Origin of the sequence: Cellulosimicrobium cellulans (genome assembly GCF_016921195.1) — a bacterium.
Taxonomy (GTDB): Bacteria; Actinomycetota; Actinomycetes; order Actinomycetales; family Cellulomonadaceae; genus Cellulosimicrobium; species Cellulosimicrobium cellulans_F.
Genome location: NZ_JAFGYF010000001.1, coordinates 57,672 through 173,014 on the forward strand (window position 1 = coordinate 57,672; position 115,343 = coordinate 173,014).

98 protein-coding genes, 3 tRNA genes and 1 riboswitch (2 of these 102 cut by a window edge) are annotated in these 115,343 nt (G+C 72.4%); of the genes, 61 read left to right on the forward strand and 40 right to left on the reverse strand.

Going from position 1 to position 115,343, the window contains the following annotated elements:
• Together JN535_RS00200 and JN535_RS00210 are read left to right on the forward strand one after the other, a co-directional pair.
• A protein-coding gene (locus tag JN535_RS00200) for a LamG-like jellyroll fold domain-containing protein (RefSeq protein WP_205200947.1) crosses the window boundary here: on the forward strand, nucleotides 1–3,027 show its 3' portion. 936 nt of this gene lie to the left of the window's left edge; 3,027 of the gene's 3,963 nt are visible here — the last part of the coding sequence; the start codon falls outside the window, past its left edge; its stop codon occupies nucleotides 3,025–3,027.
• A 419-nt stretch (nucleotides 3,028–3,446) separates the two neighbouring features.
• Entirely contained in the window at nucleotides 3,447–3,656 is a 210-nt protein-coding gene (locus JN535_RS00210; RefSeq protein WP_205200948.1) for an integrase core domain-containing protein, read from the forward strand.
• Nucleotides 3,657–3,746: 90 nt separating this feature from the next.
• Here the strand turns inward: JN535_RS00210 and dnaB are convergent, their stop codons facing one another.
• Nucleotides 3,747–6,089, reverse strand: a complete 2,343-nt coding sequence (gene dnaB / locus JN535_RS00215; protein ID WP_205200950.1) for a replicative DNA helicase — start codon at nucleotides 6,087–6,089, stop codon at nucleotides 3,747–3,749.
• Between the two features lie 404 nt (nucleotides 6,090–6,493).
• Here dnaB and JN535_RS00220 point away from each other — a divergent pair, with 404 nt between their 5' ends.
• Nucleotides 6,494–7,858, forward strand: coding sequence for an MATE family efflux transporter (locus tag JN535_RS00220; RefSeq protein ID WP_205200952.1), 1,365 nt, complete (start codon nucleotides 6,494–6,496; stop codon nucleotides 7,856–7,858).
• 64 nt (nucleotides 7,859–7,922) lie between these two features.
• Here JN535_RS00220 and rplI read toward each other — a convergent pair whose 3' ends face one another.
• The 5 genes from rplI to JN535_RS00245 all read right to left on the reverse strand — a co-directional run bounded on the left by rplI (nucleotide 7,923) and on the right by JN535_RS00245 (nucleotide 12,291).
• Complete coding sequence (gene rplI, locus JN535_RS00225) at nucleotides 7,923–8,372, reverse strand: 50S ribosomal protein L9 (RefSeq protein WP_205200953.1); 450 nt, start codon at nucleotides 8,370–8,372, stop codon at nucleotides 7,923–7,925.
• A 19-nt stretch (nucleotides 8,373–8,391) separates the two neighbouring features.
• Complete coding sequence (gene rpsR, locus JN535_RS00230; protein ID WP_021481584.1) at nucleotides 8,392–8,628, reverse strand: 30S ribosomal protein S18; 237 nt, start codon at nucleotides 8,626–8,628, stop codon at nucleotides 8,392–8,394.
• Nucleotides 8,629–8,729: 101 nt separating this feature from the next.
• A complete protein-coding gene (locus JN535_RS00235) occupies nucleotides 8,730–9,272 on the reverse strand; it encodes a single-stranded DNA-binding protein (RefSeq protein WP_205200955.1) in 543 nt (180 codons plus the stop codon).
• A gap of 155 nt (nucleotides 9,273–9,427) precedes the next feature.
• Nucleotides 9,428–9,718 (reverse strand): 30S ribosomal protein S6, encoded by a 291-nt coding sequence (rpsF, locus tag JN535_RS00240; RefSeq protein ID WP_172819989.1) that lies wholly within the window; start codon nucleotides 9,716–9,718, stop codon nucleotides 9,428–9,430.
• Between the two features lie 155 nt (nucleotides 9,719–9,873).
• Entirely contained in the window at nucleotides 9,874–12,291 is a 2,418-nt protein-coding gene (locus JN535_RS00245) for a transglycosylase domain-containing protein (protein WP_205200957.1), read from the reverse strand.
• A gap of 404 nt (nucleotides 12,292–12,695) precedes the next feature.
• Here JN535_RS00245 and JN535_RS00250 point away from each other — a divergent pair, with 404 nt between their 5' ends.
• Complete coding sequence (locus tag JN535_RS00250; protein ID WP_205200958.1) at nucleotides 12,696–13,391, forward strand: PadR family transcriptional regulator; 696 nt, start codon at nucleotides 12,696–12,698, stop codon at nucleotides 13,389–13,391.
• Nucleotides 13,388–14,479 carry an inositol-3-phosphate synthase gene (locus JN535_RS00255; protein WP_205200960.1) on the forward strand — a complete coding sequence of 364 codons (1,092 nt, stop codon included), beginning with the start codon at nucleotides 13,388–13,390 and terminating at the stop codon, nucleotides 14,477–14,479. Before JN535_RS00250 ends, JN535_RS00255 begins: the two co-directional genes overlap by 4 nt.
• Nucleotides 14,480–14,592: 113 nt before the next feature.
• Here JN535_RS00255 and JN535_RS00260 read toward each other — a convergent pair whose 3' ends face one another.
• The gene (locus JN535_RS00260) at nucleotides 14,593–16,311 is read right to left on the reverse strand and encodes a glycosyl hydrolase family 18 protein (RefSeq protein ID WP_205200962.1); all 1,719 of its coding nucleotides are present in this window, start codon (nucleotides 16,309–16,311) and stop codon (nucleotides 14,593–14,595) included.
• 179 nt (nucleotides 16,312–16,490) lie between these two features.
• Between JN535_RS00260 and JN535_RS00265 the strand changes: the two genes are divergently transcribed.
• Nucleotides 16,491–17,876 (forward strand): MFS transporter, encoded by a 1,386-nt coding sequence (locus JN535_RS00265; protein WP_205200964.1) that lies wholly within the window; start codon nucleotides 16,491–16,493, stop codon nucleotides 17,874–17,876.
• 340 nt (nucleotides 17,877–18,216) lie between these two features.
• Nucleotides 18,217–19,770, forward strand: a complete 1,554-nt coding sequence (locus tag JN535_RS00270) for an MDR family MFS transporter (RefSeq protein WP_205200966.1) — start codon at nucleotides 18,217–18,219, stop codon at nucleotides 19,768–19,770.
• Nucleotides 19,771–19,983: 213 nt separating this feature from the next.
• Here JN535_RS00270 and JN535_RS00275 read toward each other — a convergent pair whose 3' ends face one another.
• Nucleotides 19,984–21,495, reverse strand: a complete 1,512-nt coding sequence (locus tag JN535_RS00275) for a CCA tRNA nucleotidyltransferase (protein ID WP_205200968.1) — start codon at nucleotides 21,493–21,495, stop codon at nucleotides 19,984–19,986.
• 81 nt (nucleotides 21,496–21,576) lie between these two features.
• Between JN535_RS00275 and JN535_RS00280 the strand changes: the two genes are divergently transcribed.
• The 8 genes from JN535_RS00280 to JN535_RS00315 all read left to right on the forward strand — a co-directional run bounded on the left by JN535_RS00280 (nucleotide 21,577) and on the right by JN535_RS00315 (nucleotide 32,615).
• Entirely contained in the window at nucleotides 21,577–22,296 is a 720-nt protein-coding gene (locus tag JN535_RS00280; protein WP_205200970.1) for an NUDIX hydrolase, read from the forward strand.
• Complete coding sequence (locus tag JN535_RS00285; protein ID WP_205200971.1) at nucleotides 22,293–24,566, forward strand: DUF6049 family protein; 2,274 nt, start codon at nucleotides 22,293–22,295, stop codon at nucleotides 24,564–24,566. Before JN535_RS00280 ends, JN535_RS00285 begins: the two co-directional genes overlap by 4 nt.
• A complete protein-coding gene (gene murJ / locus JN535_RS00290; protein WP_307868001.1) occupies nucleotides 24,563–26,479 on the forward strand; it encodes a murein biosynthesis integral membrane protein MurJ in 1,917 nt (638 codons plus the stop codon). Before JN535_RS00285 ends, murJ begins: the two co-directional genes overlap by 4 nt.
• A gap of 97 nt (nucleotides 26,480–26,576) precedes the next feature.
• A complete protein-coding gene (locus JN535_RS00295) occupies nucleotides 26,577–28,442 on the forward strand; it encodes a protein kinase family protein (RefSeq protein WP_205200973.1) in 1,866 nt (621 codons plus the stop codon).
• Between the two features lie 213 nt (nucleotides 28,443–28,655).
• A complete protein-coding gene (gene trxB / locus JN535_RS00300; RefSeq protein ID WP_205200974.1) occupies nucleotides 28,656–29,684 on the forward strand; it encodes a thioredoxin-disulfide reductase in 1,029 nt (342 codons plus the stop codon).
• 43 nt (nucleotides 29,685–29,727) lie between these two features.
• Nucleotides 29,728–30,060 carry a thioredoxin gene (gene trxA / locus JN535_RS00305; protein WP_205200976.1) on the forward strand — a complete coding sequence of 111 codons (333 nt, stop codon included), beginning with the start codon at nucleotides 29,728–29,730 and terminating at the stop codon, nucleotides 30,058–30,060.
• 78 nt (nucleotides 30,061–30,138) lie between these two features.
• Nucleotides 30,139–31,491, forward strand: coding sequence for an aminotransferase-like domain-containing protein (locus JN535_RS00310; RefSeq protein WP_205200978.1), 1,353 nt, complete (start codon nucleotides 30,139–30,141; stop codon nucleotides 31,489–31,491).
• A 179-nt stretch (nucleotides 31,492–31,670) separates the two neighbouring features.
• Nucleotides 31,671–32,615 (forward strand): D-alanine--D-alanine ligase family protein, encoded by a 945-nt coding sequence (locus tag JN535_RS00315; RefSeq protein WP_205202816.1) that lies wholly within the window; start codon nucleotides 31,671–31,673, stop codon nucleotides 32,613–32,615.
• A gap of 1,966 nt (nucleotides 32,616–34,581) precedes the next feature.
• On the opposite strand, the gene JN535_RS00325 is transcribed toward JN535_RS00315, so the two are convergent.
• The 3 genes from JN535_RS00325 to rsmG all read right to left on the reverse strand — a co-directional run bounded on the left by JN535_RS00325 (nucleotide 34,582) and on the right by rsmG (nucleotide 37,921).
• The gene (locus JN535_RS00325; protein ID WP_205200981.1) at nucleotides 34,582–35,970 is read right to left on the reverse strand and encodes a ParB/RepB/Spo0J family partition protein; all 1,389 of its coding nucleotides are present in this window, start codon (nucleotides 35,968–35,970) and stop codon (nucleotides 34,582–34,584) included.
• On the reverse strand, nucleotides 35,967–37,064 hold the full coding sequence (locus tag JN535_RS00330; protein WP_374100365.1) for a ParA family protein: 1,098 nt from the start codon (nucleotides 37,062–37,064) through the stop codon (nucleotides 35,967–35,969). Before JN535_RS00330 ends, JN535_RS00325 begins: the two co-directional genes overlap by 4 nt.
• Nucleotides 37,065–37,258: 194 nt before the next feature.
• A complete protein-coding gene (gene rsmG, locus JN535_RS00335) occupies nucleotides 37,259–37,921 on the reverse strand; it encodes a 16S rRNA (guanine(527)-N(7))-methyltransferase RsmG (protein ID WP_205202818.1) in 663 nt (220 codons plus the stop codon).
• Nucleotides 37,922–38,879: 958 nt separating this feature from the next.
• Between rsmG and JN535_RS20430 the strand changes: the two genes are divergently transcribed.
• Nucleotides 38,880–39,020 (forward strand): hypothetical protein, encoded by a 141-nt coding sequence (locus JN535_RS20430; RefSeq protein ID WP_240200407.1) that lies wholly within the window; start codon nucleotides 38,880–38,882, stop codon nucleotides 39,018–39,020.
• 29 nt (nucleotides 39,021–39,049) lie between these two features.
• Here the strand turns inward: JN535_RS20430 and JN535_RS00345 are convergent, their stop codons facing one another.
• The 6 genes from JN535_RS00345 to rpmH all read right to left on the reverse strand — a co-directional run bounded on the left by JN535_RS00345 (nucleotide 39,050) and on the right by rpmH (nucleotide 42,112).
• On the reverse strand, nucleotides 39,050–39,226 hold the full coding sequence (locus tag JN535_RS00345) for a hypothetical protein (protein WP_205200982.1): 177 nt from the start codon (nucleotides 39,224–39,226) through the stop codon (nucleotides 39,050–39,052).
• Between the two features lie 327 nt (nucleotides 39,227–39,553).
• Entirely contained in the window at nucleotides 39,554–40,081 is a 528-nt protein-coding gene (locus tag JN535_RS00350) for a Jag family protein (protein WP_205202820.1), read from the reverse strand.
• A 40-nt stretch (nucleotides 40,082–40,121) separates the two neighbouring features.
• A complete protein-coding gene (gene yidC, locus JN535_RS00355) occupies nucleotides 40,122–41,210 on the reverse strand; it encodes a membrane protein insertase YidC (RefSeq protein ID WP_205200984.1) in 1,089 nt (362 codons plus the stop codon).
• Between the two features lie 60 nt (nucleotides 41,211–41,270).
• Nucleotides 41,271–41,603, reverse strand: coding sequence for a membrane protein insertion efficiency factor YidD (gene yidD, locus JN535_RS21360; protein WP_205200986.1), 333 nt, complete (start codon nucleotides 41,601–41,603; stop codon nucleotides 41,271–41,273).
• The gene (gene rnpA / locus JN535_RS00365) at nucleotides 41,600–41,968 is read right to left on the reverse strand and encodes a ribonuclease P protein component (protein WP_205200987.1); all 369 of its coding nucleotides are present in this window, start codon (nucleotides 41,966–41,968) and stop codon (nucleotides 41,600–41,602) included. Before rnpA ends, yidD begins: the two co-directional genes overlap by 4 nt.
• A 6-nt stretch (nucleotides 41,969–41,974) precedes the next feature.
• Nucleotides 41,975–42,112, reverse strand: a complete 138-nt coding sequence (gene rpmH, locus JN535_RS00370) for a 50S ribosomal protein L34 (RefSeq protein WP_034225701.1) — start codon at nucleotides 42,110–42,112, stop codon at nucleotides 41,975–41,977.
• A gap of 546 nt (nucleotides 42,113–42,658) precedes the next feature.
• On the opposite strand from rpmH, the gene dnaA reads away from it, so the two are divergent.
• From dnaA to JN535_RS00395, 5 genes are all read left to right on the forward strand, one after another.
• On the forward strand, nucleotides 42,659–44,077 hold the full coding sequence (dnaA, locus tag JN535_RS00375) for a chromosomal replication initiator protein DnaA (RefSeq protein ID WP_053370370.1): 1,419 nt from the start codon (nucleotides 42,659–42,661) through the stop codon (nucleotides 44,075–44,077).
• 1,180 nt (nucleotides 44,078–45,257) lie between these two features.
• The gene (gene dnaN / locus JN535_RS00380; RefSeq protein WP_144679288.1) at nucleotides 45,258–46,388 is read left to right on the forward strand and encodes a DNA polymerase III subunit beta; all 1,131 of its coding nucleotides are present in this window, start codon (nucleotides 45,258–45,260) and stop codon (nucleotides 46,386–46,388) included.
• Nucleotides 46,389–46,446: 58 nt separating this feature from the next.
• Nucleotides 46,447–47,385, forward strand: coding sequence for a phosphogluconate dehydrogenase (NAD(+)-dependent, decarboxylating) (gnd, locus tag JN535_RS00385; RefSeq protein ID WP_205200989.1), 939 nt, complete (start codon nucleotides 46,447–46,449; stop codon nucleotides 47,383–47,385).
• A gap of 43 nt (nucleotides 47,386–47,428) precedes the next feature.
• Entirely contained in the window at nucleotides 47,429–48,739 is a 1,311-nt protein-coding gene (gene recF / locus JN535_RS00390) for a DNA replication/repair protein RecF (protein ID WP_205200990.1), read from the forward strand.
• A 124-nt stretch (nucleotides 48,740–48,863) separates the two neighbouring features.
• Nucleotides 48,864–49,481: a DUF721 domain-containing protein gene (locus JN535_RS00395; protein ID WP_205200992.1), complete on the forward strand. Its 618-nt coding sequence runs from the start codon at nucleotides 48,864–48,866 to the stop codon at nucleotides 49,479–49,481.
• 137 nt (nucleotides 49,482–49,618) lie between these two features.
• On the opposite strand, the gene JN535_RS00400 is transcribed toward JN535_RS00395, so the two are convergent.
• On the reverse strand, nucleotides 49,619–51,136 hold the full coding sequence (locus tag JN535_RS00400) for a hypothetical protein (protein WP_205200993.1): 1,518 nt from the start codon (nucleotides 51,134–51,136) through the stop codon (nucleotides 49,619–49,621).
• A 564-nt stretch (nucleotides 51,137–51,700) separates the two neighbouring features.
• Between JN535_RS00400 and gyrB the strand changes: the two genes are divergently transcribed.
• The 6 genes from gyrB (at nucleotide 51,701) to JN535_RS00425 (ending at nucleotide 58,006) form a co-directional block, all read left to right on the forward strand.
• Nucleotides 51,701–53,782: a DNA topoisomerase (ATP-hydrolyzing) subunit B gene (gene gyrB / locus JN535_RS00405; protein ID WP_307868224.1), complete on the forward strand. Its 2,082-nt coding sequence runs from the start codon at nucleotides 51,701–51,703 to the stop codon at nucleotides 53,780–53,782.
• A 147-nt stretch (nucleotides 53,783–53,929) separates the two neighbouring features.
• Entirely contained in the window at nucleotides 53,930–56,566 is a 2,637-nt protein-coding gene (gene gyrA, locus JN535_RS00410) for a DNA gyrase subunit A (protein WP_307868225.1), read from the forward strand.
• The gene (locus JN535_RS00415; protein ID WP_240200408.1) at nucleotides 56,563–57,546 is read left to right on the forward strand and encodes a DUF3566 domain-containing protein; all 984 of its coding nucleotides are present in this window, start codon (nucleotides 56,563–56,565) and stop codon (nucleotides 57,544–57,546) included. Before gyrA ends, JN535_RS00415 begins: the two co-directional genes overlap by 4 nt.
• Nucleotides 57,547–57,672: 126 nt before the next feature.
• Nucleotides 57,673–57,746, forward strand: a tRNA-Ile gene (locus JN535_RS00420).
• Between the two features lie 28 nt (nucleotides 57,747–57,774).
• A complete protein-coding gene (locus JN535_RS20440) occupies nucleotides 57,775–57,894 on the forward strand; it encodes a DLW-39 family protein (RefSeq protein WP_208863433.1) in 120 nt (39 codons plus the stop codon).
• 39 nt (nucleotides 57,895–57,933) lie between these two features.
• A tRNA-Ala gene (locus JN535_RS00425) sits at nucleotides 57,934–58,006 on the forward strand.
• A gap of 212 nt (nucleotides 58,007–58,218) precedes the next feature.
• Here the strand turns inward: JN535_RS00425 and JN535_RS00430 are convergent.
• The gene (locus tag JN535_RS00430) at nucleotides 58,219–59,352 is read right to left on the reverse strand and encodes a hypothetical protein (RefSeq protein ID WP_205200998.1); all 1,134 of its coding nucleotides are present in this window, start codon (nucleotides 59,350–59,352) and stop codon (nucleotides 58,219–58,221) included.
• 141 nt (nucleotides 59,353–59,493) lie between these two features.
• Here JN535_RS00430 and JN535_RS00435 point away from each other — a divergent pair, with 141 nt between their 5' ends.
• Nucleotides 59,494–60,033: a peptidylprolyl isomerase gene (locus tag JN535_RS00435; RefSeq protein WP_205201000.1), complete on the forward strand. Its 540-nt coding sequence runs from the start codon at nucleotides 59,494–59,496 to the stop codon at nucleotides 60,031–60,033.
• Nucleotides 60,034–60,140: 107 nt separating this feature from the next.
• On the forward strand, nucleotides 60,141–60,953 hold the full coding sequence (locus JN535_RS00440; protein ID WP_307868011.1) for a rhomboid family intramembrane serine protease: 813 nt from the start codon (nucleotides 60,141–60,143) through the stop codon (nucleotides 60,951–60,953).
• A 133-nt stretch (nucleotides 60,954–61,086) separates the two neighbouring features.
• On the opposite strand, the gene JN535_RS00445 is transcribed toward JN535_RS00440, so the two are convergent.
• Entirely contained in the window at nucleotides 61,087–61,338 is a 252-nt protein-coding gene (locus JN535_RS00445) for a cell division protein CrgA (RefSeq protein ID WP_205201001.1), read from the reverse strand.
• A 310-nt stretch (nucleotides 61,339–61,648) separates the two neighbouring features.
• Between JN535_RS00445 and JN535_RS00450 the strand changes: the two genes are divergently transcribed.
• The 4 genes from JN535_RS00450 to JN535_RS00465 are packed head-to-tail and all read left to right on the forward strand — an operon-like array spanning nucleotide 61,649 to nucleotide 64,093.
• Nucleotides 61,649–62,467 carry a DUF881 domain-containing protein gene (locus JN535_RS00450; protein WP_307868012.1) on the forward strand — a complete coding sequence of 273 codons (819 nt, stop codon included), beginning with the start codon at nucleotides 61,649–61,651 and terminating at the stop codon, nucleotides 62,465–62,467.
• Nucleotides 62,464–63,243 carry a class E sortase gene (locus JN535_RS00455; protein WP_307868013.1) on the forward strand — a complete coding sequence of 260 codons (780 nt, stop codon included), beginning with the start codon at nucleotides 62,464–62,466 and terminating at the stop codon, nucleotides 63,241–63,243. The genes JN535_RS00450 and JN535_RS00455 overlap by 4 nt, the downstream gene beginning before the upstream one ends.
• Nucleotides 63,243–63,437, forward strand: a complete 195-nt coding sequence (locus JN535_RS00460) for a hypothetical protein (protein WP_205201003.1) — start codon at nucleotides 63,243–63,245, stop codon at nucleotides 63,435–63,437. The genes JN535_RS00455 and JN535_RS00460 overlap by 1 nt, the downstream gene beginning before the upstream one ends.
• Nucleotides 63,434–64,093 (forward strand): aminodeoxychorismate/anthranilate synthase component II, encoded by a 660-nt coding sequence (locus JN535_RS00465; protein WP_205201005.1) that lies wholly within the window; start codon nucleotides 63,434–63,436, stop codon nucleotides 64,091–64,093. The genes JN535_RS00460 and JN535_RS00465 overlap by 4 nt, the downstream gene beginning before the upstream one ends.
• 133 nt (nucleotides 64,094–64,226) lie before the next feature.
• On the opposite strand, the gene pknB is transcribed toward JN535_RS00465, so the two are convergent.
• The 7 genes from pknB to JN535_RS00500 form a co-directional block, all read right to left on the reverse strand.
• Nucleotides 64,227–66,326 carry a Stk1 family PASTA domain-containing Ser/Thr kinase gene (gene pknB / locus JN535_RS00470; protein WP_205201007.1) on the reverse strand — a complete coding sequence of 700 codons (2,100 nt, stop codon included), beginning with the start codon at nucleotides 66,324–66,326 and terminating at the stop codon, nucleotides 64,227–64,229.
• A 110-nt stretch (nucleotides 66,327–66,436) separates the two neighbouring features.
• The gene (locus JN535_RS00475; RefSeq protein ID WP_205201008.1) at nucleotides 66,437–68,062 is read right to left on the reverse strand and encodes a serine/threonine-protein kinase; all 1,626 of its coding nucleotides are present in this window, start codon (nucleotides 68,060–68,062) and stop codon (nucleotides 66,437–66,439) included.
• Nucleotides 68,059–69,525: a peptidoglycan D,D-transpeptidase FtsI family protein gene (locus JN535_RS00480; protein ID WP_205201010.1), complete on the reverse strand. Its 1,467-nt coding sequence runs from the start codon at nucleotides 69,523–69,525 to the stop codon at nucleotides 68,059–68,061. Before JN535_RS00480 ends, JN535_RS00475 begins: the two co-directional genes overlap by 4 nt.
• A complete protein-coding gene (locus JN535_RS00485) occupies nucleotides 69,522–71,183 on the reverse strand; it encodes an FtsW/RodA/SpoVE family cell cycle protein (RefSeq protein ID WP_205201011.1) in 1,662 nt (553 codons plus the stop codon). The genes JN535_RS00480 and JN535_RS00485 overlap by 4 nt, the downstream gene beginning before the upstream one ends.
• Complete coding sequence (locus JN535_RS00490; protein ID WP_205201013.1) at nucleotides 71,183–72,592, reverse strand: Stp1/IreP family PP2C-type Ser/Thr phosphatase; 1,410 nt, start codon at nucleotides 72,590–72,592, stop codon at nucleotides 71,183–71,185. The genes JN535_RS00485 and JN535_RS00490 overlap by 1 nt, the downstream gene beginning before the upstream one ends.
• 5 nt (nucleotides 72,593–72,597) lie before the next feature.
• Entirely contained in the window at nucleotides 72,598–73,101 is a 504-nt protein-coding gene (locus tag JN535_RS00495) for an FHA domain-containing protein FhaB/FipA (protein WP_205201015.1), read from the reverse strand.
• 10 nt (nucleotides 73,102–73,111) lie between these two features.
• Nucleotides 73,112–73,819: an FhaA domain-containing protein gene (locus tag JN535_RS00500; RefSeq protein WP_047230883.1), complete on the reverse strand. Its 708-nt coding sequence runs from the start codon at nucleotides 73,817–73,819 to the stop codon at nucleotides 73,112–73,114.
• A gap of 279 nt (nucleotides 73,820–74,098) precedes the next feature.
• Here JN535_RS00500 and JN535_RS00505 point away from each other — a divergent pair.
• Both JN535_RS00505 and JN535_RS00510 read left to right on the forward strand, forming a co-directional pair.
• Nucleotides 74,099–74,182 (forward strand) — tRNA-Leu (locus tag JN535_RS00505).
• Nucleotides 74,183–74,829: 647 nt separating this feature from the next.
• Entirely contained in the window at nucleotides 74,830–77,514 is a 2,685-nt protein-coding gene (locus JN535_RS00510; RefSeq protein ID WP_240200409.1) for a pectate lyase family protein, read from the forward strand.
• A 105-nt stretch (nucleotides 77,515–77,619) separates the two neighbouring features.
• Here JN535_RS00510 and JN535_RS00515 read toward each other — a convergent pair whose 3' ends face one another.
• Complete coding sequence (locus tag JN535_RS00515; protein WP_205201016.1) at nucleotides 77,620–78,603, reverse strand: helix-turn-helix transcriptional regulator; 984 nt, start codon at nucleotides 78,601–78,603, stop codon at nucleotides 77,620–77,622.
• A gap of 133 nt (nucleotides 78,604–78,736) precedes the next feature.
• Between JN535_RS00515 and JN535_RS00520 the strand changes: the two genes are divergently transcribed.
• The 4 genes from JN535_RS00520 to JN535_RS00535 all read left to right on the forward strand — a co-directional run bounded on the left by JN535_RS00520 (nucleotide 78,737) and on the right by JN535_RS00535 (nucleotide 82,222).
• Complete coding sequence (locus JN535_RS00520; protein ID WP_205202829.1) at nucleotides 78,737–79,132, forward strand: RidA family protein; 396 nt, start codon at nucleotides 78,737–78,739, stop codon at nucleotides 79,130–79,132.
• Nucleotides 79,133–79,347: 215 nt separating this feature from the next.
• Nucleotides 79,348–79,722: a PadR family transcriptional regulator gene (locus tag JN535_RS00525; RefSeq protein WP_205201018.1), complete on the forward strand. Its 375-nt coding sequence runs from the start codon at nucleotides 79,348–79,350 to the stop codon at nucleotides 79,720–79,722.
• Entirely contained in the window at nucleotides 79,722–81,104 is a 1,383-nt protein-coding gene (locus JN535_RS00530; protein WP_205201020.1) for a permease prefix domain 1-containing protein, read from the forward strand. The genes JN535_RS00525 and JN535_RS00530 overlap by 1 nt, the downstream gene beginning before the upstream one ends.
• A gap of 41 nt (nucleotides 81,105–81,145) precedes the next feature.
• Nucleotides 81,146–82,222, forward strand: a complete 1,077-nt coding sequence (locus JN535_RS00535) for a squalene cyclase (RefSeq protein ID WP_240200411.1) — start codon at nucleotides 81,146–81,148, stop codon at nucleotides 82,220–82,222.
• Here the strand turns inward: JN535_RS00535 and JN535_RS00540 are convergent.
• The 4 genes from JN535_RS00540 to JN535_RS00555 all read right to left on the reverse strand — a co-directional run bounded on the left by JN535_RS00540 (nucleotide 82,147) and on the right by JN535_RS00555 (nucleotide 86,422).
• Nucleotides 82,147–83,205, reverse strand: coding sequence for an ABC transporter substrate-binding protein (locus tag JN535_RS00540; protein WP_205201021.1), 1,059 nt, complete (start codon nucleotides 83,203–83,205; stop codon nucleotides 82,147–82,149). The two genes, JN535_RS00535 and JN535_RS00540, sit on opposite strands and share 76 nt — an antisense overlap.
• 96 nt (nucleotides 83,206–83,301) lie before the next feature.
• A complete protein-coding gene (locus JN535_RS00545) occupies nucleotides 83,302–84,084 on the reverse strand; it encodes an ABC transporter ATP-binding protein (protein ID WP_240200463.1) in 783 nt (260 codons plus the stop codon).
• Between the two features lie 122 nt (nucleotides 84,085–84,206).
• Nucleotides 84,207–85,271 carry an iron-enterobactin ABC transporter permease gene (gene fepG / locus JN535_RS00550; protein ID WP_205202831.1) on the reverse strand — a complete coding sequence of 355 codons (1,065 nt, stop codon included), beginning with the start codon at nucleotides 85,269–85,271 and terminating at the stop codon, nucleotides 84,207–84,209.
• A 38-nt stretch (nucleotides 85,272–85,309) separates the two neighbouring features.
• Entirely contained in the window at nucleotides 85,310–86,422 is a 1,113-nt protein-coding gene (locus tag JN535_RS00555) for an iron chelate uptake ABC transporter family permease subunit (protein WP_205201025.1), read from the reverse strand.
• A 244-nt stretch (nucleotides 86,423–86,666) separates the two neighbouring features.
• Here JN535_RS00555 and idi point away from each other — a divergent pair, with 244 nt between their 5' ends.
• Complete coding sequence (gene idi, locus JN535_RS00560; RefSeq protein WP_205201028.1) at nucleotides 86,667–87,263, forward strand: isopentenyl-diphosphate Delta-isomerase; 597 nt, start codon at nucleotides 86,667–86,669, stop codon at nucleotides 87,261–87,263.
• Nucleotides 87,264–87,558: 295 nt separating this feature from the next.
• A complete protein-coding gene (locus tag JN535_RS00565; protein WP_205201030.1) occupies nucleotides 87,559–88,407 on the forward strand; it encodes a class I SAM-dependent methyltransferase in 849 nt (282 codons plus the stop codon).
• A 42-nt stretch (nucleotides 88,408–88,449) separates the two neighbouring features.
• Here JN535_RS00565 and JN535_RS00570 read toward each other — a convergent pair whose 3' ends face one another.
• Nucleotides 88,450–89,514 carry a LacI family DNA-binding transcriptional regulator gene (locus tag JN535_RS00570; RefSeq protein WP_307868017.1) on the reverse strand — a complete coding sequence of 355 codons (1,065 nt, stop codon included), beginning with the start codon at nucleotides 89,512–89,514 and terminating at the stop codon, nucleotides 88,450–88,452.
• A 217-nt stretch (nucleotides 89,515–89,731) separates the two neighbouring features.
• Here JN535_RS00570 and JN535_RS00575 point away from each other — a divergent pair, with 217 nt between their 5' ends.
• From JN535_RS00575 to JN535_RS00625, 11 genes are all read left to right on the forward strand, one after another.
• Nucleotides 89,732–90,970 carry an amino acid ABC transporter substrate-binding protein gene (locus JN535_RS00575; RefSeq protein WP_205201034.1) on the forward strand — a complete coding sequence of 413 codons (1,239 nt, stop codon included), beginning with the start codon at nucleotides 89,732–89,734 and terminating at the stop codon, nucleotides 90,968–90,970.
• Nucleotides 90,971–90,977: 7 nt separating this feature from the next.
• A complete protein-coding gene (locus tag JN535_RS00580) occupies nucleotides 90,978–91,862 on the forward strand; it encodes a branched-chain amino acid ABC transporter permease (RefSeq protein WP_047230871.1) in 885 nt (294 codons plus the stop codon).
• Nucleotides 91,846–93,087: a branched-chain amino acid ABC transporter permease gene (locus JN535_RS00585; protein WP_240200412.1), complete on the forward strand. Its 1,242-nt coding sequence runs from the start codon at nucleotides 91,846–91,848 to the stop codon at nucleotides 93,085–93,087. Before JN535_RS00580 ends, JN535_RS00585 begins: the two co-directional genes overlap by 17 nt.
• On the forward strand, nucleotides 93,084–93,839 hold the full coding sequence (locus JN535_RS00590; protein WP_205201036.1) for an ABC transporter ATP-binding protein: 756 nt from the start codon (nucleotides 93,084–93,086) through the stop codon (nucleotides 93,837–93,839). The genes JN535_RS00585 and JN535_RS00590 overlap by 4 nt, the downstream gene beginning before the upstream one ends.
• Nucleotides 93,832–94,614, forward strand: coding sequence for an ABC transporter ATP-binding protein (locus tag JN535_RS00595; protein WP_307868020.1), 783 nt, complete (start codon nucleotides 93,832–93,834; stop codon nucleotides 94,612–94,614). The genes JN535_RS00590 and JN535_RS00595 overlap by 8 nt, the downstream gene beginning before the upstream one ends.
• Nucleotides 94,615–94,622: 8 nt before the next feature.
• Nucleotides 94,623–95,855 (forward strand): Gfo/Idh/MocA family protein, encoded by a 1,233-nt coding sequence (locus tag JN535_RS00600; RefSeq protein WP_205201038.1) that lies wholly within the window; start codon nucleotides 94,623–94,625, stop codon nucleotides 95,853–95,855.
• A complete protein-coding gene (locus JN535_RS00605) occupies nucleotides 95,852–97,051 on the forward strand; it encodes a dihydrodipicolinate synthase family protein (protein ID WP_307868022.1) in 1,200 nt (399 codons plus the stop codon). Before JN535_RS00600 ends, JN535_RS00605 begins: the two co-directional genes overlap by 4 nt.
• Nucleotides 97,048–98,094: a sugar phosphate isomerase/epimerase family protein gene (locus JN535_RS00610; protein ID WP_240200413.1), complete on the forward strand. Its 1,047-nt coding sequence runs from the start codon at nucleotides 97,048–97,050 to the stop codon at nucleotides 98,092–98,094. Before JN535_RS00605 ends, JN535_RS00610 begins: the two co-directional genes overlap by 4 nt.
• A gap of 95 nt (nucleotides 98,095–98,189) precedes the next feature.
• Entirely contained in the window at nucleotides 98,190–98,501 is a 312-nt protein-coding gene (locus JN535_RS00615; RefSeq protein ID WP_205201040.1) for a hypothetical protein, read from the forward strand.
• Between the two features lie 126 nt (nucleotides 98,502–98,627).
• Complete coding sequence (locus JN535_RS00620) at nucleotides 98,628–99,566, forward strand: WXG100 family type VII secretion target (protein ID WP_205201042.1); 939 nt, start codon at nucleotides 98,628–98,630, stop codon at nucleotides 99,564–99,566.
• A 55-nt stretch (nucleotides 99,567–99,621) separates the two neighbouring features.
• Entirely contained in the window at nucleotides 99,622–100,263 is a 642-nt protein-coding gene (locus JN535_RS00625) for a hypothetical protein (RefSeq protein ID WP_205201044.1), read from the forward strand.
• 341 nt (nucleotides 100,264–100,604) lie between these two features.
• Here the strand turns inward: JN535_RS00625 and JN535_RS00630 are convergent, their stop codons facing one another.
• Nucleotides 100,605–101,513, reverse strand: a complete 909-nt coding sequence (locus JN535_RS00630) for an SDR family oxidoreductase (RefSeq protein WP_205201046.1) — start codon at nucleotides 101,511–101,513, stop codon at nucleotides 100,605–100,607.
• A 98-nt stretch (nucleotides 101,514–101,611) separates the two neighbouring features.
• Here JN535_RS00630 and JN535_RS00635 point away from each other — a divergent pair, with 98 nt between their 5' ends.
• Nucleotides 101,612–102,133, forward strand: coding sequence for a low molecular weight protein-tyrosine-phosphatase (locus JN535_RS00635; protein ID WP_240200414.1), 522 nt, complete (start codon nucleotides 101,612–101,614; stop codon nucleotides 102,131–102,133).
• A 19-nt stretch (nucleotides 102,134–102,152) separates the two neighbouring features.
• Here the strand turns inward: JN535_RS00635 and JN535_RS00640 are convergent, their stop codons facing one another.
• From JN535_RS00640 to JN535_RS00650, 3 genes are all read right to left on the reverse strand, one after another.
• Nucleotides 102,153–103,187: an alpha/beta hydrolase gene (locus JN535_RS00640; RefSeq protein ID WP_205201048.1), complete on the reverse strand. Its 1,035-nt coding sequence runs from the start codon at nucleotides 103,185–103,187 to the stop codon at nucleotides 102,153–102,155.
• Nucleotides 103,188–103,273: 86 nt separating this feature from the next.
• Nucleotides 103,274–103,843: a DnaJ family domain-containing protein gene (locus tag JN535_RS00645; RefSeq protein ID WP_205201050.1), complete on the reverse strand. Its 570-nt coding sequence runs from the start codon at nucleotides 103,841–103,843 to the stop codon at nucleotides 103,274–103,276.
• Nucleotides 103,844–103,907: 64 nt separating this feature from the next.
• On the reverse strand, nucleotides 103,908–104,540 hold the full coding sequence (locus tag JN535_RS00650; protein WP_205201052.1) for a hypothetical protein: 633 nt from the start codon (nucleotides 104,538–104,540) through the stop codon (nucleotides 103,908–103,910).
• A 225-nt stretch (nucleotides 104,541–104,765) separates the two neighbouring features.
• Here JN535_RS00650 and JN535_RS00655 point away from each other — a divergent pair, with 225 nt between their 5' ends.
• Together JN535_RS00655 and JN535_RS00660 are read left to right on the forward strand one after the other, a co-directional pair.
• Nucleotides 104,766–105,950 carry an aminotransferase class I/II-fold pyridoxal phosphate-dependent enzyme gene (locus JN535_RS00655; protein WP_205202849.1) on the forward strand — a complete coding sequence of 395 codons (1,185 nt, stop codon included), beginning with the start codon at nucleotides 104,766–104,768 and terminating at the stop codon, nucleotides 105,948–105,950.
• A 115-nt stretch (nucleotides 105,951–106,065) separates the two neighbouring features.
• Nucleotides 106,066–106,956: an endonuclease/exonuclease/phosphatase family protein gene (locus tag JN535_RS00660; RefSeq protein WP_307868023.1), complete on the forward strand. Its 891-nt coding sequence runs from the start codon at nucleotides 106,066–106,068 to the stop codon at nucleotides 106,954–106,956.
• Nucleotides 106,957–106,963: 7 nt separating this feature from the next.
• On the opposite strand, the gene JN535_RS00665 is transcribed toward JN535_RS00660, so the two are convergent.
• Nucleotides 106,964–107,338 carry a CBU_0592 family membrane protein gene (locus tag JN535_RS00665; protein ID WP_205201054.1) on the reverse strand — a complete coding sequence of 125 codons (375 nt, stop codon included), beginning with the start codon at nucleotides 107,336–107,338 and terminating at the stop codon, nucleotides 106,964–106,966.
• Nucleotides 107,339–107,552: 214 nt separating this feature from the next.
• Here JN535_RS00665 and JN535_RS00670 point away from each other — a divergent pair, with 214 nt between their 5' ends.
• Nucleotides 107,553–108,470: a LysR family transcriptional regulator gene (locus JN535_RS00670; protein ID WP_205201056.1), complete on the forward strand. Its 918-nt coding sequence runs from the start codon at nucleotides 107,553–107,555 to the stop codon at nucleotides 108,468–108,470.
• Between the two features lie 128 nt (nucleotides 108,471–108,598).
• Here JN535_RS00670 and JN535_RS00675 read toward each other — a convergent pair whose 3' ends face one another.
• Complete coding sequence (locus JN535_RS00675) at nucleotides 108,599–109,168, reverse strand: pyridoxamine 5'-phosphate oxidase family protein (RefSeq protein WP_205201058.1); 570 nt, start codon at nucleotides 109,166–109,168, stop codon at nucleotides 108,599–108,601.
• A 152-nt stretch (nucleotides 109,169–109,320) separates the two neighbouring features.
• On the opposite strand from JN535_RS00675, the gene JN535_RS00680 reads away from it, so the two are divergent.
• The 4 genes from JN535_RS00680 (at nucleotide 109,321) to JN535_RS00695 (ending at nucleotide 112,610) form a co-directional block, all read left to right on the forward strand.
• Entirely contained in the window at nucleotides 109,321–109,755 is a 435-nt protein-coding gene (locus JN535_RS00680) for a nucleotidyltransferase domain-containing protein (RefSeq protein WP_205201060.1), read from the forward strand.
• The gene (locus JN535_RS00685; protein ID WP_205201061.1) at nucleotides 109,752–110,150 is read left to right on the forward strand and encodes a HepT-like ribonuclease domain-containing protein; all 399 of its coding nucleotides are present in this window, start codon (nucleotides 109,752–109,754) and stop codon (nucleotides 110,148–110,150) included. The genes JN535_RS00680 and JN535_RS00685 overlap by 4 nt, the downstream gene beginning before the upstream one ends.
• 9 nt (nucleotides 110,151–110,159) lie before the next feature.
• Nucleotides 110,160–111,626 (forward strand): lactate/malate family dehydrogenase, encoded by a 1,467-nt coding sequence (locus tag JN535_RS00690; RefSeq protein ID WP_205201063.1) that lies wholly within the window; start codon nucleotides 110,160–110,162, stop codon nucleotides 111,624–111,626.
• A gap of 120 nt (nucleotides 111,627–111,746) precedes the next feature.
• Nucleotides 111,747–112,610, forward strand: a complete 864-nt coding sequence (locus JN535_RS00695; protein WP_205201065.1) for a formate/nitrite transporter family protein — start codon at nucleotides 111,747–111,749, stop codon at nucleotides 112,608–112,610.
• A gap of 12 nt (nucleotides 112,611–112,622) precedes the next feature.
• Here the strand turns inward: JN535_RS00695 and JN535_RS00700 are convergent, their stop codons facing one another.
• Nucleotides 112,623–112,988 carry an SdpI family protein gene (locus JN535_RS00700; protein ID WP_205201067.1) on the reverse strand — a complete coding sequence of 122 codons (366 nt, stop codon included), beginning with the start codon at nucleotides 112,986–112,988 and terminating at the stop codon, nucleotides 112,623–112,625.
• A 126-nt stretch (nucleotides 112,989–113,114) separates the two neighbouring features.
• A riboswitch (glycine riboswitch) is annotated at nucleotides 113,115–113,222 on the forward strand.
• Nucleotides 113,223–113,354: 132 nt separating this feature from the next.
• On the opposite strand from JN535_RS00700, the gene gcvP reads away from it, so the two are divergent.
• Nucleotides 113,355–115,343, forward strand: the 5' portion of a protein-coding gene (gene gcvP, locus JN535_RS00705) for an aminomethyl-transferring glycine dehydrogenase (protein WP_205201069.1). The gene runs 1,071 nt beyond the window's last position; only the first 1,989 of its 3,060 coding nucleotides appear in the window; its start codon is at nucleotides 113,355–113,357; the stop codon falls past the right edge of the window.

Here is a 115,343-nt window from a genome sequence, read left to right on the forward strand (position 1 = left end):
CGCGCGGTGAACATCACGTGGGACGAGGTCGAACCGAGCTCCTACGCCGAGCCCGGACGGTTCTCCGTGAACGGCACCGTCGACGGCACCGACCAGGTCGTCACCGCGAACGTGCGCGTCACGCTCCCCGGCCAGACCACTATCGACCTCGGCGAGAGCACCGGCGCCTTCCACGGTGGCGCGTCAGGGACCCTGTACGGCCTGTACGACCAGGGCCTGCCCTCGAACAATCTCGTCGACGCGATCAACCTGCGCACCGTGGCCACGAAGGCCCAGGACGGCCCCCAGCACCCCGGCGCTGACGCGCTCGAGGTCGTCAAGCCGCTGGCCGACTCCTCCGACGGTGACGTGTACATCTACATGACCGACGTCCACCGCGGCTTCCCCTACCAGTGGCCAGGGAGCACGCCCGAGCAGAAGCTCGACCTGTACATGGAGAAGCTCGAGAAGCAGGTCGACCAGGTTCTCGAGCTGCCGGCCGAGTACCAGGACAACATCGTCCTCATGCCGTACAACGAGCCCGAGGGGAACATGTTCGGCACCGGTGAGTGGAGCTACAACCGCGTCAGTTGGCTCAACAACCCCACGGACTTCTTCGCTGCATGGGACCGCGCCTACCACCTCATCAAGACCAAGTGGCCTGAGGCCCGCATCGGCGGGCCGAATACGAGCGTTCTGTTCAACCAGGTCCACGGCTTCATGGAGCATGTCGTCGAGGCCGGTACCGTCCCGGACGTCATCGCCTGGCACGAGCTCTCCGACCCCGCCACGATCCGCAGCTCCGTCGACCGGTACCGCGGCTGGGAGGACGAGATCTTCGCCGGCACGGACCTCGAAGGCACCCACCTGCCGATCAACATCACCGAGTACGCGTTCAACTATCACACCTCGGTTCCCGGGCAGATGATCCAGTGGGTCTCTGCCCTGGAGGACAAGAAGGTCTTCGGGGACATCGCGTACTGGAACATCGACGGGAACCTGTCCGACTCCGCCGTCCAGGCCAACCGCGCCAACGGCCAGTGGTGGCTGCTCAACGCCTACGCCCAGATGAGCGGCAACACGGTCAAGCTCACGCCGCCGCGCCCGAACGTCAGCTACACCCTGCAAGGCGTGGCCACCCTCGACCAGGACAAGGCACAGGCCCGCACGATCCTCGGCGGTGCCGGCGGCGAGAGCTTCGTCTCCTACGAGAACGTGCCCACCGAGCTGTTCGGCCAGACGGTCCACGTCCAGGTCAAGGAGATCGGCTGGACCGGACAGCTCGGCGACTCCGCCAACCCGCCCACCGTCGCCGAGTACGACGCTCAGGTCAGCAACGGTGGCCTCGTCGTGCACTTCGGCGGTGAGGACGTCCCGGCCATGAACGCCGAATCTGCCTACCAGATCATCCTTACCCCCGGGGCAAACGCGTCCGCCTCCTCGACCAGTCCGACGATCTGGGACGCGACGTACGAGGCCGAGGACGCCGCCCACACCGGCTCCGGCTGGTCCCTGAACGGTCCCGAGGGTGGCCCCACGCGGCAGGGCAGCTTCTACACTTCCGGCGAGTACAACGTCGGTGGTCTTCGCACCGGGTCCAACGTCACGCTCGACTTCACCGTCGACGTCCCCCAGGACGGCACCTACGACCTGAGCGTGTTCGCGAACTCGCTCAACACCTACGGCGCCGTCCAGGAACAGGGTCCCACCAACGTTTTCCTGCGCGTCGACGGCGACGCCACCACCGAGCAGGAGATCCACCTTCCCCTCGGGTACAAGTGGGTCGTGTGGGACCACGCCGACACCACCGTCGACCTCACCGCCGGCAAGCACACCATCACGCTGGCCGCTCGCAGCCTGGACGGCACTCGGGTGACCAAGGGCGACGCCATCGTCGACAAGATCGACCTGTCCCTGGCAAACCCCAAGCACACCCAGGAGATCTACGAGGCCGAGTACGCCTCCCTCGACGGGGCCCAGCTCGACTACAGCATCCCGGGCGTGTCCGGCTCCGGCGTCGCAAGCATCGGCGCGGACCAGGCCGTGACGTTCTGGGTCTACTCCCCCACCGACGCCGGCGCCCACCTCACCGTAGACGCCACCGGCGACGGTCAGCGTGCCCTCTCGGTCAACGACCGCGAGATCACCACCCAGGACGAGGTCACCACGTTCCTGGTCGGCGGGATCAACAAGATCACCGTCCAGGGCACGGCAGGCACCACGCTCGTCGACCGCCTGCGTGTCGAGTTCGACGACGAGTCCCTGTCCGGGACCACCTACGAGGCCGAGGACGGCGAGCTCGCCGGCACCGCCCAGGTATCCGGCCTGACCCTGGCCAGCGGCGGCAAGGCCGTGACCAACGTGGGAGGCGACCCGGGCAACGCCAACACCCTCACCTTCGACAATGTGGAGGCCCCTGCGGCCGGGACGTACGCGATGACCGTGCGCTACTCCAACCAGGAACAGTCCCCGGCCACGCACTACAACCCCGACCCGCTCGCCCGCTACGCCCACATCTCGGTCAACGGCGGCGAAGTCCAGAAGGTCCCGTTCCCGCACTCGTTCCACCAGAACAACTTCTGGGACCTCACCGTGTTCGTCGACCTCGACGAGGGCAGCAACACCATCCGGTTCTCCTCCGAGGAGAAGCCCAACTTCGACGGCGTCACCTACGCCTCCGACGACTGGCCGGACGTGCTGCTGCGCTCGAAGTACGCGCCGAACCTCGACAAGATCACGATCACCCCGACCACCACGGTCGAGGCCGACGAGCTCGACGTCTCGGTCGAGGCGACGCCCCGCTGCCTGGCCGGCAGGGCCTACCTCGCAATTCGGGCGACGAACAACGAGAACGGGCCGGTGGACATCACCGTCACGACCCCTGTCGGCAGCAAGACGTTCACCGCGGTCGCACCGGGCACGGCGGCCTACCAGTCGTTCAACTCCCGCGCCACGACTCTGTCAGCGGGAAGCGGGACCTGGGAAGTCACCCGTGAGGACCGGTCCGCCACGCTCACTGCGGACTATCAGGGCACGCAGTGCGGATGATCGCGCCACAGTGATGCCCCACTGATGGCGCGGCCGGTTCAGGTGAACGTTCACCTGAACCGGCCGCGCCGCGCCGTCACACCGCCAGGCCCACGGCCAATCACCGCGGACACATGCGCCGCTGCGGGCGACCGCGCAAAACCGCTCAAAGAAGAGGGGACTTATGGACAGCGCGAGCACCAACCACATGAGTCGCCCCCGGTGAGTCCGCTCGACCACCTCGGTTTCGACGCCGACACCTGGGACAGCTGGAACGCCTGGGGTACCGGCACCACCAATCCAAATCCCAACCCCGACCCCGGCACGACCGCGCACCAGATCGTGAACGGTAAGTCGGGCAAGTGCATCGACCGCGCCGGCGGCGGCACCACCAACGGCACCAAGGCACACCTGTGGGACTGCCGCGGATACCCCTCCCAGTGGCCGAGTCCCAGATCGGGCTTCACAAGACCGAGCTCATCCGCCCCGAAGGCCCCTGGAAGGGCCTCGACGACCTCGAGGCCGCCACCTTGGACTGGGTCCACTGGTTCAACACGGAGCGCACCCACGGATCCATCGACGACCTCACCCCGGTCGAAGCCGAAGCGGCCTACTACAGCCACCACCAACGCCAAGCCGACTCGGCTTGACGCACGAAACCCAGTCCCCGGACACGCCGGGGTGACTCATAGTGGGAGGATTGTGCAAAGTAGGCTGCATATCGACGAAAACGCGAACGCCTACATCTGCATATCGGCGAAACGCTGGTAATGGCCCTGGAATGCGACTGTAATGGTGTCTGTTGGGCCATTTCTGTGCTTGGCGACAATCAGGTCCGCCTCGCCTGCACGCGGCGATTCTTTTTCATATGCATCTTCGCGATGCAAAAGGATCACAACGTCAGCATCTTGTTCGATAGATCCACTTTCACGAAGGTCACTCATTTGCGGTTTCTTGTCCCCGCGCTGCTCAGGACCACGGTTCAGCTGCGAGATCGCGATGACCGGAACCTCGAGCTCCTTCGCGAGGAGCTTCAGCGCACGCGAGAACTCCGAGACCTCCTGCTGGCGCGACTCGACGCGCTTGCCCGAGCTCATGAGCTGGAGGTAGTCGATCACGACGAGCTTGAGGTCGTGCCGCTGCTTGAGGCGGCGGCACTTCGCCCGGATCTCCATGAGCGACATGTTGGGCGAGTCGTCGATGAACAGCGGCGCCTCGGCGACCTTGCCCATCGTCGAGGCGAGCTTCTGCCAGTCCTGCTCGTCCATCTTCCCGGACCGCATCCGCGTCAGCGGAACTCGCGCCTCGGCGGCGAGAAGGCGCATGGTGATCTCGTTGCGGCTCATCTCCAGCGAGAAGATGACGGACGCCATCTGGTGGTGCACCGCAGCGTGGGTCGCGACGTTGATGCCGAGCACGGAGTTGTGCGTGGGCACCATCGATCGTCCTGCCAGGTACAGGTGCGAGGGATGGTCGACCTCGACGCAGCGCACCGGCACCGACTCGATCCGACGGACGTCGACGACGAACCGTGACGTGAGCCGCGCGGTGCCCGGACGGCGACGCTCCTTGTGGGCGAGGCGCTTGCGCTCCAGCCAGAAGACGTCGTCCTCGGTCGTGAAGGTGATCGCGTACGCCGTCGACGACGCCGCGGTCCGCTCCTTCACGGTCTTCGTCGACCACCCCGTGCGGTACCCGAGCGACAGGATGAGCTCACGCGTCTCGCGCGCGAGACGCTCGTTCGTCAGGCTGATCTGAATGCTGCCCTGCGACATGACGGTGCCATCGGTGTCGAGCAGACCCGCCAAGAGGTCTCGGCGCTGAGCCTCGCTCGCACGCAGGTAGGCAGCTGGGATGTGGTCGATCCCCGGCACACCGAGCGTGCGCAGGTCGTCCGCGTCCGGCCGCGCGACGTACCCGAGGCCTTCGATCCGCATCGCGATCTCAGGGTCGGCCGAGGTGAGCTCGGCCCGTCGGGAGCTGCCGTCGCCCAGCCACACCCCGAGTGCGTACGGGTGGATCGGGAGGTCCGCGTCGGGCAGGTCGAGCGGCGCCGCGGTGACGATGGAGTGGTTCGTGCGCTGGTCGGCCGTCGCCGTCCGGAGCGTGGCGGCGAGCTCCTCGGTCGTCCGCACGGACGACTCCGGCGTCTCGCCGGATCGCACCGCGCGCCGCTGGGCGCGGGTCGAGGTGACCCACTGGTGCTGGGCGTCCGCGACGATCACCGTGCCGTCGTCGAGCTCGACCTCGTAGCACGGGCGGTCGACCATGACCTCCGTCGCGGCGACGACGCGCGTGGGCGTCCCGTTCGCGGAGAGGAGCAGGTCACCGACGGCGACGTCACCCATCGTCGTCCAGCCCGACGGCGTCGGGAGCGGCGTGTCCAGCGCGAGCGCCTTGCCGATAGCGGGTCGCGCAGCGACGACGATCATCTGGCCGGGGTGGAGCCCGTTGGTGAGCCGGTCGAAGTCGGAGTAGCCGGTGGGGACGCCGGTCATGCCCTCGCCGCGACCCTGGGCCGCCTCGATCTCGTCGAACGTCGGGCCGAGGATCTCCGAGAGCGGGAGGTAGTCCTCGGTCGTGCGCCGCTCGGTGACGGCGTAGACCTCGGCCTGGGCATTGTTGACGATCTCGTCGACGTCGCCGCCGTCGGTCGCGTAGCCGAGCTGCACGATGCGCGTGCCGGCCTCGACGAGCCGACGGAGCACGGCGCGCTCGCGCACGATGCGCGCGTAGTACCCGGCGTTGGCGGCGGTCGGGACGCCGGCCATGAGGTCGTGGATGTACGGGGCTCCGCCGATGCGCTGGAGCTCGCCGCGCTTGGTCAGCTCGGCGACGACGGTGATGGCGTCGGCGGGCTCTCCCCGGCCGTAGAGGTCGATGATCGCCTCGTAGACGACCTCGTGCGCAGGGCGGTAGAAGTCGGAGCCACGGATCTGCTCGATGACGTCGGCGATGGCGTCCTTGGACAGCAGCATGCCGCCGAGCACGCTCATCTCCGCCGCGACGTCCTGGGGAGGCGTCCGGTCGAAACCTGACGGCCCCGGTCCCCCGTAGCTCTCCTCGAGCTCCTCGATCGACATGCGCCCCTCGCTCCCCCGAGCCAGTCACGACCCACCGAGGGACCGCGCGACCGGGACAAACCTTCGTCGTACACGTGTTCTACTGCGGGCCACCCACACGACTGTCCCGGTGGCCGCGCCTCCCGCCTCCGACAGGCACGACCCCGCGACACTAGAACGCTGTTCCACACCCTGCAAACGACCCTGTGCACGCCCGGTGGACAGCGGCCCCCGAACCTGTGGACACAGTCCCCGTCACTGTGCACACCCGGTGGAAAACGGTGTGGACAACCTCACGATCTCCCTGTGTACATCACCGCGAGCGGCCTCTGACCAGCGTCGTCACTACCCTCAGGGGTGTGGAAGAAAGAAAGTCCGACGACACGCCGACGACACGCCGGACACCGTCCGGCCACCCCGGCGACATGCGGACGCCACCGGATGCCGCGCCGCCGTCCACAGGCCGCCCCGCCCGCTCCCGGCTCGACCGGGAGATCCTCGCGCTCGCCGTCCCCGCCCTCGGTGCGCTCGTCGCCGAGCCGCTCTTCGTCCTCGTGGACAGCGCCGTCGTCGGCCACCTCGGCACCGCCCAGCTCGCCGGCCTCTCCCTCGCCTCGACGCTCCTGGTCACGCTCGTCGGGCTGTGCGTCTTCCTCGCGTACGCGACCACGGCCGCCGTCGCCCGACGCATCGGCGCGGGCCACACGCGCGAGGCGCTCCAGTCGGGCGTCGACGGCCTGTGGCTCGCCGTCGGGCTGGGCGTCCTGCTCGCCGCCACGCTGTGGACGACCGCACCCTGGGCCGTCGGAGCGATGGGCGGGACCGGCCAGGTCGCCGAGCACGCGGTCGTCTATCTGCGCTGGTCCGCGCTCGGCCTCCCCGGGATGCTCCTGGTCCTCGCCTCCACGGGTGTGCTGCGCGGCATGCAGGACACGAGGACGCCCCTGTGGGTCGCGGCCGGCGGCGCGACGTTCAACGCCGTCCTCAACGTCGTCCTCGTCTACGGCGCCGGCCTCGGGATCGCCGGGTCGGGCATCGGCACGGCGGTCGCCCAGCTCACCATGGGCGCGGTGCTCGTCGTCGTGGTGGTGCGCGGCGCACGTCGCCACGGCGCGTCCCTGCGCCCCGCAGCGGGCGGCATCTGGTCGAACGCGCGCGCCGGCGCCCCGCTCTTCGTCCGCACCCTCTCGCTGCGCCTCGCGATCCTCCTCACCGTCTTCGTCGCGACCGGGCTCGGCGAGGTCACGCTCGCCGGCTACCAGGTCGTGAACTCCGTCTGGGGACTCGCCGCGTTCGCCCTCGACGCGCTCGCCATCGCCGCGCAGGCGCTCGTGGGCCACGGGCTCGGGGCCGACGACGTCCCGCGCGTCCGCGCCGTCCTGCGGCGCACCCTGCAGTGGGGCGTCGTGGCGGGCGCCGCGATCGGGATCGTCATGGCCGCCGGCGGCTGGTGGTTCGCGCTGCTCTTCACGTCTGACCCGGAGGTACGCACCGCCGTGGCCGTCGGCATGGCGGTGTGCGGGCTCCTGATGCCCATGGCGGGGTGGGTGTTCGTCCTCGACGGCGTCCTCATCGGCGCCGGCGACGGACGCTTCCTCGCCTGGGCGGGGATGCTCACACTCGTGGTCTACGTCCCGTTCGCGCTCGCCGTCCGGCACTGGGCGCCCGACGGCGCAGCGGGCCTCGCGTGGCTGTGGCTCGCCTTCGCGGGGGTCTTCATGGCCGCGCGGGCCGCCACCACGGGCGTCCGCGCCCGCGGGACCGCCTGGATGGTCACCGGCACCACGTGAGACAGCACGAAGGCCCGGCCCCTCCGAGGAGGGACCGGGCCTTCGAGGACTGCTCAGCAGCAGATCAGGCAGCGACGACCTTCACCGCGAGGGTCGCGGAGACCTCCGGGTGGAGGCGGACGGAGACCGTGTAGTCCCCTGTCGCCTTGATCGGCTGGCCGATCTCGATCTTGCGCTTGTCGACCGCCGGGCCCTCTGCGGCGGCGACCGCGGACGCGATGTCCGCCGTCGTCACGGCACCGAAGAGACGACCGGCGGCACCGGCCTTCGCGGGCACGACGACCGGCTTCGACTGCAGCGAGTCGCGGATCGCCTTCGCGTCGTCGAGCGACGCGATCTCGCGGGCCTTGCGCGCCTTGCGGATCGCAGTCACCTGCGACTCGGCGCCCTTGGACCACGGCGTGGCGAGCTTGCGCGGGACGAGGTAGTTACGGGCGTACCCGTCCTTCACCTCGACGACGTCGCCGGGCTCACCGAGACCGGTGACCTCGTGGGTCAGGATCAGCTTGGCCATGAGTTCTCTCCCTCCCCGCTCAGCGTGCCGTCGACGTGTACGGCAGCAGCGCCATCTCGCGCGCGTTCTTCACCGCACGGGCGATCTGGCGCTGCTCCTGGACGGAGACGCCGGTCACGCGACGCGCGCGGATCTTGCCGCGGTCGGAGATGAACTTGCGCAGCAGCGCGGTGTCCTTGTAGTCGACCGACTCGATCTTGGCCGACTTCAGCGGGTTGGACTTCTTCTTGGGCTTGCGCACCACAGGCTTCGCCATGGTGTTGCTCCTCTACAAGGTGCGATCCCCGCGCGCGGCCCGCGCCGACGAGCGGCACGGTACCCGCGGGGACGGGTGTGTGTTCTGGGAGTGACGGACGATCAGAACGGGGGCTCGTCGGAGAACGAGCCACCGGACGACGCGGGACCAGCCGTGGCCCACGGGTCGTCGCTCTGCTGCTGACCGCCGCCGGAGCTGAATCCGCCGCCGGAGGCGCCACCGGAGCTGGCGCCACCTCCGTAGCCGCCACCGCCGCCGAAGCCGCCGCCGCCACCCGAGCGCTGGGCGCGGGTGACCTTCGCGGAGGCGTAGCGCAGGGAAGGACCGATCTCGTCCACCTGCAGCTCGACGACGGTGCGCTTCTCCCCCTCGCGAGTCTCGTACGAGCGCTGGACGAGGCGGCCCTGCACGATGACGCGCATGCCCTTCGTCAGCGACTCCGCGACGTTCTCCGCGGCCTCGCGCCAGATCGAGCAGCGCATGAACAGGGTGTCCCCGTCCTTCCACTCGTTCGACTGGCGGTCGAAGGTCCGCGGCGTGGACGCCACCGTGAAGTTGGCCACCGCCGCACCCGAGGGGGTGAAACGCAGCTCCGGGTCGCCTGTGAGGTTCCCGATCACCGTGATGACGGTGTCACCTGCCATGGCCAGCTCCTTCGTGTGTCGTCTGTGTCGTCGACGGCGCCGCGCGCCTCGCTCGTAACGTTCTCGCGTCGCTCATCCCACCACGCGGCGCCCACACGCGCTACGGCGTGCAGCATCCCGGTGCAGGACGGTCGAACGGGGGGACGCGGGGAGGATCAGCGAGCGTCCGTGCGCAGGATCTTGGTCCGCAGGACGACCTCGTTGAGGCCGAGCTGACGGTCCAGCTCCTTGGCGGTGTCGGAGGTCGACGTGAAGTCGACGACCGCGTAGATGCCCTCGGACTTCTTCTTGATGTCGTACGCCAGGCGGCGACGACCCCAGATGTCCACCTTGTCGACGGAGCCGCCGTCGGTCTTGATGACCGACAGGTACTTGTCGAGCGACGGGGCGACGGTGCGCTCCTCGATCTCGGGGTCGAGGATGATCATCAGTTCGTACTGACGCATGCGGATAACCCACCTCCTCTGGTCTTCGCGGTCACGGTCTCTCCGTGACAGGAGGGTTCATGCATTTCGTGCTGCTGCCGCCCGACGAGCAGACGGCAGCTCCCCAGGGTACCCGCTCGGCGCGGACGCCCGGAAATCTGCGGTGAGCCGGCGGATCAGCCTCTGCCGGGGTTGGTGTTCCCAGGGTTGCCGGTGCCGCCGCCGGAGCCCCCTCCACCGTCCGGGTTGCCGGTCTCCGTCGGGGACGGGTCCGGATCCTCCGGATCCGGGGTCTCAGGCGGCGGCTCCTGGCCCGGGTCGGCCCCCTTGGAGACGACGAGCGCGATCGTCGACCCTGGCGGGACCTCGCTCATCGACGACTGGCTGATGACGAAGCCTCGTGGTTGCTGGTCGGAGAACTCCTCGGTGATCCGCACCTTGAGGCCGGCCGCCTCGAGCTGGGCGCGGGCCGCACGGCTCTCCATGCCGACGACGCTCGGCACGGCGACGTTCTCCGGCTGCTCCGGCTGCTCGGGCTCGTCCGGCGTGACCTCCTCCGTCGCCTCGTCGGTCGGCGTCTCGGTCGGAGTCTCCACGGGCTGCTGCGGCTTCGGCGGCGTGTAGGTCGGGAACTCGCCCACAGGCAGGTTCGCCGACGCGGTCTGCATGTACGACGTCCACGCCTCGACCGGCCACGAACCACCCGTGATCTCGTCCCCGACCCACTTGCCGAACGGGGTGATCTGCTCCTGCTCGCCGTTCGGACCGGACTGGTAGAGGCCGACGACCGTCGCAAGGCCTGGGGTGAAGCCCGCGAACCACGCCGACCTGTTGTCGGTCGAGGTGCCGGTCTTGCCTGCGGCCGGACGGCCGATGGCTTGCGCCGGCTCGCCGGACCCCTGCTCGACGACCTGGGACAGGGCATACGTCGCCGCCGCCATGACGTCGGGCGCGAACTCTTGCTGGCGCTTGTCGGCGCCCGGCGCCTGGTAGACGAGGTTGCCCCGGGCGTCGGTCACGGACGCCACGATGTGCGGCGTCGCCCGCATGCCCTGCGCGGCGATGGTCGCGTAGGCGTTCGTGAGCTCGAGCGGCGTCACCGTCGCGTCGCCGAGCACGTTCGCCAGGTTCGAGCCGACGTCGGCCTTGATGCCCAGACGTCCCGCGACGTCCGCCGTCTTCTCGGGCCCGACCTCGAGGTTGAGCTCCGCGTACGCGGTATTCACCGACTGCGCGGTCGCCTCGGTGAGGTCGATGGTGCCCCAGTCGTGGTCGCCGAAGTTGCGGACCTTCCAGTCGCTGCCATTGTCCGCGCCCGGGAACGTCTTGGGCGAGTTGCCGTCGAACCGCTCATCGAGAGTGTGGCCGTTCTCGAGCCCGGCGATAAGCGTGAACGGCTTGAAGGTCGAGCCACCTTGAGCCGCACCGCGGGTCGCGTTGTTGTACTGGTTCTGCAGGAAGTCCCGGCCACCGTAGAGCGCGCGGACGGATCCGTCGTTCGGGTCGATGGAGACGATCGCGGCGCGGATGTTCTCCGAGACCGGGTTCTCGTCGCCCCGCTCGGCACGCGGGAGGGACTCGGCAGTCGTCACCGCTGCGTCCTGCATCGCTTGGTCGATCGTCGTCACGACCGTGTAGCCCTTGCTCGTCAGGTCGTCCTCGGAGATGTCGATGCCCTCGCTCGCGAGCTCCTCCTCGACCATCGCCAGCAGGTAGCCCGTCGGTCCGGCGTACTTGTCCGACTTCACGTACTCGATCGTTGCGGGGAACCCCCCGGCGATCGCCTCGTCGTACTGCGCCTTGTCGATGTGGCCGTCCTCGAGCATGTTGTCGAGCGATCGCTTCCAGCGGTGCTCGGCCTGCTCCGGGTTGTTGGCGGGGTCCCAGTTCGTCGGGCTCGGGATGATGCCCGAGATCATGGCCGCCTGCGACACCGTGAGGTCGGCGGCGTTGACGCCGTAGTACTTCTGGGCGGCGGCCTGGATGCCGTACGCACCGCGGCCGAAGTAGATGGTGTTGAGGTAGTTGCCGAGGATCTCGGACTTCTCCTGCTGCTGCGTGATCTTCAGCGCCAGGATCGCCTCGCGCGCCTTGCCCGCGTAGTCGGTCACGGTGCTGGTGTAGTACCGCTCGACGTACTGCTGCGTGAGCGTCGAGGCCCCCTGGCGTCCGCCACCCTTGAGGTTGTTGTAGAAGGCGCGCGCGATGCCGCGGACGTCCACGCCCGAGTTCGTCCAGAAAGTGCGGTCCTCCGACGCGACGACCGCGTTGCCCACGTAGTCGGGCAGCGTCTCGAAGTCGACGATCTCGCGGTTCTCGACGGCGTAGGTGCCCATCTCGGTCGTGCCGTCACCCCAGTAGACGGTGGAGGTCTGCGCGCCGACGCTCGGGAGCTTCGTGGGGACGTCCGTCGTGAACCACGCGGCGACAGCCACACCCGCCACGAGCGCCACGCCGGTGAGCATGGTCCCGACGACGACGCGCCAGGAGGGCAGCCATCGGCGGAAGCTCTTGACGTGCGAGCGCGGGTAGTTGAAGAACCGACGGCGCCCACGGGGGGTCGCCCGTCCGTTCGTCCTCGTGGATCGCGCCACGGTCTACCTTCCTCTGGGGGACAGCGGGGAAGCCGGCTCCACGTCGTTCGTGGACCTGCTCGTGGCCCGCCGCGAGCGGACCGCCTGCCCGACGGCGCGTCCCCACCTCCGGCGCGGGACGTCGTCGGGCACGGGGTCGGCACACGCCGGACCACCCTGAACAATAGGGCGTCGCCCTGTCCGGACAAGGGCCTGCGGCACGGACAGCGCGATCGTGCGCCATTGATTCGCCGCGGCGTCCCGCCCCCTCCGCGGGTCCTTCACATCTGTGGCGCGATGCGTGACACTCCCCGAGGATTGCACGACGCATCGAGACGACCTAACCTGTCGATGTATCGACTCGATACATCGAGTCACAGCGAGTCCCGCCGGGGCACGCCGGGCGAGCGTCAGGAGGTGGGATCGTGCGCAGCAAGACACCGGTGCTCGAGACCGCGATCCTCGGCCTGCTCAAGGAGTCGCCCCTGCACGGGTACGAGCTGCGCAAGCGGCTCAACCTCATGCTCGGGTCGTTCCGCGTGCTGTCCTACGGCTCGCTGTACCCCGCCCTCAAGTCGCTGGTGGCCCGCGGGCTCATCACCGGCACGGAGCAGTCCGCGGCGCAGTCGACGCTCGCGCCCGCCCTCTCGGGCAAGCGCGCGCGGATCGTCTACGAGCTGACGGCCGAGGGCAAGGAGCACCTCCAGAGCGTGCTGGCCTCGTCGGGGCCCGCCGCGTGGGAGGACGAGAGCTTCGACGTCCGGTTCGCGTTCTTCGCGCAGACCGACGCCGAGACCCGCATCCGCATCCTCGAGGGCCGGCGCACCCGGCTCACGGAGAGGCTGGAGGCGGTCAGGGAGTCCGCGGCTCGCACCCGCGAGCGGCTCGACGAGTACACGCTCGAGCTGCAGCGCCACGGACTCGAGCAGGTCGAGCGCGAGGTGCGCTGGCTCGACGGTCTCATCACCACCGAGCGTGAGCGGGGCTCCGGGCACATCCGGGGCACCGCCCGCGCGCGGTCCAGCAGCACCCCGCATCCTGCGGAACCATCCGAGCAGGAGCCCGACGGCGCGAGGCGTCCCGAGGACCCTGGAACAACGAACACCAAGGAGCGAGGATGACCTCCATCCGCGTCGCCATCGTCGGCGTAGGCAACTGCGCATCGTCCCTCGTCCAGGGCGTGCACTTCTACCGTGACGCCGACCCGAGCAGCACCGTCCCGGGCCTCATGCACGTCCAGTTCGGCGACTACCACGTGTCGAGCCTCGAGTTCGTGGCGGCGTTCGACGTCGACGCGAAGAAGGTCGGCTTCGACCTCTCCGAGGCCATCAACGCCTCGGAGAACAACACGATCAAGATCGCCGACGTCCCGCCGCTCGGCGTGACCGTCCAGCGCGGCCCGACCCTGGACGGCGTCGGCAAGTACTACGCGCAGACGATCGAGGAGTCGGACGTCGAGCCGGTCGACGTCGTCGCCGCGCTGCGCGAGGCGCAGGTCGACGTCCTCGTCTGCTACCTGCCGGTGGGCTCCGAGGAGGCCGCGAAGTTCTACGCGCAGGCCGCGATCGACGCGGGCGTCGCGTTCGTCAACGCGCTGCCCGTCTTCATCGCGTCCGACCCGCAGTGGGCCGCGAAGTTCGAGCAGGCCGGCGTCCCGATCGTCGGCGACGACATCAAGTCCCAGGTCGGCGCGACGATCACGCACCGCGTGCTCGCCAAGCTGTTCGAGGACCGCGGCGTCGTGCTGGACCGCACGTACCAGCTCAACGTCGGCGGCAACATGGACTTCAAGAACATGCTCGAGCGCGAGCGCCTGGAGTCCAAGAAGATCTCCAAGACGCAGGCCGTGACCTCGAACCTCGAGGGCCCGCTCGGCGGCAAGAAGGAGGACCGCAACGTCCACATCGGGCCGTCGGACTACGTCGCGTGGCTCGACGACCGCAAGTGGGCGTACGTGCGCCTCGAGGGCCGCGCGTTCGGCGAGGTCCCGCTGAACCTGGAGTACAAGCTCGAGGTGTGGGACTCCCCCAACTCCGCCGGCATCATCATCGACGCTGTCCGCGCCGCGAAGATCGCCAAGGACCGCGGCGTCGGTGGCCCGATCCTCTCGGCCTCGACCTACTTCATGAAGTCCCCGCCGGTCCAGATGGAGGACACGAAGGGCCGTGCGCAGCTGGAGGCCTTCATCGCCGGTGAGGTCGAGCGCTGACCAGCGCGACCGAAGGGTCGAGCGCTGACCTGGCGCGCATCGCAGGTTGAGACGGGCGAGGCCCCTGCCGATGATCGGCAGGGGCCTCGCTCGTGCGCTGGTCGTGCGGTGCGTCAGGCGCAGGGGCTGCCCGCGTCCCAGGCGCCGTGCACGTCGGTGCCGGGCCGGGACCCGGTGGTCCACCACTGCGCCGTGTAGTTCACGCCCGCGCGGGTGACGACGTCGCCCGCGGTGTAGGTGCGGCCCGCGTCCCACGCGTCGCCGCAGGCGGGTGCCTCTCCCGCCGGGGCGGTGCCGGCACCGCCGATGGCGCGCCAGGGGCCGTCCGGCTGGCCGGGCTCCTGGTTCCGCGTCCACCAGGCGGCGCGGTACTCGACGCCGTCGTGGTAGACGACGTCGCCCGTGACGTAGATGCCCGACGCGTACCAGGGGGCCGCCGCGTCGGCGGGGACGAGCGGGCCGGGGGTGGCGGACTCGAACGTGGCGCGGAGGGTCCCGAGGAGCTCGTTGTCGTCGTCCCCGGCGAGGTCCCAGAAGTAGCCGCCGCCGTAGCCGCTGGTGGCGAGGTACTCGGCCTTGGCCGCAACGGAGCGCGGCGTGTCGGTGCTCCACCACTCGCCGTCGCCGTAGAAGTAGCCCTGCCCGGCGACCTCGTCGTAGTACTCCGAGAGTCCCTTGGCCTTGATCTCGGAGTAGTAGGTGAACGGGAGGGAGCCGTCGGCCGCGGCACCGGGTGTCGGGTCGATGACGTTCTTCCAGCCGTACCCGTACGCGGCCATGCCGAGCACGAGCTTCTCCTTGGGCCATCCGGCGGCGTGGTAGGCGCCGAGGACACCGTCGGCGGCGAGGCCCCAGTTGGCGGGCTCGCCCGTCGTCGGGTCCTCGTAGACGTGCAGGTTGCCCTGGTGGCCCGTCCGGGTGGTGCTCCAGTCGCCGTGGTAGTCGTAGCCCTGGACGTTGATGAAGTCGAGCGCCTCGACGAAGCGCGGGTCGAGCCAGCCACCGGAGGTGCGCGGGGCCCAGCTGGCCGGTGCGAAACCGGTGATGAGGTAGTCCTCCCCCGTCTCGGTGCCGAGCTCGTCGAGCTCGGCGCGCAGGAGCTGCGCGAACCGGACGAAGTTCTCCGCGTCCTCCTCGGGTCGCGGCGTGGGGTGCTCGCCGGTCGCGCCGGGCCACTCCCAGTCGAGGTCGACGCCGTCGAAGATGCCCGCGGCGACGCCGTCGCCACCCTTGGTGCCGTTCTCCGCGTCCTGGACGACAGGAAGGTTCCCGCGGAAGTACACGTCGAGGCAGGACTCGACGAGCCGCTCGCGGTTCTCGGCCGTCGAGACGGCGTCGGAGAAGTTGTCCGACCACGTCCAGCCCCCGAGCGAGATGAGCACCTTCAGGCCCAGGTTGGCCTCCTTGAGCTTCTTGAGCTGGTGGAAGTTGCCCGCGAGCGCCTGGTCCGCGGTGTCGGCGACGCCGTCGACGGACTGCGCGGCGGGCTTGAGCTGCACGTAGTCGTTGAGGGGGTCGCCCTCGAGCCCGCCGTCGACAGGGTCCTCCCGGTCGGTGATGTCGCAGACCAGGTCGGTCGTGACGTTGCCGAACGCATAGTTGAGGTGCGTCAGGTCGGACGCCGCTCCGGTGCTCTGGAGGTCGGCGACCTGGTAGCCGTCCTCGTTGCCGGCGTCCCACGCGGGGTAGTAGCCGACGGTCTTGTAGCCGTTGACGCCATCTCCGCCGGCGGTCGCGGGTGCGGCGTGCGCCGCCCCGACCGTGCCGGCGACGAGCGCCGCCGTCGCTACGAAGGCGAGCCCTGCGGCTGCCGTCCTGGGGGTTCGTGTCATTCGAGAATGCCTCGCTGCTTCTCCGGGCCCGGCCACTGCGGCGGGTCGTGACAAAAACGCAAAGGTAACCTTCCTAATCATTGCTGCCCAGGGGTTCCCAGGATGCGAGAACGGCACGTCGTGCTTCCCGGCGGCCGACGACGGCCCGGGAGCCCGTGGCGACCGCCTAGGGTTGGGGGGTGAGTGTCGTCGCCGAGCTGCGAGCGCTGCTGCGGCTGCGCGGGTTCCGCAGGCTGTTCGCCGTCCGCCTCGTCTCGCAGGCCGGGGACGGCATGTTCCAGGTCGGCCTGGCGTCGCTGCTGTTCTTCTCGCCCGAGTCGCAGGGCACCGCGGCGGCGATCGCGGGCGCGTTCGCGGTGATGCTCGCGCCGTTCACGATCGTGGGCCCGTTCGCCGGCGTGTTCCTCGACCGTTGGCAGCGCCGGCAGGTGCTCGCGTGGGGCAACGCGGTGCGCGTGGTCATCACGCTGGGCATGGCGGTGCTCATGCTCTCGGGCGGTGTGAGCGGGTGGATCTACGCGCTCGGTCTCGCGGCGCTCTCGGTGAACCGCTTCCTCCTCGCAGGTCTGTCCGCGGGCCTGCCGCGCGTCGTCGACGGCCCGCTGCTGCTCACGGCGAACTCCCTGACGCCGACCCTGGGCGCCGGTGCGGCGTTCGTCGGGGGCGGGATCGGGTTCGTCCTCGGGCTCGCGTTCGAGCCGGGCCGGGTCAAGGACTCGTCCGCGCTCGTGTGCGCGGCGCTCGTCTTCGGGGTGGCATCGCTGCTCGCGCTGCGCCTCGGCCGGACGCAGCTCGGCCCGGAGCGCCCCGCCGAGTCGGCGATCCGGTCGGAGATCGTCAAGGTCGCGCGCGGCCTGGCCGACGGCGCCCGGTACCTCGTCGCGCGCCGCACCCCGGGCCAGGCGCTGCTCGCGATGGCCACCCACCGCTTCCTCTACGGCGTGGTCTTCATCGCCTCGATCCTCATCGCCCGGAACCTCCTCGACGCGGGGAACCAGACGGCGGGGATGGCGACCTTCGCGATCGTCGTCGGCCTGACGGGCGCGGGCGGTGCGGGCGCGATGGTGCTCACGCCCATGCTCTCCCGGTACACGGGCCCGCAGGTGTGGATCGCGATCATGCTGCTGCTCGCCGCGGCGAGCCAGCTCCTGCTCGTCACGACGCCGTCGCGCGTGGTCGTGTACACGGGCGCCGCCCTGCTGGGGCTGGCCGCGCAGGGCACCAAGATCGCGGTGGACACGATCGTCCAGCGCGACACCGACGACGAGTTCCGCGGTCGTGCCTTCGCGTTCTACGACGTCCTGTACAACGCGGCGTTCGTGGGCGCGGCCGCGCTGGCGGCGTTCACGCTCCCCGACACGGGCTGGTCGCGCGGCGTGTTCGTCGTGCTCGCCGTCGCCTACGCGCTCGCCGCCCTCGTGATGTGGACGCGCGGGGCACGGACGCCGTCCGAGGTGGGGTTCGCCGTCGGGCACGACGGCGCGCGCCCGGCCTCCGAGGCCGCAGCACCGGACCAGGACTCTGCCACCGACGGCGGCGTCCCGTCCGCGCGACCGAGCGCCTGACAGGCCCAGCCGCCCGACCAGGCTCGACCCAGGGTCCGTCCCGGCGCGGCCACGGCGTTCTGCTGTCGGCAGCACCGATGAGTCCGCGTGCGAAAAGAGGTCGTCACGTCGGACGGGAATAACGCAGGATGGTGGATGGTCGTACAGGGTACGGATCGGTGCGGCTGGACCGCGCCGATCGTTCCCGGCCACCCGACCTCCCCGTGGCCCACCGACCGAGAACCGACACCGTCGTCGCGTGCACCGCACGCGACTCCCGTGCTGCCCCCACGCAGCCCGCCCTGCCCCGACCGGGTCGAACCTGAGCCCGGGCCGCCACCGACGCGAGCGGAGACACCCCGTGACAGCCTCCCCCACCCACGACACCTCGGCCCCCGTCGACCGCCTCCCCCGGGCGGACTTCCTCGTCATCGCGCTGCTGCTCGGCTCCGCGTTCGTCGTGATCCTCAACGAGACCACCATGAGCGTGGCCCTGGCACCGCTCATGGCGGACCTCGGCATCACGGCGAGCACAGGGCAGTGGCTGACGACCGCCTTCATGCTCACGATGGCGGTCGTCATCCCGGCGACCGGGTTCCTGCTCCAGCGCCTCGGCACGCGCGGGGCCTACCTGCTCGCGATGTCGCTGTTCAGCGCGGGGACGCTCCTCGCCGCGGTCTCCCCGGGCTTCGCGTGGCTGCTGACCGGACGCGTGGTGCAGGCGTCGGGCACCGCGATCATGATGCCGCTGCTCATGACGACGATCATGACGCTCGTGCCGCCCGCCATCCGCGGCAAGATCATGGGCAACATCTCGATCGTCATGGCCGCCGCGCCCGCGCTCGGCCCGTCGATCTCCGGCCTCATCCTCAACTCGCTGAGCTGGCGGTGGGTGTTCGGCATCGTGCTGCCGATCGCGGTCCTCGCGCTGGTCCTGGGCTTCCTGTACATCCGGGATGTCGCCGACCGTACGCACTCGCGCCTCGACCCGTTCTCGCTCGTCCTCGCGGCGTTCGCGTTCGGCGGGCTCGTCTACGGGCTCTCCAGCATCGGCGAGGCCGCGCGCCACACGCCCGTCGTGCCGCCGGCCGTGCCGATCGCGTTCGGTGCGCTCGCGCTCGGCGCGTTCGTGTGGCGTCAGCTCGTCCTCCAGCGGGAGGACCGTGCGCTGCTCGACCTGCGCGTGTTCACGCACCGCGGGTTCAGCGTGCCGCTCGGCATCATGGCCGTCGGCATGGTCGCGATGTTCGGGTCCCTCATCCTCCTGCCGCTGTTCCTCCAGGACGCGATGGGCCTCGAGCCGCTCGCGACCGGCCTCATCGTGCTCCCCGGCGGGCTCCTCATGGGTCTGCTCGGCCCGACCGTCGGCCGGCTCTACGACCGGGTGGGCCCGCGTCCGCTCGTCATCCCCGGCGTGAGCGTCGTCGCCGTCGCCCTCGCGGCGTTCACGACGATCCACGCGGACTCGTCGCCGTGGTTCGTCCTCGCGCTCCACGTCACGCTGAGCCTGGGCCTCGCGTTCATGTTCACACCGCTGTTCACGTCCGCGCTCTCGGCGCTCGAGCCGCACCAGTACTCGCACGGCTCCGCGTCGATCGGCACGGTGCAGCAGCTCGCCGGCGCCGCCGGGACGGCGATGTTCGTCGCCGTCATGACCTCCCGCTCGATCGCCTACGGCGAGTCCGGCGCGTCGCCGCAGGTCGCGCTCGCGGAGGGCGTCGGCGACGCGTTCGTCTGGGGCACGGCCGTCATGCTCGTCGCGGTGGGCCTGTCGTTCCTCCTGCGCCGCCCGGCGCCGCAGGACCACGGCCAGGGCCACGGCCCCGCGCAGGACCGGACGCAGGACGCGCCGGTCGAGGACGCGCGCACGGAAGACGTCACGGTCGAGGCTGCCCTCGCCACCGACGACGTCTGAGCCTTGCCGGGTCGCGCGCCCGCCCGGAGGCGACGCGACCGCCGAGGGCGAGGCCGGGGGGGCGGTCGTGGCGGGTCTGGCGGGAGCGGCGCGAGGAACGAGCGGCGCGGATGGTAGACCCGGCACGACCGCCCCGGAGGTCTCGACCGGACCGACGCCGGGCGCATCCCGCCCGGAGGTCTCGCCCGGACCGACCGGGACGCGCGTCGCCGCTCAGGAGGCGGACGACTCCGGCTGCTCGGCCCACCATCGCAGCAGGTCCGCGCGCGCCGTCTCCTCGTCGACCGGCCCGCGGTCGAGGCGCAGCTCGAGCAGGTGCTTGTACGCCCGCCCGACGACCGGTCCCGGCCTGATCCCGAGGATCGCCATGATCTGCTGGCCGTCGAGGTCCGGGCGGACGGCGTCGAGCTCCTCCTTGGCCTGGAGGTCGGCGATGCGCCGCTCGAGGTCGTCGTAGGACTCGCGCAGGCGCTGCGCCTTGCGCCGGTTCCGCGTCGTGCAGTCGGCCCGCGTGAGGCGGTGCAGCCGCTCGAGCAGCGGGCCGGCGTCGGTCACGTAGCGACGCACCGCGGAGTCGGTCCACGCACCGTCGCCGTAGCCGTGGAACCGCAGGTGCAGCTCGACGAGGCGCGCGACGTCCTTGACGACCTGCTTGTCGTACCGCAGCGCCTTGAGGCGCTTGGCGACCATCTTGGCGCCGACGACCTCGTGGTGGTGGAAGCTCACGCCGCCCCCCGGCTCGAAGCGCCGCGTCGGCGGCTTGCCGACGTCGTGCAGCAGCGCGGCGAGGCGGAGCACGAGGTCGGGGGCCGGGACCGCGCCGTCGCGCCCGGTCTCCTGGGCGATCGCCTGGTCGAGGACGGTGAGCGAGTGTTCGTAGACGTCCTTGTGCCGGTGGTGCTCGTCGATCTCGAGCTTGAGCGCGGGGAGCTCGGGCAGCACGTGGTCGGCGAGCCCCGTGTCCACGAGCACCTCGAGCCCGCGACGCGGGGACGACGCGCACAGCAGCTTCGACAGCTCGTCCCGCACGCGCTCGGCGGACACGATCTCGATGCGCTCGGTCATGAGGACGAGCGCGGCCAGCGTCCCGCCGTCGACGTCGAACCCGAGCTGGGCAGCGAAGCGCGCCGCGCGCATCATGCGCAGCGGGTCGTCGTCGAACGAGCGCTCGGGCGCGATCGGGGTGCGGAGCACGCGGCGCGCGAGGTCGCCCAGACCGTCGAACGGGTCGACGAACGTCATCTCCGGGACGCGCACCGCCATCGCGTTGACGGTGAAGTCCCGGCGCGACAGGTCGCCCTCGAGCGTGTCGCCGAACGCGACGACGGGCTTGCGCGACGTCGGGTCGTACTCGTCGGTGCGGTACGTCGTCACCTCGACGACGAGCTCGCCGCCGGGACCCCCGCGACCGAAGCGCTTCGCCCCGATCGTGCCGAACTCCTTGCCGATGTCCCAGTGGGCGTCGCCCCAGCGGGCCAGGATGGCCTCGCTCTCGTCGGGCGACGCGGAGGTGGCGAAGTCGAGGTCGTTGCTCGCCCGCCCGAGGAACGCGTCGCGGACGGGCCCGCCCACGAGCGCGAGCTCGTGACCGGCGGCGCGGAACGCCTCGCCGAGCTCGATCGCCGCAGGTGCCATCTCGGTGAGGACGGCGAGGGCGCGGCGCTGGAGCTCGAGCGACTGCGACGTCGGCTGGGGCGTCGGCTGGGGCGACGGAGGCTGGGGCACGACACCCAAGCCTGCCAGATGCGACGCCCGCACCGGGGAGCCGGTCCCGGGGAGCCGACGTCCACTCGGTAAAGTTGGGACATGTCCACCCCCGCGCACGCCGACGAGCCCCGGAGGGATCCGGCGGGCGGGCGTGGCAGCGGTCGCGGGCAGCCACTCCCGGTCCCCGCCCCGCCCGGCGGGCACGCGCTGCGCATCGACCCACGCTCGCGCCCTGCCCCCGCGCCGCCGCCGCTGCCCGTGGTCGACGAGGTCTCGGCCGGCGGCCTCGTCGTCACGATCGCGGGTGGCGCCCCGTCCGCGGCGATCATCGCGCGGCGCAACCGGGGAGGTCGCCTCGAGTGGTGCCTGCCCAAGGGCCACCTCGAGGGGGACGAGACCCCTGAGCAGGCGGCCGTCCGCGAGATCGCGGAGGAGACCGGCATCGAGGGGGCGGTGCAGGAGCCGCTCGGCGTCATCGACTACTGGTTCACCGGCGACGACCGCCGGGTGCACAAGGTCGTCCACCACTTCCTCCTGCGTGCGACGGGGGGCTACCTCACGGTCGAGGGCGACCCGGACGGTGAGGCCGAGGACGTCGCGTGGATCCCCGTGGCGGACCTGCCCGACCGGCTCGCCTACCCCAACGAGCGCCGCATCGCCGCCGTCGCGCAGAGCGTGCTCGAGGGCAGGCCGGCACGGTTCCACGGGGTGGTCGAGAGTAGGGTGACCCGGACGATCGTCCGCTCGCCCGGCCGTCCGCACGACGGCCGCGGCGGCCCGGCACCGCCCGCCCCACGGAGCTCGACCGACCACTCATGACGCCCTCCCCCAGCACCGGCGCGCGCCCCCGCGGTGCCGTGCCGGCCCCGCTCCTCGGCCGGTCCGCTCGGTTCCTCGTCGCCTCCGTCATCCTGCTGGTCCTGACCGTCGGCGCGGTGCTCGGGGGAACCCTCACGGCCGCGAGCGCGACGGCGGACACCACGCCCCAGGCCGAGGACGCGGTGACGCTCGAGGTGTCGTCGTTGCAGCCCACCGTGCTCGGACCGGGCGACACCCTGACCGTGGCGGCGCGCGTCACCAACGGGACGACGGAGACGCTCGCGTCGCCCACGGTGTCGCTCGGCATCGAGCGGCGCGCGCTGGGCACGCGCTCGGCGCTCGAGAGCTGGACGACGACCGGGACCGACGGCCGCGTCGGTGTCGGCGTGACCACCCAGGAGCTCGGGGCGCCGCTCGCGCCCGGCGCGAGCGCCGACGTCACGCTCACCGTCCCGGTCGCGGAGCTCAACCTGAACGCGGGCAGCGACTGGGGCCCGCGCGGCATCTCCCTCACGGTGTCCGACGCCGGCGTGCGCCAGGCCGTGCAACGCACCTTCGTCCTGTGGGAGCCGTCGGGCGAGGTGACCCCGCTGCGCCTGAGCGTGGTCGCCGCGATGACCGGCCCACCGGTGGACCCCGACCCCCAGGCGTACGACGACGCGCTCTCGGCCGCGGTGGCGACGGACGGTCGCCTCGGGCGCCTGCTCGCGGCGACCGGTGATGCGCCGGAGGTCGGGTGGGTCGCGGACCCGGCACTGCTCGCCGCGGCGGCGGGAGCCGGCGACCCGGCGGTGAACGCCTGGGCCGACGCCGTGAGCGACGGTGCCGCGGCTCGGTCGACGTTCGCGCTGCGCGCCTACGACCCGGACGTCGCGGCGTTCGCGCACGCCGGTCTCGCGCTGCCGGAGGGGACGCCGCTGCCTGCCGCAGCCGACCCGACGACCGAGGACGCGTCGTCCGACGACGCTGCCACGACGGACGAGACGGGCGACGGCACCGGTACCGCGGCCGACCTCACGGCCGGGTGGCGGACCGACCTCGCCTGGCCGGGAGACGCCGTCCCCGACCTGTCCACGACGACGCTCGCCGCGGCGTCGGGCGCGACCGCCACCGTCGTCGGTCCCGGCGGGCTCGTCCCGGACGAGTCGCTGACCTACACGCCGTCCGGCGTCGCCGAGGTCGCGACGGCCGCCGGACCCGTGAAGGCGCTCGTCGCGGACTCGGTGCTCACGGCCCTCCTGTCCGCTGGCGACGGCTCGGGCGTCACGGCGACGCAGCGGATCCTCGCCGAGACCGCCGTGATCGCCCGCGAGCGCCCCGCCGAGCAGCGCCACGTCGTCGTCGCCCTGCCTCGGAGCTGGGAGGCCGAGCCGACGCTCTTCAGCGCACGGCTCGACGCCCTCCGCGCGGCTCCCTGGGTCGACCTGACCCCGGTGGACGACCTCCTGGCCTCCGCGCCGCCCGCCGTCGATCGCACGACGCTGCCGGACGACAGCATCGGCGAAGGCGAGATCACCGTCGCCCAGCTCCGGGCTCTCGACCGGTCGCGCACGGACCTCGCGGCGTTCGCGACCGTCGCCTCCGACCCCGCGACGATCACGCGGCCGCTCGAGCCCGACTTCGTCACCCCCACCGCCGTCGCGTTCCGCACCGCGCAACCGTCGCGTGTGCTCGCGGTCCAGCACGCCGAGCAGCGGTCCGCCGCCGTCCGGGGCGCCCTCTCGGTCGAGACGCGCGCCCCGTTCCTCTTCGTGGCCGAGGAGGAGGACCTCCCCGTGCGGGTGCGCAGCACCCTGGAGCAGGACGCGACCGTCCAGGTGGTCCTGCGCCCGGACGACCCGCGGCTGCGCGCACCGGAGCGGCGGACCGTGACGATCCCGGCCGCCACCCGGGACGCCGACGGCGACCTGGTACCGACCGAGACGAGCGTCGGGGTGCCCGTCGAGGGGTTCGGGAGCGGGAACGTCACGGTCGAGGTCGAGCTCGTCAGTGCCGCGCAGCCCCAGGTCCGTGTCGCGGAGCCGCAGGAGTTCGTCGTGCGCGTGCGCGCCGACTGGGAGTCGGTGGGCACCGTGGTCGTGGCGGTGCTCCTCGCCCTCGCCCTGGTGGCCGGGATCTGGCGCACGGTGCGTCGCGGCCGCTCGCCCCGCCGTCTGGCGGGCGCCACGGTGGACCAGCCGGCCCCCGCCGACCACGTCCCGGCCGCGACGACCCCGGCCGGCGAACCCGGCGATCCGCAGGCTCGTCGGGACGAGGAGCGCGTCGAGTGAGCCCGGACCAGCCCCGGCACGTCCGGCCCCCGGGCGCCGGGCGCGGCACGCGGCCCGGCACGACGCGCGACGTCGTCCCGTCCGGGGCGCTCCCGGGCGACCCGGCGGCGTCGGGCACCCCGGACGAGACGGCGGAGGCCGGGGCCACCGCGGCGCCCGCTGCGCGGACGGGCGGGCTCGGCCGCTCGTCCGCGCTCATGGCGTCGGGCACGTTCGTCTCGCGCGGCCTCGGGCTCGTCCGCAACGTCCTCCTCGTGGCCGCGATCGGGACCACCGGCCTGGTCGCGGACGCCTTCGACGTCGCGAACAAGATCCCCAACGTCCTCTTCGCGATCCTCGCGGGCGGCGTCCTCAACGCCGTCCTCGTCCCGCAGATCGTCCGCGCCTACCGTGCGCGCAACACCCAGGAGCGGCTCGACAAGCTGCTCACGCTCTCCGGCGTCGTGCTCGTGGCGCTCTCGGCGCTGCTCACGGCGGGGTCGAGCATCCTCGTCGCGCTCTACACCGGGCCCGGCTGGACGGCACCGCAGACGTCGCTCGCCGTCGCCTTCGCCTTCTGGTGCACGCCGCAGCTCTTCTTCTACGGGCTGTACACGCTGCTCGGGCAGGTGCTCAACGCGCGTGGCCAGTTCGGTCCGTTCATGTGGGCACCGGTGCTCAACAACGTCGTGTCGATCGTCGGGTTCGCGGCGTTCATCGCGATCTACGGTCCCGCGGCCACGGGCAACGTCGACGACCTCACGCAGTGGGACGGGCCCAAGATCGCGCTGCTGGCCGGCACCGCGACGCTCGGGGTCGCGGCCCAGGCGCTCATCCTCGTCGTCCCGCTGTGGCGGGCCGGCTTCCGCTGGCACCTGCGGTTCGGCCTGCACGGCATCGGGCTGCGGTCCGCGGGCCAGGTGGCGTTGTGGACGTTCGCCGCCGTCCTCCTCGAGCAGGTCGGGGTCCTGTTCACCACGCGCTTCGCGAGCGAGGCGCCCCGCGCGGCGCTCGCGCAGACGTTCGGGCCCTACCGTGACGACCCCGGGACGCTCGGCGCGGTCACCGGGCTGATCACGGGCGCGCCCGACGCGTTCTCGGGAGCTCTCGCGGTGGCCGGCAACGCCGCCTACACGCAGGCGCTCATGATCTACCTCCTGCCCCACTCGCTCGTGACCGTCTCGATCGCGACGGCGCTCTTCACGGGCATGAGCGCCGCGGCGCACGCGGGCGACCTCGCGCGCGTCCGGCACGACCTCTCGCGCGGCGTGCGCACCGTCGGGGTCTTCACGGTCTTCGCGACCGTCGTGCTGGTCGTCCTCGCCCTGCCGATCACCAAGCTGCTCGTCCCCTCCGTCGACGCCGCGTCCGGCGAGGCGGTCTCCGAGGTGCTGCGGGCGATGGCGCTCGGGCTCGTCCCCCTGGGCGGCATGGTGCTCATGAAGTGGGTCTACTACGCGTTCGAGGACGGCCGGACCGTCTTCTGGATCCAGGTGCCGGGCACGCTCGTGCTCGTCGGCGTGTCCTGGCTGGCGACGCAGGTGCTGGCACCCCAGCTCTGGGTCGTCGGCATCGGCCTCGCGATGAGCGTCTCCAACCTCGTGGCCGTCGCGCTGCGCACCGTCGGGCTGCGACGCACGCTCCGCGGGCTCGACGGCGCACGGATCCTGCGGCTCCACGTCAAGGCCGGCCTTGCGGCGCTCGTCAGCGGGGTCGCGGGATGGGGCGTCCTGCGCGGGTTCGTCGTCGTCACCGGCGACCGCCCGGACGGCATCTACGGGCTGTCGTGGTGGCAGGCCGTCGTCGTGGTGGCCGTCGCCGGAGCGGTGATGACGCTCGTGTACGCGGGCGGGCTCAAGCTCATGCGCGTGCGCGAGCTGGACCAGCTCGCCGGTCCGGTCGTGGGCCGGGTCCGACGGCTCGTGCGGCGGTGACCGACGCCCGCGCTCCGGGCGCAGATCGGGCGATACGAGGGCATTCGGGGCCCGCGTACCATGGTGTGTCGACCACGAGTCCCACGGAGGAGGTCCGGTGAACGGCGTGGCCCCAGGAACACTGCTCGTCGCGCGCTACCGGCTCGACGAGCAGCTCGCGTCCGACCTGTCGGACGTCACGGCATGGTCGGCGCACGACCAGATCCTCGACCGACCGGTCCGGGTCTCGCTGGTCTCCGGCGCGCACGTCGCCGACGCCCTCGACTCCGCCCGGCGCGCCGCGCTCGTCGTCGACCCGCGCCTCACCCGCGTGCTCGACGTCGGGGCGGAGGACGGCGTCGCGTACGTCGTCACCGAGCGCTACACGGGCATCACGCTGAGCGAGGTCGTCGCGGGCGGCATCGTCGACCCGCAGCAGGCGCGTGCGATCGTCGGCGAGGCCGCGGCCGCGCTGGAGGTCGCCCGGCGCCGCGGCGTCCACCACCTCGCGCTGCGGCCCGACGCGCTCCGCGTCGACGGGAGCCGGGTCCTCGTCACGGGCCTCGGGCTGGACGCCGGCGTGGCGGGTCACGACCAGCACGACGCCGACCTGACGTCGCGCGCCGACGCCGTCGGCCTCGTCGCACTCCTCTACTACGCGATGACGGCGCGCTGGGCCGGGCCGTCCCTGGACGTCCCGTGGATCGCCCCGGAGGCCATCCACCCCCTCCCCGCGCAGCGTGCGGCCGACGGGGTCCTCCCGCTCTCCGCCGTCCGCCCGGACGTGCCCGCGGAGCTGGACGCGCTGTGCGCGCAGGCCTTCGCCGGCACCCACGGCACGGTCGAGGAGTGGACGGCGCCGCCCGCGGGTGACGCGCCCCGCTCCCCCGCCGACGTCGTCGGCGCGGTCGAGCCGTGGGGCGAGGTCTCGGTCGTCGCGGCGCTCCCGTCGTTCGTGCAGCCCGCGACCGCGGGCGTGAGCCGCCAGTCCGTCCGCACGGCGTTCGACGGTGCGACGAGCGCGCCCCCGGGGACGCCGCCGCCCGCACCGCCGGTGCGGCGCCCGACGACAGGACGCATCCACCGCGTGGGAGACGTGCCGGGCTCCGCCGGTCCGGGCGGGGCGTACGCCGCCGGGGCCGCCACGGGCGCCACGGCAGCAGTCCCGCCACCCGCGCCGGACGCGGCGACCGCGGGATACGCGGTCCCGCCGCCCCCCGCGGGCTACGACGCCGGGACCGCGCCCTTGCAGTACGCGGCCGCACCGCCTCCCGTGCCCCCGACCACGGAGGCGCCGCAGGCTTGGAGCGAACCCGCGCCGAGCCGGCGCGGGCCGCGCCGGTTCAACGCCACCCCGATCGTCCTCGTGCTCGTCCTCGGCCTCGTGGTGTGGGGGGTCGTGTGGGCGGTGAACACCGCGTTCGACGGGTTCGGACCCGCGCTCCAGACGAGCGAGGAACCGACGGGTGAGGGGTCGCAGGCTCCGGCCGAGGGCGGAGAGGGCACAGCGGACGGCGAGCAGGCTCCTCCGGCCCCGGAGGTCCGCCCCGTGATCGCCTCGGGCCAGGCCCTGGACCCCGAGGGCGACGCCTCGGGCAACAACGACGGCGAGCACCCCGAGCTGGCGCCGCTCGCCTACGACCAGCAGCCGGACACGACCTGGATCTCGCGCCGGTACAACGCGGCGGACTTCGCCGGTCTGCGCTCCGGGATCGGGTTCGCGGTCACGCTCGAGCAGAAGGCGCCCGTCTCGACGGTCGTCATCGACACCGCGGCGAACGGCGGCCACGTCGAGATCCGGGCGACCAGCCCGGACACTCCCACCGAGGGCACCGTGCTCGCGTCGGGGCCGCTGGCCCCCGGTGCGGAGTTCACGTTCGACCAGCCGGTCGAGGCGGAGTCGATCGTGCTGTGGTTCACCGAGCTCCCGCAGAACCCGGCCGGCGAGTTCCGCGCGGAGATCAACGAGATCCTCATCTCGTGACACGGAGAGGGCCGTCGTGCGCGACGGCCCTCTCCGTGTGCGGTGAGCTTGCGTGACGCGGCGCCCCGGGAGCGGCCGCACGGACGGCGGACGCGCCCGGCCTCGGGTCCGGCGTAGCGTGCCCGACACCCGTACCGTGGAACAGAAGCCGCCCCGGCGGCGTTCACACTCTCGCGTGGTCGGCCGCCACGCACCGAGCATCGAGGAGAGCACGTGACCGAGCAGTCAGCCGTCCAGAACCTGATCGTCGTCGGGTCCGGTCCCGCGGGGTACACCGCGGCGATCTACGCGGCGCGCGCGGGCCTGGCCCCGCTCGTGCTCGCGGGCTCCGTCACCGCCGGCGGTGCGCTGATGAACACGACGGACGTCGAGAACTTCCCCGGCTTCCCCGACGGGATCATGGGCCCCGACCTCATGGAGAACATGCGGAAGCAGGCCGAGCGGTTCGGCGCGCGCATCGAGTGGGACGACGCCACGCTGCTCGACCTCGAGGGGCCGGTCAAGACCGTCGTGACGGGCAACGGCGACACCTACCGCGCCCGCGCCGTCATCCTCGCGACCGGGTCCGCCTACCGCGAGCTCGGACTGGACGACGAGAAGCGCCTGTCCGGGCGCGGGGTGTCCTGGTGCGCGACGTGCGACGGGTTCTTCTTCCGCGACCAGCACATCGCCGTCGTCGGCGGGGGCGACTCCGCGATGGAGGAGGCGACGTTCCTGACCCGGTTCGCCGAGAAGGTCACGCTGGTCCACCGCCGCGACGAGCTGCGCGCGTCGAAGATCATGGCGGACCGCGCGCTCAACGACCCGAAGATCGAGTTCGCCTGGAACAGCGAGGTCGCCGGCATCGGCGGCGAGAACAAGGTCGAGGGGCTCACGCTGCGCGACACCGTGACCGGCGAGGAGCGCGAGCTCCCCGCGACCGGCCTGTTCGTGGCCATCGGTCACGAGCCCCGCACCGAGCTCGTCAAGGGTCAGATCGACCTGGACGAGGAGGGCTACATCCAGGTCGTCGGGCGCACCACCGCGACCAACCTCGAGGGCGTGTTCGCGTGCGGCGACGCCGTCGACCACACCTACCGCCAGGCCATCACGGCGGCCGGCTCGGGGTGCGCCGCCGCGCTCGACGCGCAGCGCTACCTCACCGAGCTCGCCGACGCCGCCGGCCTGGAGGACCTCGCCGGCACCCCGCAGACGCTGAACCCCGACGAGCTGCCCGAGGCGCTCGCCGAGCTCCAGGCCTGAACCAGCGTCCCCCGTCCACCGAGTCCTACCGCAGGAGGCCACCATGCCGACCGTTCCGGTCACCGACGACACCTTCCGTGCCGAGGTCCTCGAGTCCGAGGTCCCCGTCCTCGTCGACTTCTGGGCGACGTGGTGCGGCCCGTGCCGCCAGGTCGCGCCGATCCTCGAGGAGCTCGCCGAGGAGTACGACGGCAAGATCAAGATCGCCAAGCTCGACACCGACGCGAACCCCGAGACGACCGGCGCCTACGGCATCGTGTCGATCCCCACGCTGAACGTCTACGTGGGCGGCGAGCTCCAGAAGTCGATCATCGGTGCGCGTCCCAAGCGGGCGCTCACCGAGGAGATCGACGCCGTGCTCGCCACGACCGTCTGAGCCGCACCCGAGCACCCCGCCGGAGGGCGGACCGCGAGCACCGCGGTCCGCCCTCCGGCGTCTTCACGGGATCCCCCGATGCCCCGTGCGACACTGGGGGTCGTGACTGGACCGACGACTCCCCCGCAGCAGCCCGCTCCCAGCGGCACCCGCCTCGACCCGTGGTTCGGTGCCTACGCAGAGCGAGCGCACGGGATGCGAGCGTCGGAGATCCGGGCGCTGTTCGCGGTGGCGAACCGGCCCGAGGTCGTGTCGCTCGCCGGCGGTATGCCGTACCTCGAAGGACTCCCGCTCGACCAGATCGCCGACACCATGCAGCGTCTCGTCGCGACACGCGGGGCGACTGCGCTCCAGTACGGCTCCGGGCAGGGCGACGAGACGCTCCGCGAGCGGATCCTGGACGTGGTCCGGCTCGAGGGCATCGAGTGTCACCCCGACGACGTCGTGGTCACGACGGGGTCGCAGCAGGCGCTCGATCTCGTGACCCGGATCTTCGTCGACCCCGGCGACGTCGTCGTGGCCGAAGCGCCGAGCTACGTGGGTGCCCTCGGCGTCTTCCGCTCGTACCAGGCCGACGTCGTGCACGTGCCGCTCGACGAGCACGGCCTCGTCCCCGAGGCCCTCGAGGAGACGCTCGCCCGCCTCGCGGCGGACGGTCGCCGCGTCAAGCTGCTCTACACCGTGCCGAACTTCCACAACCCGGCCGGGGTGACCCTCACCGCAGAGCGTCGCCCGCGCATCCTGGAGATCGCGCAGCGCTACGGCGTCCTGGTCATCGAGGACAACCCCTATGGCCTCCTGGGCTTCGACGGGCAGACGCTCCCCGCCCTCCGCTCGCTCGACGAGGACGGCGTCCTGTACCTCGGGTCGTTCTCCAAGACCTTCGCCCCGGGATACCGCGTCGGCTGGGTCGTCGCACCCCACGCGGTCCGCGAGAAGCTCGTCCTCGCGAGCGAGTCGGCGATCCTCTGCCCATCGAACGCCTCGCAGCTCGCCATCGCCGCCTACCTCGACACGTGCGACTGGAAGGGTCAGATCAAGCAGTTCCGCGAGCTCTACCGGGAACGCCGGGACGCCATGATCGGCGCTCTCTCCGAGCACCTCCCCTCGGCCCGCTGGACGGTGCCCGACGGCGGCTTCTACACGTGGGTCCAGCTCCCCGAGGGCCTCGACGCACGGTCCATGCTCCCGCGCGCCGTCACGGCGCGCGTGGCCTACGTGCCGGGCACCGCCTTCTACGCGGACGGCACCGGCTCGAGCCACGTGCGCCTGTCCTACTGCTTCCCGACCCCCGAGCGGATCCGTGAGGGAGTCCGTCGCCTCGCCGGGGTCGTCAACGCCGAGCAGGAGCTGGTCGAGATCTTCGGGACGAACGCCGAGCTCGACCCCGACGTCACGGACGTCGAGAACCCCTCGCCCAACCTGGCCTGAAGCACCTCACCACGACGCCGAGCGGCCCTCACCGGGCGACGCCGGCACCGAACAGGAGTCCGTCAACAGTGGACACGACCACGGGTACCCCGACGGCCGCGGGCGAGGCTGCCACCGCCGCCCCGAGCGAGACGCAGCGCCCTGACCAGCACCTTCACCTCCTCCGGCCCGACGACGACGTGCCCCCGGGCGGGCACGTCGCGATCCTCGCCGGCGGGCTCTCCCACGAGCGCGACGTCTCGCTGCGGTCAGGGCGCCGCGTCGCCGAGAGCTTGCGCGCCGCCGACCTCGACGTGACGGTCCACGACGTCGACGCCGATCTCCTTCCCTTCCTCGCCGCGACCCGCCCGGACGTCGTGTGGCCGCTCCTGCACGGCGCGAGCGGCGAGGACGGCTCGATCCGTGACGTGCTCGAGCTCGTCGGGGTCCCCTATGTCGGCACCGGGCCGCGGGAGAGCCGGGCGGCCTGGAGCAAGCCCGTCGCGAAGAGCGTCGTGCTCGGCGCGGGTCTGTGCACGCCCGAGTACGTGACCCTCCCGCAGAGCCTGTTCCGAGAGCTCGGCGCCCAGCCCGTCCTGGACGCCGTGGTCGCACGCCTGGGGCTCCCCCTGGTCGTCAAGCCGACCCATGGCGGTTCGGCACTGGGCGTGACCCTCGTCGAACGTGCCGACCAGCTTCCACGCGCCATGGTCGACTGCTTCGCGTACGGGGACGTCGCGCTCATCGAGCGCGCCGTGCGTGGCGTGGAGCTCGCGGTCAGCGTCGTCGACCTCGGCCAGGGGCCCGAGGCGCTGCCGCCTGTCGAGATCGTCACGACCGGGCCGTACGACTTCGACGCGCGCTACAACCCCGGTCGGACCGAGTACTTCGCCCCGGCTCGCCTGGACGACGACGTGCTCCGCATCGTCCGCGAGGTGGCCGTTCGGGCGCACGTCGCCCTCGGGCTGCGCGACCTGTCGCGTACCGACGTGATCCTCGACCAGGACGGCGTCGTGCAGTTCCTCGAGGTCAACGTCGCGCCCGGCATGACCGAGACCTCCCTCCTCCCCCAGGCAGCGCGCGCCGCCGGGCTCGACCTCGGTCGTCTCTACCGTTCGCTCGTGAACGCCCACGTGCGCCACTGACCGGCATCGGTCCGACGGACGCGCCGTCGGTCCCCTGTTTCACGTGGAACGTCGCGCTGACGGTCGCTCGACCGGTCGGCAGTCCTCGCCCTTCGCCGCGGCGCTTGCCTGCCCTGGTCTGAGTTCGCCTGGTCTGAGTTCGTCTGGTCTGAGTTCGCCTGGTCTGAGTTCGCCTGGTCTTGGCTCGCTGGTCTTTGCTCGCTTGGTCGCGCCGTGTCTGGTGGTACTCGAACTGGCTCCCCACGGAGATCGGATCTGACCCTAAGGCCCTTCACCCGGGGACCTGACGGAAGGACCAGCGACGCCCGATCCTTTCTGTGTCCTCTCTGTGGGAGAGTGTTTGGGTGCCGCCCCTGACGGCCGAGAGGAACTCCCCGCCGACGTCCGGGTCCCACACCGAGCGATCATGGCTCGCGCTCCCGTCGGTCCGTTCCGCGGACCCGTCCTCCGGGGCCGGCTCGTCAGCTCGTCCTGACTCTCCCGTCGGCTCTCGGTCCACACGCGAGCGAGCCCGACGGTCGTCCGTCTCCCACCCCGCCCGGTGCCGCACGTCACCTCAGGCAACTTCGGCCGACGGACGGGGTATGACACCTGCCGGGTACTCGTGGGGCTGGCGTCGACCGTGCACCGCTCGAGCCCACGACCCGGCCGGTGATCCCGCTGCTCGTCCGGTGGACCGGCGACAACGGAGATGACCGCATGAGAGCGCCCCGCGCTCCTCGGAGGTCATGACGATCCCGTGAGGGACCCGATCGTGCGGTGTCGGCACCGTCGGGAAGCCTCGCCATCGTCCTGTCTCGCACGGAAGGCTGTGCCGGTTCTCGCAGAAGTCTGGCGCACGTATCGGCCTGCGCGAACTGCACGTATCACCGACAGGGTTGTGGCTTGTCACAGACCCTCGTTCTTGGGGCCTCGCGGCGACTTCTCGCCAACGTCGGGCACCACGAGGTGCTTACCCGCTCGGTGCTGGATTATGCGCTCGACGCGTCCGTGAGCGGACGAGGCTTTGCGACGAGGCGTGCGCACGGGCAATCTGCCATCCCCCGGTGAGGCCCGGGAGAGCCGGGACGCGTGCCGGATATCGCACAACGCTCCGTCGAGCTGGCGCACGTGGCTACGCTCGGCCTGCGTCTCGTTTCACGTGAAACGACAAATCTCCGGCTGTGAGCCAGTGTTCCACGTGAAACCGCACCTCTTTAATGGCACGAGGAGCCGCGAACCCTGCCCGATGTCCAGGCTCAGCGAGAGCTCGGCATGGCAGGAGAACGAGCACAGCCCCACCCCAGCGGTGCATCGACACCGGCGCGATCCGGCGCACGTTCAGAGCGTCCCGAAGCCAGGTATCGCCGAGTCGCGCCCCGGAAACCTGAACCGCTCGCGACGCAAACACGTCTACCCCCGCAGCCCTACGTCGCGGCAGCCCCTCCGCGGATCGACTCGACCGTCCCGCCTCACACGTGCGCTCGTTTCACGTGAAACGTGACCCGGTGACAGCCTCGCAGCCACGTGCCCACAGCGTGCGTGACCCGTCGGGAGGCGGCGGCGCCTCGACGTTGTGGGCGCGGGGCGCACCACCGTCTGGTCGGTCGAGCGACGCAGAGAGCGGGCGCGAAATCGGACATCGACGGGCACGGGGTTGGATATCGCGTGTGGGATCGCCAGGGGCGCAGCTCAAGGACCGAGCGTCCGCGATGATCAGCAGTGCCACATGCGGACAAGGATGGCCGAGCGGCGGTCGGGGATCGTGGTTCTCCGCCGGGCTGCTTGAGAGCCCGTCAACCCGAGCCCCACGGCACGTCGACGACTCGCAGGCGTCCATCCTGCGCGGATGCAGTGGAAGCGCCGACAATCACCCTCGCGGGTTACGCATAAGGCCGAGACTGCCGCGGATACTCATGCGCATCCACGACAGTCCCGGCCTCGGCGCCTGCATCACGCTGCGCGTGACGCCCGCACCCTGGTCGCACTACTTGCGCAGAAGGCCCGGGTCGTCCGGCGCCATCACGTCGAGGATCCGGTTCAGGTCCTCGACAGATGCGAACTCGACCGTCAAGCGCCCCTTGTTCTTGCCGAGATCGACCTTCACGCGCGTCTCGAAGCGGTCGGAGAGGCGATGCGCGAGCTCGTCGATCGCCGCGGAGCGCTGACCTGCCCGCGGCGCGCGCGGCGCGCGGCGCTGCGCGTCCAGACCACCCATCGCGACGATCTCCTCGGTCGCCCGGACCGAGAGTCCTTCTGCGACGATTCTCTGGGCAAGGCGCTCGATCTCCGCACCGTCGGTGAGACCCAGCAGCGCGCGCGCATGACCGGCGGAGAGGACGCCCGCCGCGACCCGCCGTTGCACCAGGGGAGGGAGACGTAGAAGCCTCAGGGTGTTCGAGATCTGCGGGCGACTACGCGAGATGCGCTCAGCGAGCTCCTCGTGAGTGCATCCGAAATCGTCCAGCAGCTGACGATACGCCGCCGCCTCCTCGAGGGGGTTGAGGGCGCTGCGGTGCAGGTTCTCGAGGAGTGCGTCACGCAGCAGGTCGGCATCGTCCGTCTCCCGGATGATCGCGGGAATGACGTCGAGCCCGGCGGCCTGCGTGGCGCGCCACCTCCGCTCCCCCATGATCAGCTCGAAGGAACCGTCCTCCCCGGGGACGGGACGGACGACGATCGGCTGAAGGACGCCGATCTCGCGGATAGAGCCCACCAGCTCGTCGAGCTCGCCTTCGTCGAAGACCGTGCGCGGCTGGCGCGGGTTCGGACGGATCGACGCCGTCGGTACCTCGGCAAATCGCGCGCCAGGGACCGGTACGAGGTCATCGGCAGCGCCGCCCGTCCACTCCTCGGGGTTGTGGGTCGCCTCGCCCCCGAGCTTCTCCTGAGGCAGTTCCGCGACCGCGTCCCCCGTCGACTCCTCGCCCTTCGGTGTGGCAGGGGCCGTTTCACGTGAAACAGCACTCCCGGGTTCGTCCACAGAGCGCTTCGTTCCACCGCTTCGCTGCGTCCCCTCCGCTGCGCCGTCGGGTGCATGCAGGTCAGCAGCGTTCTCGTCCCCGCTGAGCACACCGCGCTCGCCGGAGCTCACCGCCTCGAGCTCCGCGAGATCGTGAGCCGAAAGCGACGTGAGGGCATCCAGGTCCGCAGGACCTGAACCGGTCTCCGTGACGAGGGTGACGACGGGAGTACCGTCCGTCCCACCGCCCTCGGCCGAACCTCCCGCAGAAGCACCCGCGGTCGGTGCGTCGCCGCGCGCCGTCTCCTCGGGCGCAGGGCTCGGGAAGAAGACGTCGACCGGTCGCTTCCCCTCCGAGCTGGTCGGGATGAGAGCCCCCAGCCCCCGGCCGAGCCCTCGACGCTTCTCGCTCATCGCAGTTCCTCCTGCCGCAGGCCGGGACCACCGATGGTGCCGGCAAACTCGTGTTCCGTTCGTACGGTCTCGGACGCAGACTCGGGGCTACCACCGTCGACGCGACTCGAACCGCGCCCCGGGAGGGTCTCGAGGTCGCGGTCCCCGGGCCGGTTCGCACCGCGTTCCGTCAGTTCACGCGCTGCCTCGAGGTACGCGAGCGCACCGGTCGACCCGGGGTCGTACGTCATCACCGTCTGCCCGTGGCTCGGTGCCTCTGAGATGCGCACGGAGCGCGGGACCGTTGTCCGCAGGGTTTGTTCGGGGAAGTGCTCACGCACTTCTGCCGCCACCTGCTGGGCGAGATTGGTTCGCCCGTCGTACATCGTCAGCAAGATCGTCGAGACGTGCAGGCCGGGGTTGAGGTGCGACTTGATGAGCTCGATCGTCTTGAGGAGCTGGCTCAGTCCCTCGAGTGCGTAGTACTCACACTGGATCGGGATGAGCACCTCTCGACCGACGACGAAAGCGTTCACGGTGAGAAGCCCGAGGCTCGGCGGGCAGTCGACCAGGACGTAGTCGATCGGGGCCAGGCCCTCCCGTTCTCGCCCCGCGAGGTACTCGTCCAGAGCGCGGCGGAGCCGTGTTTCACGTGAAACGAGAGAGACCAGCTCGATCTCCGCCCCGGAGAGGTCGATCGTCGCCGGCACGCACCACAGCGTCGGGATGTCGGGGCACTGCTGGACCGCACTGGCGAGTGGATCGCCGTCGACCAGGACGTCGTAGACCGACGGCGTTCCCGCGCGGTGCTCGACCCCGAGCGCGGTCGACGCGTTGCCCTGGGGATCGTTGTCGATGACGAGCACGTTGAGCCCTGACAGTGCAAGGCCGGCAGCGAGATTCACCGTCGTCGTGGTCTTCCCCACGCCGCCCTTCTGGTTCGCCACTGTGATGATGCGCGTCGACACCGGGCGCGGGAAGCGTCGACCTTGGAGGTCGATGCGACGCCTGGCGTCTTCCGCCAGCTGCGCGGCGAGCGGCGTCGACTCGTCCGTGACCGGCAGGCTCGCCATCAGCGCAGCTCTCCGGTCGTCCTCGCTGTCGGGATTCTGCACCCCTCCCCCGTCCTGCGAGAGAGACGTCGCCGACCGATCCTGAGGCTCCCCAGGGTCGACAGGGCTATCCGTCACGCGTCTCATCCTCTCCGTCGTCGCGTCCCAGCATGCGCCGTCCGGCCCACTCATCGGTGGATGTCGGGCGCTCGTCGCCCCGTGTCGTCAGACAGCCGTGCTGACGCCGAGGGGCGGGTTCAGCGTGCTCCAGTCTGCCGCACGATGCGTACGACGGTGGTGCTCTCCACACCGGGGATGGTCGGCGCGACCACGATCTCGGGCTCGCCCCCCTTGAGGCGTCGCAGCACCTTGCGAGCGGGCTCGATCTCCCGCGCTACATTGCGGCCCTTCAGGACGATCATCTCGCCGCCTGGTCGGACGAGGGGAAGCGAGAGCCGGACCAGCTTGTCCAGCGCGGCGACGGCGCGAGACGTCACGACGTCGCACTCGAACGCATCGTGGTACTCCTCAGCACGCCCCCGCTTCACCTCGATGTTCGAGAGATTCAGGTCCGCGGCGATCTCCGACAACCAGGCGCACCGCCGCTCCATCGGCTCGACCAGGTAGACGGAAGCACTCGGCCGCATCGCAGCGATCACGACTCCGGGGAGTCCGGCGCCAGATCCGATGTCCGCGATGAGCCCTGACTCCGGGAGGAACGGGACGACCGCGGCAGAGTTCAAGATGTGTCGGTCCCAGATGCGATGCACCTCGCGAGGACCGATCAGTCCCCGCAGCTCGCCCTCCTCACGCAGGCGATCGGCAAACCGTTCGATGGTCGGGTACGACGCACCGAAGTACTCGGTCAGCGCCTCCCGTGAGATCTCTGGCTCTGCGTGGCCGTCCACCAGGTCGCGCATCGGCTCCTCTGCTTCCTCGTCACTGGGCACGCCATATCGTTTCACGTGAAACGACCGTCGGCGTGCTTGATCACGACCTGATCCCGTCGACCCGCGGAGCACCGGCCGCCATCCAGCCGCATCGGTGCACCCCGCCGCCCCGACCCCGCACACCGACGACGCCCGCCGAGGCGGACGCCCGCAACGGTCGCCAGTCACCAGGACCAGTCCTCCTCCCCCGGCATCCACGAGGCCGCAGAACGTGCCGTCGTGGACCGCGGCAGGTGCCGTCGGACGCGCAGTGGCCGATGACCGGTGCGTTGATGCCGACCCTGTCGGGCCGGGTCGCGTCCGTCGCGTGATGATCGTCAGCCCCTGGAGGGGTTGGTTCACCGGCAGCGGACCGGGCGCGTGTGCGTGATGTCCCCGGACGGTTCGCCCCTTGGCATCGGGCGCGGATGCACGCGTGGCTCTCCCGAGGCCGGCCTGGGACGAGATCCTGACTGCCTGGCAGGCTCGCGCGGACGCGAGTAGGAGTGTCGCCCGGCCGTGAGCCTGGACTCCCACGATCAACCGGGCGCACCAGCACGCCGCGCACGTCGCCCCGGACCACAGCGGGTACTGGCGAACTACCAGGGTTCGGTACGGCACGTACTGCTGACCACGCCCGGGCCGGTGCCAGGGCCGCCCGTCGACGAGGATCCACGCCGCAGCCGGCGGCGACGGGCGGACCGCTCGCAGTGCTCGTATGACCGAGCCAGGGCGGTGAGGCCCGACGTGCCCGCCGCCGCTCGACACGATCCGCGTCCCCCAGCAGGACCGACGCCCCGCCGGCGGCACATGCCGTACTGGAGACAAGGCGCACTCGTCGCGCGCGACCCGCGCCGCGCCGCGCCGCTGCGGCATCCTCGCGGTCGTGCTCGAACCCTGCGACCAGCGGGCACAGTGTCACCGACGCGCATTATGCGGCGACCGCCCCGTGACCTACGACCCTGCCACCTACCGGGACCGCAGCACGGTCCAGCGCTCCTTCAACCGCATCGAGCAATGGCGAGCACTCGTGACCCGCTACCACAAGCACGCGCTCGTCTACCGAGGGGGCGCCCCGTTCTCGCAGTGATCGTGACCGGAGCGCCGAGCACACCGCGATCACCGGGTCGACGCCACGATCCGAGGTAGGTGCTGCTCGATGATCTCGGCAGCTGCACTCTCCACGACGAGCTCGAGCAGGTCGGGCAGCTCAAGCACTGCGGGCGCCTCAGGATCCAGTACCAGCGTCAGGACGTTGCCCGGCATGCCGAACCGAACAAGGCCGCCGTAGTGCACGGCTGCACCACCACGCACGACGCGTAGGTACCCATGCCCAGCCTCACGTCGTGCGGGTCGTGGGCCAGCGAACGTTGAAACTCGATCGTGTCTCCCGACTCCACGTCCAGCAAGCACGATCACCTCGCCGTTGTCCTCGATGCCGCGCGTGAAGCCGACCCTGATCACAGCCGAGACTCTGTCGCATCAAAGACCACAGGACCCGGTCCTCCGACTGGAGGCATGCGCCCGGGCCGCTATCAAGGCCGACGCCGGCGTCTGCACCGCACGACGTTCGCCCCTCGTTTCACGTGAAACGAGGGGCGAACGAGGTCCGACAGAGCAGCGTCAGTCTTCGGGGTAGATCACCACGTAGCGCTGCGGCTCAACGCCCTCGGAGTCGCTGCGGAGGCCAGCAGCGGCCACCGCGTCGTGGATCACCTTGCGCTCGAACGCATTCAGCGGCTCCAGCGAGACCTTCGTCCCACCCGAGCGAACACGCGCGATCGCCTCCTCAGCCTGGGCGGTGAGCTCCCGACGTCGATCGGCGCGGAAGCCGGCGACGTCCAGCATCAGACGGCTTCGCTCCCCGGTCCGCGCCTGCACCGCGAGACGCGTGAGCTCCTGAAGTGCGTCGAGGACCTCCCCTCCGTCACCCACGAGGGCACGCAGCGCGCCGGGGTCGTCGGCGACGATCTCGACCGCTGCCCGGTCGTGCTCGACGTCGATGTCGATGTCCCCGTCGAGGTCGGCGATGTCGAGCAGCTCCTCGAGGTAGTCCGCTGCGATCTCACCCTCCTCCTCCAGGCTGGTGGTCTCGCGCGTCGACTCGTCGGTGACGGCGTCTTCAGGTGCGGGGGTCTCGGTAGGCGTCATGACGGTGCTCCTCACGGCGGGGGCGCGCACGCGCGCGGGTCTACTTCTGCTTCTTCTTCTTGGGCGCGGGCTTGGCTGCCCCGGAGGCCGGGGAGCCCTTCGCGCCGTCAGACGTCCTGGACTCGTCCGCCGCCTTCGGAGCATCCTCCACGGGAGCGTCCTCGACTCTCGGCGTGGTCGTCCCGACCGGCCGAGGCGCGCCCTTCTGCCGGTCCTTGCGCTTCGGCTGCTGACGCTGACCGCGCGGCTGCTCAATCACGGGCGTGGCATCTTCGACGATCCCCTTCGCCGCACGCTTACGGGCCTGGCGCTCCTTGAGGAGCCGCTCCGCCTCGGAACCGGGCGCGGGCATGCGGCGGATCGTGTAGAACTGCTGACCCATCGACCAGAGGTTGGTCGTCGTCCAGTACACGAGCACACCGACCGGGAAGTTGACACCGGAGACGGCGAAGATGAACGGGAAGACATAGAGCATCATCTTCTGCGTCGACGCCATCGGGCCCTCGAGCGCCGCCTTCGGCATGTTCTTCATCGTGAGCTGGCGCTGCGTGAAGAACGTCGTGGCGCACATCGCAACGATGAGGACCGCGATGACGATCTTGGTCTGCAGGTCGCTGCTCCGCAGGAAGACGTCGGAGAGCTGGGCCCCGAAGACCGAGGAGCTCTCGATGTCGCTCGCGACGGAGGCATCGATCGGCCCGATCGGCTTGGAGGACCCGTCGGAGATCGGCACCAGGCCGTTCAGCACACGGAAGAGCGCGAAGAAGATCGGCGACTGCAAGAGGATCGGCATGCAGGACGCGAAGGGGTTCGTCCCGTGCTTGCGGTACAGCTCCATCGTCTCGCGGCTCATGGCCTCGCGGGACGCCGGGTCCGTCTTGCCCTTGTACTTCTTCTGGATCGCCTGCATCTCGGGCTGCAGCATCTGCATGCCGCGCGACGCCTTGATCTGCTTGAAGAACAGCGGGATCAGCAGGATGCGGATGATGATGACGAGGCCGACGATCGACAGGACCCACGCCGGGCCAGGACCGTCGGAGAACCCGAGGAACACGAGACCCTGGTGGCAGAGGTACATGATCCACGCCACGACCCACTCGATCGGGGCGAGGAACGCGAAGAAGTCCATCGGTGACTGCTCCCTCAACTTCAGACAAAGCTTGTGAATCGCCCGGTGTCGGGCTGCGGACTAGTGCGTGTGTCGTGCCGGCGGAACGTCGTCGACCCCACCGAGGCTCCAGGGGTTGCAGCGCAGCAGCCGCCAGAGGGCGAGGCCCGTTCCGCGCAGGGCGCCGTGACGACGCACCGCCGTGAGGGCGTACTGGGAGCAGGACGGGTAGTACTTGCACGTCGGCCCGGTCATCGGGGAGATCACCGACTGATAGGCCCGGATCATGCCGATGAGGGTGAGAGCGGGGACGCGTCGCAGCACGGCGACGACGCGACGCACGATGCCGGGAGGCCCGTCGACGTCCTCGGGGAACGCCGCGCCGGGAGCGTCGACCGGGTGCGTGGTCGTCATCGATCCACGCCCGAGCGTTCGTGAAGGCGTCGGACCGCACCCTCGAGGCCTCGGTCGAGGTCGGCGCTCAGCGTGTCGAAGGACGCCACCGCCGAGGCGGGGAGCGCGCGGACGACGGCGCGCCCGTGCGCGGGCAGCACGGCGAGGCGCGCCGCGGTCGCGGCACGCAGGCGACGCTTCACGAGGTTGCGGTGCACCGCGTTCCCCACTGCCTTGGAGACGACGAAGCCGACCTGTGGCTGCGCATCCCCCTCGAGATCCTCCGAGAGGTGCACGACCACGGTCGACCTACCCGCACGCACGCCGCGGCGCACCGCCCGCTCGAAATCGACGGAACGGCGCAGTCGGTGCGCCGCGGGGAGCACGGGGGATCAGGCAGAGAGCTCGGTGCGGCCCTTGCGACGGCGGGCAGCCAGGATGGCGCGGCCGGCACGGGTCCGCATGCGCAGCCGGAAGCCGTGGGTCTTCGCCCGGCGCCGGTTGTTCGGCTGGAAGGTCCGCTTGCTCACGAGGTACTCCAAGAACGTCGGGGAGGTACACCGTCTATGTCCTCGACGATGCAGTGACAGGTCCCGGTTGGAGCCTGTCTGTGGTTCAGGTGGTGCACCGTGCGGTCTCCCGCACGCACGCCGTCCAGGCACGCAGATCGAGTGGGCCATTGCTGGGGGCACCGGATCCTTGCAGGCAGCTCACGACGCGAGGCCTCGTGTCGAGTCTCCTCCACGCGGGCGCGCCAAGAACACCTGGAACGGCTGTCTGACGTTACGCTGCGCGACCCCCCCGGGTCAAACCAGGAGCGGTGAGATACGCCGCGGCGCGGAGCCCGCGGCGCCGCGGCCCCACCAGCGCCCCTTCAGAGGCTGAGACCATCCTCACCCTACAACCCACAGCCTGTGGACAACTATGTGGACGAGGGGTTCCCATGGCACGATCGACCTCAGCATCACCACACCCGTGACCCTCCTTCGTCGGCGCACCCCGCCCGGCACGTCAGCGCGCGCTCGACGGTCGGCTCCGCGCGCCGGCGCACACCCTCGACCTGTGAGGAACTGCCCGTGGCCAACCCGGACGAGAACATCGCCGACGTCTGGGCGCAGACCCTGAGCATCCTCGAGGCGAGCCCGGACATCACACCACGGCAGATCGCATTCATCCGGCTCGCCAAGCCGCTCGCGATCCTCGACGACACGGTCTTCATCGCGGTGCCGCACGAGCAGACCCGCACGTACCTCGAGACCCGCGTGCGCGACGAGCTCGTCACGGCGATGTCCTCGTGCCTCGGCCGCGACGTCCGCTTCGGCATCACGGTCGACCCGGAGCTCAGCTCGGACCCCGTCGTCGCGCCGGCTTCCCGTCCCGCCGTCGAGCGCCCGTACATCGAACCGGACGACGGTCTTCCCGACCTCCCGCCCCCTCCCCCGCCGCGCCCGCAGGCCGAGCCGAGCCGGCTCAACCCCAAGTACGTCTTCGAGACGTTCGTCATCGGGTCGTCGAACAGGTTCGCGCACGCGGCGGCGGTCGCCGTCGCCGAGGCGCCGGCCAAGGCCTACAACCCGCTGTTCATCTACGGGGACTCGGGACTCGGCAAGACGCACCTGCTGCACGCGATCGGCCACTACGCGCACAACCTCTACCCGAACGTCCGCGTGCGCTACGTGAACTCCGAGGAGTTCACCAACGACTTCATCAACTCCATCGGTGAGGGCAAGGCGGGCGCGTTCCAGCGCCGCTACCGGGACGTGGACGTCCTCCTCATCGACGACATCCAGTTCCTCCAGGGCAAGGAACAGACGATGGAGGAGTTCTTCCACACCTTCAACGCCCTCCACAACGCCAACAAGCAGGTCGTCATCACGTCCGACCTGCCGCCCAAGCAGCTCAACGGGTTCGAGGACCGGCTCCGCTCCCGCTTCGAGTGGGGTCTCATCACCGACGTCCAGCCGCCGGACCTCGAGACGCGCATCGCGATCCTCCGCAAGAAGGCGTCGAGCGAGCGGCTCGCGGCCCCGGACGACGTGCTCTCCTACATCGGCTCCCGCATCTCGACGAACATCCGCGAGCTCGAGGGCGCGCTGATCCGGGTGACGGCCTTCGCGAACCTCAACCGCCAGCAGGTCGACCTTCCGCTCGCCGAGATCGTCCTCAAGGACCTCATCACCGACGAGGACAGCGCGGAGATCACGCCCGCCGCGATCATCGCGCAGACGGCCGCGTACTTCGGCCTGACGATCGACGACCTCTGCGGGAGCTCGCGCTCGCGCGTCCTGGTGACCGCGCGGCAGATCGCCATGTACCTGTGCCGTGAGCTGACCGACCTCTCGCTGCCGAAGATCGGCCAGCAGTTCGGCGGGCGCGACCACACGACGGTCATGCACGCGAACCGCAAGATCACCGAGCAGATGGCGGAGCGACGGTCCACCTACAACCAGGTCACCGAGCTGACGAGCAGGATCAAGCAGCAGCACCGGGGCTGAGGCCCGTCGCCGTGGGGGGAACCCGCACGCCGCACGCCTCTCGACACGCCCCGGCGTGGTCGCACGACGACGTGATCGGCCCGTCCCGTGGTGCCGACTCCCGACCCGCGACGGGTGCCCGTCACCGGACCGCGCCGGTCTGCTGCGCCGTGAGCCGGCCGGGACACGACCCCCCGCCGGCTTCGTCGCGCACCCTGCTGCCGTTGCAGCCCCGCCGATGGTGGCCGACGCCCGTGACGTCCGGTCCTCCGACGCCGGCCACGACGTCGTCCACACGCATCCACAGAGATCCCCACCGGGGTGCACCGACCTGTGGATATCGACCTCGCGAGGGTTCCGGCGACGCCGGTCTTGCTCGACAGACCGCTTCGTACACAGCGTGTGGGTCGAGTTGTCCACAGTCATCCACAGGGGCCTGTGCGTTGTGACATCGGCGTGATCTGGGGAGCCACGATCGACCACAGCACCGACTGGCGCTCCACAAACCGCGGAGTCACGAGCGTTTTCCCCGGCACGGCTGTGGAACGGCGCGTCGTTCACAGCCTGTGGACGGTACTCGTCTCCGCCCGCTGTGCACGCGTCTGTGGATAACTGTGGACGACGGGGCCTATGGTGTGGACGACGAGGCGCTCATCGGTGGACGACGTGTGGGGACAGATCGCCCGCCCACAGGCCGTGCGACTTTCCCACAGTGGGGCCACGGGTTCGTCCACACGCATTTCTGCCCGCTGACCTGCGCAGACGCCCGTTTTCCACGCATTCCACAACCCCTATGACGACGACGAAGGTGTGATCAAGGGGGAATTCCACACGCCTTCATCACGCTCCGGCGACCGACGTGCGCGACCGCTCCGCCCGCCGCTCCGACCACGATGCCCCACCCGCCCACGGGTGGCCATCGACGCACCTCGTCCGCACCGGCCGACGCTGCGACGACATCGGTGCACAGGACCGTCCCCGGACAGGTCGTTCCAGTTCCTCCCGACCTGCTCCTCGCGTAGGGTTCATGCACGACACGTGTGCGCGGACCTGCGACCCGAGCTCCTCGCGTCCACCGCCCGAGCCTCGCGCGGGCGGTCCGGACGTGCTCAGCCCGACGACGAGCCGTGCGCCGAGGCGCAGCCGGACGGCACATGTGAAGATCGAGTCCGATCAGGACGTTGGCACGAGAGGGTGTGGGATGAAGTTCCGGGTTGAGCGTGATGTCCTGGCCGACGCGGTGACCTGGACGGCGCGGACCCTGCCGACCCGCCCGCCCGCCCCGGTGCTCGCTGGCGTGCGGCTCGAGGCCGACGCCTCCGGGACGATCGGTCTCTCCAGCTTCGACTACGAGGTATCGGCCCGCTCGGAGATCCCCGCCGAGGTGAGCGAGCCCGGCACGGTGCTCGTGTCGGGTCGGCTGCTCGCCGAGATCTCCCGCGCGCTCCCGGCGAAGCCGGTCGACGTGGTCCTCGAGGGCAACAAGGTCACCGTGACCTGTGGCGCGAGCCGCTTCACGCTCCTCACCATGCCGGTGGACGAGTACCCCGCCCTCCCCGCCATGCCCGAGCTCTCCGGCACGGTCTCCGGCGACGAGCTGACGAACGCCGTCGCGCAGGTCACGGTGGCGGCGAGCCGCGACGACACGCTCCCGCTGCTCACCGGGGTCCGGGTCGAGATCGAGGGCGAGAAGATTACCCTCCTCGCCACGGACCGCTACCGCCTGGCGCTCCGCGAGCTCACGTGGACCCCCGTCACCCCCAGCTACTCCGCGGTCGCGCTCGTCCGGGCCCGCACCCTCAACGACGTGGCCAAGTCGCTCGGCGGCTCCGGCCTCGTGAACGTCGGACTGAACACCGGTGCCGGGGTGGACCTCATCGGCTTCGAGGCGGGCGGACGCCACACGACGTCGCAGCTCGTGGACGGCGACTACCCCGCCGTGCGTCGGCTGTTCCCCGACGAGACCCCGATCCACGCGGTCGTCCCCACGGCCCCCCTCATCGACGCGGCCAAGCGCGTGTCGCTCGTCGCGGAGCGCAACACCCCGATCCGGCTGTCGTTCACGGACGGGCAGGTCGTGCTCGACGCGGGCCAGGGCGACGACGCGCAGGCGTCCGAGGCGCTGGAGGCCGTGCTCGTGGGCGAGGACATCTCGGTGGCCTTCAACCCGCAGTTCCTGCTCGACGGTCTCGGAGCCCTCGGGACGGACTTCGTGCGCCTGAGCTTCACGCACCCGAACAAGCCCGTGGAGTTCACCGGGCAGGACTCGCTGGACGGCGAGGACTCCTCGCACTACCGCTACCTGCTCGTGCCGATCCGCTTCGCGGGCTGACCGCGCGGACGGCTCCGCCCCGTCTCTCGACCGCATCACCGCACCACGGAGGACTCGCATGGTCTCGCGCATCGGACTCGTCGGTCTCGGCAAGATGGGCAACAACATGCGGGCGCGCATCCGCGCGGCCGGCATCGAGGTCGTCGGCTACGACCCTCGCCCGGAGGTCTCCGACGTCGCGAGCCTCGCCGACCTCGTCGCGGCCCTGCCCGACGACGGTCCGCGCATCGTGTGGGTGATGGTGCCCGCGGGTGAGCCGACGCGTGGCGTCGTCACCGAGCTGGGCGGCCTGCTCGGCGACGGCGACTTCGTCATCGAGGGCGGCAACTCGTACTACGCGGAGGACCAGGCACGCGCCGCCGAGCTGGCCGAGAAGGGCGTGGGCTACCTCGACGTCGGTGTCTCGGGCGGGGTCTGGGGCCTCGAGAACGGCTACGGCCTCATGGTCGGCGGCGACCCGGCCCATGTGGAGGCCGCCATGCCGATCTTCGACGCGCTGCGGCCCGACGGGCCTCGCGAGGAGGGCTTCGTCCACGCGGGCGAGGTCGGTGCCGGCCACTTCGCCAAGATGGTCCACAACGGCATCGAGTACGGCCTCATGCAGGCGTACGCGGAGGGCTACGAGCTCCTCGCCGCGAAGAGCGAGCTCGTCAAGGACGTGCACGGCACGATGAAGGCCTGGACGCGCGGCACGGTCGTGCGGTCGTGGCTCCTCGACCTGTTCGTCAAGGCGCTCGAGGAGGACCCCCAGCTCGCCGAGATCGACGACTGGGTCGACGACTCGGGCGAGGGGCGTTGGACCGTCGACGAGGCCATCGACAACGCCGTCCCGCTGCCGGTCATCTCGGCCGCGCTCTTCGCGCGCTTCGCCTCTCGTCAGGAGCAGTCCCCGGCGCTCAAGGCCGTCGCGGCGCTGCGCCAGCAGTTCGGCGGCCACGCCGTGAAGGCTGCCGGTCCGGCCTCCCCGGGGGCCGGACCGCTCGAGCCCCCGGCCTGACCGGGGCGCCCGTCCGCCTCGTCCCCGACCTCTCGCTGGACCCATGTACGTCTCCCACCTGTCCCTCGTCGACTTCCGCTCCTACGAGTCCGTCGACGTCGAGCTGGTCCCGGGCGTGAACGCCCTCGTCGGGCAGAACGGCCAGGGCAAGACGAACCTCGTCGAGGCGATCGGCTACGTGGCGACGTTGGCGAGCCACCGGGTCGCCGGAGATGCGGCGCTCGTCCGCGCCGGCGCCACGCGTGCCGTCGTCCGGACGCGGGTCGTCCGGGGCGACCGGGCGAGCACGGTCGAGCTGGAGATCGCCTCCGGGCGTGCGAACCGCGCCCGCATCAACCGGTCGCCCGCGAAGCGGCCGCGCGACGTCCTCGGCATCGTGCGGACCGTCCTCTTCGCGCCGGAGGACCTCGCCCTGGTCAAGGGCGACCCGGACGGCCGCCGGCGGTTCCTCGACCAGCTCGCCGTCCTCCTGGTCCCCCGGGTCGCCGCGCTCCTCGCGGACTACGAGCGGGTGCTGCGCCAGCGGGGCGCGCTCCTCAAGTCCGCGACCGCGCTCCGGGGTCGAGGCCGTGGGACGCGTCGTCCCGCGGCCGCGGAGCCCCCGCCCGACGACGACGCGCAAGAGGGCGCGTCGTCCCCCCTCGCGACGCTCGAGGTCTGGGACGCCCGGCTCGCGAGCCTCGGCGCCGAGATCACCGCGCTGCGCCTGCAGCTCGTGGCGGCGCTCACGCCGTACGTCGCCGAGGCGTACGAGCAGGTCAGCGCCGGTCAGGGCGCCGCGGAGATCGCCTATCGCTCGTCGGTCGACGAGGCCCTCGACCCGCACGCGGCCGGGGACGGTGCGCCCGCACGGGGCGAGCCGGACGCCGACGGCGAGGCACCGACGTCGGGCATCCCCGACGCGCCGGCGCTCGAGAAGCGCATGCTGGATGCCATGCGGGCGGTACGGGCGAAGGAGATCGAGCGCGGCGTGAACCTCGTCGGGCCCCACCGCGACGACGTCGTGCTCACGCTCGGTGGGCTGCCGGCTAAGGGCTACGCGAGCCACGGAGAGTCGTGGTCCTTCGCCCTCGCGCTGCGCCTCGCCTCGTACCGGCTGCTCAGGGACGGCGCACCCGCCGGGCTGGACTCGCTCCTGTGGGCCGACCACTGGGGCCCCGACGGCGAGCCGATCCTCGTGCTCGACGACGTCTTCGCCGAGCTCGACGTCCGGCGGCGCGAGCGCCTGGCCCAGCTCGTCGCCGGCGCCGGGCAGGTCATCATCACGGCGGCTGTGCCCGACGACGTCCCGGCGCTCCTGGACGGGGCGCGGTTCGCCGTGCAGGACGGGAGGGTGAGTCGTGTCGAGGAATGAGCGTGGCCCGGGGTCGCCCTGGGAACGGGGTGAGGCGACGACGCCGGCTCTACCGTCCACCCGCTCGTCCCCCGCAGGCTCCCGGCAGGCCGGCCAGGACCCGGCATCGTCCTCTTCCCCCGCCATGTCGTCGCACCTCGGTGAGCCCGACCCCGGTCAACCGTCCTCGTCGTCGCGCCCGACCGGGGAGGACGGGGACGAGGCGGAGCCGCGGGCGACGGGGCTGCCGGTGGGGCACGTCGTGGAGCTGACGCCGCCGGCGGAGGTGGCGCGGCAGGCGCTCAACCGCGCGAAGGCGGCCGCCCGGGCGAAGGGCTTGCGGCCCGGGCAGGAGCCGCGGCGCCGGATCCTGGCCGACCCGCCGACGTCGGCTGCGCGCCCGGGCGGGCGCGACCCGCAGCTGCTGGGCGACGTCGTCGCGCACCTGCTGCGCGAGCGGGACTGGGTCGCCGACGTCTCCGTGGGGGGCGTCGTGGGGCGCTGGCGCGAGGTCGTCGGGGACCAGGTGGCGGACCACTGCGAGCCGGAGACGTTCGAGGACAAGGTGCTCGTCGTGCGCGCCGACTCGACCGCGTGGGCGACGCAGGTGCGGCTGCTCGCGCCGCAGCTGCTCGAACGCCTCGCGCGCGAGGTCGGCGAGGGAGTCGTGGAGACGGTGACCGTCCTGGGACCGGCCGGCCCGAGCTTCCGCCGGGGCAAGAAGTCCGTCCGCGGGCCCGGTCCGCGCGACACGTGGGGCTGAGAGACCGACGGCGCCCCCTCGCGACGTCCTGACGGGCGGCGCAGCACGCGGGTACGGACGACGAGGCCCGCCGTGACCGGGGGCACGGCGGGCCTCGCGGGGGTGGTGACCGGGGCGCTGGTCACCACGTCATGGGGTCAGGCGTGCGCGCGGCGGCGCAGCCAGAGGACCAGGGCACCGCCACCGACGAGCAGCGCCGCGAACGCGGCGGCGCCCGCGACGGTCGCGCCGGTCGACGCCAGCGCGGGGCCGGACGGCGTCGGGCCGCCCGCCTCGACACCACCGACGGCGCCTGCGGGCGGGTTGGCGCACTCGCTCGTCGCCGGCGGGTACGAGACCCGGGTCGAGTACGACGGGTTGACCTCGAAGAGGACGTCCACGCCGTCCCGCGTCCACGCGTAGTTGCCCTCAGTCTCCACGTACGTGCCGTCGTCGGTCAGGAGCCAGCCCGGCCACTGCTGCGGCTCGTCGGCCGACGCGCCCGGCCAGAGGATGCGGCCGGCGAGGGGCTGGCCGGTGACCGTCCAGTCCTCCCCGTCGCCCGGGTTGAGGAAGGTGATGGTCAGCGGGTTCTCGTCGTCGACCGTGACGCCCTCGGGGAGCGCGACCTCGTACGCCAGGTACGGCACGTCCCCCTCGCACAGCGACGCGATGTCGCCGGGGACGAGGTCGCACTCCTCCGCGGCAGGCCGGAGCGCCTCGATCGGGAAGAGCGCGCTGCCGTCCTCGAGCAGCTGGTAGCCGGCAAGGTCCTCACCGAATACGTTGCCGGCCGTGGGGGTCGCGAGGACGCCGTCCGTCCGGACGAGGTACGTCACGTCGGCGGAGTTCTCGGGTGCGACGGGCGTGGCACCGGCCTCGCAGGCGGTGATCGCGGCCGGCGGGGCCGGGACGACACGGGTCGGCTCCTCGACCTCGTCGTCCACAGGGGTCGTGCGGCAGTCGGCGGCCGAGGGCAGCTCGACGCCGAACTCGGTGAGCTCCTGGTGGGTCCAGTCCACGAGGTGGCCGTCCATCGACGAGCCGTCCGGGTAGGTGATGCTCTCCGGCATCGTGTACTCGTCGGGTCCTCCGCGGACGAGGTCCTGCTGGATCCCCCAGCCCCTGCACAGGTCGACCCCGTCCAGCGTCCCCTCGGGCAGCTCCGTGAACCAGTGCTCGCCCGACCGCAGCTCGTCCTCGTCGAGCGTGAGCGTCCTGGTCGTCAGCAGGGCCTGCTCCCCGGAGTTCTCCCAGGCGGCAGGCTTGCCGGCGTCGAGCTTGGGATAGAGGTAGATCCCGACCTGGACCTCCTCGCCGGTGGGGCACGGCGTCGTCGTGCCCTCGAGCGTCCTGGACCATCCCTTGCGCCCGTCAGGGTCGTCCGACGCCTTCACCGCGACCTTCCACGGTGTCGCGGTGCCTGGGTCGGGGATCTCGTAGGTGCCGCGGAACGACGCCTTGAACGAGCGGGTGTCGACGGACTCGTCGCCGATCGTCACCGTGACCTCGTTCTTGCTGTGGCCGCGGTCGGAGTACTGCGTGAGGTTCACCGAGAGCTCGGTGCAGGTCGCGGAGACCTGGGGTGTGTGCGCGGAGGCGGGCGCCGCGGTGGCTACCAGCACGGCGCCCATGGCGAGCGCCGCGGCGGCGGCGCCCGCGAGGAGTCTCTTCACGGAGTGGGGTCCCTTCGGGGTCGGGTCGCCCGCGCTGGCGATCACTCCTCCGCGGTCGACGCGCGAGCAAGGATGGTCTGTGGTATTAGACCACCTTCGGCGCGAAACGCCGATTCCCGACTTGTCCACCGGTGGCAGCGTTCCCACGTGCGAGTGGTCGACGCGGCGTGCGCCTCGTGACGTCCCACGACCGGACATGTGCACGGGCCTGTGGACACTGCTTGTGGACAACGGTGTGGAGGGCCACCGGAGCCACGCGAGGAGCACGTCGGCGGGATGTGTCGTCCCGCATCCCCAGGGGCGCCACAATCCGCGGAATTCGGGTCGTGGCGGGTAGACTGGGGAGGTCATTCCGGGTCTGTTCACCACCCGTGCGCGCAGTCCCTCCGACGAGGTGCGCCCAGCCGTCCGCGGCCGGCGCCCACCGCCGCGGAGGAGCCGACGTCGACCATGGTGCGGGCCCGGAACCCTTGAGCAGCCACGCCGCCTTCCGTGCGAACGCGTGCGCGGCACGCACGACGACGAGGAGCAGTCCTGCCCGTGGCAGACCACACCGACACCGCCATCTCCGACCCGACGGCGTCCGCGGAGGCGGCACCCTCGGCGGGCGGCGGCTACGACGCGAGCAACATCACCGTCCTCGAGGGCCTCGAGGCGGTCCGCAAGCGTCCGGGCATGTACATCGGCTCGACCGGCGAGCGGGGCCTCCACCACCTTGTGTACGAGATTGTGGATAACTCTGTGGACGAGGCCCTCGCGGGCCACGCCGACACGATCGACGTGACGCTCCTGGCCGACGGCGGCGTCCGCGTCGTCGACAACGGCCGAGGCATCCCGGTCGCGATCCACCCGACCGAGGGCAAGCCGACGCTCGAGGTCGTCATGACGATCCTCCACGCGGGCGGCAAGTTCGGCGGCGGCGGGTACGCGGTGTCCGGCGGTCTCCACGGTGTCGGCATGTCGGTCGTCAACGCGCTGTCGACCCGCATGGTGTCCGAGGTCCGTCGCGACGGGTACTCGTGGCGCCAGGAGTTCACCGAGGGCGGCAACCCGGTGGCGCCCGTCGAGCGGCTCGAGCCGTCGGACGAGACGGGCACGACGCAGACGTTCTGGGCCGACCCGGCGATCTTCGAGACGACCGAGTACGACTTCGAGACGCTGCGCGCTCGCTTCCAGCAGATGGCGTTCCTCAACAAGGGTCTGCGCATCACGCTGACGGACGAGCGCCCCGAGCACCTCGACACGGGCGACGAGGTCACGGGAGGCGACGGTGCGGCCGACGCGGACGGCCTCTCGGAGGCGGACGGCGACGCCACGCCGTCGGGCACGACGAAGGCCCCGGCCCGCACCGTCACCTACAAGTACGACGGCGGCCTGGTCGACTACGTCAAGCACCTCAACGGGGCGAAGAAGGTCGAGCTCGTCCACCCCGACGTCATCGACTTCGAGTCCGAGGACACCGAGAAGCGGATCTCGGTCGAGATCGCGATGCAGTGGACCAGCGCGTACTCCGAGTCCGTGCACACGTACGCGAACACGATCTCCACGACCGAGGGCGGCACGCACGAGGAGGGCTTCCGCGCGGCCATGACCTCGCTGGTCAACCGGTACGCGCGCGACAAGGGCATCCTCAAGGAGAAGGACGACAACCTCACGGGCGACGACATCCGCGAGGGCCTGACCGCCGTCGTCTCCGTCAAGCTCGGCGAGCCGCAGTTCGAGGGCCAGACGAAGACCAAGCTCGGCAACACCGAGGCGAAGACGTTCGTCCAGCGCGTCGTCCACGAGCAGCTCACCGACTGGTTCGACTCGCACCCGAACGAGGGCCGCGACGTGATCCGCAAGGCGATCCAGGCGTCGCAGGCACGCATCGCGGCCCGCAAGGCGCGCGAGGCGACGCGCCGCAAGGGCCTGCTCGAGTCGGGCGGCATGCCCGGCAAGCTGCGCGACTGCCAGTCGAACCGCGCCGAGGAGTGCGAGATCTTCATCGTCGAGGGTGACTCGGCCGGCGGCTCCGCCGTGCGCGGCCGCAACCCGCAGACGCAGGCGATCCTCCCGATCCGCGGCAAGATCCTCAACGTCGAGCGCGCGCGCCTCGACCGGGCCCTGTCCAACCAGGAGGTCCAGTCGATCATCACCGCGTTCGGCACGGGCATCGGCGAGGACTTCGACATCGCCAAGCTGCGGTACCACAAGATCGTCCTCATGGCCGACGCCGACGTCGACGGCCAGCACATCGCGACGCTCCTGCTCACGCTGCTCTTCCGGTACATGCGCCCCCTCATCGAGAACGGGCACGTGTACCTCGCGCAGCCGCCGCTGTACCGGCTCAAGTGGTCGAACGCCCCGCACGACTACGTCTACTCCGACAAGGAGCGCGACGCGTTCCTCGCGTCCGGGCAGGCCGCGGGCAAGCGGATCCCCAAGGAGAACGGGATCCAGCGCTACAAGGGTCTGGGAGAGATGGACTACTCGGAGCTGTGGGACACGACCATGGACCCCGAGCACCGCACGCTCAACCAGGTCACCCTGGACGACGCCGCCGCCGCGGACGAGATCTTCTCCGTCCTCATGGGCGAGGACGTCGAGTCCCGCCGCAGCTTCATCCAGCGCAACGCGAAGGACGTGCGGTTCCTTGACATCTGAGCCGGCACGACCCGGCACGGCCGCTCCTCCGGTCCCGGCACCGGCGGCGACAGCAGCACCTGCACGAGACGACGAACGAGGTAGACCGTGACCGACGAGCAGAACCCCGAGATCGAGCCGACCGCCCCCGGCGACGGGGCCGACGAGATCGTGCACGCGGACGGGACGGCGGTCGCGGTGCACCACGGGCGCATCGAGCAGGTCGACCTCCAGCTCGAGATGCAGCGGTCGTACCTCGACTACGCGATGAGCGTCATCGTCGGCCGTGCGCTGCCGGACGTCCGCGACGGGCTCAAGCCGGTGCACCGCCGCGTGCTGTACGCGATGTACGACGGCGGCTACCGGCCGGACCGGTCGTACTCGAAGTGCTCGCGCGTCGTCGGCGACGTCATGGGCAAGTTCCACCCGCACGGCGACAGCGCGATCTACGACGCGCTCGTGCGCCTCGTGCAGGACTGGTCGCTGCGCTACCCGCTGGTGGCCGGCCAGGGCAACTTCGGCTCGCCCGGCAACGACCCGGCGGCAGCCCCGCGGTACACGGAGTGCCGCATGGCTCCCATCGCCATGGAGATGGTCCGGGACATCGACAAGGACACCGTCGACTTCCAGGACAACTACGACGGCCGCACGCAGGAGCCGGCGGTCCTGCCGTCGCGGTTCCCGAACCTGCTGGTCAACGGCTCCGCCGGCATCGCCGTCGGCATGGCGACCAACATCCCGCCGCACAACCTGCGCGAGGTCGCCGAGGGCGTCCAGTGGCACCTGGACCACCCGGAGGCGAGCCGCGAGGAGCTGCTGGCGGCGCTCCTGCAGCGCATCAAGGGCCCGGACTTCCCGACCGGCGCGACGATCCTCGGCCACAAGGGCATCGAGGAGGCGTACCGGACCGGTCGCGGCTCGATCACGATGCGCGCCGTGGTCAACGTCGAGGAGATCCAGGGCCGCGTGTGCCTGGTCGTCACCGAGCTCCCCTACCAGGTGAACCCGGACAACCTCGCGGCGAAGATCGCCGACCTCGTCAAGGACGGCCGTATCCAGGGCATCGCCGACATCCGCGACGAGACGTCGGGTCGCACGGGCCAGCGCCTCGTGATCGTGCTCAAGCGCGACGCGGTCGCCAAGGTCGTGCTCAACAACCTGTACAAGCACACGCAGCTCCAGGACACGTTCGGCGCGAACATGCTCGCGCTCGTCGACGGCGTCCCGCGCACGCTGAGCCTCGACGCGTTCGTCCGGCACTGGACGACCCACCAGCTCGACGTCGTCGTGCGGCGTACGCGCTACCTGCTGGCCGAGGCCGAGCGCAGCATCCACATCCTGCGCGGCTACCTCAAGGCGCTGGACGCGCTCGACGAGGTCATCGCCCTCATCCGCCGCTCCCCCGACGTCGACCAGGCGCGCACAGGCCTCATGGAGCTGCTGGGCGTGGACGAGGTCCAGGCGACGGCGATCCTCAACCTCCAGCTCCGCCGTCTGGCCGCGCTCGAGCGCCAGAAGATCCTCGACGAGCACGACGAGCTCGAGCGCAGGATCCTCGACTACCAGGACATCCTCGCCAAGCCCGAGCGCCAGCGGACGATCGTCGGCGAGGAGATGGGCGAGATCGTCGCCAAGTACGGCGACGAGCGCCGGACGACGATCCTCCCGTTCGACGGCGAGGTCTCGATCGAGGACCTCATCGCCGAGGAGGAGATGGTCGTCACCATCACGCGCGGCGGCTACGTGAAGCGCACCCGGAGCGACAGCTACCGGGCGCAGAAGCGCGGTGGCAAGGGCGTGCGCGGCGCGCAGCTGCGCGAGGACGACATCGTCGACCACTTCTTCGTGACGACGACGCACCACTGGCTGCTGTTCTTCACCAACCTGGGTCGGGTCTACCGCGCGAAGGCGTACGAGCTGCCCGAGGGCGGCCGCGACGCCAAGGGCCAGCACGTGGCGAACCTCCTCGCGTTCCAGCCCGGCGAGCGGATCGCCCAGGTCCTCGACCTGCGCGACTACGACGCGGCGGAGTACCTCGTGCTCGCCACGCGCCGCGGGCTCGTCAAGAAGACGCGGCTGTCGGAGTACGACTCCCCGCGCTCGGGCGGGCTCATCGCGATCAACCTGCGCGAGGACGAGTCGGGCACGCCCGACGAGCTCGTCGCGGCGCTCCTCGTGGACGCCGACGACGACCTCATCCTGGTCTCGCGCAAGGGCCAGTCGATCCGTTTCCCCGCGAGCGACGAGACGATGCGACCGCTGGGGCGCGCGACGTCGGGCGTGACGGGCATGAAGTTCCGCGAGGGCGACGAGCTGCTCTCGGCGGACGTGGTCGAGGAGGGCTCGGATCTCTTCGTCGTGACCGAGGGCGGGTTCGCCAAGCGCACGCGGATCGACGAGTACCGGGTCCAGGGGCGCGGTGGTCTGGGGATCAAGGTCGCGAACCTCGTGGAGGCTCGTGGAGATCTCGTGGGGGCTCTGGTGACGGAGGCCGACGACGAGGTGCTGGTGATCATGGAACGCGGGAAGATCGTGCGGTCCGCGGTCGACGAGGTGAACCTCACGGGCCGCAACACGCAGGGGGTGACGTTCGCGAAGCCCGACAAGGGCGACCGCATCATCGCGGTCGCGCGGAACGTCGAGCGTCGCCTCGGAGAGGATCGGGATACCGTGGAGGGCGAGGACGGGACCGGCACGGCCCCGGTCGGCACCGACACGAGCGCACCGATCACCGATCCGACCGCCTCGTCCGACGGGGCGAGCGGGACCGAGTCGGCCCCCGGAACCACCGAGGAAACCAGATGAGCAGCGAGAACAACGCACCGCCGACGATCACGCCGCGGCTGACCGTGCCGCGTCCGGACACGGAGGCGGCGTCGCGCAACGGCGGTTCCGCGGCGACGAGCAGGCACGGCGAGTCGAACGGCGCGTCCTCGAACGGGACGTCGAACGGCAGCTCGAGCGGTGCCACGTCGGGTGCCGTCCCGCCGCCGCCCCCGCCCCCTCCCCCGAGCCAGTCGGCCCCGGAGCGGGGCGTGGACGACGACGGGATGGAGCGGGCGTCCGGCGAGAGCCGCGTCGCCGTCGCTCGCGCCGGGGCCGTGAAGGCCGCCGCTGCAGCCCTCGCCGCGGCGAAGAGCGCGGCCAAGAAGGTCTCCGCGGCGGTCCCGGCCGCGCCCGCGGAGACCGACCCCCAGCAGCCCGTTCAGGACGACATCGACGACGAGACGGTGAGGCGCGTGCCCACGACCACCTCGGCGGCCCCCAGCGCCTCCGCGGCTCCGGCCGCGACGAGCGCCCCGGCGGCGGCCTCGCTGCACTACTCCGCGGCCGGCGTGACCGGCACCGCGAGCCCCGTCACGGGCGCGACGCCCTCCGTCGGGACCGCGACGGGCGCGACGCCCACCGTGCGGAACGACGGAGGACCGCGGCGCGTCCGCCTCGCGGTCTCGCGCATCGACCCCTGGTCCGCGATGAAGCTCGGTTTCCTGCTGGCGGTCGCGATCGGCATCATGACCGTCGTCGCGACGGCCGTGGTCTGGTACGTCCTCGACGGCATGATGGTCTTCGCGAAGATCGAGGACCTGTTCACGCAGATCGTCGGCACCGAGACCGAGGTGGACATCGTCCAGTACGTGGCGTTCGGTCGCGTGATCTCCATCGCCACCCTGCTGGGCGTGGTGAACGTGGTGATCATCACCGCGTTGTCGACCATCATGGCGTTCCTGTACAACATCGTCGCCGCGCTCGTGGGCGGCGTGCACCTCACGCTCACGGACGACTGACCCAGGACGGCTCCCCGACCGGGGGCCACGGACCCCTCGGTTTGGGTCTGCGGCGCCCGGTGGGGTAACCTCAATCGCTGCCTGCGAGCGGAGCGGCCCCCTGGGGCTGTCCGACGAGGCGCGTACGGGCCTATAGCTCAGACGGTTAGAGCGCTTCCCTGATAAGGAAGAGGTCAGAGGTTCAAGTCCTCTTAGGCCCACTGCCGAACCCACTCGAGGGGGAACGTCATGAAGAAGCTTCTCGTCCTGCTCCTCGCCGCCGGCGCGGGATATCTCCTGTGGCGCAAGTACACGGAGGACAACGCCGAGCGCGACCTCTGGGCAGAGGTCACCGACACCTTCGAGTGAGCACGTCTCACTCCTGACCGGCCCCAGGCCGTGTCTCCCGGGGCCATGGCGCAATTGGTAGCGCACCTGCTTTGCAAGCAGGGGGTTGGGGGTTCGAGTCCCCCTGGCTCCACCGTGCGGAAAGGCCGCTGACAGGTCGTCGAGACCTGTCAGCGGCCTTTTCCGTCCGGCTCGGCGGCCCGCCACAGGAGTCGCACCATCAGCTCCTGCTCGGCGACGGGTCGAGTCGCCGGCGGGGCGGCCACCGCGACGAAGGGTCCGCACCGGACGGTGCGGACCCTTCTGCTCGGAGACGTCGACCACCGGTCGTGGTCGAGGTCAGCGTCAGACGTCGTCGGCCTTCTTGGCGGCGTCCTCCGCGGCGGCCTCGGCCGCCTCGCGCGCCTTCTTGCCGGCGTCTCCGAGGTCGTCCTTGGCGTCCTCCGCCGCGTCCTTGGCCGACGAGGCCGCGCCGCGCGAGTTGCTGCGGGCCCGGCTGGTGGCCTTCTTGGCGGCGTCCTTCGCGTCGGAGACGGCGTCGCTGACGCGGTCGGTGACGTCGTCGCGCACCTCGGCGGCGCGCTCGGCGAGCTTGTCCGTCGCCTCGCGGCCCTTCGCGACGGCGACGCCTGCGGCCTCGCCCAGCGACTCGGCGGCGTCCCCGACGGCGTGCCGGGCATCGCCGACGACGTCGTCGAAGCGGACCTGCTGCTGCTCCTGCTCCCACGGCTCGGCCCAGGGGTCCGTCGTGGGCTGCGCGCGGCGGTAGAGCACGTAGCCGACGCCGGCCGCGGTCACGCCGCCGGCGATCCACCACAGGGTGCGGCCCTTGCCCTTCGAGGCGTCGGCCTCCGCGGCCTTGGCCGCCGCCTTGTCGGCCGCCGCAGCAAGCTTGGCGGCGGCCTTCTCGGCCGCCTTGTCGGCGTGCTTCGAGGCCTTCTTGCCCGCCTTGCCGGCCGACTTCTGGGCCTGCTTCGCCGCCTCGGCGGCGGCCTTCCGCGCCTGCTTGGCGAGCTTGCGCGCCTTCCTGCCGGTCGCCGCCGCGGTAGCGGCGGACGCGGCGGCGGTCGCCTCCGCGGCGTTGTCGGCCGCCCGCTGGGCCGACTCCGCGGCGCTGGCGGCCGCGGCGTTGAAGCTCGCGACGATCTTCGGCAGCACGTCGTCGACGAGCTTGTCGTGCGCGGTGTCGATGGCGGGCGCAGCCTTGCCCGCGGCCTTCTCGACGCGCGGCGCGGCAGCCTGGATGCTGTCCTGCCACGCCTTCTCGACGCGCGGCTGGAGCCACTCGAGGAAGGCCTCGACCTTGGGCGTCCCCCACTCCTTGGCGTGCACCGCGGCGTCCTTGGCCTGGTCGGCGAGCTGGCTCGCGGCGTTCTGCGCGGTCGCGGCCGCCTGGGCGGCCTGGTCCTTGAGCTTCTCGGTGTCGATCGACTCGAGCGTGTCCTTGACGGAGTCGCTCGCTGAGCGAGAACGGGTCATGCGTGCTCCCCGGGGTCGTCGTCCGACGGGACGAAGGGCGGATGCGATGGGCGTTTCCGACCACTCTGCCACCACCGTGCCCGCCCCGCGAGACGTCGCGCCGGACGGGTCGCGCGCGGGTCTCGTGGGAGGATGGTGCCCATGTTCGCAACCCTCCACACGACCGCTGGTGACATCCGGATCGAGCTCCTGCCGAACCACGCCCCGAAGACGGTGGCGAACTTCGTCGGGCTCGCGAAGGGCACCACGACGTGGTCCGACCCCCGCACCGGCGCCGAGCGCACCGAGCCCTTCTACGACGGCCTGATCTTCCACCGCGTGATCCAGGACTTCATGATCCAGGGCGGCTGCCCGCTGGGCACCGGGACGGGCGGTCCCGGCTACACGTTCAACGACGAGATCCACCCCGAGCTCCAGTTCGACCGCCCCTACCTCCTGGCGATGGCGAACGCGGGTCTGCGCCGCAACCCCGTCACGGGCGAGGCCGAGGGCACCAACGGGTCCCAGTTCTTCATCTCGACGGTCCCCACGCCGTGGCTCAACGGCAAGCACACGATCTTCGGCGAGGTCGCGGACGACGCGTCGCGCGCCGTCGTCGACGCGATCAACGCCACGCCGACGCGTCCGGGCGACCGTCCGCAGGAGGACATCGTCATCACGTCGGTCACGATCGAGGACTGACCATCTCGACCACACCTCCCGGGCCTCCCGGCCCGCCCGCGTACGGGACGGCCGGACCGCACGACGGTCCTGCCGTCCCGCCCGTGTGCCCGCGGCACCCGGACCGTGTGTCCTACGTGCGCTGCCAGCGCTGCGGGCGCCCCGCGTGCCCCGAGTGCCAGCGCCCGGCGGCCGTCGGCGTGCAGTGCGTCGACTGCGTGCGCGAGGCGGCCCGGCAGGCGCCGACGCAGCGCAGCGCGCTCGGCGGCAGGGTCCACGGCGGCCCGCCGGTCGTGACGTTCACGATCATCGGCCTGTGCGTCGTGAGCTGGCTACTCCAGCTCGTCACCGGCGGCGAGTGGACGCGGCTGTGGTGGTTCGCACCGCTCATCGGCGAGGACGAGCCGTACCGATTCCTCACGTCGGCCTTCCTGCACTCGACGAGCCCCGTGCACATCCTCTTCAACATGTACGCGTTGTGGGTCACGGGGCCGTTCCTCGAGCAGATGCTCGGCCGCTGGCGCTTCGTCGCGCTCTACCTGCTGTCGGCGATCGGGGGCTCGGTCGGCTACCTCGTCCTCGCCGGCGGTCCGACGTCGGAGGGGTGGTACCAGCCCGTCGTCGGTGCCTCGGGGGCCGTGTTCGGGCTCTTCGGCGCGATCCTGCTCGTGCTGCGCCGGACGGGTCGCAACGCGATGCAGATCGTCGTGCTCATCGGCATCAACTTCGCGATCGGTCTCTTCTTCACCGGCATCGCGTGGCAGGCCCACCTCGGTGGGCTCGTCGTCGGCCTCGTTCTCGGGGCGGCGTACGCGTACGCGCCGAAGGAACGACGCATCGCGGTGTCCGTGGGCGCGACGGCGGTCGTCGCGGTCGCACTCGTCGCGGCGGCGTGGCTGACATATGCCTCGGCCGCCCAGGTCGGGCACCTCGTCGGCTGACGACGGGCGGCGCCCCGGGAGGTTTATCCCCAGGGTTACTCACAGGTGTGGAACTACGGCGGTGTGATTCCCCGCCCCACCCGTCGCCCGGCAGGCCGCGCGCCCCGAGGCGCGCGGCCGCCGTCGAAGCCGCCTACTTCCAGCGCGTGGTGAGCGCGAAGCCGGCGATGATGAACGCGAAGCCGACGGCGAGGTTCCAGGCGCCCAGCGGCGGGATCGGGAGCTGCTCGGACCCGCTGAGGTAGAACAGCACGATCCAGGCCAGCCCGAGGAGCATGAGCCCGAGCATCGTGGGCACGAGCCAGCGCGGGTTGCCCGACTCGGGCTTGGGCACGCTCGGCGGACGCTGCGGCGTGGGCTTCTTGCGCGACTTCGACTCGGGCACGAGGGTGGGCTCCTGTCCTGGTGGGGTCCGCTGCCGACGGCGTCGGGACGCACCGCGGGAGCGGACGCCTGCCGTCGTCGTGCAGGAACCGTGCATGGCTCGGGCGAAGGTCGTCGACGCACCGCGGGGCTCCGTAGGGGCACGGGTCCGTCACGATCGTGGACGACGTTCGTCGACTAGCGTAGTGGGCGCACACAATAGGCACGGACACCGCGCGCGGGAAACGGCCCGACCGCGGCCACGACGACACGACAGACGCACGGCACGGACCTGGTCGACGACCTCGTCCGCCCAGGAAGGAGACGGTCGCGTGAGCAGCACCGACCCCGCCTCCGCGACGCCGCACGACCCCGCCGCAGCAGCGGCCGGTCCCACGCCGTCGCCCGCTGTCCCTGCTGTGCCGCCGCGCTCGCGCAGGGTCCGGTCCGCCGTGACCGTCGCGCTCGTCCTCGCGCTCGCCGGCGTGATGTTCACGGCCAACGCTCGCCTCGCCCGGGGCGAGGACTCGCGCCACCCCGAGAACCTCGCGCAGCTCGTCGACCGCGAGTCGGACCGCGTGGCGGACCTCTCGGCCCAGGTCGACGAGCTCACGGAGGAGATCGCGGCGCTGTCGCAGACCGGCGACACGCCGGCGGGCGTCGACCCCGACCTCGCGACGCGCACCGCCGTCGCCGCGGGCACGACGCCGGTGACGGGCACGGGCCTGTCGGTCACGCTCGACGACGCGCCCCCGGAGGGCAACTACCCGCCGCAGATCCGCCCGGACGACCTCGTCGTGCACCAGCAGGACATCCAGTCCGTCGTCAACGCCCTGTGGGCCGGCGGCGCGGAGGCGATGACCCTCCAGGGCCAGCGCGTCACCGCGACGTCGGCGTTCCGCTGCGCGGGCAACATCCTCCTGCTGCACGGCCGCGTGTACTCGCCGCCCTACGTCGTGGAGGCCGTGGGCGATCCCGACGCGCTGCGGGACGCCCTGGAGCGGTCGCCCGGCGTGCAGGTGTACCAGGAGTACGTCGACGCCGTGAACCTCGGCTGGTCGGTCGAGGAGAAGGCCGGCCTCGAGCTCCCGGGGTACGAGGGCGCGCTCGAGCTGCGCTACGCGCGCCCGGCCGACGCGGTGGCGTCGTGACGACCACGGCCTCCGCCCCGGTGCGGCACGCCGGCCGCCGCGGCTCGGGACGCGGCGCGGTCTCGACGGTCGTCGGCGTCGTCGGCGAGCTGCTCATCACGCTCGGCATCCTGCTGGGCCTGTACGTCGTCTGGCAGCTCTGGTGGACGGACGTGCAGGCGGACCGCGTGCAGGCGCAGGTCCTGGAGGAGATCGACGCGCCCACCCCCGACGCAGGGGACGTGGCGACGACGGTCCGGCGCGACGAGCCGCCGGTCATGGAGGCGCCCGCGCCGGGCGAGGTGTGGGGCACGCTCTACGTGCCGCGGTGGGACGGCAAGATGATGCCGATCGCGGAGGGCACCGACAAGCGGTCGATCCTCGACAAGGCGATGGCCGGGCACTACCCCGAGACCGTCATGCCGGGCGCGGTCGGCAACTTCTCGCTGGCCGGCCACCGGCAGACGTACGGCAAGATCTTCCACGACGTGGAGGAGCTGCAGGTCGGCGACCCGATCGTCGTCGAGGCCGGTGGCGTCTGGTACGTGTACCGCGTGGACCACATGCAGGCGGTGAAGCCGGACCAGGTCGAGGCCATCGCCCCGGTGCCGTGGCAACCGGGCGTCGAGCCCACCGAGCGGTACCTGACCCTGACGACGTGCCACCCGATCGGGCTGAACTCGCTCGTGGCGCGGTTCATCGTCAACGCGAAGCTGGACTACTGGATGCCCGTCGAGGACGGCACGCCGCCGGACCTGGTCGGCCAGACCGCTCCGCCGGCCGAAGGGAGCGCGTGATGTACGGGGCGCTGTGGCGCGTGCTGCCCGGCCCGGCATGGGTCCGGGTGCTGGTCCTGCTCGTCCTCGCGGCCGCCGTCGTGCTCGCGTGCTTCGAGTGGCTGTTCCCGATCGTGTCCGAGTACATGCCGTTCAACGACCCCAACATCCAGACCGACGCCGCCGGCGCGGTGTCCGTGGAGGCCCCGCGATGACCGACCAGACCCGCATCCTCGTCGTGGACAACTACGACTCGTTCGTCTACACGATCGTCGGCTACCTCGACCAGCTGGGCGCCCAGACCGTCGTCGTGCGCAACGACGCGGTGCCCGAGCCCGACGCGGAGGGCCGGTTCCACGACGCCGACGGCGGGGTGTTCGACGGCGTGCTCGTCTCCCCCGGGCCGGGCACCCCGAAGGAGGCCGGCCAGAGCGAGCAGGTCATCCGGGCGTGCGCCGCGTCGCGCACGCCGATGCTCGGCGTGTGCCTCGGCCACCAGGCGCTCGCCGAGGTGTACGGCGCGACGGTCACGCACGCGCCCGAGCTCATGCACGGCAAGACGAGCCTCGTCGAGCACGAGGGCGAGGGCGTCCTCGCCGGGCTCCCCACCCCGTTCACCGCGACGCGCTACCACTCGCTCGCCGTCGTGAGCGACACCGTGCCCGCCGAGCTCGAGGTGACCGCGTCGACCGCAGGCGGGGTCATCATGGGCCTCCAGCACCGGGACCTGCCCCTGCACGGCGTCCAGTTCCACCCCGAGTCCGTGCTCACCGAGGGCGGCCACCGCCTGCTCGCGAACTGGCTCGAGTCGTGCGGCCTCGACGGCGCCGTCGAGCGTTCGGCGGGCATGGCTCCGCTCGTCCGGCAGTAGCCGCCCGCGACCGTCGGCAGACCACGGCCCAGGAGCTCCGCACCGGCGACGGCTTCTCCCGCAGCACGACGACGGGCCCGCACCTCTCGCGAGGTGCGGGCCCGTTGGTCATGGCCGGTGGTGCGCTGCGGGGTCAGCCGTCGCCTTCTCCGCCGCCGTCGCCCCCGCCGCCGTTGCCTCCGCCGTTGCCGTTGCCCCCGCCGTTGCCCCCGCCGTTGCCTCCGCCGTTGTCGCCGCCGGTCGACGGGCCGGGGCCGGTCGAGACGATAAGCGAGACCTCCGTGCCGACGGGGACCTCGGAGCCACCCCGCGGGTCGGAGCCGATGACCGTACCGGCGGGCCACTGGTCGGATTCCTGGTTCTGCTGGCGCCCGGGGTTGAGCCCCGCACCACCGAGGGCGTCGTTCGCCTGGTCCAAGGTCATGCCGACCAGGTTGGACGGGACCGTCGTCGTCTCCGCGGCACGCGGGACCGCGACCTTGAGGGTCACTCGCGACCCCTGGGGGACGCTCCCGGCGTTGGGCTGCTGGGAGAGGACCTGGTTCTCCGGCTCGTCGGACTCCTCGTCGCTCCGGTCGACGCCGAGGCCGAGAGCCTCGATCGTCGACTTCGCGGCGTCGAACTGCTGGCCGGTGACGTCGGGCAGTGCGACGAGGCCGCTCGACACGAACAGGTTGACGGTCGACCCGGCAGGCACGGACTGGCCCGCACCCGGGTCCGTCCTGGTCACGGACCCCTTCGCGACGTCCGGGGAGTCCTCCGTGGCGACGTCCCCGACGCTGAGGCCGTTGTCGGCGAGGTACTGCCGCGCCTCCTCCTGGGTCTTGCCCTTGAGGTCCTGCAGCGTGACGGCGTCGGGCCCGGCGGAGAAGAACGCCGTGACCGTCACGCCGAGCTCCTGGGTGGTGCCTCCTGCCGGGTCGGTCTTCGTGAACGTCCCCTCGGGCTCGGTCGACTCCTCGTCGATCGCCTGCGCGTACTCGAACCCGGCGTCGGTGATCGCCTTCTCGGCCTCCTCGGGCGTCACGCCGGCCGAGAGCGTCGGGACCGTGCCCGTCGTCGGCTCCTCCTCGCCCTGGCCGTTGATGACGAGCATCGTGATGATCGCGGCGAGAGCGAGCACGCCGATCGCGATGAGGGCCCACATGAGGCCCTTACGGCTCTTGGGCTCCTCCTCGTCCTCCCCCGGGGCCTCCTCGCCGGGCGGGACGGCCGGAGCCACGCTCGTCGCCCACGGGTTCGAGGCGGCGGCCGCGGGCGCCATGACCTGCGTCGCCGACTCGACCATCGTGGGCTGGAGGTCGGCGGCCGCGGCGGCGGCACCGAGCCCGGCCGCGGCGGCGGCGACACCGAGCGCGGGAGCGGTGATCGCCCCGCCCCGCACGGCGTTCTCCAGGTCGGCGCGGAACTCCGCGGCGTTCGAGTAGCGCGCGGTGCGGTCCTTGGCGAGCGCCTTGAGCGTGATGCGGTCGAGGACCTCGGGCACGTCGGGCGCGACGGCGCTGGGCGTCGCGGGGGCCTCGCGCACGTGCTGGTAGGCCACCGCGACGGGCGAGTCCCCGATGAACGGCGGACGGCCCGTGAGGAGCTCGTAGAGCAGGCAGCCGGTGGAGTACAGGTCGGAGCGCGCGTCGACGGTCTCGCCGCGGGCCTGCTCCGGCGAGAGGTACTGCGCCGTGCCGATGACGGCCTGCGTCTGCGTCATCGTCGCGGCGGAGTCGGCGACCGCGCGCGCGATGCCGAAGTCCATGACCTTGACCGCTCCGGTGGGCGTGATCATGACGTTCGCGGGCTTGATGTCGCGGTGGACGATGCCGGCGTGGTGGGAGTACTCGAGCGCCGCGAGCACGCCCGCGGTGATCTCGACCGCCTCGTCGATCGGCACGGCCTGGCCGTCGCGGAGGATGTCCCGGACCGTGTGTCCCTCGACGTACTCCATGACGATGAACGGGACGTGCACCGAGTTGCCGGTGGCGTCGGCGTGGACGTCCTCGCCCGTGTCGTACACCGCGACGATGGCGGGGTGGTTGAGCGACGCCGCGGCCTGGGCCTCGCGCCGGAAGCGGGCGAGGAACGACGGGTCGCGGGCGAGGTCCGACCGCAGGATCTTGATCGCGACGGTACGACCGAGGCGGTTGTCGTGCCCGATGTGCACCTCGGCCATGCCACCACGGCCGATGAGCTCACCGACCTGGTAGCGCCCGGCAAGCACTCGGGGAGCGTTGTCCACCACTCATTCGTCCTTCGGTGTCGTCGGAGCCGCGGGCGCGTCCGCGCGCGGCACATCTGGCGCAATCATCCCACTGGAGGGCGTCCGGGAAAGCCGGGAACACAACGATGTCGTCACGATGTCACCCGCCCGGAGGGAGCCGGGGCGACCGGTGAGGCGGCGTCGGTGACCCTCTCGACGGCGGCCGCGGGAGCCGCGTCGGCGTCATCCCCGTCCCGGTCCCCCAGGGAGGCGATCGTCGCGACGACCAGCACGAGGAGCAACCCCAGCAGGGCGACCAGGGGCCACGTGAGGCCGTTCGGCAGCCCGCCGAGGCGCCGGCCCGTCGTCGTGGACGTCCGACGGCCGGAGGACGACCGCGACGGCGCCGCCTGCGACTGCCGGCGCGCCTCGGCGCGGGTCGCGGGTGCGGTCGGCGGGGCCCCGCCGGACCCGGAGCCGCCCGCCGGCCGGGCGCCACCGCGGGCCGGCTGAGGGCGGCGCGACGCGCGTGTACCGCTGTGCATCTCGCGGCGCGGCGGGTACGCACGAGGAGCCGACGCGTCGTCGCTCGTGGCGGCGGGGACGGGGCGCTCCCACGGCAGGGCCGGCCCCGGCGCGACGTCGGCCGCCGGTACGGGGCCGGGCGCGGGCGACGCGACCGCGTCGCCGTGCCGGGCGACCGGGCGGACGTCGCGGGCGTCGTCGTCCGCGAGGTGTTCCGCGGCGTGCGCGCCCGCGCGCGACTCCGCGGCGACCCAGGGCGTCGTCGGGTCCGCCGCGTGCGGGTCGCGCACGGCGGCCGGGATCACGAGGGGGGTGATGACGGGCGCGGGGTCGGGCTCCGGAGCAGGTGCCCCGTCGTCGGCTGCTGCACGGGCGCGCCGAGCGCGCCGGGTGTTGGCGGGCGCACCGGCGCGAGCGGACCAGGGGTCGGCCGCGAGGCGCGCCTGGATCTCCTCGAAGACCCGCGCGAGGGCGTCGGCCGGGTGCGGCCGCGCGAGCGGGTCCTTGGCGAGCATGACCATGACGAGCTCGGCGAGCTCCGGGTCGACCGACGACGGGAGCGGTGGCACGGGCTCGTTGACGTGCGCGACGGCGATGTCGACCGGTGTGGACCCGGTGAACGGCCGGTTCCCGACGATCGACTCGTACGCGACGATGCCCAGCGCGTAGATGTCCGACGCCCCCGTGGCCGCCTGCCCGACGGCCTGCTCGGGCGACAGGTACTGGGCGGTGCCCATCACCATGCCGGTCGCGGTCATCGGGACCTGGTTGGCGGCGAGCGAGACGCCGAAGTCGGTGATCTTCACCGCGCCGGAGCGGTCGATGAGGATGTTGCCCGGCTTGACGTCGCGGTGCACGACGCCGGAGAGGTGCGCCGCGTGGAGGCCGCGCGCCGTCTGGGCGAGGATCGGCAGGAGCCGCGCGGGCGGCAGCACGGGTTCCCGCTCCAGCAGGTCCGCCATCGGCTCGCCCACGACGAGCTCCATGACGAGGTACCCGGAACCGTTGGTCTCGCCGTAGTCGTACATCTGGGCGATGTTGGGGTGCGAGAGCGCGGCGCTGTTGCGGGCCTCGGTCCGCAGCCGGTTGAGGAAGTCCTCGTTCCCCGCGTACTCGGTCCGCAGGACCTTGACGGCCACCTCGCGCCCGAGCGCGTCGTCGGCCGCGACCCACACCTCGCCCATCCCACCGACGGCGATACGCCGGACCAGGCGGTAACGGTTCCCGAGCGTCAGCCCCCTCACGGGCTTCATCCGTTCAACACCGCCTCCATGACGGCGCGCGCGATCGGCGCGGCGATCGCGCCGCCCGTCGCCTCGTTGCCCAGCGAGCCGCCGTTCTCGACGATGACCGCGACCGCGACCTGCGGGTCGTCCGCGGGAGCGAAGCTCGTGAACCACGCGTGCGGTGCTGCCTCGCCGCCCGTCTCGGCGGTGCCGGTCTTGCCCGCCACCTGCACGCCCGGGATCTGCGCCGCCTTCCCGGAGCCGTTCTCGACGACTCCGAGCATCATCTGCGTGAGCTGGTCAGCGGTCGACGGCGACACCGACGTGCGCAGCCGGCGCGGCTCGGACTGGCGGACGACGTCGAGGTCGGGGTTGCGGATCGTCTCGACCGTGTACGGGGCCATCTGCACGCCGTCGTTCGCGATCGCGGCGGCGACCATGGCCATCTGCAGGGGCGTGACCTTGACCTCGCCCTGCCCGATGCCGGCTCGGGCGATGCCGGCGGGGTCCGCGCCCTCCGTCCCCGCGGCGGGGAACCGGCTGGGAGTCACGTCCATGGGGATCTCGAGCGACGCGTCGAAGCCGAAGTCCTCGGCCTGCTCGCGCATGGCGTCCTCCCCGAGCGTCATGGCCAGGTCCCCGAAAGCGGTGTTGCACGAGATGCGCAGCGCGTCCGCGAGCGTCATCTCGCCCGTGGGTGAGCAGCGCGACCCGCCGAAGTTCTTCATCGTCTGCGTCGACTGGGGGTACGGCAGCTCGTCCGGTGCCGGGATCACGGTCTCGGCCGTGTACTGCCCGCTCTCGAGCGCCGCAGCCGAGGTGACGATCTTGAACGTCGACCCCGGGGGGTAGGTGTTGCCACGGATGGCGCGGTTCGACATCGGGTTGCCCTCGGCGTTGAGCAGCTCCTGGTACCGCTCGCGCGCGAGGGCGGTGTCGTGCGTCGCGAGCTCGTTGGGGTCGTAGCTCGGCTTCGACACGAGCGCGAGGACCCGCCCGGTCTTGGGCTCGATCGCGACGACCGCGCCGCGCTGGTCGCCCAGCGCGTCCCAGGCGGCCTGCTGCGCCGCGGGGTCGATCGTCAGCTCGACGGACGCGCCCTGCGGCTGCTTGCCCGTGAACAGCGCGCTCAGCCGGTCGAGCCACAGGGAGCTCGCCTCGCCGTTCAGGTAGTCGTTCTCCTTGTCCTCGATCTCGGTGCGCCCGTTGGTGAGCGAGAGGAACCCGGAGACGGGCGCGTACAGCGGGCCGTTCGAGTACTGCCGCTGGAAGCCGAACGCGTCGTCCACGGGGGTCGAGGACGCGATCGCGTCGCCCGCGACGACGATCGGGCCGCGGAACTTGTTGTACTCGCGGTAGATCGTGCGGGCGTTGCGCGAGTCGTTGTTGAGCGAGTCCGCCTGGACGAACTGGATGTACGTCGTCGACACCATGAGCGCGAGGAACATGACGAGGACGACCGTCGCGACGCGACGCAGGGGGACGTTCACCGGGCTCCTCCCCAGGGGTCGGTCTCCGGATGGGTGCCGGCGTCCGTGCTCTCGCGACCGTCCCCCCGCCGCACGACCTCGGTGCGCAGCTCGTCCGGGTGGGCGGAGACCTCGCCGGTCTGCCCGACGGCGGGCTGCACGCCCGTCGTCGCGCGCGTCGGACCCGTGGGCGGCCCGGCGACGGCGGGCGCGCCGACCGTGGTGGGCGCGTCGTCGGGCCTGGCCCCGACGGCGGGAGCTCCGCCGCCCACGACGGCCACCGGGTCGGAGTCGGTGCGCGAGCGCGCGCCGCCGGGCGCGACCTGCCCGCGCACCGGCAGCGACGACGGGCGCCGCGCGTCGTCGGAGATGCGCAGCAGCAGCCCGACCACCAGCCAGTTCGCGAGGAGCGACGACCCGCCCTGCGCGACGAACGGCATGGTGAGGCCCGTGAGCGGGATGATCCGGGTGATCCCGCCGACGACGACGAAGAGCTGCCACGCCATGACGAACGCGAGGCCGCCGGCGAGGAGCTTGCCGAACCCGTCGCGCACCCCGATCGCGGTGCGCAGGCCGCGCTCCGCGAGGATGAGGTACGCGAGCAGGATGCCGATGAGGCCCGTGAGGCCGAGCTCTTCGCCGAGCGACGCGTAGATGAAGTCGGAGAACGCGTACGGGACCGTCCGCGGGTAGCCGGCGCCCCAGCCGGTGCCGAACAGGCCGCCGTTGCCGAGCGAGAACAGGCCGCCCACGAGCTGGCCCGAGCCACCCGGGCTGCGGCCGAAGATCTCGGGGTCGAACGGGTGCAGCCACACGTCGACGCGCGCCTGCACGTGGCCGAACGTCGACGCCGCGAGCACCGCGCCGACGGCGATGAGCAGCAGACCGATGACGACCCAGCTCACGCGCTCGGTCGCGATGTACAGCATCGCGACGAACAGGCCGAAGAACAGGAGCGACGTGCCGAGGTCGCGCTCGAACACGAGGATCGCGAGCGAGACGAGCCAGACGATGATGATCGGCCCGAGGTCGCGCAGGCGCGGGAGCTGCAGACCGAGCACCTTGGGCCCGGCCAGCGCGAGGGTGTCGCGGTTCGTCACGAGGTAGCCGGCGAAGAAGATCGCGAACGCGATCTTCGCGAACTCGGCGGGCTGGAGCGAGAAGCCGAAGACGTTGATCCAGATCTGCGCGCCGTTGATGCGCGTCCCGAGGCCCGGGACGAGCGGCAGGGCGACGAGCACGATGCCCGCGATCATCGCGGTGTACGTGTAGCGGCGCAGGGTCCGGTGGTCGCGCAGGAACCAGATCAGCGCGAACGCGCAGAGGATGCCGAGCGCGGTCCACTGGAGCTGGCGTGGCGCGAGGTCCTGGGTGCCGCCCGTGACCTGCGAGCCGAGGTCCAGGCGGAAGATCATCGCGAGGCCGATGCCGTTGAGCGCGACCGCGATCGGCAGGATCACCGGGTCCGCGTACGGCGCCTTGAACCGCAGCAGCACGTGGGCGGCGCCCGCGAGCACCACGGTGCCGATGCTGTACACGTAGAAGCGGCCCGGGAGCTCGCCCGTGAGCTGGAGGCCCACGAGCGCGTACGCCCCGATGCCCAGCGCGAGCGCGAGGACGAGCAGACCGAGCTCCGCGCCCCGGCCGGGGCGCACCTCGGTGGTCTCCACCGTGGCCATCAGGCCCCCGAGCCGGCGCCGTCGGTGGGTGCCGGGGTCACGTCGGGCGCCCCGGCCTCCGGGGTCTCGGTCGCACCCTCGGTGGGTGCCTGGGTGGGGCCGTCGGTCGCGGGGCCGTCGGTGGACTCCTCCGCGGCCTCGACGACGAGGCGCTCCGCGCGCGCTCGGGCGTCCTCGAGCGACTCCGCGGGGATCGTCGTCTCGAGACGGTCGACGACGTAGCCCGGCAGGTCGGCGACCCGCGTCCCGGTGAGCTCGATCGGCGACGACAGCGTCACGGGGCCCGCGTTCTCCGGGATGCCGCGGAACACGGCCACCTGACCGTCGGCGACCCCGACGTAGTACTGCGTCTGCGTCCAGCGGTAGCCCGCCCACCCGGCCACGCCCAGGCCGACGACGACGAGGAGGACGGCGACGACCGTGATCCACCGCCGCGGCGCGCGGCCGGGTCGCACGTCGTCGTCACCGTCCCCCGGGGTCTCGCCCGCTGCCTCGTCGCCCTCCGCGGGGTCGGCCGCGCCGTCAGCGGAGGGCTCCTCGGTGGGGGCGTTCGCGCTCGCCATGAGCGCCGCCGCCCGGGCCGCGGGGCCGTCCGCGGCCGACGTCGGGGCGTCGCGGTCGATCGCGGCGGACCCGACGATCTGCGCCCCGGTGCCGGGCGCCGCACCGTCGGGCAGCGCGTCGACGTCCACGATGTCCGCGACGACGACCGTCACGTTGTCGGTGCTGCCGGCGCGCAGCGCGAGCTGGAGCAGGTGGTCGGCGCACTCGTCGACGTCGGGGACGTCCGCGAGCGTCTGGGCGATCGTCTCCGGGCTGACGAAGCCCGAGAGGCCGTCGGAGCACAGCAGCCAGCGGTCCCCCGGCTTCGCCTCGCGCACCGACATGTCCGGCGTGAGGTCGATGTCGAAGTCCCCGAGCACGCGCATGACGACGTTGCGCTGCGGGTGGGTCTCCGCCTCGTCGGGCGAGATGCGGCCCGTGTCCACGAGGTGCTGCACGAACGTGTGGTCGGTCGTGACCTGGGTGAGCTCGCCGTCGCGCAGCAGGTACGCGCGCGAGTCGCCGAGGTGCGCCATCGCGAGCTTGTTGCCCGCGCGCAGGATCGCGGTGACGGTCGTGCCCATGCCGACGAGCTCGGGGTCGGTCACGCTGCGGTCCACGAGGTCCTGGCGCGCGTGGTCGATCGAGCGCTCGAGCTCGGCGAGCGCGTCGTCCGGGCCGTGCGACTCGCCGTCGAGCGGCGCGAGCGCCGCGATGGCGATGGACGAGGCGACGTCGCCCCCGGCATGCCCGCCCATGCCGTCGGCGACGACCAGCAGGTGCGGGCCCGCGTAGCCGGAGTCCTGGTTGTTGGAGCGCACGAGCCCGACGTCGGAGCGCGCGGCGTAGCGCAGGGCGATGTTCACTGCGGCTACCTCTGCAGCTCGACGACGGACTGACCGATCCGCACCCGCGTGCCCGGACCCAGCGGCGTCACCTGGCCGATGCGTTGGTCCTCGACGTAGGTGCCGTTGGTGGAGCCGAGGTCCTCGACGAACCACGACCCGTGCTGCGGGAAGATGCGCGCGTGGCGCGACGAGGAGTAGTCGTCGTCGAGCACGAGCGTGCAGCTCGGCGCCCGACCGATGAGGATCGACGACGTCGTCAGCGGGATCGTCGTCCCCGTGAGGGGGCCGGCGGTGACGACGAGCCGGGACGGCCCCGTCGGCGCGGTGGGCCGCGCGGGCTCCGCCGCCGCGGCGGGGGTCGGGCCCGACGCCGGGCGCGCGGCCTGCGCGGTGCCCTTGCGGCTCCGGCGAGGCGTGATCTTGGTGCCGTACAGGTCCCGACGCAGCACCCCGATCGCGGAGAGCACGAACACCCAGAGCAGCACCAGGTAGCCCAGCCGCAGCAGGGTGAACGTGAGATCGGTCATGCGGGCCGGATCACCACTCCTCGTTGTCGGACGCGCCGGTCCAGAACATGATGCGGGTACGGCCGATCGTCAGGGAGTTGCCGTCGAGCAGCGTCGCGGCCGGCACCTGGTGACCCTCGACGAACAGGCCGTTGGTCGAGCCGAGGTCCGTGGCGATGACGCCCTCCGGCGTCACGCGGATCTCCAGGTGGCGGCGCGAGACGCCCGGGTCGTCGACGACGATGTCGGCCTCCGAGCCGCGCCCGATGACGGTGACCGGACCCGTGAGCAGGTAGCGCTGCCCGTCGATGTCGACGAGCGGGTGCCGGGTGCTCGGGGACGCGGACGTCGCGGGGGCGACGTTGCCGCGCACGCTCGCGGAGCGGAGCTGGAAGCGACCGACGTCGAGCGTGTCGTTCTGCTCGAAGCTCACGCTCACGGGGCCGACGAACGCGTAGTGCTGCGACGCCGCGTACTGCGTGACGTTCGACGCCAGCTCGTCGGCCAGCGTCTCCGCACCCCACCCCTCGACCTGGCCGAAGTCGTCCACCGACAGCTCGATGGTGAACTCGTTGGGCACGACCGTGCGCTCGCGGTCCACGACGGCGGCGCGGTCGTCGACCTCACGCCGCAGCGCGCTCGCGAGCTCGACGGGCTTGACCTCGCTGCGACCGACCTTGGCGAACGCGTTGTTCACCACGCGTTCGACGCCCTTCTCGAAGCGGTCCAGGACTCCCATGCCACCTCCTCCTCGTGCTCGCTCGTGCTGCGGCTCGTGCCGCGGTCCTCGTCTGCGCCTCCCGGACGTGCTCCCGGCGGCACCCTGGTGCACACCTGCGTCCCGGGCAGACTACCTAGATCGTATCGATCACGTCTGCGACGGTGGCCCCGATTCGTCGCACGATCTCCGGACGGATGTGGCGCGTTCGTGGTGGACCGTGTGAACGTCGGGCGTCGGGCGTCGCCGTGCCCCGCGATTCCGGGGCGCGAGCCGTCCCGTGCTAGTCTTCTGCGGCACGCGCGAGTGGCGGAATAGGCAGACGCGCACGGTTCAGGTCCGTGTGCCCGAAAGGGCGTGGGGGTTCAACTCCCCCCTCGCGCACGTGACGAGGGTTTCGACTTCCGAGTCGGAAGACCTTCGGAAAGTCCCGGTCAGGATCCTGGCCGGGACTTTCTGCGTCCCGGGGTCAGTGCGGAGCGGTGGACGACGGCGTTCGCCGGGTCTCGGAGTGGCTGGCCAGGGTCATGTCCGATGGCTCACGGTGTGCCTCGATGTCAGTCTCGGTGTGCCTGGCAGCGGTACCTCACCGGTACGCCGGTCAGCGAGTTTCCGAAACCACCCACGTGACGAGGTCCCGGTCAGGCAGGTCCTGACCGGGACCTCGTGTTGTGCGGCGGTCAAGTCCGGTGTCGTGCGCCCGCGCGGCCGCCGCGTGCTGTGCCAGGGCCCCTCGCTCGAGGCCCCGCCATCTCGTGCCCACGAGATCGCCCGACGCGCCGGGCTTGCGTCACGGGAAACCGGTATCCTACGATCGGGAAACCGGTTCCTCAGTTCCCACCTCCTCTGATCGCCTCGACGAGATTTTCCGAGGCGGGCCGCCCGACGTCGTCGTCGGCGGTCGCGCAGGGCGCACGACCCAGCGCCCGCGCACCAGGACGAGGTCGTCGCGTCGACCGGCGCGAGCGAGGACTGGACCGTGAGTCACCACGCACTGCCCCCGGTTCGATGACGAAAGGTGAGGCACCACGATGAGACGACCCGTCGCACGACGACTGCTCGCGGCCACCGCCGCGACGGCCCTGGCGACCACGATGGGCGTGACCGCCCTGACCACGACCGCGAACGCGGCCGTGACCGGCAGCCCGACCGGCTACGCGACCCAGAACGGCGGCACGACCGGTGGCGCCGGCGGCCAGACCGTCCGCGCCACGACCGGCACCCAGATCCACGCCGCCCTGTGCAACAGGGCCAGCGACGACACCCCGATCGTCATCGAGGTCGAGGGCACCATCAACCACGGCAACACGGCCAAGGTCTCGGGCGACAGCTGCAACACGGCGGCCGGCGTGATCGAGCTCAAGCAGATCAGCAACGTGACGATCGTCGGGGTAGGGAGCGGCGCCACGTTCGACCAGCTGGGCATCCACATCCGTGAGGCCAGCAACATCATCATCCAGAACGTCACGGTGAAGAACGTCAAGAAGTCCGGCTCGCCCACGTCCAACGGCGGCGACGCCATCGGCATGGAGAGCGGCGTGCGCAACGTGTGGGTGGACCACGTGACGCTCGAGGCGTCGGGCGGGGAGTCCGAGGGCTACGACGGCCTGTTCGACATGAAGGCGGGCGTCCAGTACGTGACGTTGTCCTACAGCATCCTGCGCAATTCCGGCCGCGGCGGCCTCATCGGCTCGAGCGAGAGCGACACGTCCAACGGCTTCGTGACGTTCCACCACAACAAGTACGAGAACATCGACTCGCGCACACCGTTGCTGCGCGGGGGCGTCGCCCACATCTACAACAACCACTACGTGCACCTCAACGAGTCCGGGATCAACTCGCGGGCCGGGGCGAAGGCGAAGGTCGAGAACAACTACTTCGAGGACTCGAAGGACGTCCTCGGCACGTTCTACACCGACCAGAAGGGCACCTGGCAGGTCGCCGGGAACGTCCTCGACAACGTCACGTGGTCGAGCCCGGGCGGCGACATCCAGCCGGCCGGCCCGAACATGACGTCCACGACGTCGGTCAGCATCCCCTACTCGTACACGCTCGACGGCGCGAGCTGCGTGCCGAACCTCGTGAACCAGACCGCGGGCGCGAACAAGGGCCTCAAGGTCTCGGACGGCTCGTGCACGCCGCAGACGCCGGACCCCGACCCGTCGGACCCGACGGACCCGGGTCCCGTCGACCCGACGGACCCGCCGGAGCCGAGCGCGGAGACGATCTACGTCGCCCCGAACGGCAGCGCGAGCGCCGCCGGCACGCTGTCGGCGCCGACGACGCTCCCCGTCGCGATCGAGCGCGTCGCCTCGGGCGGGGAGATCTTCCTGCGCGGTGGCACGTACGACCTGTCGTCGACCGTCACGATCGAGCCGGGCAACGACGGCACGTCGGGCGACCGCACCCTGCTCTCCGCGTACCCCGGCGAGCGGCCGGTGCTCAACTTCTCGGCGCAGGCCGAGAACTCGGCGAACCGCGGGCTCGCGATCGGCGGCGACTGGTGGCACGTCTACGGCATCGTCGTCGAGCACGCGGGCGACAACGGCATCCTGCTCGGCGGCAGCAACAACGTCATCGAGCGCGTCGTGACCCGCTACAACCACGACACCGGCCTCCAGCTCTCCCGCCTCGTGGCCGGCGCACCGGCGAGCGAGTGGCCGTCGAACAACCTCGTCCTCAGCAGCGAGTCGCACGACAACGCGGACTCGGACGGCGAGGACGCGGACGGCTTCGCCGCCAAGCTCACGTCCGGCCCGGGGAACGTGTTCCGGAACACCGTGGCGCACAACAACATCGACGACGGCTGGGACCTGTACACGAAGTCCGACACCGGGCCGATCGGTGCGGTGACCATCGAGAGCTCCCTCGCCTACGAGAACGGCACGCTGTCCGACGGCGGCCAGGCCGGCAACGGCGACCGCAACGGGTACAAGCTCGGCGGCGAGGACATCGAGGTCGACCACGTCGTGCGCAACTCGTTCGCCGTGAACAACGGCAAGCACGGGTTCACCTACAACTCGAACCCGGGATCGATCACGGTCAGCGGCAACGTCGCGGTGGGGAACGAGGAGCGCAACTTCAGCTTCGACGCCGGGACCCACCGCTTCAGCGGCAACGTGTCGTGCGACTCCGGGACGACCGACAAGACGGTCGGCACGGACTCGGGCGGCAACTCGTTCTGGTCCGGCTCGAACGGGTCGGCGTGCTCCGCCTACGACGGCGAGCTCGGCTGGTCGTTCGCGGCGGACGGCTCGCTCCGGGTCACCTTCGGCGGCGAGCCGACGAACCCGACCGACCCGACCGACCCCACGGACCCCACCGACCCGACGGACCCGACCGACCCGCCGTCGGGCACCAACCTCAGCATCGGTGCCGGCGCGGACGGCTCGAGCAAGGCCAGCGGGACGAGCTACGGCAACGCCATCGACGGCAGCACCGCGACCTGGTGGTCGCCCAGCGGCTCGACGGGGACCGTCTCCGTCAAGTGGGGCACCGCGACGACCGTGGGTCGGGTCGTCGTCAAGGAGGCCGCAGGTGGCGGCAGCATCGGGACGTGGCGCCTCGTGAACAACGACACGGGCGCCGTCCTCAAGACGGGTTCCGGCGCGGGGACCATCACGTTCACCGCGACGTCGCTCAGGAAGATCAACCTCGAGATCACCGGTGCGTCGGGCACGCCCCGCGTCGCCGAGCTCGAGACCTACGCCGGGTAGCCCGACCCTCCTCCGGGAGACCCGGGCACGACCCCGGGCGGGACCACCTGGTCCCGCCCGGGCTCGACGACGGCCCCGCCGCGCCGTCCGCGGCGGGGCCGTCCATCACGGCGTGCCGTCCGCAGCGCCGTAGCGTCGCGCTGTCGCGACGGCGCGGTCCCGCAGCACGTCGCGCAGCGGTGCCGGGTCCAGCACCTCGGCGTCCGGCCCGAGCTGCCACACGGCCCAGACGGCGTGCCGGAGGTCCTGAAAGCTGACGTCGAGCACCAGCAGTCCGTCGTCGCCGACGGACTCGGCGTGGACGGAGACCGCGGTGCCCACGAGCGCCGCCCGGAGGTCCGGCACGAGCCGGACGCGCGCGACGACCTGGTCGCCACCCGCCCGGAACCGGGCGCTGCGCTCACGCCAGAGCTGCTCGAGGTCGACGACGTCGGGACGGTCCGCCGGTTCGGCGAGGGCTTCGGCAGCGAGGATCCGGGAGAGGCGGTAGGTGCGGTCCTCCCCGCCGACGGTGGCGAGCAGGTAACCCGTGCCGCGGGCGGTGACCATGCCCACCGGGTCGACCTCGCGCGAGGCCGGCGGCCGGTCGACGGCGGCGTAGCGGATCCGGAGCCTCCGTCCGTCGAGCACGGCGCGCCGGACCTCGCGCAGGACTGCCGCGGGGACCTCCTCGGCGGCCTGCCGGCGAGCGAGCAGGTCGATCTCCGGCTCCACGAGGATCCGTCGGGCCGCGTCGTCGTCGGCGTCACGGTGGGCCTCGGGAAGCGCGTCGACGACCTTGCGGACGGCCGACGCGAGCGCGGGCCCGAGGCCGAGCACCTGCTCGCCGCGGCCCGACGCGGCGCTGAGCACGGCGAGCGCCTCGTCCGGGTTGAGGCCCGTGAGCTCGGTGCGGAACCCGGGCAGCAGCGCGAACCCGCCATGGCGACCGCGCTCGGCATAGATCGGCACGCCCGCGGCGGAGAGCGCCTCGACGTCACGCAGGACCGTCCGGGTCGACACCTCGAGCTCGCGCGCCAGGGTGGTCGCGGACAGCCGGCCCCGCTGCCGGAGCAGCAGCACCAGGGAGACCAGCCGGTCGGCGCGCACCCGAGAAACGTACCGGGATACATGACAGAGGGTGTCGTCTATCGCCGACAGGCTCGGGGACGGGCGTGCGGGACGTCGGCCACGAGGGTCGACGCGCGCCCGGCAGGACGAGTCGGACGGAGTCGGCATGGCAGTGGAACGAACGGCGATCAACCCCGTGGCGTGGTCGCAGGAGCTGGGGTTCAACCAGGCAGAGCTGGTCTCCGGGCATACCCGGACCCTCTTCTGCTCCGGGCAGACGGCGATGTCGCACGACGGTCGCCCGCAGCACGACGGTGACCTCGCGGCGCAGCTCACGCTGAGCCTGGACAACCTGGAGGCGGTGCTGACGGAGGCGCGCATGACGCTCGCGGACGTCGTCCGGTTGAACGTCTACACGACCGACGTCGACGCGCTCTTCCAGCACTACGGGCTGATCGCCGCGCGACTCGGGGCCGCGCGCGTGGCCCCGGCGACGACGATGCTCGGGGTGACCCGCCTGGCGGTCCCCGGACAGCTCGTCGAGCTGGAGGCGACCGCCGTCGCCTGAGCACGCCGGCGGCGCCGGACCAGGGTCACCCGGCTCCGGCGCCGCCGCCCTCCGCGTCCTCCAGCACGCGGGCGAGCTCGGAACGGGGTCGCGTCGCCGTCGCCGACGAAGGTGAGGCTCTCGACGGCGCCGCAGAACACGCGATGGCGCCGACGGCTTCCAACCCTAGATCTGCTAGGGTCAGTACCCCTAGAAGAACTAGGCATAGGAGTGCCATGCGTATCGACAAGGACCTCGTGGCCGCGTCGGCCACCCCGCTCGTGCTCGGGATCCTCGCCGACGGCGAGTCGTACGGGTACGCGATCCTCAAGCGCGTCGACGAGCTCTCGGGCGGCCGCATGCAGTGGACCGACGGCATGCTGTACCCCCTGCTGCACCGGCTGGAGCGGCTCGGGCTCGTCGAGGCGTCGTGGGGCACGTCCGACGTCGGGCGGCGCCGCAAGCACTACGCGATCACCTCGGCGGGGCGCGAGGCGCTCGTCGAGCGGCAGGCGCAGTGGGACGTCGTCGCGCACGCGCTCCGGCAGGTGTGGCGCTCCGCACAGGACGGGCTCCAGAGCCCTCCGCGCGTCGCGGAGGGGTGGGCCTGATGGCCCCCGGTACGACGGCGCCCGCCGCCGGCGCCGCGAGTCCCGGTCCGCACGCCGCGCTCGAGGCCCAGATCGACCAGTGGCGCGGGTACGTCCGCCGCCGCGAGGCCATCTCCGCGGCGGACGTCGACGAGATGGAGGACCACCTGCGCGAGCGGGTCGAGGACCTGCGCGCGACGGGGCTCGACGACGACGAGGCGTTCCTCGTCGCGGTGAAGCGCATGGGCACGCTCGACGACCTGTCGCGCGAGTTCGCGCAGGAGCACTCCGAGCGGCTGTGGAAGCAGCTCGTCCTCGTCGGCGAGCAGCCGGGACGCGCGCGGTCGTGGCGCGAGCTCGCGGTCGTGCTCGCCCTCGCCGTCGCGGTGGGCGTCACGGTCAAGGTCGCGACCGTGCTCCTGCCCTGGGAGACGGTCGCCCTCAACGTCGGGCTCCTCGTGCTGCCGTTCCTCACGGCCTACCTCGCGTGGAAGCGGCAGGTCACGGCGCGCGTGGTCGGGGCGCTCGTCGTGCCGTTCGTCGCGCTGGGCCTCGTCCTCAACCTGTACCCGTTCGCGCCCACGGACTCGACCTTCGTCCTCGCGGCGCTCGCCGCCCCCGTGACGCTGTGGTCCGTCGTCGGGCTCGCGTACGTCGGCGGGCGGTGGCGCTCGGACGCGCGCCGCATGGACTTCGTGCGGTTCACGGGCGAGCTCGCCGTGTACTACACGCTGATCGCGCTCGGGGGCGGCGTCCTGCTCGGCCTGACGATCGGGATCTTCTCGCTCGCCGGCGTCGACCTCGAGCCCTACCTCGATTCGTGGATCCTGACCCTGTGCGTCCCCGCGGCGCTGATCGTCGCCGCGTGGCTCGTCGAGGCCAAGCAGAACGTCGTCGAGAACATCGCGCCCGTGCTCACGCGCGTCTTCACGCCGCTGACGCTCGTCATGCTCCTCGCCGCGTTCGTCGTCCTCGCGACCGCGGGGAACCTCGCCGCCGTCGACCGCGAGCTGCTCATCCTCATGGACGCGATCCTCGTGCTCGTCCTGTGCCTGCTCCTCTACTCCGTCTCCGCGCGCGACCCGCTCGCGCCGCCGTCGTTCTTCGACGGGCTCCAGGTGGTCCTCGTCGTCGCGGCGGTCGCGGTCGACGCCGTCGCGCTCACCGCGATGCTCACGCGCATCGCGGAGTTCGGCGTGAGCCCCAACAAGGCCGCGGCGCTCGGTCTCAACCTGCTCCTCCTCGTGCACCTCGTGCGGTCCGCGGTGCTCGCGACGGCGTTCCTGCGCGGGCGGCGCCCGTTCGCCGACCTCGTGGCCTGGCAGACCCGGTTCCTGCCCGTGTACGCGGCGTGGGCGGCGATCGTCGCGATCGTCTTCCCGCCCCTGTTCGGGTTCGTCTGAGGGGCTGACGCCGCACGCACCCCGGGCGTAGCGTGACTCGGATGACGGATGCCGCTCCCGGAGGGCCGCCCGACGGCGGGCTGGTCGACTGGCTGCTCGACTCGGACCCGGCGCTGCGCTGGCGGGTGGAGCGCGACGTCGTGCACGCGCCGCCCGAGGTGTGGGAGGCGACGCGGGCGCGCGTCGCGACCGACGGCTTCGGCGCGCGCCTGCTCGCGCTGCAGGACCCCGACGGGCAGTGGGCGGGCGGCGCCTACTTCCCCGCCGACGCGGGAGCGGTGGACGCCGGCGGGGCGCCGGAGGAGGGCCAGCCCTGGACTGCCACCACCTGGTCGCTCGTCGCGCTGCGCGAGTGGGGGCTCGACCCGGACGTCCTGCGCGCGCGGCGCACGCCCGAGCTGCTCGCCGCGCACAGCCGCTGGGAGTACGACGACCTGCCCTACTGGGGCGGCGAGGTCGACTGGTGCATCAACGGGTACACGCTCGCCGCGGGCGCCTGGCTCGGGGTCGACGTCTCGGAGCTGCTCGCCGCGGTGCTCGCGGGCCGGCTGCCCGACGGCGGGTGGAACTGCGACTGGGTCGAGGGCGCCACGGTGTCGTCGTTCCACTCGACGCTCAACGCCCTCAAGGGCCTGCTCGCGTACCAGGAGCTCGCCGGCGGCGGCGACGAGCTGCGTGCCGCGAGACGGTCCGGCGAGGAGTACCTGCTGCGCCGCGGCCTGTTCCGCCGCCTGAGCACGGGCGAGCCCGTCGGCGACTGGGTGTTCCGCCTCGCGTACCCGTTCCGCTGGTACTACAGCGTGCTCAACGCGCTGGTCTACCTGCGCGAGGCGTCGCTGCTCGACGGGACGCCGCCGGACCCCCGCGCGGCGGACGCCGTCGAGCACGTCCGCCGCGCGCGGCAGCCGGACGGCACCTGGCTCCAGGGCCGGCGCCACCCGGGTCGGGTGTGGTTCGAGGTCGACGCGCCCGCGGGCGAGCCGTCACGCTGGCTCACCTACCACGCGACCGTCGTCCTCGACTGGTGGGACGGCGCGCGCGGTCAGGACGCGGGGGCGCCCGACACGACCTCCGCGTCGTCCAGCACCGCGATCAGCTCGTCGAACCACTCGACGTAGCTCGCGTAGGTGAACGGGCGCTTGTCGTCCCAGCCGACGACCTGACCGGCCTGCACCGCGGGCAGACCTGCGTAGACCGGGTTGGCGGCCATCGCCTCGGCGGAGCCCGTGTAGCTCAGCACGACGTCGGCCGGGTGGTCGGGCACGCGCTCCCAGCTCAGCTCGGCCCAGCCCTCCTGGTCCTGCGGGCCGCCGATCGTGAAGCCCAGCTCCTCGAGCAGCGCGAGCTGGCCCAGGTTCTTCTGACCGACCCACAGCTGCTCGGCGCCGTTGAGCGGCAGGATCGTCAGCGGCTTCGTGGCCGCGATGCCGCGCAGCGTGGCCAGCCGCTCGTCGAACGCAGCCTTCGCCTCGGTGACCTCCGGCGCGTCGACGTCGCCTCCGAGCGCCTCCGCCAGGGACGCGTAGTCCTCGATCACCTCGACCACCGGGCGGCCCGAGAACTTCATGCCGACGAACGGCGCGACGGCGGTCGCCTCCTCGGTGACCGTGTCGTCCCACCAGGTCCAGGCGCTGCCGTCCTCGTTGCCGAACCCGATCACGAGGTCGGGGTCGAGCGCGAGCAGCTTCTCCAGGTTGAGCTCGGCGTCGGCCCCCACGACCTCCATCTCGTCGACCTGGGCGTTGCCGATCGACAGCGCACCGGCGTCGGAGAAGCCGTACCCGAACACCCCGGCGGGGCGCACTCCGTAGTCCCACAGCGCCGCGGCGGTGTAGCCGTCCACGACGACGCTGTCCGGCACGTCGTCGAGCTGGTACGTCGTGCCGTAGCCCGAGGACGTCCAGGACCAGCCCTCCGCGGCCGACGGCGCCGCGTCGGCCGCGTCGTCGGCGCCCGGCTCGGTGCCGGTCGAGCACGCCGCGAGCGTGACCGCGAGCCCGACGGCGAGCGTGCCGGCGGCGAGGGAACGCACCGGGCGCCAGGGTCGGGTCGGGCCGGCCGCCGTGGGCAGGGTGGACGAGGGACGGGTCGTGCGGGTCATGCGGTGCTCCTCCGACGAGGCGGTGCGGGCGAGCGCAGGACGGTGGGGGGCCGGTCGGTCGGGTGGGTCGACCGGCTGGGGAACGGGGCCGTGCGGTCAGGCGCGGCGAGGACGACCCTCGGGCACGACGAGCGGGGTGCCCGTCACGGGGTCGGCGATGATGCGGCACGGCAGGCCGAACACGTCCTCGACGAGCTCGGCCGTCACGACGTCGGCCGGCGCGCCCTCGGCGACGATCGCGCCGTCCTTCATGGCGATGAGGTGGGTCGCGTAGCGGCAGGCGTGGTTGAGGTCGTGCAGCACCGCGACGAGCGTGTGCCCACGGTCGCGGTTGAGGTCGGCGCACAGCTCGAGCAGCTCGATCTGGTGCGCGATGTCGAGGAACGTCGTCGGCTCGTCGAGCAGGAGGATGGGGGTCTCCTGCGCGAGCACCATCGCGACCCACACGCGTTGGCGCTGCCCGCCGGAGAGCTCGTCGACGAGGCGGCCCGAGAGCTCGGTCGTCCCGGTCGCGGCGAGCGCGCCGACCACGGCGGCCTCGTCCTCGCGGGACCACTGCCGCAGGAGCTTCTGGTGCGGGTAGCGCCCGCGCGCCACGAGGTCGGCGACGGTGATGCCCTCGGGCGCGATCGACGACTGCGGCAGGAGGCCGAGACGGCGCGCGACCTCCTTCGCGGGGATCGAGGAGATCGAGCGGCCGTCGAGCACGACCTGCCCCCGCGACGGCTTGAGCAGGCGCGACAGCGCGCGCAGCAGCGTCGACTTGCCGCACGCGTTCGGCCCGACGATCACCGTGAACGAGCCGTCGGGGATGCTCACGTCCAGGTCGGTGGAGATGACGCGGTCGTCGTACCCGACCGTGATCTGCTCGGCGTGCAGGCGGTCGGCGGGCGGGACGCGGTCCGCGCGCGCGTCGGCCGACGCGTCGGCGACGGCGCCGCGCGGGTCGGCCGCGAGGTTCGTGAGAGCCACCGAGGTCCTTCCGGTCTGCGGGTTCGTGGTCACTTGCGGGCCTCGCGCACGAGGAGCCAGACGAGGTAGGCGCCGCCGACGCTCACGGTCACGACGCCGACGGGGAGCTGGGTCGGGGCGAACGCGCGCTGGGCGACGAGGTCGCTCGCGGCGAGCAGGACGGCGCCCATGACGGCGGCGGGAAGGATCCGCACGCCGGCGGCGCCCGTGAGGCGGCGGGCGAGCTGCGGCGCGGCGAGGGCGACGAACGCGATGGGCCCGGCCGCGGCGGTGACGAGCGCGGTGAGCGCGACGCCGACGACCACCAGGGCGAGGCGCACCCGCTCGCTGCGCAGGCCGAGCGCGGCCGCGGCGTCGTCCCCCAGCTCGAGCAGGCCCATGCGTGGCGCGAGCCACACGAGCGGCAGCGCGAGGAGCGCCGCGAGCACGCATGCGGGTACGGCCTGCGCCCAGGTCATGCCGTTGAGGGAGCCGGCGCCCCACACGGCGGCAGCCATCGCGGTCTCGAGGTCGGCCTTGATGATGAGCCACTGGTTGACGGACGCGAGCATCGCGGACACGGCGATCCCGACGATGATGAGCCGGAAGCCCTGCACGCCGCGCCGGTACGCGAGGACGTACACCACTCCCGCGGTGACGATGCCGCCCACGAGCGCCCCGGCCGCGACGCCGACGTACCCGCCACCGAGCAGCATGATGACGACGAGCGCGCCCGTGTACGCGCCGGTGTTGAACCCGATGACGTCGGGGCTGCCGAGCGGGTTGCGCGTGAGGGACTGGAAGATCGCGCCGCTCGCGCCGAGCGCCGCGCCGAGCACGAGCGCCATGAGCGCGCGCGGCAGGCGCCACTCCACGACGACCATGTGCACGGGGCCGTCGGTCGCGCCCACGAGAGCCTGGAGGACCTGCGGGACGGTGAGCGGGTAGTCGCCGGTGGTGAGCGCGACGACGCCGATCGCGAGCGCGACGAGCAGCAGCACCCCGCACACCCCGAGCGTGCGCAGGTCGAACCTGAGGCTCGCGCGGCCGCGGAGCCCGCGCACGACGCGCGTGGGGCGGCCGAAGTCGACGCGGCGTGCGCCGCCGTCGGCCATGCGGGGTCCCACGGGCGCGTCGTCCCGGACCGGGGCGCTCACAGCCCGCTCGCCTTCGAGCGGCGCACGAGCGCGATGAGGACGGGCGCCCCGACGAACGCCGTGACGATGCCGACCTGCAGCTCGCCCGGCATGACGACGACGCGACCGACCACGTCGGACACGAGGAGCAGGACGGGCGCGAGCACGGCCGAGTACGGGAGGATCCAGCGCTGGTCGGGGCCGACCGTCCAGCGAGCGACGTGCGGCACCATGAGCCCGACGAATGCGATCGGCCCGGCGGCGGCCGTCGCGGCCCCGCACAGGAGCATCACCGCGACGCCGACGAGCACGCGCGTGCGCCCGACGTGCGCGCCGAGCGAGCTCGCCAGGTCGTCGCCCAGCGCGACGGTGTTGAGCGGGCGCGCGACGACGAGCGCGAGGACGAGCCCGACCACGACGAACGGGGCGATCGTGCCGGCCATCTCCATCGTGCGGCCGGCCAGCGAGCCGGCGCCCCAGAAGCGCATCCGGTCGAACGCCGCGGGGTCGAGCAGCGTGATGCCCTGGGAGATGCCGCTCAGGACGGCCCCCAGCGCGACGCCCGCGAGGGTCAGGCGCACCGGCGTCGCGCCGCCGCGCCCCTGGGAGCCGATGGCGTAGACCGCGACCGTCGCCACGACCGCCCCGGCGAACGCGAACCAGATGAACGACCGGATGTCCGTGAACCCGAGGAACGCGACCGCGAGCACGACCGCGAACGCGGCCCCGGCGTTGACGCCGAGGATGCCCGGGTCGGCCAGCGGGTTGCGCGTCATGGCCTGGATCAGGGCGCCCGAGACGCCGAGCGCGGTGCCGACCAGCAGCCCGACGATCGTGCGCGGCAGGCGCAGGTCGCGGATGATCACGTGGTCGCCCGAGCCGTCGTACCCGGTCAGCGCGTCCCACACGGTGCCGAGCGGGACCGGCTTGGAGCCGACGACGAGGCTCAGCACGATCGCGAGCACGAGGGCCACGACGGCGACGAGGAGACCCAGGCTGCGGCCCGCGTTCGTGCGGGCGACCCCGGCGGGCCGGTCGCCGCGGTCCGTCGCGGGCCGGACGGTCCCGCCGGTCCCGTCGGTCCCGTCGGGGACGTCGGCCGGCGCGGCGGCGGTCGCGGGCGAGGTCATGGCGCTCGGATCTGCTCGGGGGGCGGGTGCCCGGTCGGTCAGGGACAAGTGAGGTTACCCTCACCTTAGGTCACCGACGGGTGCGCCCGGCAAGGCCGTGCCTTCGCCCGCCGAGGTGATCCGCCTCACGCACCGCGGCGGGAGACGGTCCCGCCGACGTGCCGGCTCCCCGCTCTCCCCCGGCGCGGGGCGAGCCCGGCCGAGGGTTGCCGCGCCCCGGTCGCGCGTGTGCGAGAGTGGCCGCATGACCTCGCACGTTCCCGTCGCCGCCGACCACGTCGTCACCGTCGACGACCAGGGTCGTCGGACCGGCACCTTCGAGCGCGCCGCGGTCCACACGACCGAGACGCCCCTCCACCTCGCCTTCTCCTGCTACGTGCTCGACGACGCGGGCCGCCTCCTGCTCACGCGGCGCGCACTGACGAAGCGCACGTGGCCGGGCGTCTGGACCAACTCCTTCTGCGGCCATCCGCGCTGGACCGAGACCACCGAGGAGTCGATCGTCCGCCACGCGCGCCACGAGCTCGGGTTCGAGATCGCCGACCTCGAGGTCGCGGTGCCCGGGTTCCGCTATCGCGCCGTCGACGCCTCGGGCGTCGTCGAGAACGAGATCTGCCCCGTCTACGCGGCGCGCGCCGCGGGCACGGTCGAGCCGAACCCCGACGAGGTGATGGAGACCGTCTGGGCGGACCCCCGCGACGTCGCGCGCGCCGTCGCCGCCACCCCGTGGGCCTTCAGCCCGTGGATGGTGCTCCAGGTCGCGGCCCTCGGCGCCGCGAGCGCGGAGGGCGACGCCCCGACGGCGCTCCTCGCCGCGGCGTTCCGGCCCCCCTCGGCCTGAGATCCGTCGCCGTCCGCGAGACGCTCAGCGTGTCGTCCGGGGTGCAGCGCCCTGGTGCTGCGCAGGTCTGCGGGACCCCGAGGCCGTCTGCGCCCCACATACCGCTCACGTCGCCCGCGTCCCCCCTCGTCGGTCGGCCGGCGCGGTCTGCGTTCCACGCGACCCTCGCAAGACAGGCATCGCGGGGGGTCACCGTGCGCCGCGTGCTCCGGGCGATGGGGGGTGTCCCCGTCGGGGTTCCGCCGGTCCGGCGCGCGCGTTCGGCGTCGGCGCCGAGCCGGGTGACAATCGACGCATGCCTGCCGCGGTCCCCGACTCCCCCGCCATCTCCGACCGGGCGGCCGGCGTGCCCGTCCCTGCCCGCGACGCCTCGTTCGAGGAGCACGTCGCGTGGGCCCGTGCCGTGCCCGTGGTGGGGTTCGACCTGACGCCCGTGGCGCAGCGCGTGATCGAGGACCCGCTGCCGTGGGACTACGCCGCGCTCGCGCGCGAGCTGGTCGGGAGCGGCCGAGGCTCGGTGCTCGACCTGGGGACGGGCGGCGGGGAGCTCCTCTCGACGCTCGGACCGTTCCCCGCCGGGACCGCGGCCACGGAGGGCTGGGCGCCCAACCTGCCGGTGGCCCGACGTCGGCTCGAGCCCCTGGGCGTCGAGGTCCGGTCCGTGGAGGGCGACGACGAGCAGCTCCTGCCGTTCTTCGACGGCCAGTTCGCGGTCGTGCTGGACCGGCACGAGGAGTTCGACCCCGACGAGGTGCTCCGCGTGCTCGAGCCGGGCGGAGTGTTCCTCACCCAGCAGGTCGACACCCGCGACGGCCTGCGGCTCAGCACGGCGCTCGGCGCCGAGCTGCCGTGGGACCCGGACTCGGTGACGCTCGAGGCCGCGGTCGAGGTGCTGCGCGACGCGGGGTTCGTCGTCGACGTCGCGCGCGAGCACGAGGGCCTGCGCCGGTTCCGCGACCTGTCGTCCGTGCTCTGGTACCTCAAGGTCGTCGCGTGGCAGGTGCCCGACCTGGCGTCGCTCTCCCCCGAGGCTGTCGCGCGGTACGAGGCGCCGCTGCGCGCCCTGCACCTGCACCTGGCCGCGGGCCACGAGTTCGTCGACGAGGCCCCGCGCTTCCTCGTCGTGGCGCGCAAGCCCTTCTGAGACGCTCCTGACCCGCCGCCGGTCCCGGGCCGCGCCTGACGCTCACGGCGCGACGGGGCCGGGTCGCGGTGGGGCCGTGGAGTCGCGGACGACGAGCACGTGGTCGGTGCGCTTGCGGCGGGGGCGGGCCGACGGCGGGCGGAGCGCCATCTCGAACGCCGCCGCTCCCATCTCGCTCATCGGCAGGCGCACGGTCGTCAGCGCGGGCGCGAGGTCCTGAGCGACCTGGATGTCGTCGAACCCGGTGACGGACATGTCGCGCGGCACGACGACGCCGCGCTCGCGCAGGAGCGAGAGCACCCCGGTGGCCATGGCGTCGTTGAGCGCGAGGATCGCCGTGGTGTCCGGGCGCTGGGCGAGGATGCGCTGCGTGGCGTCGCGCCCGCCCTCGCGCGTGAAGGGCGCGTGCACGACGAACAGGTCGTCGGGGTCCAGCCCGTGGGCCGCGACGGCGCTCCGGATGCCGGCGGTGCGGTCGGCGACGGTCGTGAGGCGCTCGGGTCCCGCGGCGATCGCCAGTCGGCGGTGGCCCAGGCCGAGCACGTGGTCCGTGAGGCTCGCCGCGGCGGCCTCGCTGTCCGGGAGCACGGCGTCGCTGTGCAGGTGGTGCCGCCCGATGACGACCACCCGCCCCCCGGCCTCCTGGAACGCCTCGAGCTCGCGCGCGGCGTCGGCCTCCATGGCGGGCTCGACGTACCCGGACCCGGCGACGAGGATCGCGCCGACGCGGTGCGCGCGCATGAGGCGGATCTGCGTGACCTCGGCGCTCGGCTCGCGCTCGGTGTGGCTGATCTGCACGCTCCACCCGTGCTCGGTCGCGACCCGCACGACGCCGCTCGCGATCTCGGAGAAGTACGGGTCGCCGATCTCGTAGACGAGCAGGCCGGCGACGGAGGTCGTGCCCCCGGCGAGCGTGCGCGCGTGCGGGTTGGCGATGTAGCCCATCTGCGCGGCGACCTCGCGGACGTGCTCCGCGAGCACCTCCGAGACACCGTCGCTGCCCGACAGCGCGCGCGACGCGGTCGCGAGCGACACGCCCGCCCGCTCGGCGACGTCCACCAGCCGCAGCGCGCTCCGGCCCTTCGTGGTCCGACCCTCTCGACGCACCCCTGCTCCGCTCGTCCGCGCGTCGCCCGGTCGGCGGCCCGAGGGCCCTCCCCGACGTGACGCTTGCCACATCCGCTGTCCGCACCGTACTCTAGCGGAAGCGCTTACGAAAGCGCTTTCGCAAACAGGCAGTCTCGTACGGAGCAGTACGACCTCAGGTCTTCACTACGACGAAGTAGGGAGAGTCACGTCCATGCATTCTCGGTCGACTCCACGGATGTCCACCCGCCCCCGCTCACGCCGCGCGCTCGCCCTCGCGGCCGGCGTGTCCGCGACGGCGCTCGTCCTCACGGCGTGCTCCGGCGGGTCCGACGGCGAGGGCGGAGGCGGCGGGTCCGACGACCCGATCGTCATCGGCATCTCCCTCCCGCTCACCGGCGACTTCTCCGAGCCCGGCAAGGGCGTCCAGCGCGGTTACGAGGCCTGGGCGCAGTTCGTCAACGAGGACGGGGGCCTCCTCGGGCGTCAGGTCGAGCTCAAGATCCTCGACGACCAGTCCAACGCCGACCGCGTCGTGCAGGACTACGAGGCGCTCATCGCCCAGGACGAGGTCGACCTCGTGTTCGGCCCGTTCTCCACACGCCTCGTCGTGCCGAGCGCCCGCGTCGCCGAGGAGTACGGGATGCTCTTCGTCGAGCCCGCGGGCGCCGCGAACGAGGTCTTCGAGCAGGGCTTCGAGAACCTCTTCTACGCCGCCCCGGCCGTCGCGGACGACCACTACAACTACCTCGCCGACCACATCCTCGACATGCCGGAGGGCGAGCGCCCGCAGACGGTCGCCGTCGCGGCGATGGACGACCCCTTCGCCCAGGGCACGGCCTACGGCCTGCGCGACAAGCTCGCCGACGCCGGGCTCGAGATCGTCGTCGACGAGGTCTACCCGCCCAACACGACCGACTTCTCCTCGATCGCCGCGAAGATCAACGACTCGGGCGCGGACATGGTCATCGGCGGCACGCAGTACCAGGACGCGGTGAACCTCATCGTGGCGCTGCAGCAGCTCAACTACCAGCCGCAGCTCGCGGCCTTCTCCACCGCGCCGACCAACCCCGAGTTCTCCGCGGCCATCGGCGCCAAGACCGAGGGCATCCTCTCCCCCACGGGCTACACCGAGACCGCGAGCTGGCCGTCCAACGTCGACTTCGTCGAGCGGTACACGGAGCTGCACGGCAACCCGCCGGGCGAGGACGAGGCGAACGCGTACACGACCGGCCAGGTCGTCGCCGCCGCGGTCGAGGCCGTCGGCTGCGCCGAGCAGGGCGAGTGCCAGCAGGAGCTCATCTCGTGGCTGCGCAGCAACGAGGTCGAGACCGTCGTCGGACCGCTGACCTGGGACGAGACGGGCAAGCCGCAGGGCGCCCACCTCATCCAGCAGTACGTGGGCGGCGAGATCCAGATCGTCCTGCCGCAGGACGCCAAGGAAGCCGACTTCGTCTTCCCCAAGCCGGCCTGGTGATCGCCTCGTGACAGGAACGCTCCTCTTCCAGAGCCTCGTGCTCGGCGTGCTGCTGGGAGGGCTCTACGCCCTCCTGGCAGCGGGCCTCACCCTGTACTTCGGCGTGATGCGCGTCGTGATGATCGCCCACTCGGCGTTCCTCATCCTCGCCGCGTACCTCGCCTGGTTCTTCAACCAGCAGACCGGCATGGACCCGCTGCTGTCGCTCGTCGTCACCGTGCCGCTGTTCTTCCTCGTCGGTGTGGGCATGCAGCGGCTGCTCATCACGCGCCTGCGGCCCGCGACGCTCACGATGATGTCCGTCCTCCTCACGTTCGCCGTCGCGCTCTTCATCGAGGGCATGATCGGCTTCGTCTGGAGCGGCACGCAGCGGCGCATCCAGCTCCCGTACTCGGGCGCGAGCATCGAGTTCTTCGGGGCGCGGATCGCCGTCGTGAAGCTCGTGGCCTTCGGGCTCGCCGCGCTGTCCCTCGCGCTGCTGTACCTGCTCATGAAGCACAGCCGGTTCGGCCAGGCGCTGCGCGCGACGATCCAGCATCGTGAGGCCGCACAGCTCGTCGGCATCAAGACCGACCGTGTCGCGGGCTACGGCTTCGGCCTCGGCCTCGCGACCGCCGCCATCGGCGGGACCGCGCTGTCGCTCGACGCGACGATCTACCCGTCGCTGCACTGGCACTGGATCGGCCCGCTCATGGCGATCATCGTCGTCGGCGGCCTGGGGTCCATCCCGGGCGCCGCGATCGCCGCCATGGTGCTCGGCATCGGCCAGAGCCTGCTCCAGGTGCCGCTCGGCACCACGTGGGCGCAGACCATCTTCTACGTCGCGCTCTTCGCGACGCTGATGCTGCGGCCCCAGGGATTCTTCGGAGGTCGCCTTGCCCAACGCTTCTGACACCCGTCCCGCGAGCGGCCGCGGCGCCGCGGCCGGTCGCGCGGTGCCCGACGCCGCAGGCGCGGCCGCCGCCCCCGCCGCACCTGCCGCACGCCGCCCCTGGGGCCGCGTCGTCCGCCTCGCCGCGCTCGTCGTCCTCGCCGTGCTCGTCCTGGCCTTCCCGACGATGGCGCCCAACGCGTACATCCTGTCGGCCGGCATCGTCGTCCTCAGCTACGCGTGCACCGCGACCGCCTGGAACTTCATGGGCGGCTTCACGGGGTACGTGTCGCTCGGGCACGCCGCATTCTTCGGCCTCGGCGCCTACGGCACGGGGTTGCTGATCCGCGACCTGGGGCTGCCGAGCTTCGTCGCGTGGCTGACCGCCGGCGCGATCGTGCTGCTCGTGACGATCCCCGTCGGGATCGCGGCGCTGCGCGTGCGCGGCGCGTCGTTCGTCATCGTCTCCATCGCGTTCGTCCTCATCCTGCTGCTGGTCTTCCAGGCGTGGGGCACGTTCACGGGCGGCTCCGACGGCCTCGTGGTGCCGCGTCCGTTCCCGGACATGCTGCGGCCCGAGCACCACCGCACGTTCTTCTACCTGTTCGCCGCGCTGCTCGTGGTCATGCTCGTCGCGTGGTGGGCCATCGACCGCTCACGGTTCGGCACCGGTCTCAAGGCGGTGCGCGAGGACGAGGACAAGGCCCAGGCGCTCGGCGTCCCGACGCGCAACTACAAGCTCGTCGCGTACGTCGTCTCGGCGACCTTCACCGGCCTCGCGGGCGGCATGTACGCCCTGTGGTTCGGCGACCTCGACCCGATCTTCCAGTTCTCCATCATGCTCGGCGCCTACATGGTGCTCATGGCCCTGCTGGGCGGCGTCCGGCACCTGTTCGGCCCGCTCCTCGGCGCCGTCATCGTCGGCTCCGGCCTGGAGTACTTCAAGCTCGAGTTCGGCGACACCCAGTTCCACCTCGTCGCCACGGCCCTGCTGCTCGGGATCGTCGTCCTGTTCATGCCGGACGGGATCATCCCCGCGGTCCAGTCGCTCGTGAAGCGCTTCGGCCCGCAGGACTCCTCGATCCGCGAGATGACCGCGGCCGAGCTGCTCGAGCGCAACCGCGCCGCGGCCGCCGAGCCGGCCGCCGAGGCGCCCGCTGAGCCGAGCGCCGCCGTCGTGCCGCAGGGACGGCACGCGGACGACGAGCCGGTCGCGGAGGGCACGGGAGAGGAGAAGGACCGATGACGACGACCGCACCCCCGACGACACGCAACCTCGAGACCGTCGGCCTCACCAAGTCGTTCGGCGGCGTCCACGCCGTGCGCGACGCGACGGTCACGTTCCACCACGGCAAGATCAACGCGCTCATCGGCCCCAACGGGTCGGGCAAGACGACGTTCTTCAACTGCGTGACGGGCATGATCAAGCCGGACTCCGGCACGGTCACGTTCCGCGGCGAGGACATCACCCGGCGCGCGCCGCACAAGATCGCGCGCGCCGGGATCGGGCGCAGCTTCCAGCTCTGCCGCGTGTTCCCGCGCATGACCGTCCTCGAGAACATGCTCGTCGCGGTCCGGCGCACGAAGGTGCGCGAGCTGCTCGCCGGGGCGCGCAACCCCGAGGAGATCGACAAGGCGCGCGCGCTGCTCGTGCGCGTCGGCATCGACCACCTGGAGAACGTCGAGGCGCGCAACCTGTCCTACGGGCAGCAGAAGCTGCTCGAGCTCGCCGGCGTCCTCATGGGCGACCCCGACACGATCATGCTCGACGAGCCGGCGGGCGGCGTGAACCCGGCGCTCGTCGGGCGCATCGGGACGCTCGTGCAGGAGCTCAACGCCGAGGGCAAGACGTTCCTCGTCGTCGAGCACAACATGGACATGGTCATGAGCCTGTCCCACCACGTCATCGTGTTCGACCGGGGCCGGCCGATCGCCGAGGGCACCCCCGCCGTCGTGCAAGCCGACCCGCGAGTGCTGGAGGCCTACCTTGGTGTCTGACCCGACCCCCGGGACGGGGGCGAAGCAGGAGTACCTCCTCGAGCTGGACGACATCCAGGCCGGTTACGGCCGCGCGGCGATGGTGCTGCGCGGGCTGACGATCAAGGTGCCGGCGGCCACGGTGGTGTGCCTCGTCGGGCCGAACGGCGCGGGCAAGTCGACCGTGCTGAAGGTCGCGAGCGGGCTGCTCAAGCCGCGCTCGGGCCGCATCCTCGTCGGCGGTCGCGACGTCACCGGCCAGGGCCCGCAGGAGATGCTGCAGTCCGGCCTGGCGCACGTGCTCCAGGGCCACAGCGTGTTCCGCGAGATGACGGTCGCGGAGAACGTGCTCCTCGGCGCGTACACGCTGCGCGACAAGCAGAAGATCGCGGAGCGCGTGGCGTTCGTGCAGAACCTCTTCCCCATCGTGGGCGAGCGGTGGAAGCAGCTCGCGGGGCTGCTGTCCGGCGGGCAGCAGAAGCAGGTCGAGTTCGCGCGCTCGCTCATGGTGAGCCCGGAGGTTGTGCTGCTCGACGAGCCGTCGATGGGCCTCGACCCCAAGACGACGTCGACGGTGTTCGAGCAGGTCGTGCGCATGCGCGACGCCGGTGTCGCGGTCCTGCTCGTCGAGCAGAACGCGCGTCGCGCGCTCGAGACGGCGGACATCGGGTGCGTGCTCGACCTCGGCCGCGTCCACATCACCGGGCCCGCCCCGGAGCTCCTCGCCGACCCCCAGCTCTCCGAGCTCTACCTCGGCGGTCGTCCCGCCGAGCGCTCGCTCTCGCAGAACGGATGACCGCCAGCATGACCAGCCAGACCACGGACGCCGCTGGGTCCGACCGACCGACCACCCGCACCGTGCGCATCGTCATGAACGGCGTGACCGGGCGCATGGGGTACCGCCAGCACCTCGTGCGCTCGATCCTCGCGATCCGGGACGACGGCGGCGTCGAGCTCGACGACGGCACCCGCCTCCAGGTGGAGCCCGTGCTCGTGGGCCGCAACCGCGCCAAGCTCGCCGAGCTCGCCGCGCGCCACGGCGTCGCCGAGTTCACGACCGACCTCGACGCGGCGCTCGCGGACCCGACGGCGAGCGTCTACTTCGACGCGCAGGTCACCTCGGAGCGCACCAAGGCGATCCTCAAGGCGCTCGCAGCGGGCAAGCACGTGTACACGGAGAAGCCGATCGCGGAGTCGGTCGCCGAGGGCGAGGAGCTCGCCGAGGCGGCGCGCGCGGCCGGGGTGATCCACGGCGTCGTGCACGACAAGCTCTACCTGCCCGGCCTGCTCAAGCTCAAGCGGCTCGTCGACGGCGGGTTCTTCGGCCGCATCCTGTCCGTCCGCGGCGAGTTCGGGTACTGGGTGTTCGAGGGCGACTGGCAGCCCGCGCAGCGCCCGAGCTGGAACTACCGCGCCGAGGACGGCGGCGGGATGGTCCTCGACATGTTCTGCCACTGGAACTACGTGCTGGAGAACCTGTTCGGGCCGGTCGAGGCGGTCATGGCGAAGGCCGTGACCCACATCCCCGAGCGTTGGGACGAGCACGGCAAGCCGTACGCCGCGACGGCCGACGACGCGGCGTACGGGATCTTCGAGCTCGCCGGGGCGGACGGCCCGATCGTCGCGCAGGTGAACTCGTCCTGGGCCGTGCGCGTGGACCGGGGCGAGCTCGTGGAGTTCCAGGTCGACGGGACGTACGGGTCCGCGGTGGCGGGACTGTTCGGGTGCCGCATCCAGCCGCGCGCCCGCACGCCCAAGCCCGTGTGGAACCCGGACCTCCCCACCGACCAGGACTTCCGCGCCCAGTGGGAGCAGATCCCGGACAACCAGGAGTTCGTCAACGGGTTCCGCGCGCAGTGGGAGGAGTTCCTGCGCGACGTCCACGCCGGGCGCCCGCACCCCTACGACTTCGACGCCGGCGTGCGCGGCCTGCGCCTCGTGGACGCGGGGTACACGTCGTCGCGCGAGGGGCGGCGTGTCGAGCTGGGCGCGGCCGCGGAGGCCCCGGGGAGCGCGGCGTCCGGGGCGGGGGCGTGAGCGCCGGGGTGCGGGTCCCGCTGCCCGACGGCGGCACGCGGCTCGTCGAGCTGCGCGCGCCGCGGGAGTGGGTGGACCATCCGGGCCCGTACGCCTCACGCGTCGCGTTCGCGGCGGCGCACGTCGTCGCGGACCCGCGCGGCGAGAACGTCCCCGGCGCGCCGGCCGTCGTCGACTGGGACTCGACGCTCGCGTTCCGGCGGCACCTGTTCCGGTACGGGCTGGGCGTCGCCGAGGCGATGGACACCGCGCAGCGGAACATGGGCCTCGACTGGCCCGCGGTCCAGGAGCTCGTGTCGCGCAGCGCGGCCCAGGCGCAGGAGGTGGGCGCGCGCGTCGCGTCGGGCGCGGGGACGGACCACCGGTCGCCCGACGAGCTGCGGACCGTGGACGACGTGATCGGGGCGTACGCCGAGCAGGTCGAGTTCGTCGAGGGCACGGGGTCGCAGGTCATCCTCATGGCCTCGCGGCACCTCGCGCGCGTGGCCGCGTCGGCCGACGACTACCTGCGCGTGTACGACGCGATCCTGTCCCAGGTGCGCGAGCCGGTCGTGCTGCACTGGCTCGGCGAGGCGTTCGACCCCAACCTGCGCGGGTACTGGGGGTCCGGGGACGTCGACACCGCGACCGCCACGTTCGTCGACCTCGTGCGCGCGCACGCCGCGAAGGTCGACGGGGTCAAGGTGTCCCTGCTCTCGGCCGCGCACGAGGTGGGTCTACGTGCTGTACTTCCCGAGGGTGTCCGGTTGTACACGGGCGACGACTTCCACTACCCCGAGCTGATCCGGGGCGACGGCGAGCGGCACTCCGACGCGTTGCTCGGCGCGTTCGCGGCCGTCGCGCCCGCCGCCTCGGCCGCGCTCGCCGCGCTCGACGACGGCGACCTGGACCGGTACGACGCCGAGATGGCGCCGACGCTCGCCCTCTCGCGGCACGTGTTCGAGGCGCCGACGTACTACTACAAGACGGGGATCGCGTTCCTCGCGTGGCTCGCGGGCCACCAGCCCGGCTTCACGATGGTCGGCGGCCTGCAGTCGGCCCGGAGCGTCGTGCATCTCGCGCGCGCGTTCGAGCTCGCGAACGAGGCGCGCCTCCTGCCGGACCCGGACCTCGCTGCGCACCGCCTCGGTCTCGTGCTCGCGGCGGCGGGCGTCGACGCGGACGTCGCGGCCGTCGTCGGGCAGGGGGCCGCATGAGCACCGAGATCTCGGAGTTCCCGTCGAACTCCGCGCGCGCGTCCTCTCCGGTCGAACATGCGGTTGCGTCCGTCGAGCATGCGGCTGCTGCCCGTCAGAGCCCCGGGACGGGCGACAACCGCATGCTCGACGGGGATGTGGCGGGGATCGATATTCCGAGCGGGCTGGCGGCGCGGGTGCCGACGCCGGCGCCCGGTGATCCTCGGCTCGCGCGGCTCTCGCTCAACCAGCGCACGACCGCGAGCTGGTCGCTGCGCGAGGCGATCGACGGGTGCGTCGCCGCGGGGCTCCCGGCGATCGGGGTCTGGCGCGAGCCCGTCGCCGAGGTCGGGCTCGACACCGCGGTCCGGTGGGTGCGCGACGCCGGGCTGCGCGTCTCGTCCGTGTGCCGCGGCGGCTTCTTCACCGCGAGCGACCCGGACGCGCGCGCCGCCGCGCACGCGAGCAACCTCGCCGCGATCGCGGAGACGGCGGCGCTCGGCGCGCCGACGCTCGTGCTCGTCCCGGGTGGCCTGCCCGACGGCGACCGCGACCTCGTGGGGGCGCGCGAGCGGGCGGCGGACGCGATCGCCGCGCTGGTCCCCCACGCGCGCGACGCGGGCGTGACGCTCGGGATCGAGCCGATGAACCCGATCTTCGCGGCCGATCGCGGCGTCGTCTCGACGCTCGAGCAGGCCCTCGACCTCGCCGAGCCGTTCGCGCCCGGCGAGGTGGGCGTCGTCGTCGACACCTACCACCTGTGGTGGGAGCCGAAGGTCCACGAGCAGCTCGCCCGGGCGGGCGCAGCGGGCCGGATCGTCAGCTACCAGGTGTGCGACTGGATCACGCCGCTGCCCGCGGACACGCTCCTGGGCCGCGGCATGATGGGCGACGGCCACGTGGACTTCGCCGCGTTCACGCGCTCGGTGGCCGCGGCGGGCTACACCGGCGACGTCGAGGTCGAGATCTTCCACGCCGACGTCTGGGCCGCGCCGGGCGCCGAGGTCCTGGCCACGCTCGCCCGCCGGTACGTCGAGCTCGTGGAGCCGCACCTCGCGTGCTGAGCGACCTCGGTCGCGACCGGCCGGGGCGAGACCGCCTCGGCCGGTCGGCCGGCGCCGGGTAGGGTGCCCGGAGGCCCGAGCACGGAGGTGGACGGATGAACGGGGCGCCGCGGACGCGGTTCGTGGGCGACACGAAGCAGGCACGCACGTACGCGTGGTTCCTGACCTTCGCCGCCGTCGTGCCGCCCGCCGTCGTCGCGGTCTTCGTGCTCGGCTGGTACCGCGCCCAGGTGTTCGGCTGGACGGACGGCTTCCGCAGCTACCACGCGGGCGACCCGTTCCCCTGGGGCTGGGTGGCCGTCGGGGTGCTCGGTTGCGCGTTCCTCGCGCGCTTCGCCGTCCGGCAGTGGCGCCGGTACCGCGAGCTCGTGGCCGACGACCGTCGCCGCGGCGTGCGCCCGTCCTGACGGGCATGGGGACCGGTCACCATCGACGGGTCGCGCTCCGCCTCCGTACCCTGTCGGCGGCGCCGGCACGGCGTGGCCGGCCGGGAAGCGTGCGGGCGGAGTGGGTGAGAGCGCAGAGGGGCGAGGATGAGCAGCGGGATGTACGGGGCCGACGTCGAGGCCCTGCGCTCGCTCGCGGGCCGCGTGGCGGACGGCGCGCAGGCGTTGGAGCAGGCCGCGGCGGCGATCGAGACGGCCGTGGGCGGAGCACGCTGGGAGGGCTCCGACGCCGCCGAGTTCCGTACCGCGTGGACGTCGACCCTGCGGCCGAGCCTGACGGGGACCGCCGCGCTGCTCACGGACGCGGCCGACCTCTTGCGCGGCAACGCCGAGCAGCAGGACGCGACGAGCCGCGACGGTGGCGCAGGCGGGCCGGGTGGGCCGGGTGGGCCGGGCGGCCCGGGTGGGCCGGGGTCTCCGGGTGGGCCCGGTGACCTGGTGACGCAGGGGGGCGACGGCGGTCCGCCGGACTGGCTGGTCCCGCCGTCGTGGCTCACGACCGACATGACCCAGGGCGGCGTGCTCAACTGGATCGCGTCCCAGGGGGTCGACGCGTGGGCCGCGATGAACAAGCTCGACGACCCGCTCAACGTGGCGGGGCTCGCGGACAACCTCGCGTCCGCGGGCAAGGTGCTCAAGGGCGCCGGGTTCCTGTTCGACGGCTACTCCGTGTACAGCGGCTCGGTGCAGGCCTGGGAGGGCTTCGCGGAGGGCGACGGGTTCAAGGGGACCGACGGCGTCATCACCGCGGGGCTCGGCGCCGCCGGCATCGGCGCGGCGATCTTCCTCGCGAGCAACCCCGTCGGCTGGGCGATCGCGGGCGCCGGTGCCGTGTGGGGCGTCGCGACCCTGCTGTCCGGCGACGTCCCCGTGACCAAGCGCATCGCCGACGGCGCGGGCTGGCTGTGGGATCGTGGGGGCGACCTCGTCGACGGTGCCGCCGACCTCGCCGGCGACGTGTGGGACGCGGGCGGGGACTTCGTCGACGGGGCGACCGAGACGCTGAAGAAGGTGTGGCCGTGGTGACCGCGGCGCACGCGCCGGACCGCGGCCGCGGGCCGCACGAGGAGAGGGACGACCGATGACCACGCAGACCGAGGCGGCGAACCGTCCGGACGACGGGCTCATCGAGCTCACGGGGCCGGAGCTGCTCGTGCTCCTGTCGCTCAACGAGGGGTCCGCCGCCACGAGGACGCGCGAGAACCTGCGCCTGCCCGACGTCCCCGCCGACTCTCCCCTCCTCGCGGCGGGGCTCAGCTCGCTCGTCGTGCGGCGGCTCGCGCGCGTCGAGGGCGAGGTGCTCGCGCCCGTCGGCAACGTCGTCCCGCTCACCCGCGTCCTCACGACCGCGACCGAGTGGGTCGAGGCGGCGGCGATCGCGGACGAGCGCACCAACGCCGCGCTGCTCGTCGGCGCGCAGGGTGGTGCGGTCGTGCTCGAGCCGCGCCCGTTCGGCATCTGGCACGTGCGCCCGCTCCAGATGGGCGACCCCCTGCCCGACGCCGCGTCGCGGTTCGTCCGGGCCGCGTTCGCGCAGCTCCCGGGCCGGCCGTTCGGGGGGAGCATCAAGGTCGTCGACGCGTCCGGTGCCCGGACGGCCGCCGTCCGCGTCGAGAGCGACGGGACGTGGGAGATGACGAGCGGAGCGGCCGGCGAGGAGCCCGCGCCGTCGCCGATCGCGCCCGACCCGACGTTCGGCGTCCTGGCGACCGCGGTCGCCTGACCGACCCCGCCGCCCTCGGCGGGCGGCCGGGCAGCGAGAAGCCCGCGGGCTGGAGGTTTCCTCCTGTCGTGCTGGACGAGGGCACGACACCCGCGGGCTCCGGTGGTTGCGTGGTACTCGCTCGCCGTCGGGCGCCTCCCCTCGGGAGACCCCGCCCGGTTCACGGGCTCACCGCATCCGGTCCGTTGCTGGATCGGTTGCGCGACGACTAGCGCGCAACCACCTCACGAGTCCGAAGAATCTTCACTTCCAGGACCACCTCCTTTCGCGTGTACGACGACGGTACGTCCGCCCCCGCGGACCGCGCCAGGGGTTTTCGCGCACGGCGTGGAGACGTCGGGTCAGGCGGGACGCAGGTGCGCCCACTCCTCGGGGAAGTCGTCGAGCCACGCGGCGAACGACTGCGCCGGACGCTCGACGAGCCGCGGCACGGTGTCGCTCACGCGGGCGAGCTCGCCGGCCGCGATCGCCGTGTACGAGGACACCCACCCGTCGACCTCGAACCGCTGCGCCCCGTAGCGCTCGCGCGACGCGTACGCCTCCTCCAGCGTCTCCGCGTGATACGTGATCTCGCGCCCGGTGGCCGAGGACAGGGCGCCGGCGACCTCGGCGAGCGTCAGGGCCTCGGGTCCGGTGACGTCGTAGGTCACGCCGTCGTGGCGGTGCGGGTCGGCGTCGAGCAGGACGACGGTCGCGACGTCGGCGATGTCGTCGTGCGACACGGACGCGACCCGCCCGTCCCCCGCGGGGCCGCGGATCACGCCGTCGTCGCCGACCATGAACGCGAGCCCGCGGTGGTAGAGGTTGTCGCGCAGGAACGTGTGGCGCACGCCCGTCGCGCGGATGTACTCCTCGGTGCGCCAGTGGTCGCGCGCGAACGTGAAGACGGCGTCCGGCGCCGCGCCGACGAACGACACGTAGACGATGTGCCCCACGCCCGCGGCGATCGCCGCGTCGACCGCCGCGCGGTGCTGCGCGACGCGGTCGAGGTCCTCGCGGGCGGAGACGAGGAAGACGGTGTCGACGCCCGTGAACGCCTCGACCATCCCGCGCGTGTCCGTGTACCCGCCGACGACGGCGACGTCCGACTCCGGGAGGGGGTCGTCGCCGAGGCTGGGCGCGCGTGCGGCGTCGCGCACGACGAGGCGCTGCCTCGCGCCCTCGGCGGCGAGGCGGAACGCGAGCTTCGACCCCAGGAGACCGCTCGCACCCGTCACGGCGATCCGCCCCGACCCCGCCCCGATCATCATGACCTCACGGTAGACGCGGCGGTCGCGGGTCGCCCGGCGACGGGCCGCACGCGAGGACCGCGCGCGAGGACCGCGCGCGGCTCGCGCAGAATGGGCCCATGACCAGTGCCGAGGCCTTGGGGCCCTACCGCGTCATGACCGTCTGCACCGGCAACATCTGCCGGTCCCCCATGGCCGAGGTGGTGCTGCGCGACCGCTTCGAGGCCGCCGGTCTCGGCGGTCGCGTCGTCGTCGACTCGACCGGCATCAGCGACGAGGAGCGGGGCAACCCGATCGACCGCCGGGCGCGCAGCGTCCTGGCCGAGCACGGGTACGTCGTCGACGGGACGCACCGCGCGCGCCAGGTGCGCGCGGGCGACCTCGCCGGGCGCGACCTCGTGCTCGCGATGACGTCCCAGCACGCGCGTGCCCTGCGCCGGCTCGACGGGTCCGCGCCCGTGCGCCTGTACCGGTCGTTCGACCCGGCCGCTCCGCGCGTCGAGCCGGGCGAGCCCGAGCACGTGCTCGACATCGCCGACCCCTGGTACGGCGGGCAGCAGGACTTCGAGGACTGCCTCGCCGAGGTGGAGGCCGCCGCGGCCGGCATCGTGGACTTCGTGCGCGCGCGGCTGGACTCCTGACCCGCCGCGGGCGTACCGGTCACCCCCGCCGGGCCGGTGTGCCGTCCGTCGAAGGGGCGGCGGCGACGTCGTCGGTCGCGACGGGCCCACGGCGCGGGACGTACGCGTCGACCCACTGCGCGACGCGCCCGTACGCGAGCGCGCGCACGGGCCGGGCCGAGAGCACGACGTCGTGCAGCGCGCCGTCGAACCGCGCGACGGTGACGAGGTCGCCGAGCTGGACGGACCGCCGCGCGACGCCGTCCACGTCGATCGCCGTGTCCGTGTGCATCATCTCGGGCGTCCAGCGGGGCAGCAGCGTGCTCCGGGCGGAGAGGAGCACGAGCACGGGCGCGCTGATGGACAGACCGCGCGCGACCGTCTGCTGACCGTGGAAGACGGCGGACAGCCACCCGGGCGTGGTGCGGAACCCGTGCTGGGGCCGCCACGTGAGGTCGTACGTCCACTCGCCGTCGAAGTCCTTGCTCACGGCGCGCGTGTAGAAGCCGAGGTCGACGTTCGGGAGCGGCCGCGTGGGCATGAGGCGTGCCCGCGCGCCGATCACGGGCTCGAGCAGCAGCCGCCCCACCTCGCGCGTCTGGAACTCCAGCCACGGGCTGTTGAGGACGAGCGCCGCCGCGCGGCCGGGGTTCCGGGCGAGCCAGAGGCTGAGCGTCAGGCCGCCCGTGGAGTGGCCCATGAGGACGAGCCCGCGCGGGGAGCGCCCGTCGCCGCGGTGCCCCATCGCGGCCAGCGCGGCCTCGACGTCCTCGTCGTACGTCGCGAGGTCCGTGGCGTACCCCGGTGTCTGTCCGGGGCGCAGGCTGCGTCCGTACTTGCGCAGGTCCAGCGCGTGGAACCGTGCACCGCGCGCCTCCCAGAAGTCGGCGAGCTCGGTCTGGAAGAAGTAGTCGGACCAGCCGTGGACGTACAGCACGTCGAGGTAGGGGGAGTCGACCCCGGCCCGACGGCGGCGCACGAGCGTGGCGACGACGTCGCCCTCGGCGTCGGGCTCGAGCGGCAGCGTGAGCTGCTCGTAGTCGTCCCCGAGGACGTCGGGCTGCCAGTCGGCCATGCGCCGACCCTAGGCGCGCGGGCGGGCGACCGCTCGGCGGTGGTCCGGAGCGGTCGCACGCGAGGCGGCACCGGTGCCGGCGGCGCTCAGCGGGCGGCGCGCCGGGCGCGCCACCGCGCGACCTCGTGCTCGACGTCGCGCGTCGGGGTGACCACGGGTGGACCACCCAGGAGCTGGCGGCGGGCGTCGACCACGCGGGCGTTGAAGTCCGCGAGGATCTCGCGGACGGCTGTCTCGTCGAGCTCGCGGTCGAGCCGGTCGTCGAGCTCGCGGTCCTCCTGCTTGAGCAGCATCGCGGGAGGCCCGAGGCCGGTGAGCTGCTCCCGTTCGATCACCGACTTGAGCCACCAGTCGGGGTCGTGGGTCCCCGTGAGCCCGGGGATCGGCTTGCCGGCGAGCGGAAGGTCGTCGAACTCGCCGCGTCGGATCGCCTGGTCGATCACCGTGTCGACGTACATCGCACGGTCCTCGGGTCGTACACGACGTGGGCCGCGCGGCGCGGTCTCCTCGTCGTCCGACGGCGCGGTGTCGGACGCCTCGTCGGGGGCGTCGTCACGCTCCGCACCCTCGCGCGCGATCTCGCGGTCGACCCGGTACTGCGCGCCGCGACGGACCGGGTCGTCGTCGGGGGTGCTGCGGGACCGCCGTCGGAACACGAGGACCTCCTCTGTCGCTGCCTCCCACCCTAGGCACGCTCCGAGGCCCGGCACGAGCCGACGGTCAGCCGTCCAGGAGCGGGTGGTAGCGGCGCCGCAGCCCGCGGTCGACGGCTGCGACCACCCCGGCCACGGACAGCACCGTGTTCACGGAGGCGGGGAGGTCCGGCACGAACGGGGGCGTCCAGCCGGTGAACCCGGAGACGACGTCGAGGAGCTGCGGCACCTGCGTCACGAGCGCGACCACGAGCACGACCCACGCGGCGACGCCCACGACGCGGCTCGCCGTCGGGCGCTCGCGGTCCATCCGGTCGCGCCACGCCTCGGCGGTCCCGGGCATGGGTGCGACGTCCCGGACGTCTCCCACGGCGTCGACGACGCGCACGTACCGCATCCCGTACAGGCTCATCCGGGCCTCGAGGGTCGCGCCGCCGAGGTCGAAGCGGGCCCGCGACCGCTGCTCGTCGACGAGGCGGCGGTCGCGGTAGAGCCGGATGCGCTCGTCCCAGTCGAGGAAGTCGACGTCGACGACGTACTCGTGCCCGCCGTGCCACAGCACGAACGCGCTGCGCCACAAGACGCCCCACCCCCGGACCGGCCGGAAGGCCTCGTCGCGCCCGTCGCGGCCGCGACCGTCCCGAGCGCGATCGTCCCTCGCCCGGTCCTCGGCGCCGTCGTCCCACACGTCCTCGGTCATGCTGCCCATCCGACCCCGTCGCCCGACGACGGCGCGTCGCCCGGACGACCGACCCCGCCCGGTGAGGAACGCCAACATCGGTCGAAGGAATGACCCGACCCGCGTCGAACCCGGGGTTGTGGGCGCCTCCGCCGCCGAATCCGGCCGCAACCCCGGGTTCGGCGCCGTGGGTGCAACCCCGGTCGGCGGCGGGTGAACCGGCATGATGGCTTCATGTCTGGGTCGATGAAGGTCTCGCGCCGTTCGCACGTGCCGCCGTTCGCGGTCATGGAGGTGCTCGCGGAGGCGAACCGCCTGCGCGACGCGGGGGCGTCCGTCCTCAACCTGTGCGCGGGCGAGCCGTCGACGGGCGCGTCGGACGTCGTGCGCCGGCGGGCGATCGAGCTGCTCGAGCACGGCGACCTCGGCTACACGGAGTCGCTCGGCGTCCCGGCCCTGCGGCGGGCCATCGCCGAGCACTACGACCGCTGGTACGGCGTCGAGGTCGACCCCGCGCGCGTCGCGGTGACGACCGGGTCCTCCGGCGGGTTCCTCCTCGCGTTCCTCGCGGCGTTCGACGTCGGCGACCGCGTCGCGCTGGCCCGTCCCGGCTACCCCGCGTACAAGAACATCCTGCGCGCGCTGGGCTGCGAGGTCGTCGAGCTCGACTGCGGGCCGGAGACGCGCTACCAGCCCACGGTCTCGCAGCTCATGGAGGCGTACTACGACGGCGGCCTCGACGGGCTCGTCGTCGCGAGCCCCGCGAACCCCACGGGGACGATGATCCTGCCCGCCGAGCTCGACGCCGTCGCATCGTGGTGCGCCGACCACGACGTCCGCCTCGTCAGCGACGAGATCTACCACGGCATCACGTACGGCGACACGGCGGACGACGCGCCCGAGGCACTGCCCACCGCGGCGCGGTACGTCGGCGAGGGCGCCGTCGTCGTCAACTCGTTCTCCAAGTACTGGGCCATGACGGGCTGGCGCCTCGGGTGGCTCGTGCTGCCCGACGAGCTCGTCGGGCCCGTCGACGCCCTCGCGGGCAACGTCGCGCTGTCGCCGCCCGCGCTCGCGCAGCACGCGGGCGTCGCGGCCTTCTCGCCCGAGGGGTACGCGGCCGCCGCGGAGAACGTCGCGCGCTACGCGGCGTCGCGCGAGCTCGTGCTCTCGCGCCTCGACGACCTCGGGTGGTCGCGCGTCGCCCCGGCCGACGGCGCGTTCTACGTCTACGCGGACGTCTCCGGCGACCGCCTCGACTCGGTGACGTGGTGCGAGCGCCTGCTCGCCGAGGCGGGCGTCGCGCTCACCCCGGGCACGGACTTCGACGGCGTCCGCGGCGGCGACTGGGTGCGCCTCTCCTTCGCCGCCGCCCCCGCGACCGTCGCCGAGGCCGTGGAGCGCATCGTCGCGTGGCGGCGCACCCTCTGAGCCTCCTCCGACGCCGGGAGAGCGACCACGACCGGATAGCCGGGTTCCCGTCGGCCGGAAGTCCCGTCTCGCGCGCCTGGTCGCGTCGATCGGCAGTCGGCGCGAGGATCGTGCGGTGCCGACCCACGCCACCGCTCCCCGACCGGCTCCGCGACCCGACGGCGCCCTGCGCCTCGCGACGTTCAACGCCCTGCACGGCGCCGCGCTCGACGGCACGGTCGACGTCGAACGGTTCGCGCGCGCGGTGGCGTACCTCGATGCGGACGTCCTCGCGCTGCAGGAGGTCGAGCGCGACTCGCCGCGCTCGCAGCGTGCGGACCTCGTCGCCGTCGCCGCGGAGGCGCTGCGGGCCGACCACCGGCACTTCTCCCCGACCCTGCGGGGCGTCTCCGGCGCGTGGGTGCGCGCCGCCCGACCGGGGTCGGGCGTGCGGCGCGTCCCCGGCGTCGCCTCCTACGGAGTCGGGCTGGTCAGCCGGTTCCCGGTGAGCCGGTGGTCGCGGCTCGAGCTCGACCGGATGCCGTGGCGCTCGCGCGTGCGCCGCCGGACGCCGGGCACGGCGCGCGGGGCCGCGCGCCTCGTCCCGTTCCGCGTGGTCCCGGACGAGCCCCGCGCGGCGCTCGCGGCCGCCGTCGTGACGCCGTGGGGACCGCTCACGGTGGTGACGACCCACACGACGTCGCGACCCGAGTTCACGTCCGACCAGCTCCGGTCCTTCGCGCGGGCCTGCGCGCCTCTCCCCCGCCCGCTCGTGCTGCTGGGCGACCTCAACCTGCGCGCGCCCGAGCCCGCGGAGATCACCGGGTTCACGTCGCTGGCCGACGTCCTCACCCACCCCGTCGACCGGCCCGTGCGCCAGATCGACCACGTGCTCGCCGACGCCAGTCCCGGCGGGGCCACCGTGCGGGCGCTCGGCCCCGCGACCGCCGTCGACACGGGCCTGTCCGACCACCGCGCCGTCGTGGTCGACGTCGTCGTGGAGCCCGCGTCGGGCGCCTCGACCTGAGCAGCCGTCAGGCGGCCAGCCCGACCTCGCGCGGCGACGGCTCGCCGTCGGGCAGGACGGCGGCCGGCGCGTCCGGGACCGCCGCGCCCACGGGCGCCACCGGCTCGGCGACGGCCGCCCGGCGGCGCGCCCGCGCGCGGACGAGCACGACGACCGCCTGCACGCCGATGACGATCCACACGAGGTTGGCGGCCACCGACGGCCACACGCCGTTCGCCGCGGCGACCATGCCCATGAGGCCCGCGGCGGTGAGGTTGGTGAGCTGGAACGGGGCGGACGACGCGGCCCAGCGGCCGCGGCTGACCATCGCGTAGGCGACGACGCCGGCGGCGGCGCCGATCCAGCCGAGGAACATGACGATCGCGTCGAGGGTGACGGGCACAGCGGTACTCCGGTGACGAAGAGGGGTGGAGGGGGGTACCGCGACGCTGCGGCGGCTGTGCGCTCCGGGCCGATGGCTGGTGGCGCGGGTGGTGCGAAGCTCGGGCGCCGACCCGTAGGAGGAGGAGGTAACCGACCGGCGCCACGACAAGTGTGAGGCCTCCTGGGCTTCAGCACAATCGAAGGGATCTGCACCGGCCGTTTAGCATCTCTACATGGCGACGGACCCACGCAGACTTGGTTTCCTCCTTGCCGTGCACCGCGGCGGGGGCATTCTCGCGGCAGCGGACCTTCTGCACGTCACCCCGTCCGCGGTCTCCCAGCAGATCCAGCGGCTCGAGGCCGAGGAGGGCGTCGTCGTGCTCGACCGCGGCCCGCGCGGCGTGACGCTCACACCCGCCGGGCGCGTGCTCGCGGAGACGGCCGAGCGCATCGAGACCGAGCTCGTCGAGGCGCGCAAGGCGCTCGCGGCGCTGGGCGACGAGGTCAGCGGCCGCGTGGCGGTCGGCTCGTTCCAGACGGCGATCCGCGCTGTGGTCGCGCCCGTCGCCGGGCGTCTCGCGGAGACGGCGCCGGGCATCGAGCTCGACGTGCAGGAGCGCGAGCCCACCGAGGCGCTGCGCCTCCTGCGCGCGGGTGAGCTCGACGTCGTCCTCCTGGAGCGCGACTACGAGGCCGACTCCCCCGCCCCGCGCGGCACGCGCGAGATCGTGCTGCTCGACGAGCCGTGGCGCCTCGTCGTCCCCGCCGCCATGCCGACCCCGACCCGCCTCGACGACGTGCGCGACGCCGTCTGGCTCGGTCCCGAGCCGGGAACCGCTGCGGCGCGCGCCCTGCGGCGTCTTTCCCGCGGGCTCGGCGGGACCCTGCGCACGCGGCACAACTACTACGACTTCGACGTCGCGCTGTCGCTCGTCGCGGCCGGGCTCGGCGTCGCGATGCTCCCGGCGCTCGCCGTGGAGGGCGGTGCGTCCGACGAGGTGCCCGACGGCGTGACGGTCGTCGGCCTGCCCGGCCTCGGCTCCCGGCGCCTCGTCGCGCGCCACCGCGCGACGCGCCACGAGCCCCGCCCGGTCGTGTCCGCAGTCCTCGACGAGATGGTCGCCGCGGCGGCCGACATCGCCTTCGCCTGACACCGAGGCACACCCGTGGTGTCGCGAGGTAGACCCGTGGTGGCGCGAGGTAGAACCGTGGTGGCGCGAGGTAGAACCGTGGTAGGCCGAGGTCGTCAACCACGGTTCTACCTCGGCAGACCACCGTTCTACCTCGGCGAACCAGGGGTTTCTCTCGGCGCGAGGTCGAAGCGGGTGGCGCCGTAGGGCTCGGCCGTGCCGAACGCGAAGACACGCTCGGGGAGCAGGCGGTAGACGGCCCAGGGTGGCGGCCCGGCCGAGGGCGCGCTGAACTCCGCGGTGAGGGCGTCGCCGTCGACGGTCGCGGGCCACCCGTCGGCGCGGAAGCCCGCGGCGACGCGCTCGAGCGCCTCGGGGTCGGTGACGCGCTCCGCCCGGCCCTCGACGGTGAGGTCGAACGGCTCGGTCGCGACGGTGAGCGTGCACCGGGGGTCGCGGTGCAGGTTGCGGTTCTTGCGCGTGCCCTCGCCCGAGCACAGGTAGATCTCCTCGTCGAGCACGAGCGCGCCGAACGGCACGACGTGCGGCTTCCCGTCAGGGTCCGTCGTGGCGAGCCACGTCGTGTGCCGGTTCGGGCCGCCCGCACCGGGCTCCTGGGGGAGCCGGCCGAACAGCGTGTCGTGCACGCGCGCCCACTCGATCGGCGGCGTGCCGTATCCGTCGAGGTTCTTCACGTCGATGCGGTCGATGGCGTACATCTCGGCTCACCTTCGCTCGGGGCGGATGCCTGTACCCGACGAGACCGGCCGCACCACGAGAACTCATCGCCGTTCCGGCACCGGTATCGGCGTCGGCATCGACAGAGCGATATCGGAATCGATATCGGAGGCGCACGGATGCGGCGACGGCGGTGCGACGAGCGCGAGAACGGGCAGGGCTGACGCAGCGGGAGCTCGCCCACGCGTCTGGCGTGTCCCAGCCCGACATCGCGGCGATCGAGGCGGGGCGACGCTCGCCTCGGCCGGTCACGCTGGAGAGGCTGCTGGCTGCCGCGCAGATCAGACCGTCGGTCGCGCTCGATCGGCACCGGGCCGCGGTTCGTCGTCTCGTCGCCGCCCGTCGCGGTCATGACCCGCGCGTCTTCGGTTCCGTGGCGCGCGGGACCGATCGACCGGGCTCGGACGTCGACCTCCTCGTGACGATGGAGAGGGGTGCGTCCGCCTGGGACCTCACGGGCCTCGAGCTGGATCTCGAGGAGCTCCTGGGCGTCCATGTGGACGTCGTGCCCGACGACGGTATCTCCCGGACTCTTCAGCGTGCGCGCGCCGAGGCGGTCCCGCTGTGAGCGCGCTCGACGACGAGCAGCAGGATCGCGTCGACCGTGCGCTCGCCGACCTCGCATCCTTCGGGCGGTCCGCGCACCGCATCGTCCAGCGTGGGGAGGCCGCGTTCCTCGACTCGGAGGACGACCTGCTGCGCCGGGCTGGACGTTCGGTGATCGTCGACGTGTCCGCGGTGGCGGACCGGCTTCCCGACGCCTTCGCAGCACGGTATCCGAACGTCCCGTGGCGCGAGATCAGGGCGACGCGGAACCGGACCGCCCACGAGTACGACGGCGTCAGCGACCAGATCGTCTGGGAGACGCTGCGGACCCACCTGCCCGACCTGCTCCGGACGCTGGGTGTCGAGCGACCGGAACCGGGACGCGGCCCGGCGTCGTCCAAGGCCTTGCCGTCGTAGCCTGCCGGGGTGGACGTAGCGGTGGTGGGGGCGACGGGAGACGTCGGCCGGCAGGTGTGCACGCAGATCGTCGAGCGACGCGTGCTCCCGCCGACGGCGCGGCTCCAGCTCGTGGGACGCGCGGGCGGGGCGTCGGGCCGGGCCGTGCACGGGCTGCGCGCGGACCTGGTCGACGCGTACGACGAGCACGCGCCGCTGCTCGACGTCGCGCACTCCCCCGAGGACGTCACGGCCGACGTGATCGTCGTCGCCGCGGGACTGACGCCTCCGGCCCGGACGGGCGCGGACCCCGACCGCCGCGTCCTCGCCGCCACGAACGGCGCCGTGCTCGCCGAGTACGCCGACGCGATCGCGCGGCACGGCTCGGGGCACGAGGTGGTCGTCGTCGTGACGAACCCCGTGGAGCTCGGCGTGGCGGTCATGGCGGAGCGGCTCGGGCGGCACCGCGTGCTCGGGATGGGCGCGTGGCTCGACACCCTGCGGTTCCGGCGCGAGCTCGCGGTCGAGCTCGGCGTGCGGCGGCACCGCGTCGGCGGGTTCGTCGCGGGCCAGCACGGCGAGGACGCCGTGCCGCTCTGGTCGACGGTCCGGGTGAGCGGGCTCGACGCCGACGAGCGCGCGCGGGCCGTCGCGACGCTGCGCCGGGGCCGCACGCTCGACGCGCTGCCCGCGGAGATCGCGGCCGCGAAGGACGAGCTCGCGCGCGTCGCCGCCGACGACATGGGCGCGGCGTTCGACCTCATCGACACGTGGCCCGCCGACCTGCGGCTCGTCACGCGCCCATGGATGACGCACCAGTCCGGCGCCAAGACGCCCGCCGGGACGGCCAGCGCGACCGTCGACCTGCTCGAGGTGATCCTCGACGGACGCGAGATCGTCGTCGCCGGGCAGGTCGCCCTCGACGGCGAGCTCGACGGGAGGCTCACGGGACCCGACGGCGCCCCGCACCGCGGCGTGCTCGGCGTCCCGGTGGTCCTCGGCCCGGGCGGGTGGACGCGGGTGCTCCTCGACGACCCGCCCGACGACGAGGCGCGCCGCCTCACGCACGCGGCAGACGGCATCGAGCGGATGGTCGCCGCGAGCACGGTGCCGCGGGACGACCGGCCGGCCGGCCGGGAGAGGGCGCGGACCGGAGCGCCCGTCCCGGGTGCGTCGACCGCGACCGGCGACCGGGCGCCGTCGGGCCGGGGCGGTGCGGAGGCCGCGTGGGTCGCGACCGTGCACGGCCTCGACCAGCCGGGCACGCTCACCGCGCTGACGGGGGTGTTCTCGACGCGCGGGGTCAGCTTCGACTCGCTCGCGACGGAGCCGGTGGGCGACGACGGCCCGGCCGGTCGTATCGTCGTGACCTTCCGCGCGACGCCGCGCCGCACGCGGGCCCTCGAGCGCGCGGTCCGGCGCCTCGCGACGGTCCGGTCCGTCGTGGTCGAGCCCGCGCCGGGTGCCGAGATCTCACAGGGTGGCCCCGCGCGCTGAGCGACCCCGGTAACGAGGTCGCTCCCGGGCGGGAACGCGGTCGAAACCGCCGCTTCCTAGCGTGGGACGCGCCGTCGGGCACTCCCCTGCCGCGACGCCGCCCCAGAGACCGGAGCCGCCATGTCCTACGTCAAGCCCGCCGAGCTCGTCCCGACGATCATCGACGCCGGCGCCAACAAGGTCCTGCTGTCCACGCGCGACACGCTCGTGCGCTCGACGATGGGCGGCGCGATCCTCGCGATCGCCGCCGCGTTCGCGGTGACGGTCACGGTCACCACGGGCCACGCGATCCTCGGCGCCGTCCTCTTCCCGGTCGGGTTCATCCTGCTGTACCTGCTCGGGTACGACCTGCTCACCGGCATGTTCGTCCTCGCCCCGCTGGCCTGGCTCGACAGGCGGCCCGGCGTCACGCTGCGCGGCGTCCTGCGCAACTGGGGCCTGGTGTTCGTCGGGAACTTCCTCGGCGCGTTCGCCGTCGCCGTGATGATGGCGATCGTCGTCACCTACGGGTTCGACACCCCGCCCAACGAGGTCGGCCAGGCGATCGGGCACATCGGCGAGGGCCGCACGGTCGGGTACGCGGAGCACGGGGCGTCGGGCATGCTCACGCTGTTCGTGCGCGGCATGCTGTGCAACTGGATGGTCTCCATGGGCGTCATCGGCGCGATGCTCGCGAAGGACGTGCCCGGCAAGGCGATCGCGATGTGGATGCCCGTGATGCTCTTCTTCTTCATGGCGTTCGAGCACTCGATCGTCAACATGTTCCTGTTCCCGTCCGGGCTGCTGCTCGGGGGCGAGTTCACGATCATGGACTACCTCGTCTGGAACGAGATCCCCACGGTGCTCGGCAACCTCGTCGGCGGCCTGCTCCTCACCGGACTCCCGCTCTACCTCACCTACGGCCGCCCGGCGTCGCGCCGCTCGGCCCAGGAGCCCCAGCCGGGCCCGACGGCGGAGCGCGAGCTCGTCTCCGAGCCCGCCTGACCCACGGCCGGGTCAGCGCCGGCGGTCGACCTGGCGGCGCACGGCGCGGGTCCCGACGACGAGACCCCCGAGCGTGAGGGCGAGCGTCAACCCGGCCGCGACGAGGACGAGGGCGAGGCCCGCGTCGTCGCCGACGAGGAGCAGCACCGGGGCCGCTGCGACGAGCACCCAGCCGGCGGCCTCGCTCAGCGGTCGGGCCGCCCGGTGGGCGGTCCGCCAGGCCTCGTCGCTCGCGAGCGTCGTCGCGGTGCGGATCCCGGCGACCTGGTTGCGTCCCACGCGCCCGGACGCGGTCGCCCGGGCGCACCAGACGAGCAGGAGACCCGCGCCCGCGAGCACGAGCAGGAGCACGACGTCGGCCCAGGTGTCGGCGGTCACGGCACCCACCCTGCCACGACCGCTCCGGTACGGACGGGTTCGCAGGGAGCGCGGAGACGTTCCGGACGTCGCGACGGCGGGAGGCGCCCGCCCGGTATGATCGAGCGCACAACTGCAGTAGCCGCCCGAACCACGACGGGAGAGCTCGGCACCTGGTCTCAGCGGACCGGCGCCGGCGCCGAAGGAGCAAACCCTCCCCGGGAATCTCTCAGGCCCCCGTACCGTCGAGGTGAGGCAACTCTGGAAAGCGGCCGCGCGCTCGTCGGACCTCCGGCGGCCTCGGCCCACCGACGGTGCAAGTCGGCGCGCCCCGGCCCTCACGGGCATGGCGGACCGGCAAAACTCTCAGGTCGACGCGTGCGTCCGATGACAGAGCGGGGAGGGACCCGCCGCCGTCCCCTCCACCGGGAGTCCCTCGTGACCCAGCCGTCCTTCGACCCCAGCTCACGGCACAACGCCGCGACCGGCGCGTTCGCGCCGCGCCACCTCGGCCCGCGCGGGCGCGAGGTGGGCGCCATGCTCGACCAGCTCGGCTACGTTTCGCTCGACGCGCTCGTCGACGCGGCCGTCCCGGCGTCGATCCGCACCGACCGCCCTCTCGACCTCCCGGCGGCGCGCACCGAGACCGAGGTGCTGGACCACCTGCGCGCGCTGGCCGCCAAGAACGTCGTCAAGACGCAGATGATCGGGCTCGGCTACTACGGCACCGTCACTCCCCCGGTGATCCGCCGCAACGTCCTCGAGTCCCCCGCCTGGTACACGGCGTACACCCCGTACCAGCCGGAGATCTCGCAGGGCCGTCTGGAGGCTCTCCTCAACTTCCAGCAGGTCGTCGAGGACCTCACGGGCCTGGACGTCGCGAACGCGTCGCTCCTCGACGAGGCCACTGCGGTCGCCGAGGCCGTCGCGCTCATGTGGCGCGCGTCGCGCGCGAAGAGCGGCTACGTGGTCCTCGACGCCGACCTCTTCCCGCAGACGCTCGCGGTCACGCTCGGTCGCGCGCACGCCGTCGGCCTGCCCGTCGTGGTCGCGGACCTGTCGGGTGGCCTGGAGGCCGGCCTCGCCGCGGCGCGTCTTGCGGGGGCCTTTCCCGCCGGGGTGGACGACGACGCGCAGCTCGTGGGCGTCGTCGTCCAGCAGTCGGGGGCGTCGGGGCGCGTCGTCGACTGGCGTCCGGTGGTCGCGGAGGCCAAGGACGCGGGCGCGCTCGTCACCGTGGCGAGCGACCTGCTGGCCCTGACGCTGCTGGTCTCGCCCGGCGAGCTCGGCGCCGACGTGTCGGTGGGCTCTGCCCAGCGGTTCGGCGTCCCGCTGTTCTACGGCGGCCCGCACGCCGCGTTCATGGCGGTGCGCAAGGGCCTCGAGCGCTCGCTGCCCGGCCGCCTCGTGGGCGTCTCGATCGACGCCGACGGCGACACCGCCTACCGCCTCGCGCTCCAGACCCGCGAGCAGCACATCCGCCGCGAGAAGGCGACGAGCAACATCTGCACCGCGCAGGCGCTCCTCGCCATCGTGGCGTCGATGTACGCCGTCTACCACGGCCCCGACGGTCTCCGGGCGATCGCCGAGCGCACGCACGCGCACGCCACGACCGTCGCGGACTCCCTGCGCGCGGGCGGCGTCACCGTCGAGCACGACACCTTCTTCGACACCGTCCGCACCTTCGTCCCCGGCCGCGCGGACGCGGTCGTCGCCGCCGCGGCGGCCGCGGGGGTGAACCTGTACAACCCTGATGCCGACCATGTACAGATCGCCTGCGACGAGACGACGACCTCCGCGACTCTCGCCACAGTGCTACAGGCCTTCGGCCTCACGGACCAGGCCTCTACCTCGTCGGACCAGGCCTCTACCTCGCGAGGTCGAGGCGTGGTCACGAGCGGTGGTGAGGCGGACGGCGCGGTCGCTTCGCTCGCCGGAACCGACCGTGGGCTCCCGACGTGGGCACGACGCGCGACGGAGTACCTCCAGCACCCGATCTTCCACCTGCACCGCTCCGAGACCTCGATGCTGCGCTACCTGCGCCGGCTCTCGGACAAGGACCTGGCGCTGGACCGGACGATGATCCCGCTGGGCTCGTGCACCATGAAGCTCAACGCCACGGCGGAGATAGAGGCGATCTCCTGGCCGGAGTTCGCGGACCTCCACCCGTTCGTGCCTGCTGACCAGGCGCTCGGCTACGCGGAGCTCATCGGCGGCCTGGAGTCCGCGCTGGCGGAGATCACGGGGTACGCGGGGGTCTCGGTGCAGCCGAACGCGGGGTCGCAGGGCGAGTTCGCGGGCCTGCTGGCGATCCGCGACTACCACGTGTCGCGCGGCGAGACCGAGCGCGACGTCTGCCTCATCCCGGCGTCGGCG

Bases quoted from the DNA above. Each gene is read 5' to 3' on its own strand.
- dnaB (WP_205200950.1), bottom strand. From the start codon at position 6,089: ATGTCGATCGAGGAGCTCGAGGAGAGCTACGGGGGACCGGGGCCGTCA.
- JN535_RS00220 (WP_205200952.1), top strand. From the start codon at position 6,494: ATGCGGACGCCACCGGATGCCGCGCCGCCGTCCACAGGCCGCCCCGCC.
- rplI (WP_205200953.1), bottom strand. From the start codon at position 8,372: ATGGCCAAGCTGATCCTGACCCACGAGGTCACCGGTCTCGGTGAGCCC.
- rpsR (WP_021481584.1), bottom strand. From the start codon at position 8,628: ATGGCGAAGCCTGTGGTGCGCAAGCCCAAGAAGAAGTCCAACCCGCTG.
- JN535_RS00235 (WP_205200955.1), bottom strand. From the start codon at position 9,272: ATGGCAGGTGACACCGTCATCACGGTGATCGGGAACCTCACAGGCGAC.
- rpsF (WP_172819989.1), bottom strand. From the start codon at position 9,718: ATGCGTCAGTACGAACTGATGATCATCCTCGACCCCGAGATCGAGGAG.
- JN535_RS00255 (WP_205200960.1), top strand. From the start codon at position 13,388: ATGACCTCCATCCGCGTCGCCATCGTCGGCGTAGGCAACTGCGCATCG.
- JN535_RS00260 (WP_205200962.1), bottom strand. From the start codon at position 16,311: ATGACACGAACCCCCAGGACGGCAGCCGCAGGGCTCGCCTTCGTAGCG.
- JN535_RS00280 (WP_205200970.1), top strand. From the start codon at position 21,577: ATGTCCACCCCCGCGCACGCCGACGAGCCCCGGAGGGATCCGGCGGGC.
- JN535_RS00285 (WP_205200971.1), top strand. From the start codon at position 22,293: ATGACGCCCTCCCCCAGCACCGGCGCGCGCCCCCGCGGTGCCGTGCCG.
- trxA (WP_205200976.1), top strand. From the start codon at position 29,728: ATGCCGACCGTTCCGGTCACCGACGACACCTTCCGTGCCGAGGTCCTC.
- JN535_RS00310 (WP_205200978.1), top strand. From the start codon at position 30,139: ATGCCCCGTGCGACACTGGGGGTCGTGACTGGACCGACGACTCCCCCG.
- JN535_RS00325 (WP_205200981.1), bottom strand. From the start codon at position 35,970: ATGAGCGAGAAGCGTCGAGGGCTCGGCCGGGGGCTGGGGGCTCTCATC.
- rsmG (WP_205202818.1), bottom strand. From the start codon at position 37,921: ATGCGCGACCTGGTGGACGGCCACGCAGAGCCAGAGATCTCACGGGAG.
- JN535_RS00350 (WP_205202820.1), bottom strand. From the start codon at position 40,081: ATGACGCCTACCGAGACCCCCGCACCTGAAGACGCCGTCACCGACGAG.
- yidC (WP_205200984.1), bottom strand. From the start codon at position 41,210: ATGGACTTCTTCGCGTTCCTCGCCCCGATCGAGTGGGTCGTGGCGTGG.
- yidD (WP_205200986.1), bottom strand. From the start codon at position 41,603: ATGACGACCACGCACCCGGTCGACGCTCCCGGCGCGGCGTTCCCCGAG.
- dnaN (WP_144679288.1), top strand. From the start codon at position 45,258: ATGAAGTTCCGGGTTGAGCGTGATGTCCTGGCCGACGCGGTGACCTGG.
- gnd (WP_205200989.1), top strand. From the start codon at position 46,447: ATGGTCTCGCGCATCGGACTCGTCGGTCTCGGCAAGATGGGCAACAAC.
- recF (WP_205200990.1), top strand. From the start codon at position 47,429: ATGTACGTCTCCCACCTGTCCCTCGTCGACTTCCGCTCCTACGAGTCC.
- JN535_RS00395 (WP_205200992.1), top strand. From the start codon at position 48,864: ATGTCGTCGCACCTCGGTGAGCCCGACCCCGGTCAACCGTCCTCGTCG.
- JN535_RS00415 (WP_240200408.1), top strand. From the start codon at position 56,563: ATGAGCAGCGAGAACAACGCACCGCCGACGATCACGCCGCGGCTGACC.
- JN535_RS20440 (WP_208863433.1), top strand. From the start codon at position 57,775: ATGAAGAAGCTTCTCGTCCTGCTCCTCGCCGCCGGCGCGGGATATCTC.
- JN535_RS00430 (WP_205200998.1), bottom strand. From the start codon at position 59,352: ATGACCCGTTCTCGCTCAGCGAGCGACTCCGTCAAGGACACGCTCGAG.
- JN535_RS00435 (WP_205201000.1), top strand. From the start codon at position 59,494: ATGTTCGCAACCCTCCACACGACCGCTGGTGACATCCGGATCGAGCTC.
- JN535_RS00460 (WP_205201003.1), top strand. From the start codon at position 63,243: ATGTACGGGGCGCTGTGGCGCGTGCTGCCCGGCCCGGCATGGGTCCGG.
- JN535_RS00465 (WP_205201005.1), top strand. From the start codon at position 63,434: ATGACCGACCAGACCCGCATCCTCGTCGTGGACAACTACGACTCGTTC.
- JN535_RS00475 (WP_205201008.1), bottom strand. From the start codon at position 68,062: ATGAAGCCCGTGAGGGGGCTGACGCTCGGGAACCGTTACCGCCTGGTC.
- JN535_RS00485 (WP_205201011.1), bottom strand. From the start codon at position 71,183: ATGGCCACGGTGGAGACCACCGAGGTGCGCCCCGGCCGGGGCGCGGAG.
- JN535_RS00495 (WP_205201015.1), bottom strand. From the start codon at position 73,101: ATGACCGATCTCACGTTCACCCTGCTGCGGCTGGGCTACCTGGTGCTG.
- JN535_RS00500 (WP_047230883.1), bottom strand. From the start codon at position 73,819: ATGGGAGTCCTGGACCGCTTCGAGAAGGGCGTCGAACGCGTGGTGAAC.
- JN535_RS00510 (WP_240200409.1), top strand. From the start codon at position 74,830: ATGAGACGACCCGTCGCACGACGACTGCTCGCGGCCACCGCCGCGACG.
- JN535_RS00525 (WP_205201018.1), top strand. From the start codon at position 79,348: ATGCGTATCGACAAGGACCTCGTGGCCGCGTCGGCCACCCCGCTCGTG.
- JN535_RS00530 (WP_205201020.1), top strand. From the start codon at position 79,722: ATGGCCCCCGGTACGACGGCGCCCGCCGCCGGCGCCGCGAGTCCCGGT.
- JN535_RS00535 (WP_240200411.1), top strand. From the start codon at position 81,146: ATGACGGATGCCGCTCCCGGAGGGCCGCCCGACGGCGGGCTGGTCGAC.
- JN535_RS00540 (WP_205201021.1), bottom strand. From the start codon at position 83,205: ATGACCCGCACGACCCGTCCCTCGTCCACCCTGCCCACGGCGGCCGGC.
- fepG (WP_205202831.1), bottom strand. From the start codon at position 85,271: ATGGCCGACGGCGGCGCACGCCGCGTCGACTTCGGCCGCCCCACGCGC.
- JN535_RS00555 (WP_205201025.1), bottom strand. From the start codon at position 86,422: ATGACCTCGCCCGCGACCGCCGCCGCGCCGGCCGACGTCCCCGACGGG.
- idi (WP_205201028.1), top strand. From the start codon at position 86,667: ATGACCTCGCACGTTCCCGTCGCCGCCGACCACGTCGTCACCGTCGAC.
- JN535_RS00565 (WP_205201030.1), top strand. From the start codon at position 87,559: ATGCCTGCCGCGGTCCCCGACTCCCCCGCCATCTCCGACCGGGCGGCC.
- JN535_RS00575 (WP_205201034.1), top strand. From the start codon at position 89,732: ATGTCCACCCGCCCCCGCTCACGCCGCGCGCTCGCCCTCGCGGCCGGC.
- JN535_RS00590 (WP_205201036.1), top strand. From the start codon at position 93,084: ATGACGACGACCGCACCCCCGACGACACGCAACCTCGAGACCGTCGGC.
- JN535_RS00600 (WP_205201038.1), top strand. From the start codon at position 94,623: ATGACCAGCCAGACCACGGACGCCGCTGGGTCCGACCGACCGACCACC.
- JN535_RS00610 (WP_240200413.1), top strand. From the start codon at position 97,048: ATGAGCACCGAGATCTCGGAGTTCCCGTCGAACTCCGCGCGCGCGTCC.
- JN535_RS00615 (WP_205201040.1), top strand. From the start codon at position 98,190: ATGAACGGGGCGCCGCGGACGCGGTTCGTGGGCGACACGAAGCAGGCA.
- JN535_RS00620 (WP_205201042.1), top strand. From the start codon at position 98,628: ATGAGCAGCGGGATGTACGGGGCCGACGTCGAGGCCCTGCGCTCGCTC.
- JN535_RS00625 (WP_205201044.1), top strand. From the start codon at position 99,622: ATGACCACGCAGACCGAGGCGGCGAACCGTCCGGACGACGGGCTCATC.
- JN535_RS00630 (WP_205201046.1), bottom strand. From the start codon at position 101,513: ATGATGATCGGGGCGGGGTCGGGGCGGATCGCCGTGACGGGTGCGAGC.
- JN535_RS00635 (WP_240200414.1), top strand. From the start codon at position 101,612: ATGACCAGTGCCGAGGCCTTGGGGCCCTACCGCGTCATGACCGTCTGC.
- JN535_RS00640 (WP_205201048.1), bottom strand. From the start codon at position 103,187: ATGGCCGACTGGCAGCCCGACGTCCTCGGGGACGACTACGAGCAGCTC.
- JN535_RS00650 (WP_205201052.1), bottom strand. From the start codon at position 104,540: ATGACCGAGGACGTGTGGGACGACGGCGCCGAGGACCGGGCGAGGGAC.
- JN535_RS00655 (WP_205202849.1), top strand. From the start codon at position 104,766: ATGAAGGTCTCGCGCCGTTCGCACGTGCCGCCGTTCGCGGTCATGGAG.
- JN535_RS00670 (WP_205201056.1), top strand. From the start codon at position 107,553: ATGGCGACGGACCCACGCAGACTTGGTTTCCTCCTTGCCGTGCACCGC.
- JN535_RS00675 (WP_205201058.1), bottom strand. From the start codon at position 109,168: ATGTACGCCATCGACCGCATCGACGTGAAGAACCTCGACGGATACGGC.
- JN535_RS00695 (WP_205201065.1), top strand. From the start codon at position 111,747: ATGTCCTACGTCAAGCCCGCCGAGCTCGTCCCGACGATCATCGACGCC.